The sequence below is a fragment of the Serratia rhizosphaerae genome, assembly GCF_009817885.1.
Lineage (GTDB): Bacteria > Pseudomonadota > Gammaproteobacteria > Enterobacterales > Enterobacteriaceae > Serratia_B > Serratia_B rhizosphaerae.
Window position 1 is genome coordinate 4,684,502 of sequence record NZ_CP041764.1, and the last position, 115,343, is coordinate 4,799,844.

Annotated in this window: 102 protein-coding genes, 2 pseudogenes and 1 riboswitch (2 of these 105 running past the window's edge); of the genes and pseudogenes, 43 read left to right on the forward strand and 61 right to left on the reverse strand. The window is 59.6% G+C overall.

Going from position 1 to position 115,343, the window contains the following annotated elements:
- On the forward strand, positions 1-1,167 hold the 3' portion of the coding sequence (locus FO014_RS21825) for a pyridoxal phosphate-dependent decarboxylase family protein (protein ID WP_105231190.1). Its footprint begins 300 nt before the window's first position; 1,167 of the gene's 1,467 nt are visible here — the last part of the coding sequence; the start codon falls outside the window, past its left edge; the stop codon is at positions 1,165-1,167.
- Between the two features lie 57 nt (positions 1,168-1,224).
- On the opposite strand, the gene FO014_RS21830 is transcribed toward FO014_RS21825, so the two are convergent.
- Entirely contained in the window at positions 1,225-1,626 is a 402-nt protein-coding gene (locus FO014_RS21830) for a winged helix-turn-helix transcriptional regulator (RefSeq protein WP_111737069.1), read from the reverse strand.
- 139 nt (positions 1,627-1,765) lie between these two features.
- On the opposite strand from FO014_RS21830, the gene FO014_RS21835 reads away from it, so the two are divergent.
- The 9 genes from FO014_RS21835 (at position 1,766) to FO014_RS21875 (ending at position 12,781) form a co-directional block, all read left to right on the forward strand.
- Entirely contained in the window at positions 1,766-2,821 is a 1,056-nt protein-coding gene (locus FO014_RS21835) for an NAD(P)-dependent alcohol dehydrogenase (protein WP_105231188.1), read from the forward strand.
- A 723-nt stretch (positions 2,822-3,544) separates the two neighbouring features.
- Positions 3,545-5,032, forward strand: a complete 1,488-nt coding sequence (locus FO014_RS21840; protein WP_160031042.1) for an NAD-dependent succinate-semialdehyde dehydrogenase — start codon at positions 3,545-3,547, stop codon at positions 5,030-5,032.
- Between the two features lie 2 nt (positions 5,033-5,034).
- The gene (locus tag FO014_RS21845) at positions 5,035-6,438 is read left to right on the forward strand and encodes an aminotransferase (RefSeq protein ID WP_160031043.1); all 1,404 of its coding nucleotides are present in this window, start codon (positions 5,035-5,037) and stop codon (positions 6,436-6,438) included.
- A gap of 14 nt (positions 6,439-6,452) precedes the next feature.
- A complete protein-coding gene (gene eutB / locus FO014_RS21850; protein WP_160031044.1) occupies positions 6,453-7,466 on the forward strand; it encodes a hydroxyectoine utilization dehydratase EutB in 1,014 nt (337 codons plus the stop codon).
- Entirely contained in the window at positions 7,453-8,412 is a 960-nt protein-coding gene (locus tag FO014_RS21855; RefSeq protein WP_160031045.1) for a cyclodeaminase, read from the forward strand. Before eutB ends, FO014_RS21855 begins: the two co-directional genes overlap by 14 nt.
- 84 nt (positions 8,413-8,496) lie before the next feature.
- On the forward strand, positions 8,497-9,696 hold the full coding sequence (doeA, locus tag FO014_RS21860) for an ectoine hydrolase DoeA (protein ID WP_160031046.1): 1,200 nt from the start codon (positions 8,497-8,499) through the stop codon (positions 9,694-9,696).
- Between the two features lie 12 nt (positions 9,697-9,708).
- The gene (doeB, locus tag FO014_RS21865; protein ID WP_160031047.1) at positions 9,709-10,722 is read left to right on the forward strand and encodes a N(2)-acetyl-L-2,4-diaminobutanoate deacetylase DoeB; all 1,014 of its coding nucleotides are present in this window, start codon (positions 9,709-9,711) and stop codon (positions 10,720-10,722) included.
- 49 nt (positions 10,723-10,771) lie between these two features.
- Positions 10,772-11,257, forward strand: coding sequence for an Lrp/AsnC family transcriptional regulator (locus tag FO014_RS21870; protein ID WP_105231181.1), 486 nt, complete (start codon positions 10,772-10,774; stop codon positions 11,255-11,257).
- Between the two features lie 81 nt (positions 11,258-11,338).
- Entirely contained in the window at positions 11,339-12,781 is a 1,443-nt protein-coding gene (locus FO014_RS21875; protein WP_160031048.1) for an MFS transporter, read from the forward strand.
- 87 nt (positions 12,782-12,868) lie between these two features.
- Here FO014_RS21875 and FO014_RS21880 read toward each other — a convergent pair whose 3' ends face one another.
- The gene (locus FO014_RS21880; protein WP_105231179.1) at positions 12,869-14,170 is read right to left on the reverse strand and encodes a PQQ-dependent sugar dehydrogenase; all 1,302 of its coding nucleotides are present in this window, start codon (positions 14,168-14,170) and stop codon (positions 12,869-12,871) included.
- 13 nt (positions 14,171-14,183) lie between these two features.
- Positions 14,184-14,603: a DUF2231 domain-containing protein gene (locus FO014_RS21885; protein ID WP_370447007.1), complete on the reverse strand. Its 420-nt coding sequence runs from the start codon at positions 14,601-14,603 to the stop codon at positions 14,184-14,186.
- Between the two features lie 574 nt (positions 14,604-15,177).
- Here FO014_RS21885 and FO014_RS21890 point away from each other — a divergent pair.
- Entirely contained in the window at positions 15,178-17,577 is a 2,400-nt protein-coding gene (locus tag FO014_RS21890; protein WP_105231177.1) for a glucose/quinate/shikimate family membrane-bound PQQ-dependent dehydrogenase, read from the forward strand.
- A 158-nt stretch (positions 17,578-17,735) separates the two neighbouring features.
- On the opposite strand, the gene FO014_RS21895 is transcribed toward FO014_RS21890, so the two are convergent.
- The gene (locus FO014_RS21895) at positions 17,736-17,960 is read right to left on the reverse strand and encodes a hypothetical protein (protein WP_160031049.1); all 225 of its coding nucleotides are present in this window, start codon (positions 17,958-17,960) and stop codon (positions 17,736-17,738) included.
- Positions 17,961-18,031: 71 nt separating this feature from the next.
- On the reverse strand, positions 18,032-18,439 hold the full coding sequence (locus FO014_RS21900) for a DUF2778 domain-containing protein (RefSeq protein WP_343039562.1): 408 nt from the start codon (positions 18,437-18,439) through the stop codon (positions 18,032-18,034).
- A 301-nt stretch (positions 18,440-18,740) separates the two neighbouring features.
- Here FO014_RS21900 and FO014_RS21905 point away from each other — a divergent pair, with 301 nt between their 5' ends.
- The 8 genes from FO014_RS21905 (at position 18,741) to FO014_RS21940 (ending at position 28,100) form a co-directional block, all read left to right on the forward strand.
- On the forward strand, positions 18,741-19,790 hold the full coding sequence (locus tag FO014_RS21905) for a dipeptidase (protein ID WP_111737078.1): 1,050 nt from the start codon (positions 18,741-18,743) through the stop codon (positions 19,788-19,790).
- Positions 19,791-19,916: 126 nt separating this feature from the next.
- Positions 19,917-19,994, forward strand: coding sequence for a pyrroloquinoline quinone precursor peptide PqqA (gene pqqA, locus FO014_RS21910; RefSeq protein WP_004937827.1), 78 nt, complete (start codon positions 19,917-19,919; stop codon positions 19,992-19,994).
- 60 nt (positions 19,995-20,054) lie between these two features.
- A complete protein-coding gene (pqqB, locus tag FO014_RS21915; RefSeq protein ID WP_160031050.1) occupies positions 20,055-20,966 on the forward strand; it encodes a pyrroloquinoline quinone biosynthesis protein PqqB in 912 nt (303 codons plus the stop codon).
- 9 nt (positions 20,967-20,975) lie between these two features.
- Positions 20,976-21,731, forward strand: coding sequence for a pyrroloquinoline-quinone synthase PqqC (pqqC, locus tag FO014_RS21920; RefSeq protein ID WP_105231170.1), 756 nt, complete (start codon positions 20,976-20,978; stop codon positions 21,729-21,731).
- A complete protein-coding gene (pqqD, locus tag FO014_RS21925) occupies positions 21,731-22,009 on the forward strand; it encodes a pyrroloquinoline quinone biosynthesis peptide chaperone PqqD (RefSeq protein WP_105231169.1) in 279 nt (92 codons plus the stop codon). The genes pqqC and pqqD overlap by 1 nt, the downstream gene beginning before the upstream one ends.
- Complete coding sequence (gene pqqE / locus FO014_RS21930) at positions 22,002-23,147, forward strand: pyrroloquinoline quinone biosynthesis protein PqqE (RefSeq protein ID WP_105231168.1); 1,146 nt, start codon at positions 22,002-22,004, stop codon at positions 23,145-23,147. Before pqqD ends, pqqE begins: the two co-directional genes overlap by 8 nt.
- A gap of 2 nt (positions 23,148-23,149) precedes the next feature.
- Positions 23,150-25,480, forward strand: a complete 2,331-nt coding sequence (pqqF, locus tag FO014_RS21935) for a pyrroloquinoline quinone biosynthesis protein PqqF (protein ID WP_160031051.1) — start codon at positions 23,150-23,152, stop codon at positions 25,478-25,480.
- 187 nt (positions 25,481-25,667) lie between these two features.
- The gene (locus FO014_RS21940; RefSeq protein ID WP_160031052.1) at positions 25,668-28,100 is read left to right on the forward strand and encodes a glucose/quinate/shikimate family membrane-bound PQQ-dependent dehydrogenase; all 2,433 of its coding nucleotides are present in this window, start codon (positions 25,668-25,670) and stop codon (positions 28,098-28,100) included.
- A 67-nt stretch (positions 28,101-28,167) separates the two neighbouring features.
- Here FO014_RS21940 and FO014_RS21945 read toward each other — a convergent pair whose 3' ends face one another.
- A complete protein-coding gene (locus FO014_RS21945) occupies positions 28,168-29,151 on the reverse strand; it encodes an NAD(P)H-quinone oxidoreductase (protein WP_201282957.1) in 984 nt (327 codons plus the stop codon).
- A 148-nt stretch (positions 29,152-29,299) separates the two neighbouring features.
- Between FO014_RS21945 and FO014_RS21950 the strand changes: the two genes are divergently transcribed.
- Positions 29,300-30,268: a LysR substrate-binding domain-containing protein gene (locus tag FO014_RS21950; protein ID WP_111737083.1), complete on the forward strand. Its 969-nt coding sequence runs from the start codon at positions 29,300-29,302 to the stop codon at positions 30,266-30,268.
- A gap of 27 nt (positions 30,269-30,295) precedes the next feature.
- Here FO014_RS21950 and FO014_RS21955 read toward each other — a convergent pair whose 3' ends face one another.
- The 8 genes from FO014_RS21955 to FO014_RS21990 all read right to left on the reverse strand — a co-directional run bounded on the left by FO014_RS21955 (position 30,296) and on the right by FO014_RS21990 (position 40,507).
- Positions 30,296-30,940, reverse strand: coding sequence for a Qnr family pentapeptide repeat protein (locus FO014_RS21955; RefSeq protein WP_160031054.1), 645 nt, complete (start codon positions 30,938-30,940; stop codon positions 30,296-30,298).
- A 338-nt stretch (positions 30,941-31,278) separates the two neighbouring features.
- The gene (locus FO014_RS21960) at positions 31,279-32,175 is read right to left on the reverse strand and encodes a YncE family protein (protein WP_160031055.1); all 897 of its coding nucleotides are present in this window, start codon (positions 32,173-32,175) and stop codon (positions 31,279-31,281) included.
- A gap of 117 nt (positions 32,176-32,292) precedes the next feature.
- Complete coding sequence (locus FO014_RS21965) at positions 32,293-33,720, reverse strand: glycerophosphodiester phosphodiesterase family protein (protein ID WP_160031056.1); 1,428 nt, start codon at positions 33,718-33,720, stop codon at positions 32,293-32,295.
- A 1,083-nt stretch (positions 33,721-34,803) separates the two neighbouring features.
- Positions 34,804-35,919: an ABC transporter ATP-binding protein gene (locus FO014_RS21970; RefSeq protein ID WP_160031057.1), complete on the reverse strand. Its 1,116-nt coding sequence runs from the start codon at positions 35,917-35,919 to the stop codon at positions 34,804-34,806.
- Between the two features lie 60 nt (positions 35,920-35,979).
- A complete protein-coding gene (locus FO014_RS21975) occupies positions 35,980-37,341 on the reverse strand; it encodes a family 4 glycosyl hydrolase (RefSeq protein WP_111737086.1) in 1,362 nt (453 codons plus the stop codon).
- 35 nt (positions 37,342-37,376) lie between these two features.
- The gene (locus FO014_RS21980) at positions 37,377-38,222 is read right to left on the reverse strand and encodes a carbohydrate ABC transporter permease (RefSeq protein WP_105231154.1); all 846 of its coding nucleotides are present in this window, start codon (positions 38,220-38,222) and stop codon (positions 37,377-37,379) included.
- Positions 38,219-39,208, reverse strand: a complete 990-nt coding sequence (locus FO014_RS21985; RefSeq protein ID WP_160031058.1) for a carbohydrate ABC transporter permease — start codon at positions 39,206-39,208, stop codon at positions 38,219-38,221. Before FO014_RS21985 ends, FO014_RS21980 begins: the two co-directional genes overlap by 4 nt.
- Before the next feature lie 33 nt (positions 39,209-39,241).
- A complete protein-coding gene (locus tag FO014_RS21990; protein WP_160031059.1) occupies positions 39,242-40,507 on the reverse strand; it encodes an ABC transporter substrate-binding protein in 1,266 nt (421 codons plus the stop codon).
- Between the two features lie 116 nt (positions 40,508-40,623).
- On the opposite strand from FO014_RS21990, the gene FO014_RS21995 reads away from it, so the two are divergent.
- On the forward strand, positions 40,624-41,556 hold the full coding sequence (locus FO014_RS21995; protein ID WP_160031060.1) for a LysR family transcriptional regulator: 933 nt from the start codon (positions 40,624-40,626) through the stop codon (positions 41,554-41,556).
- Here the strand turns inward: FO014_RS21995 and FO014_RS22000 are convergent.
- A complete protein-coding gene (locus FO014_RS22000) occupies positions 41,550-41,822 on the reverse strand; it encodes a PTS sugar transporter subunit IIB (protein WP_160031061.1) in 273 nt (90 codons plus the stop codon). The two genes, FO014_RS21995 and FO014_RS22000, sit on opposite strands and share 7 nt — an antisense overlap.
- Before the next feature lie 133 nt (positions 41,823-41,955).
- Here FO014_RS22000 and FO014_RS22005 point away from each other — a divergent pair, with 133 nt between their 5' ends.
- Positions 41,956-42,792: a S1 family serine peptidase gene (locus tag FO014_RS22005; RefSeq protein WP_160031062.1), complete on the forward strand. Its 837-nt coding sequence runs from the start codon at positions 41,956-41,958 to the stop codon at positions 42,790-42,792.
- Positions 42,793-42,828: 36 nt separating this feature from the next.
- Here the strand turns inward: FO014_RS22005 and FO014_RS22010 are convergent, their stop codons facing one another.
- The 3 genes from FO014_RS22010 to mgtS form a co-directional block, all read right to left on the reverse strand.
- The gene (locus FO014_RS22010; protein WP_160031063.1) at positions 42,829-45,267 is read right to left on the reverse strand and encodes a DUF3772 domain-containing protein; all 2,439 of its coding nucleotides are present in this window, start codon (positions 45,265-45,267) and stop codon (positions 42,829-42,831) included.
- A 149-nt stretch (positions 45,268-45,416) separates the two neighbouring features.
- On the reverse strand, positions 45,417-45,620 hold the full coding sequence (locus FO014_RS22015; protein WP_160031064.1) for a hypothetical protein: 204 nt from the start codon (positions 45,618-45,620) through the stop codon (positions 45,417-45,419).
- 111 nt (positions 45,621-45,731) lie between these two features.
- The gene (mgtS, locus tag FO014_RS22020) at positions 45,732-45,824 is read right to left on the reverse strand and encodes a protein MgtS (protein ID WP_160031065.1); all 93 of its coding nucleotides are present in this window, start codon (positions 45,822-45,824) and stop codon (positions 45,732-45,734) included.
- A 195-nt stretch (positions 45,825-46,019) separates the two neighbouring features.
- Positions 46,020-46,193, reverse strand: a riboswitch (M-box (ykoK) riboswitch).
- Between the two features lie 253 nt (positions 46,194-46,446).
- Here mgtS and FO014_RS22025 point away from each other — a divergent pair.
- Positions 46,447-46,965 carry a DUF2778 domain-containing protein gene (locus FO014_RS22025; protein WP_160031066.1) on the forward strand — a complete coding sequence of 173 codons (519 nt, stop codon included), beginning with the start codon at positions 46,447-46,449 and terminating at the stop codon, positions 46,963-46,965.
- A gap of 638 nt (positions 46,966-47,603) precedes the next feature.
- A complete protein-coding gene (gene fusA, locus FO014_RS22030; RefSeq protein WP_160031067.1) occupies positions 47,604-49,709 on the forward strand; it encodes an elongation factor G in 2,106 nt (701 codons plus the stop codon).
- A gap of 31 nt (positions 49,710-49,740) precedes the next feature.
- Here fusA and FO014_RS22035 read toward each other — a convergent pair whose 3' ends face one another.
- Together FO014_RS22035 and FO014_RS22040 are read right to left on the reverse strand one after the other, a co-directional pair.
- Positions 49,741-50,706 (reverse strand): DMT family transporter, encoded by a 966-nt coding sequence (locus FO014_RS22035; protein ID WP_111737091.1) that lies wholly within the window; start codon positions 50,704-50,706, stop codon positions 49,741-49,743.
- A gap of 129 nt (positions 50,707-50,835) precedes the next feature.
- A complete protein-coding gene (locus FO014_RS22040) occupies positions 50,836-51,663 on the reverse strand; it encodes an AraC family transcriptional regulator (protein ID WP_160031068.1) in 828 nt (275 codons plus the stop codon).
- A gap of 179 nt (positions 51,664-51,842) precedes the next feature.
- Between FO014_RS22040 and FO014_RS22045 the strand changes: the two genes are divergently transcribed.
- Entirely contained in the window at positions 51,843-52,526 is a 684-nt protein-coding gene (locus tag FO014_RS22045) for a type 1 glutamine amidotransferase domain-containing protein (RefSeq protein ID WP_105231142.1), read from the forward strand.
- Between the two features lie 19 nt (positions 52,527-52,545).
- The gene (locus FO014_RS22050; RefSeq protein WP_160031069.1) at positions 52,546-53,979 is read left to right on the forward strand and encodes an NAD-dependent succinate-semialdehyde dehydrogenase; all 1,434 of its coding nucleotides are present in this window, start codon (positions 52,546-52,548) and stop codon (positions 53,977-53,979) included.
- 69 nt (positions 53,980-54,048) lie between these two features.
- Here FO014_RS22050 and oxlT read toward each other — a convergent pair whose 3' ends face one another.
- Positions 54,049-55,305, reverse strand: coding sequence for an oxalate/formate MFS antiporter (gene oxlT, locus FO014_RS22055; protein WP_160031070.1), 1,257 nt, complete (start codon positions 55,303-55,305; stop codon positions 54,049-54,051).
- 259 nt (positions 55,306-55,564) lie between these two features.
- Positions 55,565-55,870 (reverse strand): annotated as a pseudogene (locus tag FO014_RS22060) (LysR substrate-binding domain-containing protein); the annotation flags it as partial.
- Positions 55,871-56,006: 136 nt separating this feature from the next.
- On the opposite strand from FO014_RS22060, the gene ggt reads away from it, so the two are divergent.
- Positions 56,007-57,680, forward strand: a complete 1,674-nt coding sequence (ggt, locus tag FO014_RS22065; protein ID WP_160031071.1) for a gamma-glutamyltransferase — start codon at positions 56,007-56,009, stop codon at positions 57,678-57,680.
- Positions 57,681-57,900: 220 nt separating this feature from the next.
- Here ggt and FO014_RS22070 read toward each other — a convergent pair whose 3' ends face one another.
- The 21 genes from FO014_RS22070 to FO014_RS22160 all read right to left on the reverse strand — a co-directional run bounded on the left by FO014_RS22070 (position 57,901) and on the right by FO014_RS22160 (position 77,621).
- Complete coding sequence (locus tag FO014_RS22070) at positions 57,901-58,758, reverse strand: beta-1,6-N-acetylglucosaminyltransferase (RefSeq protein WP_160031072.1); 858 nt, start codon at positions 58,756-58,758, stop codon at positions 57,901-57,903.
- A 240-nt stretch (positions 58,759-58,998) separates the two neighbouring features.
- On the reverse strand, positions 58,999-59,160 hold the full coding sequence (locus FO014_RS24095) for a YnfU family zinc-binding protein (protein ID WP_343039563.1): 162 nt from the start codon (positions 59,158-59,160) through the stop codon (positions 58,999-59,001).
- Positions 59,161-59,451: 291 nt separating this feature from the next.
- Positions 59,452-60,504, reverse strand: a complete 1,053-nt coding sequence (locus FO014_RS22075; RefSeq protein ID WP_160031073.1) for a hypothetical protein — start codon at positions 60,502-60,504, stop codon at positions 59,452-59,454.
- Positions 60,505-60,509: 5 nt separating this feature from the next.
- Complete coding sequence (locus FO014_RS22080) at positions 60,510-61,460, reverse strand: ACP S-malonyltransferase (protein ID WP_246168030.1); 951 nt, start codon at positions 61,458-61,460, stop codon at positions 60,510-60,512.
- Positions 61,461-61,467: 7 nt separating this feature from the next.
- The gene (locus tag FO014_RS22085; RefSeq protein ID WP_160031075.1) at positions 61,468-62,868 is read right to left on the reverse strand and encodes a hypothetical protein; all 1,401 of its coding nucleotides are present in this window, start codon (positions 62,866-62,868) and stop codon (positions 61,468-61,470) included.
- Positions 62,865-63,695 carry an outer membrane lipoprotein-sorting protein gene (locus FO014_RS22090; RefSeq protein ID WP_246168032.1) on the reverse strand — a complete coding sequence of 277 codons (831 nt, stop codon included), beginning with the start codon at positions 63,693-63,695 and terminating at the stop codon, positions 62,865-62,867. Before FO014_RS22090 ends, FO014_RS22085 begins: the two co-directional genes overlap by 4 nt.
- A 24-nt stretch (positions 63,696-63,719) precedes the next feature.
- The gene (locus FO014_RS22095; protein ID WP_160031076.1) at positions 63,720-64,472 is read right to left on the reverse strand and encodes an SDR family oxidoreductase; all 753 of its coding nucleotides are present in this window, start codon (positions 64,470-64,472) and stop codon (positions 63,720-63,722) included.
- 18 nt (positions 64,473-64,490) lie between these two features.
- Positions 64,491-65,177, reverse strand: coding sequence for an ABC transporter permease (locus tag FO014_RS24100; RefSeq protein ID WP_246168034.1), 687 nt, complete (start codon positions 65,175-65,177; stop codon positions 64,491-64,493).
- A complete protein-coding gene (locus FO014_RS24105) occupies positions 65,102-65,815 on the reverse strand; it encodes an ABC transporter permease (RefSeq protein WP_246168035.1) in 714 nt (237 codons plus the stop codon). The genes FO014_RS24100 and FO014_RS24105 overlap by 76 nt, the downstream gene beginning before the upstream one ends.
- The gene (locus FO014_RS22105) at positions 65,812-66,444 is read right to left on the reverse strand and encodes a hypothetical protein (RefSeq protein ID WP_160031077.1); all 633 of its coding nucleotides are present in this window, start codon (positions 66,442-66,444) and stop codon (positions 65,812-65,814) included. The genes FO014_RS24105 and FO014_RS22105 overlap by 4 nt, the downstream gene beginning before the upstream one ends.
- A 16-nt stretch (positions 66,445-66,460) precedes the next feature.
- Complete coding sequence (locus tag FO014_RS22110; RefSeq protein WP_160031078.1) at positions 66,461-67,171, reverse strand: ABC transporter ATP-binding protein; 711 nt, start codon at positions 67,169-67,171, stop codon at positions 66,461-66,463.
- On the reverse strand, positions 67,168-67,902 hold the full coding sequence (locus FO014_RS22115; RefSeq protein ID WP_160031079.1) for a DUF6134 family protein: 735 nt from the start codon (positions 67,900-67,902) through the stop codon (positions 67,168-67,170). The genes FO014_RS22110 and FO014_RS22115 overlap by 4 nt, the downstream gene beginning before the upstream one ends.
- Positions 67,899-68,951: an ATP-binding protein gene (locus tag FO014_RS22120; RefSeq protein WP_160031080.1), complete on the reverse strand. Its 1,053-nt coding sequence runs from the start codon at positions 68,949-68,951 to the stop codon at positions 67,899-67,901. The genes FO014_RS22115 and FO014_RS22120 overlap by 4 nt, the downstream gene beginning before the upstream one ends.
- Positions 68,944-70,170, reverse strand: a complete 1,227-nt coding sequence (locus FO014_RS22125) for a beta-ketoacyl synthase N-terminal-like domain-containing protein (protein ID WP_160031081.1) — start codon at positions 70,168-70,170, stop codon at positions 68,944-68,946. Before FO014_RS22125 ends, FO014_RS22120 begins: the two co-directional genes overlap by 8 nt.
- On the reverse strand, positions 70,167-72,725 hold the full coding sequence (locus FO014_RS22130) for a beta-ketoacyl-[acyl-carrier-protein] synthase family protein (RefSeq protein WP_160031082.1): 2,559 nt from the start codon (positions 72,723-72,725) through the stop codon (positions 70,167-70,169). The genes FO014_RS22125 and FO014_RS22130 overlap by 4 nt, the downstream gene beginning before the upstream one ends.
- 80 nt (positions 72,726-72,805) lie before the next feature.
- The gene (locus FO014_RS22135) at positions 72,806-74,059 is read right to left on the reverse strand and encodes an aminomethyl transferase family protein (protein WP_160031083.1); all 1,254 of its coding nucleotides are present in this window, start codon (positions 74,057-74,059) and stop codon (positions 72,806-72,808) included.
- The gene (locus FO014_RS22140; protein WP_160031084.1) at positions 74,056-74,382 is read right to left on the reverse strand and encodes an acyl carrier protein; all 327 of its coding nucleotides are present in this window, start codon (positions 74,380-74,382) and stop codon (positions 74,056-74,058) included. The genes FO014_RS22135 and FO014_RS22140 overlap by 4 nt, the downstream gene beginning before the upstream one ends.
- Before the next feature lie 18 nt (positions 74,383-74,400).
- The gene (locus FO014_RS22145) at positions 74,401-74,991 is read right to left on the reverse strand and encodes a 3-hydroxyacyl-ACP dehydratase FabZ family protein (protein ID WP_160031085.1); all 591 of its coding nucleotides are present in this window, start codon (positions 74,989-74,991) and stop codon (positions 74,401-74,403) included.
- A gap of 16 nt (positions 74,992-75,007) precedes the next feature.
- Positions 75,008-75,763 carry an SDR family oxidoreductase gene (locus FO014_RS22150; protein WP_160031086.1) on the reverse strand — a complete coding sequence of 252 codons (756 nt, stop codon included), beginning with the start codon at positions 75,761-75,763 and terminating at the stop codon, positions 75,008-75,010.
- Between the two features lie 23 nt (positions 75,764-75,786).
- Positions 75,787-76,176: a holo-ACP synthase gene (gene acpS, locus FO014_RS22155; protein WP_246168037.1), complete on the reverse strand. Its 390-nt coding sequence runs from the start codon at positions 76,174-76,176 to the stop codon at positions 75,787-75,789.
- 500 nt (positions 76,177-76,676) lie between these two features.
- A complete protein-coding gene (locus tag FO014_RS22160) occupies positions 76,677-77,621 on the reverse strand; it encodes an MBL fold metallo-hydrolase (protein ID WP_160031087.1) in 945 nt (314 codons plus the stop codon).
- An 88-nt stretch (positions 77,622-77,709) separates the two neighbouring features.
- Here FO014_RS22160 and FO014_RS22165 point away from each other — a divergent pair, with 88 nt between their 5' ends.
- From FO014_RS22165 to FO014_RS22180, 4 genes are all read left to right on the forward strand, one after another.
- Positions 77,710-78,645 carry a LysR family transcriptional regulator gene (locus tag FO014_RS22165; RefSeq protein WP_246168152.1) on the forward strand — a complete coding sequence of 312 codons (936 nt, stop codon included), beginning with the start codon at positions 77,710-77,712 and terminating at the stop codon, positions 78,643-78,645.
- Between the two features lie 111 nt (positions 78,646-78,756).
- Positions 78,757-79,935 carry an SrfA family protein gene (locus FO014_RS22170; RefSeq protein WP_160031089.1) on the forward strand — a complete coding sequence of 393 codons (1,179 nt, stop codon included), beginning with the start codon at positions 78,757-78,759 and terminating at the stop codon, positions 79,933-79,935.
- Positions 79,935-82,838, forward strand: coding sequence for a virulence factor SrfB (locus FO014_RS22175; RefSeq protein ID WP_160031090.1), 2,904 nt, complete (start codon positions 79,935-79,937; stop codon positions 82,836-82,838). The genes FO014_RS22170 and FO014_RS22175 overlap by 1 nt, the downstream gene beginning before the upstream one ends.
- Positions 82,835-85,000 carry a virulence factor SrfC family protein gene (locus FO014_RS22180; RefSeq protein WP_160031091.1) on the forward strand — a complete coding sequence of 722 codons (2,166 nt, stop codon included), beginning with the start codon at positions 82,835-82,837 and terminating at the stop codon, positions 84,998-85,000. The genes FO014_RS22175 and FO014_RS22180 overlap by 4 nt, the downstream gene beginning before the upstream one ends.
- Positions 85,001-85,017: 17 nt before the next feature.
- On the opposite strand, the gene FO014_RS22185 is transcribed toward FO014_RS22180, so the two are convergent.
- The 9 genes and pseudogenes from FO014_RS22185 to FO014_RS22225 form a co-directional block, all read right to left on the reverse strand.
- Positions 85,018-85,623 (reverse strand): nitroreductase family protein, encoded by a 606-nt coding sequence (locus FO014_RS22185; RefSeq protein WP_160031092.1) that lies wholly within the window; start codon positions 85,621-85,623, stop codon positions 85,018-85,020.
- 93 nt (positions 85,624-85,716) lie between these two features.
- Positions 85,717-87,045 (reverse strand): D-serine ammonia-lyase, encoded by a 1,329-nt coding sequence (gene dsdA, locus FO014_RS22190; protein WP_160031093.1) that lies wholly within the window; start codon positions 87,043-87,045, stop codon positions 85,717-85,719.
- Positions 87,046-87,153: 108 nt separating this feature from the next.
- Entirely contained in the window at positions 87,154-87,630 is a 477-nt protein-coding gene (locus FO014_RS22195; RefSeq protein ID WP_105231115.1) for a VOC family protein, read from the reverse strand.
- A gap of 11 nt (positions 87,631-87,641) precedes the next feature.
- Positions 87,642-87,995 carry a DUF1428 domain-containing protein gene (locus tag FO014_RS22200; RefSeq protein WP_105231114.1) on the reverse strand — a complete coding sequence of 118 codons (354 nt, stop codon included), beginning with the start codon at positions 87,993-87,995 and terminating at the stop codon, positions 87,642-87,644.
- 103 nt (positions 87,996-88,098) lie between these two features.
- Entirely contained in the window at positions 88,099-89,520 is a 1,422-nt protein-coding gene (locus FO014_RS22205; protein WP_160031094.1) for an efflux transporter outer membrane subunit, read from the reverse strand.
- Positions 89,507-92,647 (reverse strand): efflux RND transporter permease subunit, encoded by a 3,141-nt coding sequence (locus FO014_RS22210; protein WP_160031095.1) that lies wholly within the window; start codon positions 92,645-92,647, stop codon positions 89,507-89,509. The genes FO014_RS22205 and FO014_RS22210 overlap by 14 nt, the downstream gene beginning before the upstream one ends.
- A 1-nt stretch (position 92,648) precedes the next feature.
- Positions 92,649-93,776, reverse strand: a complete 1,128-nt coding sequence (locus tag FO014_RS22215; protein ID WP_160031096.1) for an efflux RND transporter periplasmic adaptor subunit — start codon at positions 93,774-93,776, stop codon at positions 92,649-92,651.
- Between the two features lie 321 nt (positions 93,777-94,097).
- A pseudogene (locus tag FO014_RS24110) lies at positions 94,098-94,229 on the reverse strand (AcrZ family multidrug efflux pump-associated protein); the annotation flags it as partial.
- Between the two features lie 237 nt (positions 94,230-94,466).
- Positions 94,467-94,940 (reverse strand): Rrf2 family transcriptional regulator, encoded by a 474-nt coding sequence (locus FO014_RS22225; protein ID WP_160031097.1) that lies wholly within the window; start codon positions 94,938-94,940, stop codon positions 94,467-94,469.
- A gap of 367 nt (positions 94,941-95,307) precedes the next feature.
- Between FO014_RS22225 and FO014_RS22230 the strand changes: the two genes are divergently transcribed.
- On the forward strand, positions 95,308-95,520 hold the full coding sequence (locus FO014_RS22230) for a glycine zipper 2TM domain-containing protein (protein ID WP_105231108.1): 213 nt from the start codon (positions 95,308-95,310) through the stop codon (positions 95,518-95,520).
- A 160-nt stretch (positions 95,521-95,680) separates the two neighbouring features.
- Here FO014_RS22230 and FO014_RS22235 read toward each other — a convergent pair whose 3' ends face one another.
- Positions 95,681-96,937 carry an MFS transporter gene (locus FO014_RS22235; protein ID WP_160031098.1) on the reverse strand — a complete coding sequence of 419 codons (1,257 nt, stop codon included), beginning with the start codon at positions 96,935-96,937 and terminating at the stop codon, positions 95,681-95,683.
- A 69-nt stretch (positions 96,938-97,006) separates the two neighbouring features.
- On the reverse strand, positions 97,007-98,188 hold the full coding sequence (locus FO014_RS22240) for a M20 aminoacylase family protein (protein WP_160031099.1): 1,182 nt from the start codon (positions 98,186-98,188) through the stop codon (positions 97,007-97,009).
- A gap of 119 nt (positions 98,189-98,307) precedes the next feature.
- Here FO014_RS22240 and FO014_RS22245 point away from each other — a divergent pair, with 119 nt between their 5' ends.
- Positions 98,308-99,240, forward strand: a complete 933-nt coding sequence (locus tag FO014_RS22245) for a LysR family transcriptional regulator (RefSeq protein WP_105231106.1) — start codon at positions 98,308-98,310, stop codon at positions 99,238-99,240.
- A gap of 49 nt (positions 99,241-99,289) precedes the next feature.
- On the opposite strand, the gene FO014_RS22250 is transcribed toward FO014_RS22245, so the two are convergent.
- Positions 99,290-101,008: a penicillin-binding transpeptidase domain-containing protein gene (locus tag FO014_RS22250; RefSeq protein WP_160031100.1), complete on the reverse strand. Its 1,719-nt coding sequence runs from the start codon at positions 101,006-101,008 to the stop codon at positions 99,290-99,292.
- Between the two features lie 102 nt (positions 101,009-101,110).
- Positions 101,111-103,036, reverse strand: coding sequence for a penicillin-binding protein 2 (gene mrdA, locus FO014_RS22255; protein ID WP_201282889.1), 1,926 nt, complete (start codon positions 103,034-103,036; stop codon positions 101,111-101,113).
- 326 nt (positions 103,037-103,362) lie between these two features.
- Here mrdA and FO014_RS22260 point away from each other — a divergent pair, with 326 nt between their 5' ends.
- On the forward strand, positions 103,363-103,644 hold the full coding sequence (locus tag FO014_RS22260; protein ID WP_160031101.1) for a YjcB family protein: 282 nt from the start codon (positions 103,363-103,365) through the stop codon (positions 103,642-103,644).
- A 38-nt stretch (positions 103,645-103,682) separates the two neighbouring features.
- On the opposite strand, the gene FO014_RS22265 is transcribed toward FO014_RS22260, so the two are convergent.
- Together FO014_RS22265 and FO014_RS22270 are read right to left on the reverse strand one after the other, a co-directional pair.
- Positions 103,683-104,090, reverse strand: coding sequence for a lysozyme inhibitor LprI family protein (locus tag FO014_RS22265; RefSeq protein WP_160031102.1), 408 nt, complete (start codon positions 104,088-104,090; stop codon positions 103,683-103,685).
- A gap of 228 nt (positions 104,091-104,318) precedes the next feature.
- On the reverse strand, positions 104,319-104,534 hold the full coding sequence (locus FO014_RS22270) for a hypothetical protein (protein WP_160031103.1): 216 nt from the start codon (positions 104,532-104,534) through the stop codon (positions 104,319-104,321).
- 254 nt (positions 104,535-104,788) lie between these two features.
- On the opposite strand from FO014_RS22270, the gene FO014_RS22275 reads away from it, so the two are divergent.
- Both FO014_RS22275 and FO014_RS22280 read left to right on the forward strand, forming a co-directional pair.
- A complete protein-coding gene (locus FO014_RS22275; protein WP_160031465.1) occupies positions 104,789-105,610 on the forward strand; it encodes a mannosyl-3-phosphoglycerate phosphatase-related protein in 822 nt (273 codons plus the stop codon).
- Positions 105,603-106,817 (forward strand): glycosyltransferase family protein, encoded by a 1,215-nt coding sequence (locus FO014_RS22280; RefSeq protein ID WP_160031104.1) that lies wholly within the window; start codon positions 105,603-105,605, stop codon positions 106,815-106,817. Before FO014_RS22275 ends, FO014_RS22280 begins: the two co-directional genes overlap by 8 nt.
- 6 nt (positions 106,818-106,823) lie before the next feature.
- On the opposite strand, the gene FO014_RS22285 is transcribed toward FO014_RS22280, so the two are convergent.
- Positions 106,824-107,702 carry an AraC family transcriptional regulator gene (locus FO014_RS22285; protein WP_160031105.1) on the reverse strand — a complete coding sequence of 293 codons (879 nt, stop codon included), beginning with the start codon at positions 107,700-107,702 and terminating at the stop codon, positions 106,824-106,826.
- A 171-nt stretch (positions 107,703-107,873) separates the two neighbouring features.
- Here FO014_RS22285 and FO014_RS22290 point away from each other — a divergent pair, with 171 nt between their 5' ends.
- The 4 genes from FO014_RS22290 (at position 107,874) to FO014_RS22305 (ending at position 111,963) form a co-directional block, all read left to right on the forward strand.
- Positions 107,874-108,779, forward strand: a complete 906-nt coding sequence (locus tag FO014_RS22290; protein ID WP_160031106.1) for a DMT family transporter — start codon at positions 107,874-107,876, stop codon at positions 108,777-108,779.
- A gap of 148 nt (positions 108,780-108,927) precedes the next feature.
- Positions 108,928-110,100, forward strand: a complete 1,173-nt coding sequence (locus tag FO014_RS22295) for a pyridoxal phosphate-dependent aminotransferase (protein WP_160031107.1) — start codon at positions 108,928-108,930, stop codon at positions 110,098-110,100.
- Positions 110,101-110,218: 118 nt separating this feature from the next.
- On the forward strand, positions 110,219-111,229 hold the full coding sequence (locus tag FO014_RS22300; protein ID WP_160031108.1) for an alpha/beta fold hydrolase: 1,011 nt from the start codon (positions 110,219-110,221) through the stop codon (positions 111,227-111,229).
- A gap of 62 nt (positions 111,230-111,291) precedes the next feature.
- Positions 111,292-111,963, forward strand: a complete 672-nt coding sequence (locus tag FO014_RS22305) for a dihydrofolate reductase family protein (protein ID WP_160031109.1) — start codon at positions 111,292-111,294, stop codon at positions 111,961-111,963.
- Between the two features lie 30 nt (positions 111,964-111,993).
- Here FO014_RS22305 and FO014_RS22310 read toward each other — a convergent pair whose 3' ends face one another.
- Together FO014_RS22310 and FO014_RS22315 are read right to left on the reverse strand one after the other, a co-directional pair.
- Positions 111,994-112,515 carry a chromate transporter gene (locus FO014_RS22310; protein ID WP_160031110.1) on the reverse strand — a complete coding sequence of 174 codons (522 nt, stop codon included), beginning with the start codon at positions 112,513-112,515 and terminating at the stop codon, positions 111,994-111,996.
- Positions 112,512-113,081, reverse strand: a complete 570-nt coding sequence (locus FO014_RS22315) for a chromate transporter (RefSeq protein WP_160031111.1) — start codon at positions 113,079-113,081, stop codon at positions 112,512-112,514. Before FO014_RS22315 ends, FO014_RS22310 begins: the two co-directional genes overlap by 4 nt.
- 96 nt (positions 113,082-113,177) lie before the next feature.
- Between FO014_RS22315 and FO014_RS22320 the strand changes: the two genes are divergently transcribed.
- From FO014_RS22320 to FO014_RS22330, 3 genes are all read left to right on the forward strand, one after another.
- Positions 113,178-114,092: a LysR family transcriptional regulator gene (locus FO014_RS22320; RefSeq protein WP_160031466.1), complete on the forward strand. Its 915-nt coding sequence runs from the start codon at positions 113,178-113,180 to the stop codon at positions 114,090-114,092.
- A 125-nt stretch (positions 114,093-114,217) separates the two neighbouring features.
- Positions 114,218-115,042, forward strand: coding sequence for a D-alanyl-D-alanine endopeptidase (gene pbpG / locus FO014_RS22325; RefSeq protein WP_160031112.1), 825 nt, complete (start codon positions 114,218-114,220; stop codon positions 115,040-115,042).
- Positions 115,043-115,189: 147 nt separating this feature from the next.
- Positions 115,190-115,343: the start of a PfkB family carbohydrate kinase gene (locus FO014_RS22330; protein WP_160031113.1), read on the forward strand. The gene runs 686 nt beyond the window's last position; 154 of the gene's 840 nt are visible here — the first part of the coding sequence; its start codon is at positions 115,190-115,192; its stop codon lies off the right edge, out of view.

The following is a 115,343-nucleotide window of genomic DNA, read 5'->3' on the forward strand; positions in this document are numbered from 1 at the left end:
GAGGTGCTGATTAACGCCACCAACCAGAGCATGGACTCCTGGGATCAGAGCCCTTCCGCCACCATCATCGAGATGAAGCTGGTCGAATGGCTGCGTGAACGCGTGGGTTACCAGCCTGGCGACGCCGGCGTATTCACCAGCGGCGGCACCCAGAGCAACCTGATGGGGCTGATGCTGGCGCGCGACGCCTTCTTCGCCCGTCAGGGACACTCGGTGCAGCAGGACGGCCTGATCGGCGATCTGCGTAAAATCAAAGTGTTCTGCTCCGCCAATGCCCACTTCTCGGTGCAGAAGAACATGGCGCTGCTGGGCTTCGGCTATCAGTGCGTGACGCAGGTGAAAACCGACGAGCGCGCGCGGATGGATCTGAACGATCTGGCGGAAAAAGTGGCGCAGGCGCATGCCAACGGCGAACAGATTATGGCGATTGTCGCCACCGCCGGCACCACCGACGCCGGCGCGATCGACCCGCTGCGTGATATCGCACAGATTGCGGCGCAGCACCAGATCTGGCTGCACGTTGATGCCGCCTGGGGCGGCGCGCTGCTGCTGTCTGAGCAGTACCGCCACTATCTGGACGGTATTGAACTGGTGGACTCCATCACCCTGGACTTCCACAAGCAGTTCTTCCAGACCATCAGCTGCGGCGCGTTCCTGCTGAAAGAGGCGCGCCACTATGAGCTGATGCGCTATCAGGCGGCTTACCTGAACTCCGAGTTTGACGAAGCGCAGGGCGTGCCGAACCTGGTGTCCAAATCGCTGCAGACCACCCGTCGTTTTGACGCATTGAAACTGTGGATGGGGCTGGAAGCGCTGGGGCAGCAACAGTACGCCGAGATTATCGATCACGGCATTACCCTGTCGCAGCAGGTGGCGGAATACGTCAACGCGCAGCCGACGCTGGAACTGGTGATGCAGCCGCAGCTGGCCAGCGTACTGTTCCGTTCACGTCCGGCACAGCTGGCGGACGACGCCGCGGTAGCGCTGCTGAATCAGCGTATCGGCGATAACCTGCTGGAATCCGGTCAGGCCAACGTCGGCGTGACCGAATTTAACGGCGTCACCTGCCTGAAGCTGACGCTGCTGAACCCGACGGTAACGCTGGACGACGTCAAGCGCCTGCTGGATCTGGTAGACAGCGCCGCACAGGGGCTGGCAAACGCCTAAGCGCCCTGCCGACAGACAACAAGCCGATAACCTGGGTTATCGGCTTTTTTTATCGCCTTACGGCTCTGCGCCGGCGTTCTGGCCGTTGCGCGCCAGATTTTGCTCCATCTCATCCAGCGCCGCCTGATTATCCAGCCCCCACTGATACATCTGCTCAATCGGCTGCGCCAGCGTGCGCCCCAGCGGGGTCAGCGAATATTCCACCTTCGGCGGCACTACCTGATACACCTTACGCTCAATCAACCCGCGCAGCTCCAGTTCACGCAATGTCTGAAACAGCATCTTCTTGGAAATGCCCTGCAGGCTGCGCTGCAGTTCACCGGTGCGCGCGCCCGGCTGCGGCCAGTGCCACAGCGCATGCAGCACCATGGTGCTCCACTTGACGGCAAACAGCGACATCAGCCGGCGCGGCGCCGAGTCGGCATAAAAATAGACTTTCCCATCGATCCAATCCGGCATCGGAGACTCACTCCTGAACATCATGGTTACCAAATGGTGACTACTATCAATAAAGGAACCTTTTGTCTATAGTCTGCCGCCCTCAACGCAAGTTTGTCCGTACCGCTGCGGACAGATGCCGATAACGAAAGGTGAAGCGATGAAAATTAACGCTATCGCGGCCAGCCATGCCGACCGCCCTTTGGCCCCCGCCCAGATTACGCTGCGTGATGTACAGCCGGAAGACGTCAGCATTGAGATCCTGTATTGCGGGGTATGCCATTCCGATCTACATATGGCGCGCAACGAATGGGGCGTCAGCAACTATCCGCTGGTGCCGGGCCATGAGATTGTCGGCCGGGTGCGGGCCACCGGCGCGGCGGTAACGCGCTTTCAGCCGGGCGATCTGGTGGGCGTCGGCGTGATGGTGGATTCCTGCGGCGACTGCCATTTCTGCCGCCAGCAGGAGGAGCAGTACTGCGAGACGGGCTTTGTGCCAACCTATAACGGCACCGACAGATATACCGGCCGGCTGACGACCGGCGGCTATGCCGAGCAGATCGTGGTAGACCAGCATTTTGTGGTATCGGTGCCGCAGAACCTGCCGCTGCACGCGGTAGCGCCACTGCTGTGCGCCGGCGTGACCGTCTGGTCGCCGCTGCAGCACCTGAAACTGCAGCCGGGCGATAAGGTCGGCGTGATCGGCCTGGGCGGGCTGGGCCATATGGCGGTGAAGCTGGCCAGCGCACTGGGGGCGGAGGTGACGCTGTTCACCACCTCGCCGGAAAAAGGCGCCGATGCGCGCCGTCTGGGCGCCAGCCAGGTGGTGGTATCCAAGGATGCACAGCAGATGGCCGCCCAGCAACACAGTCTGGACATTATTCTCGACTGCGTCGCCGCGCCGCATCAGCTTGATCCTTACCTGGCCTGCCTGAAGACCAACGGCCATCTGGTGCTGGTCGGCATTCCGGACAGCCCGCACCCGCCGACGGACGTGACGCCGATGGTGTTCCGTCGCCTGAGCATTACCGGCACCTCGATCGGCAGCATTGCGGAAACGCAGGCGATGCTTGACTTCTGCGGCCAGCACAATATCACCGCCGACGTAGAGCTGATTGATGCCGGCGAGGTAGAAACCGCGTTTAGCCGCATGCTGCAGGGCGACGTGAAATATCGTTTTGTTATCGATATGCAACGCGCCCGCTGGGATCAATAAGCGATACTTTTCAGCCCTCCTTTCTCGGGGGGCTTTAATACTTTTCCGGCGGATGAAATATGCGCCATAGCGATTCCTTATCATTCAAGCGCCGCATCATAAAAACTATTCTTCCGTTATTATTGCTGCGTCTTTCTGTTATTAATCTTACAGCCGCTTACGGTAAGCATCATTTCTGTGAACTCCGTCATCATTAATAACCTGCTCGTGTTAGTTTAAATTTATGAGCCATATCACGAAAAATAACTTTGGCTTATTGCCCTATGCGGCGGCACTGGCCGACGGTGTCCCGGATGTGCGGGGGATTTTGCCCGAAACCCACTCGACACCTCATTGTAATCAAACACCTATGATAATCCCCGACGTTAACGGTGTTCCTGTGGAACACGTATTGACCAGCGGATTATGCCATTTCTTCAGACAATCATTCCGCCATCTGCGGGCGTGTCCAGCATTCTGTTTGGCTCGCGGCATACCGTTTCACCGGCGGCATAATAAATAAAAACAATGTGGTCATATTTATTTCCTTGGTGCCTGTTGCGCGGCGTTGATTTAGCGTCTATTGCAATAACAACAGAAAAAAACCAATAATTACGACGCTGAAACAGAAATTATTTATTCACGCTTTCTCTTATCTTCAAAGCATCCCATGTGCTTTTCCCCGGTATCTGTACGGGGGAGCAGACTAAGCGCCGCGTCTATTCGGCGCTAAGGAGAACGCAGATGAAGTTAGAGGATCCCCGTCTGTTTCGTCATTTCGCCTGGATTAACGGCGAGTGGTGCCACAGTGAGTCCGGCGCTGAATGGCCGGTGTATAACCCGGCCGATGACAGCCTGCTGGGGCATATCCCGCTGCTGGAGCCGGCGCAGATCGAACGGGCAGTGGATGCCGCCGAACAGGCCTTCAGCCGCTGGCGTCAGGTGCGTACCGACCGGCGCGCGGCATTGCTGATGGCCTGGTATCAACAGTTGCTGGCGCACCGCGACGATCTGGCCACCCTGCTGGTGAATGAACAGGGCAAACCGCGCCGCGAGGCCGAAGGCGAAGTGGAGTACGCCGCCAGTTTTATCCGCTGGTTTGCCGAAGAGGCGGTGCGGATCAACGGTGAAACGCTCGCCGTACAAATCGACGGCACCCTGCCCGGCACGCTGAAACAGCCGGTGGGCGTCTGCGCATTAATTACTCCCTGGAACTTTCCGCTGGCGATGATCACCCGCAAAGCGGCCGCGGCGCTGGCCGCCGGCTGCAGCGTGCTGGTCAAACCCGCCAATGAAACGCCCTTTTCCGCGCTGGCGCTGGCCGAGCTGGCGGAACGCGCCGGGCTGCCGAACGGCGTATTTAACGTTATTACCGGCGATCCGCCGGCGGTCTGCGCCCAGCTGTGTGAAGAACCGCGCGTGCGCGCCCTGTCGTTTACCGGCTCCACCCGGGTGGGCAAGCTGTTGCTGGCCCAGTGCGCCGGCAGCGTGAAGCGCGTGTCGCTGGAACTGGGCGGCAACGCGCCGTTCGTGGTGGCGCCGGACGTGGATATCGATGAGGCGGCGACGGCGGCCATCGCCGCCCGCTTCCAGACCAGCGGTCAGGACTGCCTGGCCGCCAACCGCATTATGGTGCATCAGCAGATCCACGATGCGTTTATTGAGGCGTTTGCCGCGCGGCTGCGCGAACTGAAAGTCGGCCCCGGCGACAGCCCGGACAGCGATATCGGCCCGCTGATCCACCGTGAGGCGGTCGAGAAGGCGCAGGCCCTGGTGGATGACGCCCTGTCCCGCGGCGCGCGCCTGATCCACGGCGATCAGCGTCAGGCGCCGGGCGCCAACTACTTTATGCCCACCCTGTTGGCCGGCGTCACGCCGGCGATGCGGGTCTGGCAGGAAGAGAGCTTTGCCCCTATCGCCACCGTCGCCGCCTGGCAGCAGGATGATGAGGCGATCGCTCAGGCCAACGCCACCGAATACGGGCTGGCGGCCTACCTCTGGACCCGCGATCAGCGCCGGGTCTGGCGCTACATCCGCGAGCTGGAGTACGGCATGGTGGCGGTGAACAGCGTCAAAATGACCGGCCCTACCGTGCCCTTCGGCGGCGTCAAACAGTCCGGTCTGGGGCGCGAAGGCGGCCGCACCGGCATCGATGAATATCTCACCACCCGCTACTTCTGCCTTGGCGGTTTGTCAGGCGAACCCACTCTGCCCTCAGTAACAGGAGAATGATCATGGAACAGCGCAACGACTTGATTTCCCGCGACCGTCAGGTGACGTTTCACGCCTCCACCCATCTGCGCGACTATGCGCACGGCGAACTGCCTGGCCGGGTGATGACCGGCGGCAGCGGTATTATGGTGCACGATGCCGACGGTAATCAGTTTATCGACGGTTTTGCCGGCCTGTACTGCGTCAATATCGGCTACGGCCGTGAAGAGATGGCCGAAGCCATCTATCGTCAGGCCAAAGAGCTGGCCTACTACCACACCTATGTCGGCCATACCAACGAGCCTCTGGTGGCGCTGTCGGAAAAGATCATCGCCAAAGCCGGGATGAACATGTCCAAAGTCTATTACGGCATGTCCGGCTCCGACGCCAACGAAACCCAGATCAAACTGGTGCGTTACTACAACAACATTCTCGGCCGGCCGCAGAAGAAGAAAATCATCTCACGCCTGCGCGGCTACCACGGTTCCAGCATCGCCGCCGGATCCCTGACCGGGCTGGCGTCGTTCCACGACCATTTCGACCTGCCGATTGACGGCATATTGCACACCGCCGCCCCCTACTACTACCAACGGGCGCCGGAGCTGGCGGGCGTCAGCGAACTGGCGTTCTCACAGCACTGCGCCGAGCGGCTGGAGGCAATGATCCTGGCGGCAGGGCCGGACAGCGTGGCGGCGTTCATCGGCGAACCGGTACTGGGCACCGGCGGTATCGTGCCGCCGCCGGAGGGCTACTGGCCGGCGATACAGGCGGTGCTGGATAAGTACGACGTCCTGCTGATTGCCGATGAAGTGGTCTGCGGCTTCGGCCGTACCGGCAGTGAGTTCGGCTCTCATACCTACGGCATGCGTCCGGATCTGATCACCATCGCCAAGGGGCTGACCAGCGCCTATCAGCCGCTGTCCGGCGTGATCGTCGGCGACAAGGTGTGGCGCGTGCTGGAGCAAGGCACCGGCGAATACGGCCCGATCGGCCACGGCTGGACCTACTCCGGTCACCCGCTGGGGGCGGCGGCGGCGCTGGCGAATCTGCAGATTATCGAGCGGGAAAACCTGGTGCAGAACGCCGCCGACACCGGTGCGTACTTCCAGCAGCGCCTGCACGACAGTTTTGCCGATCATCCGCTGGTCGGTGAGGTGCGCGGCGTCGGGCTGATGGCGGCAATTGAATTCTCCGGCGACAAAACCCGCTGCCGGCCGTTCGATCCGGCGCTGAAAGTGGGGCCGCGCGTGTCGGCGGCGGCGCTGGACAACGGACTGATCGCCCGCGCCATGCCGCAGGGGGATATCCTCGGCTTTGCGCCGCCGCTGGTAATCAACCGCGCCGAGGTGGATGAACTGGTCGACCGCGCCCTGCGGGCGGTGAACCGCGTGGCCGACGAGCTTGGCTCCGCCGGCCAGCTACGCTGACAGAAGGAGCAACGATGAATCCTGAACTTCCCGGCGGCGTTACGCTGGCTGATGTCTGGCAGGCGCGCCGGCGCATCCGCGCTCAGGCGGATAACACGCCGCTGCGCTATTCGCCGTACCTGTCGCAGCGCTATGACGCCAAGGTCTGGCTCAAGCTGGAAAATCTGCAGCCTAGCGGCGCGTTTAAACTGCGCGGCGCCAGCAACATGATCGCCGCCCTGCTGGAGCAATACGGGCCGCAGCGGCTGCAGGCCGGCGTGATTACCGCCTCCACCGGCAACCACGGCCGGGCGGTGGCCTGGGCCGCCCGGGAACTGGGCATTCCGGCCACCGTCTGCCTCTCCTCGCTGGTGCCGGCCAATAAGGTGGCGGCCATTGAGGCATTGGGCGCCGAGGTCTGCCGCTGCGGCGACAGCCAGGATGAGGCGTTTGAGACGGTGGATGAACGGGTGACGAGCCGCGGCCAGGTGGCGATTCCGCCCTTCGACCACCCGCTGATTATCGCCGGTCAGAGCACGCTGGCGCTGGAGATCCTCGAGGCGCGGCCGCAGCTCGATATGGTGTTCGCGGGCCTGTCCGGCGGCGGGCTGCTGGGCGGCATCGGTCTGGTGATGAAGCAGCTGAGTCCGCGCACCGAGGTGGTCGGCGTCAGCCTCAGCGACGGGGCCGCCATGTGGCGCAGCCTGCAGGCGGGGAAACCGGTCAGCGTGCCGGAGACGCCAAGCCTGGCCGACTCGCTGGGCGGCGGTATCGGACTTGATAACCGCCACACCCTGGCGCTGGTACGCGCGACGATGGACAGCCACTATCAGGTGCCGGAGGCGGCCATCGCCCGGGCGATGGTCACCCTGCTGGAGCAGGAGAAGATGTTGCTGGAAGGGGCCGCGGCCGTCGGGCTGGCGGCGATAGAACACCACCGGATCCCGATCGCAGGCAAGGAGGTGGCGTTGGTGCTGAGCGGCAACAACGTCGCGCTGGAAACCTTCGACCGGGCCAGACAGGAGCAGGCACAGGATGCAGATCTATAACCGACAGCAGATTAGCGCCGCGGTGCGGCTGGATGCCGCCGCGCTGGCGGCGGTTGAGGCAGGATTCCGCGCCCTCGGCACGGACAACGTGGTGCAGCCGCCGATCCTTTCGATGGCGCTGCCGGAGGTCAACGGCGAAGTGGACGTCAAAACCGCCTGGATCCGCGGCAGCGACAGTTTCGCCATCAAAATCAGCCCCGGATTTTTTGATAATCCCCGGCGCGGGTTGCCCAGCCTTAACGGGCTGATGGTGGTGCTGAGCGCCGAAACCGGCGTCCCACGGGCGCTGCTGCTGGATGAGGGCTACCTCACCGCCGTGCGTACCGCGCTGGCCGGGCTGCTGGCGGCCAAATATCTTGCCCGGCCGGAGAGCCGGCGCATCACGCTGATTGGCGCCGGCGAACAGGCGCGGCTGCAGCTGGCCGCCCTGCGTCTGCTGTTTCCGGTCGAACAGGTATCAATCTGGGCGCGGCGCACGGAGGCGGCGCAGCGGTTGGCCCGGGAACTGTCGGATGCCGGGCTACAGGCGACGGGATACCCGGAGAGCGGAGCCGCCTGCGCCGGGGCGGACATTATCGTCACCACCACGCCGTCCCGTGAGCCGCTGCTGTTTGCCGAGCACCTGCCTCCCGGCGTACACGTCACCGCCATGGGATCCGACAGCCCGGACAAGCGGGAGATTGATATCAGCGCCCTGCTGCATGCCGACCGCGTCGTCTGCGATCTGCGCAGCCAGAGCGAGCACAACGGCGAGCTGAAAGCGTTTAACGGGCAGACGCCGCCCTTCACGGTATACGAACTGGGCGCATTAGTTGCCGGCGGCACGCCGCTGCGCCTTACGCCGCAAGACATCACCCTGTGCTGCCTGAGCGGCACCGGGGTGCAGGACAGCGCCATCGCAGCCTTTGCGCTGGCGCAGTTGGAGCAGTTAGAGCAGTCGCAGTAACCCCGCGCCCTGGGTACAGGGTAAACAGGCCGGCGTTTCCCCGCCGGTCAGGGCTTCCACGCTTGCGATGAGTGATAAAACAGCATGTTGACGAAAACTTTGCCCTTCACACGCGAAGAGTACGACCAGCGGATCGCCAAAACCCGCGCCGCCATGGCGCAGCAAGGCATCGATCTGTTGGTGGTCAGCGACCCTTCCAATATGGCCTGGCTGACCGGTTACGACGGTTGGTCTTTTTACGTGCATCAGTGCGTGCTGCTGGGGTTGGAGGATGAACCGGTGTGGTTCGGCCGCCAGCAGGACAGCAACGGCGCGCTGCGCACCTGCTGGATGGCCGACGAGCGGATTATCGGTTACCCGGAGCGGCTGGTGCAGAATCCGGACGAACATCCGATGCGCACCCTGGCTCAGGAAGTGCTGCCGCTGTTCGGCTGGAGTCAGGCGCGCATCGGCGTGGAAATGGATAACTACTACTTCTCCGCCCTGGCCTTTCTGAACCTGCAGCTGAACTGCCCGCAGCAGGAATTTATCGACGCCACCGCCTTGGTGAACTGGTGCCGGGCGGTCAAGTCGCCGCGCGAGCTGGCGTATATGCGTATCGCCGCGCGCATCGTCGGCAGGATGCATGAGCGCATTTACCAGATGGTGGAGCCGGGTCTGCCGAAAAACATGTTGGTGGCGGAGATCCAGCGCTGCGCCATCGAAGGCTGGGTGGACGACGACGGCGTGCGTTTCGGCGGCGATTATGCCGCGATAGTGCCGCTGTTGCCGGGCGGTGCCGACGCGGCCGCGCCGCATCTCACCTGGGACGACCGGCCGTTCCGCCGCGGGGAAGGCACCTTCTTTGAGATCGCCGGCTGCTACCGTCACTACCACGCGCCGCTGTCGCGCACCATTTTCCTCGGCGACGTGCCGGATCACTTCCGGCGCGGTGAAGAGGCGCTGCTGTCCGGCATTGAGCTGGGGCTGGCCGCCGCCCGTCCGGGCAACACCTGCGGCGATGTCGCCCGGGCGCTGGAAAGCGCCATGCGCCGCGCCGGCATCGATCGCGGCGGCGCACGCTGCGGCTACCCCATCGGCATCAGCTACCCGCCGGACTGGGGCGAACGCACCATGAGCCTGCGCGCCAGCGACGAAACGCCGCTGCAGCCGGGCATGACTTTCCACTTTATGCCCGGTCTGTGGATGGATGACTGGGGGCTGGAGATCACCGAAAGCATCGTTATCACCGCACAGGGCGCCGACGTCCTGTGCGACTACCCACGACGTCTGTTCGTCAAATAAGGAGCCAACAGCATGAGTCATGAAAAGCCCAGCCCCGTGTATGCCGGGGTGGATTTCGGCCAGCCCGGCGTGCAGCACGGCTTCCTGAAGCTGCCCTGGTCCCACGACAACTCCGCCTGGGGCGCGGTGATGATCCCGGTGACGGTGATCAACGGCGCGCCGGGGCCGACGGCGCTGCTGACCGCCGGCAACCACGGCGATGAGTATGAGGGCATTATCGCCCTGCTGAAACTGGCCAACACGCTGCAGGCCGACGAGGTTCAAGGGCGGGTAATCATCATTCCGATGATGAACGCGCCGGCGGTACAGGCCGGTAAGCGCACCTCTCCCATCGACGGCGGCAATCTCAACCGCAGCTTTCCCGGCGCGCCGGACGGCAGCGTCACCGCGCAGATTGCCGACTATTTTACCCGGGTGCTGGTGCCGATGTGCGACGTGGCGCTGGATCTGCACTCCGGCGGCCGCACGCTGGAAATCATGCCCTTCGCCGCGCTGCACGCGCTGGATGACGAGCGTCAGCAGGCCGATAACCTGGCCGCCGCGCAGGCCTTCGGCGCGCCGCTGACCGTGATGATGTATGAGCTGGACGCCAGCCAGCTGTACGACACGGTGGTGGAGAGCCAGGGTAAGGGATTTGTCACCACCGAGCTGGGCGGCGGCGGCACCACCACGCCGCAGCGCCAGCAGTTGGCGGAACGCGGCGTGCGCAACTTTCTGGCCCATCACGGCGTGCTGGCGGAGACGCCGCAGCCCTGGGAGGGAGAAACGCAGCTGCTTGATATGCCGGATGCATCCTGCTATGTACAAAGCGAGCACTGCGGCATTCTGGAATTTCTCTGCCCACTGGGCCAGCGCGTAAACGCGGGTGAACTGCTGGCCCGCGTTTATGACCCTTCCCGCAGCGGCCAGCCGCCGGTGGAGTACCGGGCGTTGCGCGACGGCATTGTGCTGGCGCGGCGCTTTCCGGCACAGGTTGCGATGGGGGACACGCTGGCCGTTATTGCCCGGGAGATCGTATCGCCATAGCGATTAACGGCCCCGGCGCGCCGGTCGCCATTAAGGATGTAATTACCGTATGAAACTCGATCGCTATGACCTGAAGATCCTCGACATTCTGAGTAAAGACGGCCGCATTACCAAGTCGCGGCTGGCGGAGTCGATAAACCTGTCCGTCAGCCCCTGCTGGGAGCGGGTAAAACGCCTGGAGCAGGCCGGACTGATCGAAGGATATTACGCCAGGCTCAACGCCCGGGTGCTGATGAAGCGCCTGCCGATTTGGGTATCGATCGAGCTTAAACAACATAACGCAGAGAGCTTTGCCCGTTTTGAAAAACGCGTGCTCAATACGCCAGAACTGACCGAATGTGTGGCAGTGGGCGGCGGCGTGGATTACTGGGCCAAATTCGAAACGCTGTCTATCGACGAGTATCAACGTCTGATTGACAGCTGGCTGGATTCCGACCTGGGCATCGAACGCTATTTTACCTATATCGTCACCAAAAACGTAAAGTCCGTCGCGGCGCTGCAAAGCCTGCGCCGTGAAGGCGACATAGAGGTATAAACGCAGGGAATTATGGGTAATGCCGTGGGCGGCGCTTCGTTCCCGCCGCCCCGCTCTCCAGATTAATCATGGAGAAAAATAATGAATAGCAACACATCACCTGCATCACAACATCACGCTGACGCCGTCCCCGATGTCACCATCATCGACAAATCCCTGGTGAAACGCGCCGTTGCGGCGGCCTCACTGGGCAATGCCATGGAGTGGTTCGACTTCGGCATCTACGGCTACCTGGCCGTGACCCTGGGGATGGTCTTCTTTCCGGAGATCAGCCCCGGGGCCCAACTGCTCTCCACCTATGCCGCCTTTGCCGTCGCCTTTCTGATCCGCCCGCTCGGCGGCATGTTTTTCGGCCCGCTCGGCGACCGCATCGGCCGCAAACGGGTGCTGGCGCTGACCATGATCATGATGGCGCTCGGCACCTTCGCCATCGGCCTGATCCCGAGCTACGCCAGCATCGGCCTGTGGGCGCCGGCGCTGCTGATCGTGGCGCGCGGCGTACAGGGTTTTTCCACCGGTGGCGAATACGGCGGCGCCGCCACCTTTATTGCCGAATATGCGCCGGACAGAAAGCGCGGCCGGCTGGGCAGCTGGCTGGAGGTGGGCACCCTGCTGGGGCTGATCTTCTCCGCCGCGCTGGTCACCGCCATGACCCTGCTGCTGGGCAATGAAGCGATGCGTGAATGGGGCTGGCGGGTGCCGTTTCTGATCGGCGGCCCGCTGGGGCTGATCGGCGTCTGGCTGCGTCTGCGGTTGGAAGAGACCCCGGCCTTCGCCAAACATATGGAAAACAGCGCGCCGCCACCGGGGCTGCGCCAGCAGTGGCGGGATATTGTCACCCATCACCTGCGCGCCTTCCTGCTGTGCATCGGCATGGTGTTTATCCTCAATCTTGCCGACTATATGCTGCTGACCTGGATGCCCGGCTATCTGAACGTGGTGCTGGGGCTGAGCGAGCTGGAGGGGCTGACCATCGTGGTGGCGGCCATGCTGTGTATGATGGTGGTGCTGCCGTTTATGGGCGCGCTGTCCGACAAGATCGGCCGCAAGCCGCTGTGGACCCTCGGCTGCGTCGGTTTTCTGCTGCTGACGCTGCCCTGCTTTTACGCGCTGGGCAGCAAAAACCTAGCGCTGACCTTTATCGGCATGCTGGTGATGGGGCTGCTGCTGACCTGCTTTCTCAGCACCGTGGCCTCTACGCTGCCGGCGCTGTTCCCCACCGCGGTGCGCTACGGCGGGCTGGCGATCGCCTATAACCTCTCCACGTCGCTGTTCGGCGGCACCGCGCCGCTGCTCAGCGCCTGGCTGGTCAACGTCACCGACAACCCGCTGGCGCCCGCCGGCTATCTGATGTTCGGCGCATTGGTGGGGCTGATTGCGGTGCGGATGAGTAAAGAGAGCGCCTGTCAGCCGCTGGAAGGCTCGCCGCCGGCGATTGAGTCGCGGGCCGAGATTATGGATCACCTGTATCGGCACCAGCGCCGCAAGCGTCTGCGCCTCAGCGCCCTGTCCAGCGACGGCTGAGGATGAAAAACGCCGTCCGGCTGATGTTGCCGGACGGCGCAGGCAAGATAACGGGTCTGGCCGTCGCGCCAGACCCGGGTTAACGCGTTATTGCGCGGCGCTGATGCGCCAGACGCTGTCGCCGGCGTCATCGGCAATCACCACGCCGCCCTGCTTATCCATCGCCAGGCCGACCGGCAGGCCGCGCACCTGCTTCTGGTCGTCGGTCAGGAATCCGGTCACCACCGGCTGCGGCTTGCCGACCGGCTTGCCGTTTTCAAACTTCACCCACACCACCCGGTAGCCGTTGAGCGGCGTGCGGTTCCAACTGCCGTGCTCGCTGATAAACGCCCCGCCGCGGTACTGCGGCATATTGTCGCCTGTGTAGAACAGCAGCCCCAGCGGCGCGACGTGTGAGCTGAGCGCATAGTCGGGCTTGATCGCCTTTTCCACCAGATCCGGCCGCGGCGGCTGTACGCGGCTGTCCACATGCTGGCCGAAATAGCTGTACGGCCAGCCGTAGAAGCCGTTCTCCTGCACCGAGGTCATATAGTCCGGCACCAGATCGGAACCGATTTCATCACGTTCGTTGACGATCGCCCACAGCTTGCCGCTTTGCGGCTCCCACTGCAGCCCGGTCGGGTTGCGCAGACCGCCGGCATAAATACGGCTGGCGCCGCTGTCGGCGTCCACCTCCAGCACCGCCGCGCGGCGGTACTCCGCGCCGATGCCGTTTTCCGTGATATTGCTGTTGGAGCCGACCCCGACATACAGCTTGCTGCCGTCCGGGCTGGCGAGCAGCGCTTTGGTCCAGTGGTGATTGAGCGGGCCGCCCGGCAGTTCGGTCACTTCAACCCCCGGCTCGCGGATCTCGGTTTGCCCCTCCTGGTAAGGGAATTTCACCAGGCTGTCGGCATTGGCCACCCACAGCGTGTTGCCGATCAGCTGAATGCCGAACGGCGAGCGCAGATTTTCGATAAAGGTGTGTTTCTGCCACTGGCCGTCAACGTTACGCAGCAGCGTAATGCGGTTGCCGCCCGCGCCGCCCTTGCCGGAAGATTTCTGCACGATGCCCATAATCAGCTGCTTCGGCCGCGTGGTGGGCTTGGCCGGCCCGTTGGATTCGGCCACCAGAATATCGTTATTCGGCAGCACGTAAACCTGGCGCGGGTGCATCAGACCCTCGGCGATTTTTTCAATTTTCAGCCCTTCGGCCACCTTGGGCATCTCGCCCTGTTTCCAGGCGGTGCCTTCCGGCACCTGCATCGGCGGCATCAGGAAGTTTTTCGCCTGCGGCAGCTCCGGGTCCGGGCCTATCTGCTTTTGCGGATCCAGCTGTGAGCCGTTGTCGCACCCCGCCAGCAGGGCGCTGAGGACGGCGGCGGTCAGGACGGTATTGAGTTTTTTCATGGTCGGCTTCTCCTTAAGCGGCACGTTGACGTAACGCAAATTGCACATTGCCCAGCAGCAGCAGGATCACCACCAGGGTCGAGAGCGTGACGCCCAACGGCACCACCGCGTAGGCGTCGCGGCTGTGAATAAAGGCGTTGACGATTGCCAGCAGGATGGCCAGCAGGTTCAGCCAGAAGTGCAGTTTCGCCCCGCTCTCACGCGCGCTGCCGCTGAACCAGACCTGCACCAGATTAATCAGCCGTGGAATAATGGCGATCACCAGCCCGATGGCGATCAGCCAGCTGGCGGCGTGGGTCCACATCAGTACAAAAGTTTTCAGGTAAATAATGTCAAAGACCCAGGCGGCAACAAAGAATCCGAGCGGAATCGGGTTCAGCAGTTCATACAGCGCCACGGCAAGCGTCGATTTTCCCGAGGTATTATGGTGGATAGTCATTTCCGTCTCCTAAACGCATCCAAAGGTATGCGCAGCCGCCAACATGCGACCGCGCCTGTAATAGATTAGTAAAGATGATGGAACGTGCGGGCGCGCAGGACGAAAAAAACGCGAAAAAAAACAACGAAAAAATCAGGGGTAATCAAATTTAGAATCATCCTGTCCCCGATATATTGTGGCAATAAAATTAAGGGTATATTTCACCGGCGCGTGAATAGCCATAAATAACGTACGATATTTGATGATTAATAAACCATGCGCTACCGCTCTGTGACGGGCGACGCATTAATTGTTCATCGGCCGCGCTTCCCGCCTCAGGCCGCATGATTACTGGCCTGAGGCGCTCTCCGGCCGGTGTTGTGGCGATGAAAAAACGTGCGTCTTACCATTAAAGCTCTACCATATCTGTGAAATAAGTCTCATACTTGCGCATCTTTATTGATTCCAGGGTCAATAAAGCGACCGGCCGAGCGCTATTTTCGGCCCGGTGAAACAAAAAAACAGAATGCTTTTTGAGATTTGGCTTATTCTCAAAATGAAGCTTTTTTAATTCACGGTGGTTAATTCTATGGAAAAAAAACACCCCTCATCCATCCTGATCCTATTAACAGCACTGTTCGCTGCGTTAAGCGGCGTATATCTGTTAGTCGGCGGGATATGGTTGACCAAACTTGGCGGCTCGTTCTATTACATCGTCGCCGGTCTGGTAATGTTAATAACCGCATGGCTGCTGTATCGTCGTCGTGCTACTGCTTTACTGCTGTACGCCCTGTTCCTGTTGGGCACGGTGATCTGGGCGCTGTGGGAAGTCGGCCCTGATTTCTGGGCGCTGACGCCGCGTCTCGACGTCACCTTCTTCTTCGGTCTGTGGATGGTGCTGCCGTTCATTTACCGCAAACTGGTTGCCGGCGGCAAACTGGCCTACGGCGCGCTGAGCGCGGTGCTGGTGCTGACCGTGGTGGTGCTGGTCTATGCGGTGTTCAACGACCCGCAGGAGATCCACGGCACGCTGGACCCGGCGCAGACGCAGGCGGTGGTCGATCAGGCCGCGCAGGCTGACGGCGCTGACTGGCCGGCCTACGGCCGTACTCAGGAAGGTACCCGCTACTCGCCGCTGAAGCAGATCAACGACAAAAACGTCTCTCAGCTGAAAGAAGCCTGGACCTTCCGCACCGGCGATCTGAAAACCGAGAACGACCCGGGTGAGATCACCAACGAAGTGACGCCGATTAAAATCCGCGACACGCTGTATCTGTGCACCGCGCACCAGAAACTGTTCGCGCTGGACGCCGCTACCGGTAAACAGAAGTGGCAGTTCGATCCGCAGCTCAAATACAACTCGACCTTCCAGCACATCACCTGCCGCGGCGTTTCTTATCATGAAACACCGGCTGCGGCGCAGGCCGATGCCAATCATACGCCGGCTGCCCAGTGCGCCCGCCGTATTATCATGCCGGTGAACGACGGTCGTCTGTTTGCGTTGGATGCGGAAACCGGCAAACGCTGCCCGGACTTTGCCAACAACGGCGAGCTGAACCTGCAGAGCAATATGCCGTATGCGTCGCCGGGCCGTTATGAGCCGACTTCGCCGCCGGTGGTCACCGATAAAGTGATCATCATCGCCGGCGCGGTCACCGATAACTACTCCAACCGCGAGCCTTCCGGGGTAATCCGCGGCTTTGACGTCAACAGCGGCAAACTGCTGTGGGCCTTCGATCCGGGCAGCGCCGATCCGAACAAGATCCCTGCCGACGAACACCACTTCGTGCCGAACTCGCCGAACTCCTGGGCGCCGGCAGCCTATGACGCCAAACTGGATCTGGTTTACCTGCCGATGGGCGTTCCTACCCCGGATATCTGGGGCGGCGACCGTACGCCGGAAATGGAGCGTTACTCCAGCAGCCTGGTGGCTCTGCATGCCAGCACCGGTAAACTGGCCTGGTCTTATCAGACCGTGCACCACGACCTGTGGGACATGGATATCCCTGCCCAGCCGACGCTGGCGGATATCACTGATAAAGACGGCAAGAAAGTACCGGTCATTTACGTACCGACCAAAACCGGCAACATCTTCGTGCTGAACCGCGCCACCGGCAAACTGGTGGTGCCTGCGCCGGAGCGTCCGGTACCGCAGGGCCCGGCGAAAGGCGACCGTCTGTCACCGACGCAGCCGTTCTCCGAACTGACCTTCCGTCCGGAAGAGAAACTGACCGGTGCGGACACCTGGGGCGCGACCATCTACGATCAGCTGGTCTGCCGCGTGATGTTCCACAGCCTGCGCTATGAAGGCACCTTCACCCCGCCGTCCGAGCAAGGCACGCTGGTGTTCCCGGGCAACCTGGGGATGTTTGAATGGGGCGGCCTGTCGGTGGATACCGACCGTCAGGTGGCGATCGCCAACCCGATGGCGCTGCCGTTTGTCTCCAAGCTGATTCCGCGCGGTCCGGGCAACCCGATCGAACCGGATGAAAATGACAAAGGCGGCACCGGCTCCGAGTCCGGCATTCAGCCGCAGTACGGCGTACCGTACGGTGTGACTCTGAACCCGTTCCTGTCGCCACTGGGCTTCCCGTGCAAACAGCCGGCCTGGGGTTACATTTCTGCGGTCGATCTGAAAACCAACAAGATCGTGTGGAAAAAACGTATCGGCACCGTGCGCGACAGCTCGCCGGTTCCACTGCCGTTTAAAATGGGTATGCCAATGCTGGGAGGTCCTGTGACCACCGCGGGTAATATCTTCTTTATCGGCGCTACCGCAGATAACTACCTGCGTGCGTTTAACGTCAGCAACGGCGATAAACTGTGGGAAGCGCGTCTGCCGGCCGGCGGCCAGGCAACGCCAATGACCTATCAGGTCAACGGTAAGCAGTACGTGGTGATCGCCGCAGGCGGCCACGGCTCGTTCGGCACCAAAATGGGCGACTACATTGTGGCCTATGCCCTGCCAGACGGCACCGAAAGCAAGTAATCTGACGCGCTAACGCGTGTGAGTACCGCAGATGGCCGCCCTTCGGGGCGGCCATTTTTTTGTGATAGCTTAGGCAGGGAAAGTGGGGTGACGGTCAGTCATTTAAACCCGCCATGAACGTTATCGTTATAGGGCGCGCTCTGCGCCCTTTTCTTTACCTATCTGAACCTGCGGTTACCCATCCAGACGATAAGTCCAGCGAGCAGTAGGGAGAGCGGGATAGTGATGTAGGCGTACAGGTCAATAATCCCTTCCGCGCCGTAGATATCGAGTCTTTCAGCCAGCGCATAAACCATTTTCTTCGGTAGTACGGCTGTTAGGATAAACATCAAGATGATATCCAGCACCACAAAGACTACAAGGCTCAAGAGTGTTCGTTTCATATGACTCTGACCTCACCATAAGCTCGAAGGTTGGAACCGGGGATTTTGAACGTAGGAGAGTTAAGGATACGCTACCGGAGAACATTAAACTCCCTCGGATTGAACAGCGTTATGCAGCCCTCAGAGATCCCACGGGGGCCGACTGGATGCAACCGGAACCCGCCACGTTTAACGCCTTGTGTGAACGTCACATCATCTATCTTTCCATCATCCCGGTACAGCCCAAACCACAGGCTTCTATCTGTCCCGTAAATGTGCTTGGCATAAGCGTCTTTGATTGTGCCTAGCCTGCCGCCTGTTGGCCTTTCTACGATGTAGTAGCGACCGTTAAGCAATGCGCCAATGCTGGGGACATGTGTCATGTTAGGGTTGTTGCGTCCCTCGCCTTGGCCTGACCAAGCAGCAAAGGAGCCAAGCCCATCAACACAGAGACAAGACATGTATTGATTATTCAAATGGAAGGTACATTTTAACTTCATAATATCTCACTCCTTGAGACAGTGAATAAGCCCCTTTTAATGTTAATGATTAAAGGTTGTTCAAGGCAATCAGACCGATCCTGTTTGTGGGTGTACAACAACCGAGGGTAAAAGATGGGAAAACATGTGTCACACAGGCACTGCTTTAACTCGCCACAAAAAAATCAAGAAATTGCGTCCTTCGGGGCGGCCATTTTTTAGCGACTTGCCGCACAAATCACCGTTCGGCAAGGCCGGTGGTTGCCCTGTCCCGGCAGATCGGGGAACATAGGCGCCTACCTGCCGACAGAGCGAAACCACCATGACGACTCCAGCGCCCCACGCCGTATTTGACGGCCATAACGACCTGCTGCTCAAGCTGTGGCTTGACCACCCCGACGATCCGGCCGGCGCCTTTTACCATCAGGTGGCGGGCGGCCATCTCGATTTTCCGCGTATGCGGCGCGGCGGTTTCGCCGGCGGGCTGTTTGCGGTATTTATCCCGCCGGTGGCGTATGTCGCCCAGCAACGCGGGCAGTCTGAAGCGCAGGTGCAGGACTATTTCGATCCGCTGACCATCGTCGAGCAGCAGATCGCTATTATGCATCAGCTGGAGCAGGCGGCGCCGGAACGGCTGCGCATCTGCCGTACGGTCGACGATATCCGCCAGTGCCGGGCCGACGGACGGATCGCCGCGGTGCTGCATATTGAGGGCGCCGGCGCGCTGGACGCCGATCTGTCACAGCTGGATCATTTCTATCAACTGGGCGTACGCAGCATCGGCCCGTTCTGGAATGTGCCCAACGCGTTTGGCGAAGGGATACGCGGCGCGTTTCCCGGCTCTCCGGACAGCGGCCCCGGCCTGACCGCCGCCGGCAAAGCGCTGATTGCCGCCTGCAACCGGCGCCGCATCATGATCGACGTCTCGCATATGAACGAAAAGGCTTTCTGGGACACCGCCGCGCTCAGCAACGCGCCGTTGGTGGCGACCCACTCCAACGCCCATGCGCTCTGCCCGCAGCCGCGTAACCTCACCGACGCGCAGCTGGAGGCCATCGCGCACAGCGGCGGTATGGTCGGCGTCAACTTCGGCACCGCATTTTTGCGCGCCGACGGCAAACGAGACAGCGCCAATACCGATTTGACCGAAATTGTTAAACATATTGAGTTTCTAATCGCTAAACTTGGTGAAGACCACGTTGGATTCGGTTCGGATTTTGACGGTGTGAATGTGCCGCAGCCGCTGGGAGACGTCAGCGGGCTGCCGACGCTGATTCAGACGCTGTCGCTGGCGGGTTTTGACCAACCGCTGCTGGACAAGCTCTGTTGGGGCAACTGGATAAAAACGCTTGATGTCAACTGGCGCGCGTAGCCAAAAACTTTTACCCTTTAAAGGTTGCGAAGTTCATCACATTTATTCAACATCGCAGCGGCCGAATGTAAACGGTTTTCTAAATGGGCGCTTTTTGCCCGCGACTATAAAATAGGAGTACGACATATGACCACCTGGACTAAACCTGAATTCGTCGACCTGCGCCTGGGTCTGGAAGTGACGCTGTACATTTCCAACCGTTAATTGCCCGTCATGCCCGCCCTGTGCGGGCATCTCTTTGGTTTCTCCTTATCTGGTCCACACATGCAGATTAAAGTTCTCGGCTCTGCGGCAGGCGGCGGTTTCCCTCAGTGGAACTGCAACTGCAAGAATTGTCAGGGCGTGCGTAACAACACCATCAAGGCGTCGCGCCGTACCCAGTCCTCCATCGCCATCAGCGACGACGGTAAAAACTGGGTGCTGTGCAACGTCTCCCCCGATATCTGCCATCAACTGCTGGCTTCGCCTGAATTGAATAACCCCGACGTGTTGCGCGGTACCGGCATCGGTTCGATTATCCTGACCGACAGCCAGATCGATCACAGCGCGGGTTTACTCAATTTACGTGAAGGCTGCCCGCATCACGTCTGGTGCACCCGTGAAGTGCACGACGATCTCAGCAACGGCTTCCCCCTGTTCACCATGCTGTCGCACTGGAACGGCGGGCTGATCCACCACCCGGTTGAACCGCTGGAGAGCTTCCAGACGGCGGTCTGCCCGACCATCCGCTTTACCGCCATCCCGCTGCTGAGCAATGCACCGCCCTATTCGCAGTATCGCCACCGTCCGCTGCCGGGGCATAACGTCGCCCTGTTTATCGAAGATACCGCACGCGGCAGCAACCTGCTGTACGCGCCGGGGCTGGGCGAGCCGGACGATGCCCTGCTGCCGTGGCTGCAGCGCGCCGACTGCCTGCTGATTGACGGCACGCTGTGGCGCGACAATGAGCTGGCGGACACCGGCGTCGGCCTCAACACCGGCAAAGACATGGGCCACCTGGCGCTGGCCGAGGAACAGGGCCTGGCGGCGCTGCTGGCTTCGCTGCCGGCAAAACGCAAAATCCTGATCCATATTAATAATACCAATCCGATCCTGGACGAAGATTCCGCCGAGCGTCGCAGCCTGACGCAGGCCGGCATCGAAGTGAGCTGGGACGGTATGAACATCGACCTGTAGGTTAACGCCATGACACAGCAACATCCCCTTTCCCCGGCCGAATTTGAAGCGGCGCTGCGGGCGAAAGGCGCGTATTACCATATTCATCATCCGTACCATATCGCCATGCACAACGGCGAGGCGACGCGCGAGCAGATCCAGGGCTGGGTCGCCAACCGTTTCTATTACCAGACCAGCATCCCGATCAAGGACGCGGCGATTATGGCCAACTGCCCGCAGCCGGACGTGCGCCGCAAGTGGGTGCAGCGTATTCTCGACCACGACGGCTACGGCGGCGGCGAAGGCGGTATCGAAGCCTGGCTGCGGCTGGGTGAAGCGGTGGGCCTGCAGCGCGAGACTCTGCTGTCTGAAGAGCTGGTGCTGCCGGGCGTGCGCTTCGCCGTCGACGCCTATGTCAATTTCGCCCGCCGCGCCTGCTGGCAGGAAGCGGCCTGCAGCTCGCTGACCGAACTGTTCGCACCGCAGATCCATCAGGCGCGCCTTGACACCTGGCCGCAGCACTATCAGTGGATTGAGGCCGAAGGCTATGACTACTTCCGCAGCCGCCTCGGCCAGGCCAACCGCGACGTAGAGCACGGCCTGGCACTGGCGCTGGAGTATTGCGACAGCGTAGAGAAGCAGCAGCGTATGCTGGAGATCCTACAGTTTAAACTGGATATTCTGTGGAGCATGCTGGACGCCATGACCATGGCCTATACCCTGAACCGAGCGCCGTACCACACCGTGACCGATGCGCGGGCGTGGCATACCCAGAGGCTGGTGTAATGACCCTGAATCCAGAACAAACCCCGATGTTCCGCCGCGGCTACCGCCTGCAGTGGGAAGAGGTGCAGCAGAGCCATGTGATTCTGTACCCTGAGGGCATGGCCAAACTGAACGACAGCGCCGCCGCCATTTTGCAACTGGTGGACGGCAAATCGACGCTGCAAGGCATCATAGACCAGCTGAACGCGCGCTTTCCCGGTGCCGACGGGCTGGCGCAGGACGTGCTGGAGTTTTTCCAGAGCGCCTACGAGCAAAAATGGGTAATTTTCCGTGACTGAGAATGCTGTAAAACCGTCGGTTAACCCGCCGCTGTGGCTGCTGGCGGAGCTGACCTACCGCTGCCCGCTGCAGTGTCCCTACTGCTCCAACCCGCTCGACTTCGCCGCGCAGGAGCAGGAACTGACCACCGAACAGTGGATTGAGGTGTTCCGGCAGGCGCGGGCGATGGGCAGCGTGCAACTGGGCTTTTCCGGCGGCGAGCCGCTGGTGCGCAAAGATTTGCCGGAGCTGATTGCCGCCGCGCGCGATCTGGGATTCTATACCAACCTGATCACCTCAGGCATCGGGCTGACGGAGAAAAAGCTGCAGACTTTCGCCGACGCCGGTCTGGACCATATCCAGATCAGCTTCCAGGCCAGCGATGAAACGCTGAACGCGGCGCTGGCCGGTAACCCGAAAGCCTTCCAGCAAAAGCTGGCGATGGCAAAAGCGGTCAAGGCGCTGGGCTACCCGATGGTGCTGAACTTTGTGCTGCACCGGCATAACATCGACCAGATCGACCGTATTATCGAGCTGGCGATTCAGCTGGAGGCCGACGACGTGGAGCTGGCGACCTGTCAGTTTTACGGCTGGGCGCAATTGAACCGCGAAGGCCTGCTGCCGACCCGCGAGCAGATTGCCGATGCAGAACAGGTGGTGCAGCGCTATCGTGAAAAAATGGCCGACAGCGGCAACCTGGCCAACCTGCTGTTCGTCACGCCGGACTACTACGAAGAACGGCCGAAAGGCTGCATGGGCGGCTGGGGCGCGATTTTCCTCAGCGTGACGCCGGAAGGCATGGCGTTACCCTGTCACAGCGCCCGTCAACTGCCGGTGAAATTCCCGTCGGTGCTGGAGCACAGCCTGGAGCACATCTGGTACGAATCATTCGGCTTTAACCGCTATCGCGGCTATGACTGGATGCCGGAGCCATGCCGCTCCTGCCCGGAAAAAGAGCAGGATTACGGCGGCTGCCGCTGCCAGGCGTTTATGCTGACCGGCGACGCCAGCAATGCTGACCCGGTGTGTTCGAAATCAGCGCACCACGGCACCATCCTGGCGGCACGCGAGGCGGCGAACCAGACGCAGATCGGCATCGATCAGCTGCGCTTCCGCAACCGCGCCAACTCCCAGCTGATCTTCAAAGGTCAGGCCTAACCATGCCCCAGCCCCCGGTTACGCTGCGGCTCGCGAGCGGCCTGCAGCTGAAACTGCTGGCCGATGCGGCTGCCCCGCGCGCGGCGGCGTTGATGCAGATTGACGCCGGCAGCCACCACGAACCGTCGGCCTGGCCGGGGCTGGCGCATCTGCTGGAACATATGCTGTTTCGCGGCAGTCGCGCCTTTGACGACGATCAGCGCCTGATGAACTGGGTGCCCGCCCACGGCGGCCGCCTCAACGCCACCACCCGCGAAACGCAAACCCACTTCTTTTTTGAAATCGACGGCGAACGCTTCGCCGACGGTTTGGCGCGGCTGATCGACATGCTGGCCGCCCCGCTGCTGGCCCTGCCGGCGCTGGCGCAGGAGGTTGAGGTGATCGAGGCCGAATACCGTCTGTTGTGCAAAGACGCGGATACGCTGTGCGAGGCCGCGCAGCAGCAGGCGTTTGACGGCATCGCCGCCATGCGACGCTTCACCATCGGCAACCGTCAGGCGTTTGGCGAGGATATGCCGGCGTTACGCGCCGCCCTGTGCGATTTCCATCGTCGCCATTACCACGCTGCCAACATGACGCTGTGGCTGCAGGCGCCGCTGCCGCTCGACACTTTGCGACAGCTGGCCGAGCGGCTGACGGCGACGCTCCCCGGCGGCGACGTGGTCCTACAGGCGGAGCCGCCGCGGCTGATCCCGCAAGCCGATCGCCGGCTGTGTCTGCCGGGACTGCCGCAGCTACGCTTAACCTTTGCGCTTAACCAGCCGGACGCCGCCGCCCGTGACGGACTGCGCCTGCTGGATGCGCTGCTGCAGGACGAAGCGCCCGGCAGCCTGATGGCGCTGCTGCGCCGTGAAGCCTGCTGCGACGGCGTCCGGCTGCAGCATACGCCCTGCGCCGAAGGACGCGCGCTGCTGACGTTTATCTTTAGCGTCAACCGGGGCAGCGCGGCGGAAGCCGCAAGGATTGAAAGCGCCCTGCTGAACTGGCTGCGGCAGCTGCCGTCGCTCAGCGCAGCACAGCGCGAGCACTACATGCGGCGTGGCAATCAGGACTTTATGCGCTTGCCGCCGCTGGATCAGCTGCGGGCGCGGGCGTTCGGCCTGCCGCCGGCGACTGAAGATGCACCGTGGACGGCCTGCCTGGCCGCACTGACGGCGGGCAATCTGCGTCGTCTGTTGGTGACCCCGGAGGGAACGGCAACGCCGCGTATACTGCAAGGGTTACCGCTGGCGCTGGCCCCCTTTGTCGCCGCCCACAGCGCGCGCATTGCGCCGCGCTATCGCTTTTATCCGCACAGCGACGCCCCGCCGCTGCCGTTGATGCTGCCCGCTGAACGGGAACGGGCGCCGCTGGCATGGCATTCTGACGGCGATCATCCGCCGGTATTGCTGCTGCGCCCCGCGCCGGCAACGCCGCTGGCGTCGGCGCAGGCCAGTTTACTGACCTCGGCGCTACGCACGCTGGCGGCAGAAACGGCGCATCAGGGCGGCTATCTCGGCGTGACGCAGAGCCACGGCGTCTGGACGCTGCAGCTGTCCGGCGACGCCCCGCTGCTGGGTCGGGCGCTCAGTCAGATCAATCAGCGCCTGACCTCCCTTGACGATGCTCTTAAACAGGAGGCGGCACTCAGCTGGCAGCGTACGCAGCTGCGCACTCAGGGCGAGATCGCCGTGCGCCGTCTGGCGGCGCAATTACCGGAGGTTCTGACGCCGCCGGGCGATGCGGTGTGTTGGCAGGCGACGCTGTTTGCCGGCGATGCGGCGCTGCATCAGCAGTTGAGTCGGCTGTTGTCCGCTTTCCCGGCACCGATTATCGCCGCGCAGGATGCCGCAATGATCACCGACGCACGGCCGGTGATACTCAGCGACGAAGATGACGATCGGACACTGCTGCTGTTTTACCCGCTGTCGGATAGCTCGCCGGCGGCGCGGCTGGCGCTGCGGCTGCTGGCGCAGCTGTATGCCCCCCGCTTCTTCCAGCGGCTGCGGGTCGAGCTGAATATCGGCTATGTGGCGCACTGCGCCTATCACCGCTGCGCCGATCGCGACGGCATGCTGTTTGCCCTGCAGTCGCCGCGCTGCAGCCTTGCGCAGTTGCAGCACTATACCCACGAGTTTTTACAGCAGATGCGGCAGGAATTAGCCGTGCTGAACGATACGGCGCTGCAGCAGGCGAAACAGACGCTGGCCCAGAGCCTGCAACCCTCTGCCGGCGACTATTTGCAGCGCACGCGTGAAAGCCTGTTGGAACAGCGGCCAGACGCCGCCGCGCTGGCGGCGCTGGATTTGCCGGCGCTGCTTGACGGGCAGCGCCGGTTGTTCCCTTCGATCTAAATCTTCACATTAATCCTTTTTATACAACACATATCTGTAACGACAAAAACGAATCAAATGGTACAATAAAGCCTTCTTAACGGTTTAATTGCCCCGCCATGCGCCGCGTTCGTGGCGCAATACCGGCTAACGATTACACTTTGTTAACACACAACGATAAGTAACATGATTCGGGAGAGTCACTGATATGTCTGATACAAATGCCCGACCGGGCATGAAAATATGGTGCGCGCTATTGGGGATCGTCCTCGCCGCCACCGGGCTGTTTTTCGCCATTGCCGGCGGCAAACTGGTCTCGCTGGGCGGCAGTTGGTACTTTCTGATCGCCGGCGTGGTGACGCTGCTGGCGGCCATCCAGCTGTTCCGCCGCCGCTCGTCGGCGGTGGTGCTGTTCCTGCTGGTGTTTATCGGCACCCTGATCTGGTCGGTGATTGACGCCGGCTTCGACTTCTGGCCGCTGGTGTCGCGCCTGATGGTGCCGGCCGGCCTGATGCTGCTGGCGTTTCTCACCTGGCCGGCATTGCGCAAGGCGGAAGGTAAAGCGCCGCTGGGCAAACTCTCCTACCTGCTGTCGGCGCTGCTGGCCGTCGGCATGGTCGTGACCTTTGTGCAGATGTTCCAGCCGCACCCGACCGTGGCCTTCAGCGGCGAGCAGCTGCCATTGGTGCCGGTGGATAAAGCCAAACAGCAAAAAGACTGGGACAACTACGGCAACACGCCGGGCGGCGACCGTTTTGTGGCGCTGGACCAGATCACCCGCGATAACGTTAAAGATCTGAAAGTGGCTTGGACCTTCCACACCGGCGATACCCCGCTGAGCCCGGACGGCAACGGCGCGGAAGATCAGCAGACGCCGCTGCAGGTTGGCAACCGCATTTTCCTCTGTACCCCGCACAACAACGTGATTGCGGTTGACGCAGACAGCGGTAAAGAGATTTGGAAGCGTGAAATCAACGCCAAATCTCAGGTCTGGAACCGCTGCCGCGGTCTGGCCTATTTCGACGTTAACAAGCCGATCCCGCAGCCAAGCGTTCCCGGCTCCACCCCTGCCGCGCCGGTTGCGCTGGCGGCCGGCGACACCTGCCAGCGTCGTATTCTGATGAACACCATCGATGCGCGTCTGGTGGCGATTAACGCCGACAACGGCGAGTTCTGCCACAACTTCGGCCAGAACGGCATCGTCGATCTGAAAGCCGGCCTCGGCGACGCCGCCGATCCGAAATATCAGCTGACCTCCGCGCCGACGCTGGCCGGCACCACCGTGGTGGTGGGCGGCCGCGTGGCGGATAACGTTCAGACCGATATGCCGGGCGGCGTGCTGCGCGGCTTTAACGTGATCACCGGCGAGATGCGCTGGGCGTTCGACCCGGGCAACGACGATCCGAACGCGGCGTTGAAACCGGGCCAGAACTATGTGCGCAGCACCCCGAACTCCTGGGCGCCGATGTCCTATGACCCGGCGATGAACACCGTGTTCCTGCCGATGGGCAGCTCGTCGGTGGACCTGTGGGGCGCCAACCGCACTAAGCTGGACCACAAATACGGCGCGTCCATCCTGGCGCTGGACGCCACCACCGGTAAAGAGAAATGGGTCTACCAGACCGTGCATAACGATCTGTGGGACTTCGATATCCCGATGCAGCCAAGCCTGATCGACTTCCCGATGAAGGACGGCAGCACCAAACCGGCGCTGGTGTTTGGCGCGAAAACCGGTCAGATCTTCGTGCTGGATCGCCATACCGGCAAGCCGCTGACCGACGTGAAAGAACTGCCGGTGAAAACCCGCAACATTCCGAACGAGCAGTATTCCGCCACCCAGCCGTTCTCGGTCGGTATGCCGCAGATTGGCGCACAGAAGCTCAGCGAATCGGATATGTGGGGCGCCACGCCGTTCGACCAACTGATGTGCCGCATCAGCTTTAAATCGATGCGTTATGACGGCCTGTTCACCGCGCCGGATACCGACGTATCCCTCAGCTTCCCCGGCTCGCTCGGCGGCATGAACTGGGGCGGCCTGTCGGTTGACCCGAACAACCACTATATCTTCGCCAACGATATGCGTCTGGGCCTGTGGGTGCAGATGATTCCGCAGAAACAGGAAGACGCCAATGCGCCTGCCAGCACCGGCGGTGAATCGGTGAATGCCGGGATGGGCGCGGTGCCGCTGAAAGGCACGCCATATGCGGTGAACAAAAACCGCTTTATGTCGCCGCTGGGCATTCCGTGCCAGAAGCCGCCGTTCGGCACCCTGTCCGCCATCGATCTGAAGACCCAGAAAGTGGTCTGGCAGGTACCGGCCGGCACCGTGCAGGACACCGGCCCGTTCGGCATCAAGATGCGCGCGCAGATGCCGGTCGGCATGCCGACGCTGGGCGGTACGCTGGCGACCCAGGGCGGCCTGGTGTTTATCGCCGGTACGCAGGACTACTACCTGCGCGCCTTTGACTCGTCAACCGGCAAAGAGGTATGGAAAGCGCGTCTGCCGGTCGGCAGCGGCGGCACCCCGATGAGCTATATTTCACCGGAAACCGGCAAGCAGTACATCCTGATCTCCGCCGGCGGCGCACGTCAGTCACCGGACCGCGGCGACTACGTGATTGCCTACGCGCTGGATAAATAATTCCGTCAATAAGAACCAGCCCGCTTGGTCGCCAAGCGGGCTTTTTTGTGCCTTCCTGCCTGTGCCGTTAACCAACGGTCAGCACAATTTTGCCGATATGCTTACCGCTGTCCATTTCCTGATGTGCGCGCGTTACCTCGTCCAGCGCCCAGGTCTGGTAGATCAGCGGCGGGCGGCACTGGCCGCTTTCCAGCAGCGGCCAAACGTGCTGCTGCAGCTCGCGGGCAATCTGCGCTTTTTCCTCTTTGCTGCGGCCGCGCATGGCGGAACCTGTTACTCGTGCATGCTTCAGCACCAGCTTCATCAGGTTGGCCTTTTCCGCCTCGTTGCCGCCGAGGAAGCCGATAATAATCAGCTGACCGTTCTTTTTCAGCACCTCGATATTCTGGTTAAAGTAGCTGCCGCCCATAATATCCAGCACCGCATCGACGCCTGCGCCATCGGTAAGCTTCTCTATCGCCGCAACAAAGTCATCGCGGCGGTAGTTGATGCCGATGCCGCCCAGTTCGGCGATGGCGGCGCATTTCTCATCGCTGCCGGCGGTGGCGTAGGCGGTAATGCCCAGCGCCCGGCAAAGCATCAGCGCGGTGGTGCCGATGCCGCTGGTGCCGCCGTGGATCAGTACGCTGTCGCCCGGCTTCACCCGCTGGTCGGCCAGCAGGTTGGCCCAGACGGTGAAGAAGGTTTCCGGCAGCGCCGCCGCCTGCTCCATGCTGAACCCCTGCGGTATCGGCAGCAGCTGGGTTTCCGGCACCACGCAGTATTCGGCATAGCCGCCGCCGTTGGTCAGCGCGCAGACGCGATCGCCAAGGGCGAAACGCGTCGCCCCTTCCCCGCATGCCACGATCTCGCCGGCAATCTCCAGCCCGGGAACCGGCGTGACGCCGGCAGGCATCGGGTATATTCCCTGCCGCTGCATAATATCAGGGCGATTAATCCCCGCCGCCCGGACGCGGATCAGCACTTCACCGGCACCGGGGCGCGGCAGCTCGGCGCTGACTACCTGTAACACCTCGGGGCCGCCGGGTTCGCGGATAATGATTTGCTTCATACTGGTCGGCAGCGTCGTGCCGTTCGCTTCAACTGACATCTGTGTATCCCGTTTTACGTTAACTCTGTTACCATTTAGCTTAAACTTGGTACACGCAAGCCACAAATGCCAGTTTTAGAATTCATTGTTGCAATATTGGAACGTAAAGATGCAGAACCTGGATGATATGTATTACTTTGCCCGCGTGGTCGAACACGGTGGCTTCAGCGCCGCCGGGCGCGCGTTGGGCATTCCCAAATCACGGTTAAGCAGACGTATCAATGCGCTGGAAGAGCGGCTGGAGATCAAACTGATTAACCGCTCCACCCGGCAGTTTTCCGTCACCGAACTGGGGCACGCCTACTACCGCCACTGTATGGAGTTGACTGCGGCGGCGGAGGCTGCGCAGGCCATCGTGCACCAGAGCCAGACCGAACCGAAAGGCGGCATCCGCATCGCCTGCCCGACGGCGTTGCTGAACTTCCTGGTGACCGGCATGCTGGCGCGCTATATGAAACGCTATCCGAACGTCGAGATTTATCTGGAGAGCACCAATCGCCAGGTGGATATTCTGCGGGAGGGCTTTGACCTGGCGCTGCGTATCGACGTGCCGCCGCTGCCCGACAGCGGGTTGGCGAGCAAACGGCTGTCGCCCTGCACCTACCAGCTGGTCGCCAGCCCGCAACTGCTGGAAACATACGGTACGATCGGCGATCCGGCGGCGCTCGACCGCTATCCCAGCCTGTCGGTCTCCACCGCCTATCAGTCGCACGAATGGCAACTGCACGGCCCCGACGGTGCGGAACGTCGTATCCGCCACAGCCCTAATCTGGTGACCGACGATATGATCACCCTGCGCCGGGCGGCGCTGGAAGGCCGCGGCGTGGTGCAACTGCCGACCTTTGTGGTGTACAAGGATCTCAAACGCGGCAAACTGCGCACGGTGCTGCCGGCCTGGCAGCCGAAGCCGGCGGAGGTAAACGCTCTGTTTCCGTCGCGGCGCGGTCTGATGCCCGCCATCCGTAGCCTGCTGGATGCGCTGACGGAAGAGTTCGCCCATATTGACGTGGCCGCGCTGTACGCCCGTTACCAGCAAAGCGGCGACGGCGACGCCTGTATTCTGATGGATGAGTCCTGACGCCGTGTGCATTGCCGGACAGCAACGCTAGCCGATAACCAGGATACCTAAGCGCTCCATCAGCTGCGACGCCTGCTCGCTGTCCAGTTTGACCCCTTGCAGATCAACGTTGCGCACGTCCAGCTCGCCCAGTTCCGAATTGGTCAGGTCGCAGTGGGTAAAATCGGCGGCGCGCCAGTCGAACGAAGCAAACTCGCCGCCGGAAAGGTCGGAGCCGCTGAAATTTGCCCCCAGAATCTGAGCGCCGTTCCAGCGATTTTCCCACAGTTCGCACTTCTCCAGCACCACTTTTGAAAAGTTGGCGTAACTCAGGTTGCTCTTGGTGATGTAGGCGCTGCAAAACCAGCTGCGTGAGGTGATCATGTTCATAAAGCTGGCGCCGCGAAAGTCTGCGCCCTGCGCTCGGCATTCACGGATTTCAATGCTCAGCGCGCTGACGTTTCTGAAGTCCGTCATGGATAAATCACAGCTTTTGAAGCTGGCGTCCTTCAGCTGCGCCCGGCTGAAGCGGCACCCTAACCGGCTGTCGCGGTCGTAAAACGTGCAGCCGATAAACTCGCTGCCGGTCAGGTCCGCCCCCGAAAAGTCACAGTTGTGAAAGGTCGCATTTTCAACTTTTGCACCGGTAAAGCGGTTGCGGTCAATCTTTTCGCCATCCAGGGTCAGCGTCATAATTAATACCTGTTTATCCATACATGCATTGCGTATTGTAGCCCTCTCCTCGCTGCAGAGTAAACCGGCTTGGATGATGCGGTGTTCCGATGGGTTTTCGGCCATTTATAGGCGAACCGCTATCTCACCTGTTCCTGGGCGTGCAGATTTATCTCAGACATTATACTGAGTTACATAACTCCCTATGTAAACGACGAGAAAATATGTATAACCTGGGACTGTATTTCGCTAAATAGCAACGGCAGTATCCGTAATTTTCGGAAACCATAACAGCAATAAAATACCCCGCGCGTTTCAAAGGGTACTAAAACGCGCGGAATGTGATAAACAAGAAATCTTTATTTTATAACACATCCTAGCTTGACATCATAAATATAAATCTCGCTGATTTCTTTTTTATAACCTGGATAAGGATTCTTAGGGATGCCCTTCTCTATCTGCATGCCTCGGTTATTCAATACCAACAACTCACCGTTGAGTACGTTAACCCCTTCTATTTCTCCGAAGTCTGCAAAATCAGTAAACTTATACTGCAATTCGGAATTTTCACCCGATTGACTCAATGCTTGTTTTATATTCACTTTGTATAAGCTATCAGATTCTTTTTTATCCGCGAGTCCATCATCTGTGGTAATGAAAAGATTCCCATCAACATAATCAATCCCTTGAATAAATTTCAATTTAGGCAGTAGTTTAAGTCGTTGAATGAAATGCCCATCATCCATCGAATACTGATAAACATAACCACTGCTCTCATCATCGCCCCATGACGAAGCCCAAAACGTTTTACTGTCTTTATCAACGGACACGGCGGATATTTCATTCTGAGCCGATGCAGCATCCAACGGGATATTTTTTATAAACTTCAAGCTGTCGGCATCATAGACCGATATGTTTAGATTACGAGCTTTCCCGTCCTCGAAGAGTTCGGCCCCCAGATACAGCAAGCCACCGCTTGAGGATAAATCGCCAAAATGATTCAATCCCCCTCCTTGAGAAGAAAATGGTTTGTCATTGGCCAGAACCATATTTCCTTCTTTATCATATTTTTCTATTGACTTTGTTCCGGAGACGAAATAATAATCACCATCTGTAGTAATACCTTGCCGGCCATTAACCGTAAACGTTTTTTTCAACACATATTTGCTGCCGGCATGACTACACTGTTCATTCGTTGCTTTCGCTGTCATTGAAGTAATACTAAAAAAAATAACAATCCAGTAAAGTGGTTTCATTTTTCACACCTTATCATTATTAATCTTATAATTATTTTATCATGCAGTAAACTTAATAGGATTGGCTATATTCATAACTAGAGATACTTCTAACCATGAAATTTACTGCACCTGGCTTTATTGAATATGTTCAGCGTCCAATGCTTTCACTCCATTGACCTCTATTTTAAATAACTGAGCAACATCTGCCGGGCTAATAGCTCCCCCCGTTGTAAGCACGGCATCAATATCTATGGGGTTGTCGTCTATTGTTATTTTATTTTCCAACTCTCCATTTGAATCTACCCCATCTTGAATGATAATACTCCCACCATCATCAAACTGAATGATCAAATTACCTTCTTGGTTGATGAATGACACGTCATCAGCATTATACCCTTCAATGTTGATTTCCCCATCCCCCACCACAAGATTATTTCCATGAGCTTCCTGGTCATAGGTCATAATATCATCATTTCCAAAATAAATGACATTGTTTCCGGCTCCAGCGTAAATAGTGTTTTCCGACCCAGATGAATATATAAAGTCATCACCCCCACCGCCATTTAGTAAGTTATTTGAGCCGTGACTAATAATCATATCGTCGCCACCATCACCATACACCTTATTCTTATCACCACTAACATGAATGGTATCGTCACCTTGCATAGCGTAAACCTTTGTCAGAGTCTCTACGTCGACATTGTCACTCTCTTTACTCGCATGAATAACATCCAACATACCGTTGTGTTTATCAAACGCCTTTCTTGCCGTTTCTGTATTGTCGGCATAAATAGCATCGGCATTGGTATTTAAAAGATCTTCGTATTTTTCATCCGTTATATCTTCCTCTGCAGTAAATATATGTAGTTCCTTGTTGTTTTCATGAAGAGCATCCGCTAATTTTGTTAGCCGTTCTACGCCAAACGCTTTAGGTAAAGCATAACCATCAATATATTCATTTCCTTTTTTGTTAATAATGTCACTATACGCGTACGCTGTAGAAACAAAAGGAATTTTATCCCATATGTAAGCCAAGGCTGCTTTGACCGAGACTGTATGAACAAGCTCTATGAGCGGCAACTCTGCGGAACTGAACGAATCCGGATATTTTACAAAAACCTCATCATGAAGATATCTCAACGCATAGTTTTCAAAACTGTTGATGATGACTTTATCAGGGTCGGTAAAATCCTTAGCCACCAGCGTATCAATGGACTGGCTTGCCGCCTGTTTTGTCAGCGCTTTTGTATGAGCTTCTTTTATCTCGTAGCTGATGCCTATTTTCCGACCCGTCTCAATGCTCCTCTCCTTAACCATATCAACAATATCTTCAAACTTTGCCAGTTCAGGATCTTTTTTTAACGCCTCTTCATAGGTCATTTTTGAAAAGCCAATGTCATCATGGCAAGATACCAAAACGCCATCTTTTGTCACATAGAGATCGGGTTCCACATAGTCGGCGCCAAAGTCAATGGAGGCACTGTATGCGGCAAGGGTATGTTCGTTGACTCTTTCCCCATCACTATTCTTGGTGGTTCCTCGGTGTGCTAATAATTCTGTCATCGTTAGTCTATCCTTAAGTGTAATTATTTAGGTGAGACATTATTTTTTATAAAAATAAATGTGTTAATGAAGTTAAAATCCCTAGACATCGTCTAGTCGTGACAGCGATTTTGGTTTCATCACCATTTTGCAATGGTGATGAAACTCTGTACTGATGCTCTATTTCAACATCAACATAATTTTAGTCTTAACATAAAAGTGCCTATAAACTAAATGATTGATTAAAGAATAACGCTGGTTTTTATATTCCCACCAGCAAGATTCTGCGTACAGTAACACGTAGAAGGCGCCTCCCTAATAACAACCTTACGTCCCACTCTCGAATCGCCACCGAAGGAAATAGACTCGTATATGGCAACCTGCAAAATGCCTTTAACCGCCGGTGTAAGCCAGCAAGCAAAATGTCTGTATCAGGATTGGATATCTACAACATGAAACCCTCCGGTATCTTATCAAATGAGGAAAATTGATTGATTTAATTATATAATTTTGTACATCTCCACGTATTTTCCTGTACTTGCCGAACGTATGTTGGCGTGAGAATGTTGTTTTTTTTTCGTTTGATTATTATTCATACGCATGATTTGGTCACATGTCGTTAACAACTGACAAAAATCGTGATCAATATCTCGCATTTTGTTGATTTTTGTCCTGAGTGATGCTCGTTATTGTTTTTTTTCGCTCGTTAAGCATCGGCGATACAGTGCCACCTTGCGCTAGAGTCTGCGAAGGCGGTGTTTTTGCGGACTTAGAAGAATGCATGATGGCGGCTATTTCGGCTCAATAGATGTGCTCTAAGCCGACGTAGTGCCCGACCAGATCGATCAGGCCGCCCCGCTGCAGTCAGTTTGACCATCAGGTAACAGCGAGGAACTCTGCATCACTGATGTGAAGCCATGGGCGTTTCGTGATGATATCCGAACCAAAACCTATCCTTGTAAAAAGTCTGGCGGCGCTATCATTCCAACAGGTAAACCCGCGCTTCGTAAGGATGCAAAATATGTGACAATGTCAAGCTGGCATCATTGGCCAACTGCAGCACCGCCTCTTTCCACCACCGTTGTTTCATGCCTGCTCCTTCGGTTAGTGCGCCTGTTCGGACGACAGCTGGCGCGGGAACGCCCGGCCGTAATGGTCAAACAGATAACAGCACTCCACCGGCAGCCGTACGCCGACGGTCTCGCCCGCCGTAATCGGCGAACGCTGCGGATTACGCAGCACCCAGGGTTCGCCGGCGTTGCCGTTGTCCAGGTAGAGGTAGGTCTCGTTGCCCATATGTTCGACAAACATCACCTCCCCCTGATATTCGCACTCCTCCAGCCGGCCGCCCTGAATATGCTCCGGGCGGATGCCGAGGTTGACGCTTTGCCCTTCCGCCGCCTGCGGCGTCGCCACCGGCAGCACCAGCTGCTTGCCGTTATCCAGCTCCACCACGCTCTGCCGTTCGCCGGCGCGCTTGAGCACCGCCGGGATCAGGTTCATTTTCGGCGAGCCGATAAACTGCGCGACAAACTCATTGGCGGGATGGTCATACAACTCCAGCGGCGTGCCGACCTGCTCGATATGCCCTTTGTTCAGCACCACGATGCGGTCGGCCAGCGTCATTGCCTCCACCTGATCGTGGGTAACGTAAATAATGGTGGCGCCGAGGCGCTTATGCAGCGCGGCCACCTCCATCCGCATCTGTACGCGCAGCGAGGCGTCGAGGTTGGACAGCGGTTCGTCGAACAGAAACAGTTTGGGTTCGCGCACGATGGCGCGGCCGATCGCCACCCGCTGGCGCTGGCCGCCGGACAGGTCTTTCGGCTTGCGGTCGAGCAACGGCTCCAGCTGCAGCACGCGCGCGCTGTCGCGCACCCGGCGGTCGATTTCGCTTTTGCCGACCTTCGCCAGCTCCAGCGCAAAGGCCATATTCTGGTACACCGTCATATGCGGATAGAGCGCGTAAGACTGGAAAACCATGCCGATGCCGCGTTCGGCCGGCGAGTCGTCGTTGACGTAGTTGCCGTCGATATACATACCGCCACCGCTGATCGCCTCCAGCCCGGCGATCATCCGCAGCAGGGTCGATTTGCCGCAGCCGGACGGGCCGACGATCACCACGAATTCGCCGCTGTTGATCTGCAGATCCAGCGATTTAATCACCTCGGCGTGGCTGCCGTAGCGTTTTTGCAGTTTTTCCAGCGTGAGTTGCGCCATAGGGCCTCCTGTTTGCGACATCAAGAGCGGCGGAGCGTCCATGCGCCCCGCCGCTGCGGCTTACTTCAGATAGTCCAGCCACGGGCTCTGGCGGGCGATCATCAGATCCACCAGCTCCGGGATGGCGCGGCACTTATCGTTCACCGAATCCACCAGCAGCGCCTGGATCACCAGATCGCGCGAACCGTTGATCACCGCCTCGGCGGTCAGGTCGTGCACCGCAATCTGGTTGCTGAGCAGCCCGCCGATACCGGCCGGCATCTCCACCTTAATGCCGTGAATGCCCTTCTTGTCGACGATCGCCGGCACCTCCACCGCGATAAACGCCGGCAGCTGTTTGATAAAGCCGCGGTTGGGAATATTTACCGCCGCCTCTTCATAACCGGCGTCGGTCAGCATGCCTTCCATAATCGGCACCACGCGCTCTTTCAGCTTCAGTTCAATGCGCGGTTCGACGTGGCCGAGATAGTTGCGGTAGAAGGTGTAGAAATCGAGAATGCCGCGATGGTCGCTCACCTCGTAGGCCCAGCGGATATACTCGCCGAAGTGGCTGTCGCCGGTGATCGGCAGGTGGTGGAACTTCTCCAGCACCTCTTTGAACAGCGTGCGGTCCGCCCACGGGTAGAGGCTGTCCTTGCCGCCGAGCGCGTCGCGTTCGGTGCTGCCTTCCGTCTCCACCAGTTTGCCGTGCTGGCGGGTGTAGGCCAGAATATCGCTGTAGCCCGGCAGGCGCTCAAAATAGCCCGGCGCCTTGGCGCGCACGTCCGGATAGGCGTCGCGGCCGCTGTCTTTGTAGCTGGCCTCCAGCAGTACGCTGAAGTGGTTCAGGCCGGCGGCGCGCAGCTGCAGGTTGCTGAACGGCGTGCCGAGCATTTCCGGCAGATAGCGCTCCAGCGAGGCGATTTCGTGGCACATGCCGACAAAATTCAGTTCGGGGAACTTACGCTGCACCGTGGTGCAGATGCGGCTCATGGGGTTGGAGTAGTTAAACACCCAGGCATCCGGGCAGATGTCGGCAACGTCGGCGCAGATATCGAGGATCGGCGGGATAATGCGCAGCGAATGGAACAACCCGCCCGGCCCGCCGTTTTCACCGTAAACCTGCTGGATGCCGTACTGCTGCGGGATCTGCCAGTCCTGATCCCACAGGGCGAAGCGGTCGCCGACTTCGATGGAGATAATCACGAACTCGGCGCCCTGCAGCGCGCTTTTGCGGTCGGTGGTGGCGCTGACGCTGAACGGCAGATCCTGCGCCGCCAGGAAGTCGCGCGCGGTCTTTTCAGTTACCGCCAGCGAGGCGGGGTTGATGTCGTGTAGCACAATCTCACTGCCGTACAGCGTCTTGCTCTGGAAGATATCCCCCAGCGTGCCGAAGCCGAACTGTGCGCTGCCGGCACCTACCAATACGATTTTTGTCGCCATTGCTTTTTCCTCTTACCTCAGGGTTAGTCGATATATCAGCCTTTTACGGCACCGTTCGTTAAGCCGCTGACGATGCGACGCTGGAAGATCAGCACCAGCACCACGATCGGCAGCGTGACAATCACCGAGGCGGCCATAATCGCCCCCCACGGCAGTTCAAACTGCGAGGCGCCCTGCAGCATGCCGATAGCCACCGGCACGGTGCGTTTGCCGCTGGAGATGACAAACGTCAGCGCGAACATAAATTCATTCCAGGCGCCGATAAACGCCAGCAGCCCGGTGGTCACCAGCGACGGCCCCATAATCGGCGCGAAAATGCGGCTGATAATGGTCCAGGTGCCGGCGCCGTCGACGATCGCCGCCTCCTCCAGCTCCAGCGGGATGGATTTCATAAAGGTGGTCAGCACCCAGACGGTGAACGGCAGCGAAAAGGTGGCGTAGGACAGTACCAGCGCCCCCAGCGAGTCATACAGTCCGAGAAAACGCACCAGCTCAAACATGCCTGACAGCACCGCCACCTGCGGGAACATCGACACGCATAAAATGGTGAACAGCAGATACTTGCGCCCGCGGAACGAGATACGCGCCAGCGCGAACGCCGCGGTGATCGACACCAGCAGGCACAGCCCCACCGTGACGCCGGCCACCAGTATCGAATTCAACAGGCTGCGGGCGATGCCGTTCTCCATCAGCGCGGTGACATAGTTGCCCCAGTGCCAGGCGTCCGGCAGATAGGCGACGCGGAACAGATCCTGCCCGCCGCGCAGCGAGGTAATCAGCGCATAGTAGAAAGGAAACAGGCAGATCACGCTGGCCAGCGCCGCACCGGCGTAGATCATCGCGCGATGGCCGAACTGCTGTTGTTGCCGCGTCAGTTTCATGCGCGTTTCTCCTTATCGTTCAGACGGGACAGCGTCAGGAAGCAGGCGGCGATGCCGGCCACCATCATAAAGACCAGTACCGAAGCGGCCGAACCGGCACCCATCTCCTGGTAGCTGACCATCTGGTCGCGGGCATAGCCGGAGACCGATACCGTGGCCTCGCTGTTGGAGGTCAGCACGTAGATCAGGTCAAATACCCGCAGCGCATCCATTACCCGGAAGATCAGCGCCACGATCATCGCCGGCATAATCAGCGGCAGCGTAATGCGGCGGAAGCGCTGCCAGGCGTTGGCGCCGTCCACCCGCGCCGCCTCATACAGATCGCCGGGAATCAGCTGCAGCGCCGCCAGCAGCATCAGCGCCATAAACGGCGTGGTTTTCCACACGTCGGCGATTACCACCGCCCACATCGACAGCCCCGGCTCGGCCACCCAGGCCAGCGGCGTATCGATCAGACCGATTTTCAGCAGCAGGTCGTTCACCACGCCGTACTGGTCGTGGAACATCCAGCCCCACATTTTGGCGGAAACGATGGTCGGAATGGCCCACGGCACCAGAATGGCGGTGCGCACCAATCCCTGCCCACGGAATTTCTGATTCATCAACAGCGCCAGCAGCATGCCGAACAGCAGCTCCAGCGACACCGACAACAGACTGAAGCGCAGCGTATTGCCCACCGCCTGCCACCACAGCGGGTCCGCCAGCACGCCGTAGCTGCGTTCGTCAGCCAGATCGAGATAGTTGGCGAAACCGACAAAGCGCCATTCGCCCGGCATATCCAGCATGGCGTCGGTAAAGCTGTAAAACAGCGTGCGCAGCAGCGGCCAGCCGGCGACCGCCAACAGTAACAGCAAGGCGGGCGCGACCAGCAGCCAGGCGATGCGGCTGCGTTTTTGCTGATAATTCAGTTTACGGCGCGTTTGCGCGCGCTTTTCCAGCGGAGGATGGGCCACCGTCAGAGACAAAGGTTGCGTATCGCGTTTCATGGCATAAGGCTCCTGATGGTTAATCGGCGGCGCTTAGCGCCATCCCCGGGCGCGAATGCGTTCCAGACGCGCCTGCAGCGTCTGCACGGCATCGGCGCCATCGCTATCGCGACGCAATACGTTGAATGAGGTGTTGTAAATCGCCTTGGAGACCTGGGCGTATTTGCGTTGCGTCTGGGTTGCCGGCCGCGGCGTGGCCTTGGCCAGAATGCCGCTGAAGGTTGCCAGATACGGCGCCTGCGCCAGCACCTGCGGATCCTGATACAGCGCCTGGCGTGACGGCGCCCAGCCCAGCAGCGCCTGCGCTTTTTTCTGCGATTCGGCATCGCTGACGATTTTCAGCAGCGCCACCGCCGCCTGCGGATTTTTGGTGTAGCTGCTGATCGCCCATTGCCAGCCGCCCAGGGTGCTGACCGACTGGCCGTCGACGCCGCCCGGCACCGGCATCACGCCCACTTTGCCGCGTATCGCGCTGCTTTTATCCTGCGTCAGCACATAGGCGTACAGCCAGTTGCGCATAAACACCGCATCACCGTTCTGAAACAGCGCGCGCCCCTCTTCCTCCATATAGCCCAGCACGCCGGGCGGCGCGATGGTGCCGACCCAGCCGGCGGCCATCTCCAGCGCCCGCGCCGCGCGCGGATTGTTGATGGTGATGTTGCCGTCGGCGTCGATAAAGGTGCCGCCGCCCTGCGACGCCACCCACTCCAGCGCGTTGCAGGTCAGCCCTTCATAAGATTTGCCCTGAAACACCAGACCCCAGAGGCCTTTATGCCCGTTCTCACGCTCCGCCTGCTGAATGCGCGCGGCGATACGCGTCAGCTCGGCCCAGGTTTTCGGCGGCTGTTCGCCGTACTTCTCCAGCAGGTCTTTGCGGTAGTAGAGCGCGCCGGTGTCCATATAGGCGGGAATCGCCTTAACGCGGCCGTTCACCATGTCGTTGCGCCAGGCGGCGGGAAAGAAGTCCTGTTGCATATCGCCGACGTATGGCGTGAGATCGAGCAGATGTTTATTGAGCACGCCGATCCACACCGTGTCGGCCTGGAACAGATCGATGGCGTTGGCGTCTCTGGCGGCAAACAACTGCTGAAACAGCGACAGCTTCTCGTCAGAGGCGCGGGGTAAATCGATAAAGGTCAGGGTGTGCCCGGTCTGGGCTTCAAAACGCTGTTTGACGTAATGGCAAAACTCACGTCCTTCTTTGCTGGGCGAGCACTCCATCCTCAGCGTATCGGCCTGCGCCAGCGCCGGCAGCAACGCCAATGAGCAGGCGGTCAGGTTTAACAACAGTTTTCTCATGGCGTCCCCTGTGCGGAATCAATCGGCATAAGTGCACGCTATCGGCTGGGCGTCATTGGCGGAAATTGTTTTTCGCACCTACGATATAGAAATCTTCTATATCAACAGCGGAAAACATGATCGTGGACAAAATTCTGCGCCAGTTTATCGAAGTCGCCATGTTTAAAAATGTGAGTCATGCAGCAAACAAACTCTGCCTCAGCCAGCCGACGCTGACGCATAACATGAAGAAACTGGAAGAAAATCTGGGCGTGCAGCTGCTGGAGCGCACCTCCAGCGGCGTGACCACCACCCAGTATGGCGAGCTGCTGCTGGAGCAGGCGCAGATGATGCAGCGTATCTATGATAATACGCTGCTGAAGATGGCGGCGATCAAGGCGCGTCAGGCGCAGAGCCTGCGTATGGGCAGCGGCCACGCCTGGTGGTATATGTTCGTGCGCGACTGCTTTAACCGTTACCGCGAGCAGCACGCGACGGTCAATATCCATATTGACCTGGGCAACCACCTGCGGCTGATGGATCTGCTGTTAGGCGGTGATATCGACCTGTTTATCGGCCATGAAATTCAGGGGCTGAACCCGAAGGCCGGTATTACCTTTCTGCCGCTGTTCGCCACCGCCGACACGCTGTTCGCCCGTCAGGATCATCCGCTACAGGGGCACGCCGTGCGGCCGGACGACCTGCTGGATTACCCCTGCGTGGAGCTGACGCCGGATGAAACCCGCTATCAGCATATGGTGGCGGATATGCAGCAGAAGAAGCTGACGCGCAACCGCCAGCATCTGGCGGAGCGGGTGATCTGGTCCACCAACTCAATGATGTCAGCGATTGATATGGTAAATGATTCTGACGCGGTAATGCTGACCTATCCCCGCTGTATGGCCGGCTACTTTGCCCGCTACGGCATTGCGCCGCTGAATATGGAATCCCACAATGTGTGCACCGTGGGCATGTATCTGATACGGGAAAAGGCGGACGCGCCGCAGGTTCAGCAGATGCTGGCGCTGATGCGCCAGCATATCGAACGGCTGGGGCCGCAGCTTCAGTAGTCGCGGCCGGCGGATTCGCTCAGCGCCTGATACAACGGCCTGGCGTTGCCGGGGCCGACTACCAGTTGGTACTCAACGCCGCCCTGTGTGTCCGGCACTTCCAGCAGGGCCTTGATGCCCTCCAGCCCGGCGATGCCGTCCCGGTTCAGCCTGCCATCTTCTTTGAGCGAAACGCGGATACGGCTGGCGCAGTAGCGCAGGCGATCCACATTCTGCGCACCGCCGAAGGCCGTCAGCAGTACGTCGGCCAGATTGCAAAGCGTCATAAGTCTCCCTCCGAAAGCATGGCGATACCCTTTCAGCATAGAGCGGGCGTAAGAGGAAGGGAAATTGATTTAACCCACGGGGATATAGATTCTTTCTATGTCCGGTGTGCAGCAAGCAGAGGAGCAAGTCAGCATGCGCTATTCATCCGTGGATTTTTATCCACACCTGCCGGTTACTACGCTGGCGCCGTCATGGATTCAGCAAAACGCCACCACCCGGCTGTCGGAAAAGTGGCAAAAAGCGCTGGTTTCTTTTTTTGTCAGAAAAGCGCACAGCGTCAAGGAGGCGCAGCTTATCGGCAGCGGTTTTTTATATATGCTCGGCGGTGTTCAACCCTGCATCTTCACCGCGTCGCACGTGGTCAACGAACTGCTCCAGGGCGATACCCCTTTCTTTTCGATCAACGGTGAGAAATTCCGCTTCCGCAACCTGGAGTACTACCATAACGAGCAGCAGGACTATGCGGTGATTCCCTTCAGTCAAGAGATGCTGGCCGCCGAGCGCGGCTATACGCTGTTTCGCGGCGAGGAGCGGGCGCTGCTGAGTAAAACCTCCTCATTCGTCATTATGGGCTACCCATCCAACCGAAACCGGCTGCACGTGGATCGCAACAATGACGGGCTATACCTGCAAAACCTCACCTTCCACCATTTCAGTTACGACACGGACAGCGAGGACATCTATTTTGCCTTCGACCCGAAGGCAAAAAAAAGCGGCTTTACCTATGAACAGGCGAGTAGCCGTACCTCGCTCTCTTCGCTGGCCGGCATGAGCGGCAGCGTGATAGCCCAGATAATGGAACATCAGATCACCGGGGATTTTACGCTGCGCGCGGTGGGTATCTTTAAAGAGCAGCCGAAAAAACGGCAGGGAAAGGATAAATTTTTGGTGGGATGTACGCTGATTCAGTTTGCCGATGAGGTGAACGACCTGATCCGGCTGAGGACGATTATGCGTAGTGAGGCGTGACAAAACGCCGGCCCTGTGGCGGGGCCGGCGCAGAGATCAGGAGCGTTGTTCCTCCTCATCCTCCGTCAGCTGCTGCTGGCGCTGCCTCATGACCACCACCTCCTGCGGACTGGAGAGATGCACCTGCTCCTGACGCAACAGCTTGAGGATATTGAACAGCAGCTCGCTTTTGGTGGCGCCGACCATGCGCGGGCTGGCGACATAGCCGGTAACGCTGAGGATAATGCCCTCCGGGCCGAGCTGGCTGAAGCGCACATAAGGCACCGGCGACTCCTGAATCGCCTCATATTCCTGGTAGGCGGTCAGCAGCAGGTTGCGCACCTGCTCGGGGTCGATCTCGGTCGGGAAGGTCAGCGCGATGGTCACTACCCCCTGCGCGTTGCCCATGGTGGCGTTACGCACGTTCTGCGAAATCAGCTGCGAGTTCGGCACGATCATGGTGGAACGGTCGCTGAGCTGGATCTCGGTGGCGCGCACGTTGATGCGCCGTACGTCCCCCTCCACGCCGCCGATGCCGATCATATCTCCGACTTTCACCGGCCGTTCGGTCAGCAGAATCAGGCCGGAAATGAAGTTCTTCACAATCTCCTGCAGGCCGAAACCGATACCCACCGACAGCGCACTGACGATCCAGGCCAGGTTATTCCACTGGATGCCCAGCGCGGCCAGCGTGATCAGAATCAGCAGCACATAGCCGACGTTGGTGAACAGCGTCACCAGCGAGGCGCGAATACCGACGTCGTTAATGGTTTTCGGCAGCAGTTCGTTATTCAGCCAGCGGCTGCTGGCGCGCAGAATATAGCCGCCTATCAGCAGGCAAATCAGCGCGTTAATCAGATTACCGGGCACGATATGCAGCTTTTTCAGCCCTTCGCCGCTGAGAATGGCGACGATTTTTTCCAGCAGCGAGTTCGGCGTGGTGGTGCCGAAGGTGCCGTTGAGCAGCGCCACGATCATCAGCAGCAACAGCCCGCACTTAAAGGCGGCGGTAAAGACGATGGTCAGCTGTTCCAGATGGCGCTCGCCAAGGCCGAGCGAGCGCATCAGCGAACGGCCGCTGGCGGTATGCGACGAGAAAATGGCGCTCCAGACGTCGGTGGAGAACTGAATCAGGAAATAGAACGCCATCAGCACCAGCGTCGTCCAGATCGCCTGATAAATCAGGAAACGGGCAAACGAGATATAACCGATGAGCAGCGCCAACAGCACCACTAACGACACCAGCAGCGTGGCAAGCTGCGCCAGTCCGCCGATCATCGAGCGTTTTTCCAGCTGTTCGCCCTGGCGTTCGCTGCGCTGCCGCAGACGATGGGCGCGCAGCGTTATCGCCAACAGCACCAGCGCCATCAGCGCAGCCAGCAGGCCGTTGCTGAAAATGGCGGAGCCAAGGCTGGCGCCAATCACGTTGTTAATCAGTTCGACCGTGCCGAACGCCAGCACCAGCGCCGCCAGCAGCGGCGAGAAGTTACGCAGGCCGGCGGCGATGGTGTCGTCAATGGCAGGCAGACGCCAGGAGGGACGACGGTTGGACAAAAATGCCCTTCCCAGACCGGCGATCAGCGCGCAGAAGATGCCCAGACGGGTGAAACCGTCGGCAAAGTCCTGCAGCATCGATGACAGTTCGGTCGCGCGGGTGAACGCCTGATACAACAGATTAAGCGCCAGCGCGGTGGTGCACAGCGTAATCAGCGCGGTGCCGAGCGCGGTAAAGCTGCGGCGCAGGCGGCCGTCCGGCAGATAGCGGATGCTGAACCAGGCGAGCGCCTGTTCGGAGAAATAGCGTCCCAGCGACCAGATCACCCCGGCCAACAGCAGCAGGCCGGCGGTGCCGTAACGCCACGGCGCCTGCCAGCTGGCGTCCCAGACGGCGCGCAGTTCAGCGGCGAACTCCGCCAGGCGCTGTTTGTCCTGCGGCTGCGGCGCAATCACCGGCGTCCAGAACGACAGGCTGAGCACGCTGCCGGAATTCAGCGCCAGTTGAGACTTGAACGCCACGCGGCGTAAATCGCCGATCTGCTGCGTCAGCTCATGGGCGCTGCCGCGAATGGCCTGCGAACGTTTTACCGAGTCATCCAGCAGCTTTTTGCTGTTGTTCAGGCTGTTACGCTGTTGCGCCACCGCGGCGGTTTCCGCCTGCGCGCCCGGCGCCGGCGGCGGGCCGAGCACATCCAGCTGCCCTTTCAGTTTCTCCTGCATCGGCTGCAGGTCGGTCAGAAACTGTTCGGTATTGGCCGCCAACTGCTGCGTACGCTCCTGCAGCTTGCTCAGTTGGTTATCGGTGGTGGCTTTGGAAACCTGTTGCTTAATATCGTCCAGCTCTTTTTGATAGTTTTTCAGCGCTGCGGCAATATCCTGCTGGCTCAGTTCGGCCTGCTCGGCAGACTGCGCCTCTTCGGCGGCATAGCCGCTGTGCGGCGCCAGCGGCAACCCGAACAGCACCAGTAGCAACAGAACGATCTGTAACGGCCTTATCATAAATCTCGATGCCCGACATAGTTGATAGATAGACAACACAGACGAGACAGCCCCGGCTCTCCCGTCTATAACAATAAACCGAGATTATGATAGCTGCTTAATGATGGGCAGAATATCGGAATCCTGCGCGCAGAACGGTAACATGGCCGTCAGCGCCGCGATTTATGGCGTTTTCGTTCACCGCGCCGGCCGACAAAGCGCCATATCACGCCCAGCAGCACCAGGGTGCCGGAGAAAGTCAGCAGCAGGCTGATAAAGAATTCGGATTCACCGGTGGAGGAAAAGTAGATCTCGTTGATACCGACGGAGATCATCAGGATGGCATACAGCAAAACAAAAATTGAAATAATCATGATAGCGACACACTGTGCAACCGCATCCAGGTTAGGTCGTTACGATCTCCTCCCCGTAATACGCAGTGTGATTGCGGGGAGGAGCTGACTGGGTGGATCGTTAAGATTCATTTAGTCGTCCCATTTGGTGCTCATATAGGCTGCCAGCAGTCCCAGGGTGCTGATCAGGCCCAGAAAGCCGAGAAATACCGTCATGTTTCCCATTTTCATATCCTCAAGTTAAGTGTTTTCGATAGTGACCTCGCGTCGTCGCATTAAGAGTTTCAACCTCCCTATCCTTGATGGCATAAGTTGCCGTTTCAGATGTGCGGTGCTGGTGGTTTGATGGCAAAAAAACCGCCCCGCTACGCTGTTTATGCTGCGGGTCGTCAGGAGAGTAACCAAAGAGGGAGTGCAGGAAGCCTATCTCCGCGTCCAGGTTTTAGCACTATACAACGTATCTGAATGAAATATCAGAAGTTACCTTGGGCTAAACCTTAATCCGATCAAGCCTGTCTTAACCTTGGGCATCTCTCGATGTCGTCAGATCAGTAACCTGTGTTTGTATAGGAGCCTCGCCAAACGAGATATCGCTATAAACGTCGCGGGGGATTATAAGCAGGATTGATTTATGTTGCCGATAAATATGCCTTTTGTTTAGGCGATGTTTAATAACCGCCACTAACGCCTGACTCACCGCTCCTCTTCCGGTGTTTGGCTACAAAAAATCAGGCAATCTCCTATTTTGCTATAAAAGATGCAAACCGCTAATTAAAAAATTTATGCCACGGTTTATGTTGTCCGTTCGCAGGAACAGCGTTTTTTATATCAATCATGGATAGAAAATATGGCACTATACGGAAAGTTTATAGTTAATGATGCGGATTATTCACCGTTGACAATTTATGGCATCGGTACGTTTATGGCGTTCTCCGGCAACGGGAATTATCGGAACGCGCCGGGGTGCGGAGCTATCCCCAACAACGGCCCAATCCCGGCGGGGAAATACTGGATTGTGGATCGCCCCTCTGGAGGATATAGAGAACCGATAAAGACGTGGTTTAGTGATGTGATAAACCGCAGCTTTCGCAACATTCCAACCGGTAAGAGAGAATGGTTCGGATTATTCAGGGACGATGGAACCATAGACGATTATACGTGGGTCAGAGGGATTGAACGCGGAAACTTTAGGCTACACCCCGGCACTATCTCCCTCGGTTGTATCACGCTAAAACGTCACTCAGACTTTGCCGCAATTCGTAGCGCTCTACTGAGAACTAAAACAATCAATATCAGAAATACGAGATTGCGCACGTATGGTATGATTAATGTGATTAGCAACGGAGAATGCAAGGTAAGCGGATGAAAAAGGCATTTTTAATACTGGCAAAAGTCGCTGTTTTCATCATATTGCTGATGAATATGGGGATATGGTTTCCATATTATTATTTCATCAGGGTAAACATGCACAACATTATGTCTTTAGGCACAGCGAGAGATATAACTGATATCTTTGGAGGATATCCAGAACCATATGATTTCATGGCGTTATTATTAGTGTTCACCTTGAATGTAATCATATCGTTAATATGCTGCAAATTAATTTTCATGCTAGGTAGTCATTTAAAGAAATTAATAATATCATCAAATTAAATAGAGGCCGGCTAACCCGGCCTTTTTATTATCAAAAAGATTTCCACGCAGAGAACACCAGCGGATCGCCAAACGCATAACGCCGATATTCAACGGTCGAGTTTTTACCTGCCTCATCCTGTCACTTCCGGAGTAAAAGCAATGACAATAAAATCAACAGATTGAAAAGTTACGCCTATCACAGCCATAGGTTAATAAAATCACCGGGGTAAACTACGATTAAGGAGCATCCGGCAGCGACAGCGCCGGATACGGTATGAGCGCCCCACGCCGGGGCGCCCTTTCATTAACGGGTATATGGCGCCCGCAGCGGCGCCGAGTCAAACGCCACACGGCTAAGCAAGGTTAATTATGGCACGCACTACCCCTATCGAACGTTACCGCAATATCGGCATCTCGGCACATATCGATGCCGGCAAAACTACCACCACCGAGCGGATTCTGTTTTACACCGGGGTCAGTCACAAGTTGGGCGAAGTGCACGACGGCGCAGCAACGATGGACTGGATGGCACAGGAACAGGAGCGCGGGATCACCATCACCTCGGCGGCGACCACCTGCTTTTGGAACGGCATGGAACATAATTATCCGCAGCACCGCATCAATATTATCGACACCCCGGGACACGTCGATTTTACCATTGAGGTCGAGCGCTCGATGCGCGTGCTCGACGGCGCGGTGATGGTGTATGACTCGGTGGGCGGCGTTCAGCCGCAGTCGGAAACCGTCTGGCGGCAGGCCAATAAATATCATGTGCCGCGGCTGGCGTTCGTCAACAAGATGGATCGCGTCGGCTCCAACTTTTTCCGCGTGCGGCAGATGATGATCGACCGCCTGAAGGCCAACCCGGTGCCGATCGTCATTCCGATCGGCGCTGAAGATAACTTCAGCGGCGTGGTGGATCTCATCCGCATGCAGGCCATTTTGTGGGACGACGCCAGCCAGGGCATGACCTTCCGCTTTGAGGCCATTCCCGTCGAGCTGCAGGCCGAAGCCGACGAATGGCGGGAGAAAATGGTGGAAGCCGCCGCCGAAGGCTCAGAAGCGCTGATGGAGAAATACCTGGCCGGCGAAGCGCTGAGCGAGGCGGAGATTACCGCCGGCCTGCGCGCGCGCACCATCGCCGGTGAAATTCAACCGATGCTGTGCGGCTCGGCGTTCCGCAATAAAGGCGTGCAGCGCATGCTGGACGCGGTAATAGAACTGATGCCCTCGCCGCTCGACGTACCGCCGATGGAAGGCCACGATGAGGATGATCGGATCGTGGTGCGCCATGCCGACGATGAGGAAAAGTTCTCGGCGCTGGCGTTCAAACTGATGACCGATCCGTTCGTCGGCCAACTGACGTTTGTGCGCGTCTACTCCGGCGTGCTGGCGAAAGGCAGCAGCGTCTACAACCCGGTGAAAGGCAAGAAAGAGCGTATCGGCCGCATCGTGCAGATGCACGCCAACGACCGCAAAGACGTCGATGAGCTGCACGCCGGCGATATCGCCGCCTGCGTCGGGCTGAAGGACGTCACCACCGGCGATACGCTGTGCGATCCCAACGCGATTATCACGCTGGAACGCATGGTGTTTCCGGAGCCGGTGATCGCCCAGGCGATCGAACCGAAAACCAAAGCCGACCAGGAGAAGATGGGCATTGCGCTGCAGCGCCTCTCTTCCGAAGATCCGTCGTTTCGGGTACGTACCGATGAGGAGTCCGGTCAGACCATTATTTACGGTATGGGCGAACTGCATCTGGAAATCATCGTCGACCGCATGCGGCGCGAATTCGGCGTGGACACCAACACCGGCAAGCCGCAGGTGTCGTACCGCGAAACCATCCGCAGCAAAGTGAGCGATGTGGAAGGCAAATTCGTGCGCCAGTCCGGCGGTAAAGGCCAGTACGGTCACGTGGTGTTAACGGTCGAACCGAACGAAGCCGGCAAAGGCTTCGAGTTTTTCGATGAGATCAAAGGCGGCGTGGTGCCGGGGGAATATATCCCGGCAGTGAAAAAAGGCGTTCAGGAGGCGCTGAACAACGGCATTCTGGCCGGTTTCCCGGTGGTGGACGTCAAGGTGCACCTGACCTTCGGCTCTTACCACGACGTCGACTCTTCGGAGCAGGCGTTCCGCATGGCGGCGATTTTCGGCTTTAAAGAGGCCTGCCGTCAGGCGAATCCGGTGATCCTGGAGCCGATTATGAAGGTGGAAATAGAGACGCCGGAAGAGTATGCCGGCGGCGTGATGGGCGATCTGTCATCCCGACGCGGTCAGCTGCAGGGTATGGAGGATATCGCCGGCGGCGGCGGTAAGGAGATCCATGCCAAAGTGCCGCTGTCCGAGATGTTCGGCTACTCCACCACTCTACGTTCAATGACGCAGGGGCGCGCCACCTTTACCATGGAGTTCAGCCACTACGCGGAAGCGCCGCGCAGCGTGGCCGACGAGATCATCAGCCAGCGCGCGCGTTAACCCCCCTGTCTGCCGCCGTCGGCGGCAGACATTACGCCTTGCTGTCCAGCGAGACCACTACCGGCTCCGGCCGGATGCGCATGGCGTAAATCACCCCGATCATCAGACAGGCGATGCCGGCACTGGTCAGCAGCGGCGGCCAGCTCTGGCGCAGAATAAACGTGTAGGCCAACCCCGCCAGAATCTCGAACACGATCAGCGGCCCGACCAGCACCGTCGGTAAACGCTGGCTGGCTTCGTTCCAGCACAGCGTGCCGATCCACGAGCAAAAAATCCCGAGCACGACCATCAAAGCGACAAACACCCACGGCCTGGGGCCGAACGGCAAGGCAAACTCAGGCTGTGTCAGCGCCAGCTGACCACAGACCAGCAGATAACCGACCAGCGACAGCGGCAACGTCGCTACCCCCATCGCCGTCGCCCAGGTGGTCGGCCGCAGCTGCGGATGTTCGCGCAGCCAGCGCGCATTGCGCAGCGGATACCAGGTCCAGCAGGCTACCGCCAGCAGCGCCAGCGCCAGACCGCTGACGTAACGCCAGAGATCGACCGGCACCGTGCTGCTGCGCAGTTCCGCGACGTTGACCAGCACCAGCCCCAGGGCGATAAGCAGCAACGCCGGCGTCAACCGTCGCCAGGAGAGCCGCCCTTCATGACGGCCGTAACACAGGTTGGCGGTGACCGACATCACCACCGGCAAGGTGCCGATAATCATGGTGGAAATCGGCGCGCCGGTGCGTTGGATGGCGCTGGCCAGACACACGTAATACAACAGGTTGCCGATGGCGGTAAACTTCAGCGCTTCCAGCCAGTCCTGACGCCGCAGCTTTTTCAGCCGCTGGCGATCGAGCCAGGCCAGCGGCAGCGCGATCAGGCCAAACGCCAGATAGCGACCGGTGGACTGCAGCGCTGCAGGGTAATCCGGCACGATCAGCGGCCCGACGAAAATCAGCCCCCACATCAGCCCGGCAGACAGCGCAAACATAATCCCTAAAAACATGGTGACTCCATAAAAAGAGCCAGAGCGCATACGATAACGCTCTGGCAGTGTGCGAATAACCGGTAATGGGTGCCAATCTAGCGCAATTAGGTATGGCTGGCTTGTAGCAAATTGCTGTTTTAAAAGTTATCAGGCAGAGAATACCTGTTTTTGATAACCGGCAGGTGTGACGCCGTAACGAGCGGCGAAGGCGCGCGTCAGGTGCGCCTGATCGCTCAGCCCCACCGCCGCTGCGACCTGTGCAGCCGGCAACCCCTGCGTCAGCAGCTGTTTGGCGCGATACAGGCGGATCGCCATCAGCATCTGGTGCGGCGTTACGTGGAATTCCGCCTTGAATTTACGTTGAAAGTGGAACGGGCTGAGCATCACCAGCGCGGCCAGCTGCGCCAGCGTCACCGGCTGGGCGTAGTTGTCCCACAGATACTCCCGCACCACCGCGAAACGGTGGGCGGTTTCAGAACGCGTCGGCCGCGCAAGCCGCGCGTGGGGGCGGAACGTATCGACGATATCCAGCAGCAGGCCGTCCTGCGCCAGCGGATCGTCCGTTCGCCACAGCGCGCTCAGCGTCACGGCAATGCGCTGAGAAGCCTGCGGATCGTGACGTACCGCATCGCTGAACCACATGTCCGCCTCGCCGCTGATTTGCGCCAGCGTGGCCGGTTCCAGATAGATCATGCGGTAATGCCAGCCGCCGTCGCTGGCGGATTCGCCGGTATGCAGTTCATCGGGATTCATCAGCACCAGCGAGCCGGGCGCCGCCAGATGCTGCGCGCCCTGATAGCGAAAACGCTCCGCGCCCTGCACCACGGTGCCAATGCCGAAGGCGTCATGCGTATGGGGCGCAAAGGCGTAGCGTTCGATATAAGCATGATAAAGCTCTACCCCGGCATGCTGCGACAGATGGCGAAAATGGGCATGATCTTTTTTATCGGGGAATCTGTCGGGTACGCCTTGCATATCAGAGCATCCTGTTGGCAAAAAAATCCTGTAGCGATCATAGTAAAGAATTGCCTGGTTTTTGAGTAGTACGTTCACATCCTGTGCGTTGCCGGAGCGAAAAGCCACACTGGGCTAGAATTAGCCTGGCGAACATGCCACTCTAGACGACTGGTCTAATCCCACTGAAGGAACCCATGATGAAAATTCTAATGGTGCTCACATCGCATGACCAACTGGGCGATACCGGCAAAAAAACCGGCTTCTGGCTGGAAGAGTTTGCCGCGCCCTATTATATCTTCAAGGATGCCGGCGTGCAGCTGGTGCTGGCTTCGCCGGCCGGCGGACAGCCGCCGCTGGACCCGAAGAGTAATGAAGAGGAATCGCAAACCGCCGATACCCGCCGTTTTGTCAACGACGCGCCGGCGGTAGCGGCGCTCTCTTCCACCCGGAAACTGGCGCAGATCGTGCCGCAGGAATTTGATGCGGTATTCTATCCGGGAGGTCACGGGCCATTGTGGGATTTGGCCGAAGACCACCACTCCATCGCGCTGATCCAGGAGACGCTGGCGCACGGCAAGCCGGTGGCCACCGTGTGCCATGCGCCGGGCGTGCTGCGCCATGTCAAGGATTCCCGCGGTCAGCCGTGGGTGAAAGGCAAGTCCGTCACCGGCTTCAGCAACAGCGAAGAGGATGCGGTCGGTCTGACCGACGTCGTCCCGTTCCTGGTTGAAGAGGTGTTGAAACAAAATGGCGGCCGCTATAGCAAAGGCGAGGACTGGGCATCGTACGTGATCACCGACGATCTGCTGGTGACCGGCCAGAACCCCGCTTCCTCGGCGGCCACCGCCAAAGCGCTGCTGGCGCTGTTGAATCAGAAGTAAGACATTAAAAAGAGGCCATATGTACCCAAATACGCAATTATTTATCGATGGTGAATGGCGCGACGCCGTCGCCGGTAAAACCCTGACCGTCACCAACCCGGCCACCGATGCCGTTATCGGCCAGGTGGCGCACGCCGGCGAAGCCGATCTGGAGCTGGCACTGGCCGCCACCGAGCGTGGTTTTAAGCTGTGGCGTGAAACCTCCGCCCACCGCCGCGCCGCCATTATGCGTCAGGCGGCGGTGCTGCTGCGTGAACGCGCCGGTGATATCGCCAAAGTGATGACCGCAGAGCAAGGCAAGCCGGTAGCGCAGGCAAAAGCCGAGATCCTCGGCGCCGCCGACGTGATCGACTGGTTCGCCGGCGAAGCCAGCCGCACTTACGGCCAGATCATTCCGTCGCGCCAGCAGGACGTTCAGCAGCAGACTCTGAAGCTGCCGGTCGGCCCGGTGGCCGCCTTCACGCCGTGGAACTTCCCGATTAACCAGATCGTGCGCAAGCTGTCCGCCGCGCTGGCGGCCGGCTGCTCGATCATTGTCAAAGGCCCGGAAGAGACCCCTGCCTCGCCGGCCGCGCTGATTCAGGCCTTCGTCGACGCCGGCATTCCGGCCGGCGTTATCGGCCTGGTGTACGGCACGCCGGCGGAGATCTCCGAATACCTGATCCCGCATCCGACCATCCGTAAAATTTCCTTCACCGGTTCCACCCGTGTCGGTAAACATCTGGCGGCGCTGGCCGGCCAGCATATGAAAAAAGCCACCATGGAGCTGGGCGGTCACGCGCCGGTGCTGATTTTCGACGATGCCGATCTGGATGCCGCGGCCAAAGAGCTGGCGGCCTCCAAGTTCCGCAACGCCGGGCAGGTGTGCATCGCCCCGACCCGTTTCCTGATCCAACAGGGCGTTTACGAAGCCTTCGTCGAGAAGTTTACCGCCGAGGTGAATAAACTGGTGGTGGGCAACGGCCAGGAGGACGGCGTCACCATGGGACCAATGGTGCTGGGCCGCAGCGTCGACGCGATTGAGACCTTTGTTGAGGACGCGATTGCCGCAGGCGCCAAGCTCACCACGGGCGGGAAGCGTCTGGCCGGCAACGGTAATTTCTTTGCGCCGACCGTACTGCGCGACGTGCCGCTGAACGCGCGCGCCATGTCGGAAGAGCCGTTTGGCCCGGTGGCGCTGCTGCGTCCGTTCAACGACTATGACGAAGCCATCGCTGAAGCCAACCGCCTGCCTTACGGCCTGGCGGCGTATGCCTACAGCCGCAACATCGCCACCGTCAACGCGCTGGGTCGTGATGTCGAAAGCGGTATGCTGACCATTAACCATATCGGCTTCGGCCTGCCGGAAACGCCGTTCGGCGGCGTGAAAGACTCCGGCCACGGCACCGAAGGCGGCAGCGAAGCGATCGAAGCCTATCTGGAAACCCGCTTCGTCACCGTCGCCGGCCGTTAATTTACCCTCGCCCGTGCGATAGACAACCGGTTAGCGTTCGCTAACCGGTTTTTTTATCCCCGTTTTCCGTCACGCCTGCTGCTGCATAAAACGACGGCGCCACGGCTGCAGCACCCACAGCGCCAGGCCGGCGGTGATAAAATCCAGCGCAATGGCGCAGCCGAACACCAGATGCCAGCCGCCGGTATATTGATACATCAGCGCCGCCAGCGGCCCGCCGAGGATGGAGCCAATGCCCTGCGACATGTATAACCAGCCGTAATTGGCGGTGGCATGCCGACTGCCGAAGGTATCCGTCAGCGTTGACGGGAACAGCGAAAAGATCTCGCCCCAGCCAAAAAACACCACGCCGGACAGCAGCACAAACAGCACGGCGTTATCGCGCGACATCAGCCACAGCGTCATCGCGCATCCTTCCAGGGCAAACGCGATAAACATGGTTTTTTCCCGGCCGTAGCGGTCAGAGATAAAGCCGAACAGCGGCCGCGTCAGGCCGTTGGTAAAGCGGTCGAGCGTTAACGCCAGCGGCAGCGCCGCCATGCCGAACACCACCACGTCAGCGATGCCGAAGTCACGGGCAAATATCGCCATTTGCGAGGTCACCATCAGGCCGGAGGTCGACATCATGGCCATCATGGCAAACATCAGCCAAAACAGCGGCTGGCGCAGCATCTCGCCGGAGCGGTACTGGCGCGACGACTGCGCCACAAAACGGCTGGCCGGCTCTGTCACCTCGTCCAGCGGCGCTTTCAGCCCCTGGCTGGCCAGCAGCCCGACCAGCGAAAAAATAGCGCCGAACAGCCACAGCGTGTGTTCAAGACCGTACGCAGCCAGACTGTTCGCTACCGGAAAGGTGGTCAGAATGGCGCCCATGCCGTAGCCGGCGGCAACCGCACCGGCGGCTAACCCGCGCTGCTGCGGGAACCAGCGCACCATCAGCCCGACCACGCCGACATACACGATACCGGTGCCCAGCCCGCCAAGGCAGCCATAGGCCAGATACAGCCCGGTCAGGTTGGTGACCTGCGAGGCCAGCACCCAGCTCAGTCCCGACAGCAGCGTACCGATAGCGATCAGCCGGCGCGGGCCGAAGCGGTCGATCAGTTTGCCCTGAAACGGGGAGAAAAAGGTTTGCAGGATAATCAGCAGCGAGAAAGTCACCTGCAGCTCCGCCAGGCCCACGCCCATTTTCTCCGCCAGCGGACGGGTTAATAATGTCCAGACATATTGCGGGCTGGATATTGACGCCATACAGACCAGCCCAAGAAATAATTGAATCCATTTGGTGCGTGCGCTGACAACGACGGGAAGGTTAAGCGTGGTCATATTTCCTCCGGAAAAAGGCCAGGCGCCCTATTTGGCGCAGGCAACGATGCGTTATATTGAATAAGCGTGCTCACGGAGGTATGCATCAGGCATGCCACTATTAATAAGTCATTATTAAACAGTGAGTAACAGAATATTTGCGCTATTTCTTTGCGGCATAAACTCACTGCGGGCGTGCAGCGGGAGTTATTTTAGTGCAGCCAGGTCGTGCTTATTTTCCATTAATGAAAAATATCACTATGTCTATTAATTAAATCTATTACATCTTCACATAATCAATAAACGCCCGGAGCTTCGGCGCCAAATATTTTCTGCTGGGGAAATAAAGATAGAAGCCGGGGAAAGTCGGTAGCCATTCATCCAGCAGCGTCACCAGCTCACCGCGTGCGAGGTATGGCTGAAAGGTCTCCTCCATGCCAAAGCTGATACCGCCGCCTGCGCAGGCGGTGCGCACCATCACGCCCATATCGTTCGTGGTGAGCTGAGGATTGACGGCCACATCAAAATCACTCCCCTGCTCGGCAAACTCCCAGCGGTAGGGAGAGGCACCAAGCTCTTTGCGCCATATCACGAAACCCGACCTTCATCCGGCGTCCTGCCGTTTCTGCTGCTACTTTCTTTAGGCCGACCGCGGCGCCGCTCTGCAGGCTGCTGTCCGGTAAGGAAAAACCTAATAAGAATCTACCCTACAAGGAATCATTATGCAGACTCGTCTGTTCAAAATCCTGACGCTCAGCGCCGCCATCATGGCGACCAGCACCCCGCTGCTGGCGGCGGATCTCACCGCCGGCGCCGTCGCCGCACCGGATGAATACGGCGCCAAAGTGGCGGCGCAGATCCTGAAGGCCGGCGGCAACGCGGTGGATGCCGCAGTAGCGACAGCATTTACGCTGGCGGTGACCTATCCGGAGGCCGGCAATATCGGCGGCGGCGGTTTTATGACGCTGTATGTCGACGGCAAACCCTACTTCCTGGATTACCGTGAAATCGCGCCAAAGGCCGCAAGCAAAAGCATGTACCTGAATGAAAAAGGCGAAGTGATTGAGAACCTCAGCCTGATCGGCAGCAAGGCCGCCGGCGTGCCGGGCACGGTGCTCGGGCTGTGGGAGGCGCACAAGAAATTCGGCAAGCTGCCGTGGGCGGAGCTGCTGACGCCGGCCATCGGCTATGCGCAACAGGGCTTTAAGGTCGCCGGCCAGCAGTATCAGTATCGTGAAGACGCCAATAAGCTGTTTGCCGGCAAAACCAACTTTGGCGACTACTTCGGCAAGATGCAGCCGGGCGTAGTGTTTAAACAGCCGGAGCTGGCGAAAACGCTGACCAGAATTGCCGATAAAGGCGCGGCGGATTTCTATCAGGGGGAAACGGCCGCCCTGCTGCTCAGGCAGATGCAGCAGGACGGCGGGCTGATCAGCGCACAGGATCTGAAAGACTACCGGGTGAAATGGCGCGAACCGATGCAAATCAGCTGGCGCGGCAACACTCTGTATACCGCCCCGCTGCCCAGCTCCGGCGGTATCGCGCTGGCGCAGCTGCTGGGCATTAAAGAAGACCGCGCGGCAGACTTTATCGGTGTTAAGCTGAACTCGGCGCGCTATATCCACCTGCTGGCAGAAATTGAGAAGCGGGTGTTTGCCGATCGCGCCGACTATCTGGGCGACCCGGATTTCAACGACGTGCCGGTAGCAAAACTGATCGCCGCTGACTATCTGCAGCAGCGTGCGGCAGAAGTGAATCCGCAGGCGATTTCCGCCACCGAGAAGGTGCGGCCGGGTCTGGAGAGCCACCAAACCACCCACTTCTCCATCGTGGATGCCGAAGGCAACGCGGTCAGCAACACCTATACCCTGAACTGGGACTTTGGCAGCGGCGTGGTGGTCAAAGACGCCGGTTTCCTGCTGAATGACGAAATGGACGATTTCAGCGCCAAGCCCGGCGTCGCCAATGCGTTTGGCGTGGTCGGCAGCGATGCCAACGCCATCGAACCGGGCAAACGCATGCTCTCCTCGATGAGCCCGACCATTGTCACCCGCGACGGTAACGTGACGCTGGTGATCGGCACGCCGGGCGGCTCGCGGATCTTCACCTCGATTTTCCAGGTGCTGAACAATATTTATGACTATCACCTGCCGTTGCAGCAGGCGGTGGCGGCGCAGCGGGTGCATCACCAACTGTTGCCGAAAGACACCATTTACTTCGACAGCTTCGCACCGTTAACCGGCGAGGTGGCGGCACAGCTGAAGACGATGGGCTATACGCTGGAAGATCAGGGCTGGAATATGGGAGATATTCAGGTGATTCGGATCAATAACGACACGCCGGAAACCGCCTCGGATCCGCGCGGTCGCGGCACCGGTCTGGTGGTCGCCAAGTAAACGCACAGCCCGGCGGCAGCCGGGCTGCAACCTGCGGACCAAGACGAGAATGTTAGCATTTGGGTTCATCGCCGACCTCGTAAGTACAGGCAAAGGGATCAAACCAAGAATTGTTCTTATACAAAAAATAGCTAGAAAACTCAAAAAGCATCTGCTGCCCGTTTTCTGGTGGATTATTTATAGCAACAGGCTGATCACTGTCACTATGGGGGCAGGGTTATCAATATGATAAAGTGCTAATGGCAGACGATTTCATGCTGTGTTCAAGTATGCTGAGAATGCCGCTATCAGTATTTTCATCAAATTTTCTAGCAAATAGATTTTTACTATTTATTAGCATTTCCGCATCCTCTGTCAAAAAATCACGAGGACGTAACTTAATATCACTTGACTCGACCCAGTCAATCTCTCTTTTGTCATCATAAATTATCTTGGACTTAAATGTAGTATTCATCAATACTGTCTGAAAAAAACTTTCATCAGAAATTAATGTATTACGGTAAAAATCTTTAAAAACCTCCATCTCTGGACTATAGGTAATAAACTCGCAAAAACTCTTACTTAAGATCATCCATTGATTACCTATATATGGTGTAACCCCTTTCAAAAATGGTCTGTTAGATACCGTAGATACAACTAGCTCCCCATCTATTTCCTGAACATAGTCTTTTATTCTATGCATGGTTTCCGGCCTAACCAAATTTTGGTTAACTACTTTTATAAATTCGCAGCGATCGAATGAACTAAGATAGTTCATTATAAAGTCTTGGTTTTTTAATGGGAAATCCTGCCCACTTAAATTTATGAAATAATCCCATGCCGAACCACTGACCACAAGCTTTTCAATACCACGTAACTGGGCATCCACCAAACTATAGCCGCCCCATATGGCTTCTTTACTTTCTAATAATGAAGCGTTTTTATAATCAATCAAAAACAGACCTATTTCATCAAAAATACTTTTTCCGGCACGCTTATCAATATGTATTACATAATAATTCCTTTCATGATAAATAGATTTAAATAATCTCTTAAATTGATCGGGATAACGATGAACCAACATGAAATAAGCAATCATGTAAAATACCCTCGTACTTTCCACTCAACACGCTCATAATAACCAGGCTGTAACATCAAGAGTGAGAGTGAAGTTGGTTAAGTTAAAAAAGTGTTTTTTAACTATAAATAGAACGAAAAAAGTCACTCATCATTCGCAGAACAATTTACTTGCTATATTCAATCCATTATCGGGAACTTAATTGTCAATTTTTATCCGTTAATATGCTTGGTGGTGGTGATAAATGGGCGTGAATAATCACTAACATTCTCCACTTCGGAAGTAGTATCCACAATGGGGGCAAAGCATAGTTATATTCTTTCTTGATTTATGCATGCTCTGTTGAGCTATGCGAGAACATTTAGGACATGTGACATTGACTGATTTGTCACGAAACATCTTAAAGTAATCAAAGATAGACATATCTTTTATCCAGTAGAGACGTTGGATCCCAGTGTACGCTTAAATGTTCCAGATAGCTCACTATTTTCTGATTTGGCTCAGGCGATAATGGACGTTGGCCGGGTAAACAAGACGCCATACCTCCTCAACTATATTGATGATGAAGACTATCCACTTTCAAAAACCAACTCCCCTTTACCGGTATCCTCAGCCTGTCCGGCTGATCTCTATCCCGATGCTGTCACTGTTGTTCAGGAAACAGTCAAGAAATTCCAGACCAGACACAGCCCGGCGGCAGCCGGGCTGTGGTCATTACGCTTTATTCAGCTTGGCGTTGACAGCAGCCGCGACGGTTTCATAGCGCTGCCGCATCTCCTGCGCCTCAAGGTAGTTGTCATACAGCGCCTGATAACGCTCGGCACAGTAAATCAGCACGATGGGCAGCAGGCTACAGAGATAAAACGGCACAAAACTCTGCGGCAGCGTTAGCACCTGGAAAAGCAGGCAGATCGCCACGCTCCACAGCGCCGCCACCATCAGCCAGATAACCAGCCGCCACGGGCGCGCCAGCCTGGTAGTCAGCGGCCAGGGCGCGCGGGGCGCGAAGTCCGTCGCCAGGTTGCCGATCAGCATATCGCCCAGGAGCACATAACGGCGCGTACGGATGGCGAAGAAAAACATAAACAGCATTACTATCGTCAACAAAATCATAAACGCGACGATAAATGCCGGATTGCCATAGCCCGCCGCCAGGCTGAATTCGGCCTTACGGCCGATGGGCAGCACCAGGGCAAAGTTGATCAGCAGCCCGAGTAGCAGATCCTCTGCCAAACAGCCGGGTAAACGCCGCGGCCGCGGCGTATAGCTTGCTGTATCTTTATGAATCATCATCGCCTGACGGATTAAAAATGGAACGGAACGATTCAATTGCCATAACATCACTGCCGGCAGCAGCAGCACGCCCAACAGGCCAATCAATGGGTAACGATACTGCGGCCCACACAGCCATGTCGCCAGGCTCAGCAGCACCACCACGCCCAGCGTCACCAGCGAAGCGCCAAGCGGCTGATAGAACAGCCTGGACACGCCGCCCAGTGACAGGTGTTCGATACGCCGCGCTATCTCCTCCGGCGTTTCGTACACCCGCATCGTATAGACCGTGTAAACCCAGTAGCCGCGCCCGTCACGCATCATGCTCCAGACGATTGACAGGCAAATCGCCCCCAGCCCGGTCACCATCTCTAACAGACTGATATCGATCACGTTGCGCAGCAGCGATGAGGTCAACAGCGCGGAGACCAGAACCACGGGAACGGCCGCCGCCCGCAGGTAGCGTGTACTGAAAGTATCAAAATTCGGGATCATCCGCGTTACCCTGCCTGCTGCTGTGTGTCGCGCTGCAGCTGATAGTAATGCTGAATATCATGTCCGCTTTGTGCGGCATAGTGCTCATGCAGCAGATAACTCAGCATTTTTTTGTTGCCAATCTCCAGAAAACGGCGGTAGCCCATGTTTGACCACAGCTCCATACTGTCGCGCCAGCGGACGGTATCGGTCAGGTGATGCGCCAGGTTTTCCTTAATCTGTTCGATGGCGTATTCTGCCTGGCCACTGCGGTTCATAATCACCGGACAGGCCGGCGAGGAGAACGGCAGCGCCGCCAGCGCCTCGCGCATTTGCGCTACGCCTTCCGCCATCAGCGGCGTATGCCAGGCGCCGTTAACCGCCAACTTGATGGTAGCCACGCCCTGCCGCGTCAGCTGGTTGATCAGCGTTTTCAGCGCCGCCACCTCGCCGCCGACCACCTGCTGCTGCCGGCCGTTGTCGCAGCAGACATTCAGCCGGTCGCCCAACTGCATCTCGTCGATCAGCTGCCGCAGCGCCACATAGTCACAGGGTTTCACCACATACATCGCCCCCTTGCGCTGTTCTGCCAGCCGCTGCATGATAGCGGCCCGCCGGCTGACGGCGTGGAACAGAGTCTCCAGATTCATGACGCCGGCCGCGTACAGCGCGCTGTATTCGCCGGCGCTGTGGCCGGCATAGCCGCTTTCCGGCAGCGCATGACGCTCGCGCAGCAGCGTCAGCATCGCCGTATTGACCGTGGTAACCGCCAGCTGCTGATACAACGTTTTGGTCAGCCGCGTCATCGGCCCTTTCTGACACAGTTTCCGTATGTCGATACCGGAGATATCGCTGGCGCAATCCCACACTACGCGAGTGCCCGGCGAAACATCGCACACATCGCCGCCCATGCCTATCGTCGGCGATCCCTGTCCCGGGAAAATCACCATCCAGCCTTCGACCGACGTAGGTGCCATAAACCGCTTACCAACTGATTCGCATACCTGCATACAAGTTCCCTTTTTCGCCAAAGATGCTAAATTCGCTGTCCCTGCGGCCAAAACTGGCTGCGGCGCCAGCGTACAATTCAATGTTGTTTTTCATCGGCGCGCGGAGATGCACATTCAGTACCGTGCTGTAATCGACCAAATTGGCCATGCTTGAGACGGACCAGTCGATCTCACCGACCCGTTCCTTGTTGGTACGGGTGTAAAACGTCAGATAATGTTTGCCGAACAGGTTGCCGCCACGACTGACGTTGGTGGTTTCCGCCGCCATCAGGCGTGAATATTGCTGAAAGCTATCGCGTACCACCGGCAGCCAGAACGGATCCAGCCGGTCGGCATAGCCTCCGTTGATAAACCTGATGGTATCGGTGTTATTGCGCCATTCGCTGCGGCTGTACCCCTGGCTTTGGCCATAGTATTCCACGCCGAATTCCGTTTGTTCGGCCGTGGTATAGCGTAAGCCGATGCCGAGCTCCCCTTCAATGCCTTTGCCGTTTATCCGGTAGGCTTCTTCCCGATACGCCAGATCCTCACGCATATCACGCGCGTAGCGGCTGTCCAGATGTCGCCAGGTTTCTCCGTGGGATACGGCGCCCTCAATGCTCAGGATCAGGTTATCGGTCAGATTGCCGCTGGCTCCCAGCGCCAGCGTTTTTTGCTGGCCCGCCAGCAATGATACCGTCGGGTTGAATGTATTCAGCCCGGTAGAGGTGTAGCTGGCGTAGTAGCGTTCGCTGCCGTTGGTGCGCAGCAGCGCATCCCATTCCGACGCGGCTTCGCTCCGCTGTGGAAAACGTTTCAGCCGCGGCAACACCGCCACCGTGTAGGTGCCTTCTTTACGGTACAGCGTGCCGCCGGTACCGTAACTGCCTTCATCGTATAATCCGCGCCAGCTGTCGCCGGTAGCGTACACCCTCGCGGTGCGCAATCCGCCGCTGAAGTTGCGCAGCAGATCCAGCGGCGAGCGTGAAAACAGATAGCCGCTGGTATGACGCAGCTTGCCGAGATCGAGATAGAAGTTATCGCGCACCGCCAGGCTGGCCACCAGTTCGTTGAGGATCGCCACGCCCTGCCGCTGTTTATCCTCCAGCTCGCCGGGCCGGCGCGCTTGCTGCGTATAGGCGCCGCTGGCCTGTCCCTTGATGCTCAGCGTTTCGCCAAGGGTGCAACGTGCGACCGACGTCAGATACAGGTTGGCGATGGCGTTGTTGCGAAACGCCGGATCGTCGAATTTCCATAATGAACCGGACGTCAACGCCGCCACGCCCTCTACGCCGGCGAAACCGCGCTGCAGCCGGCACTCCGCCGCCGCCCAGGCGTTACCGCCGCAGGCCAGCAGCATCAGCCCCGCCAGCGGCAGCCGGTTGATGTGGTTCATCCGTTCAGTCTCATCAGATACTCTTTCTGGAAATTACTCTCCGGCAGCGACTCCAGCGTCAGGTTGCTGTATTGCATGGTGGTGTAATTATCCTTGCGCAGCGCGTCTTCCACCACGATGGTGCCCGGCCGCAGGCGGCCCAGCGCCTGCTGGTAATCGCGGTAATAAGAGCGTTTGATCAGCACACCGTCCGTCGACAGAAAGTCCGCCCGGCTGGGGTTGCCGGTGTCCTTTTCCACCCAGTAGTCGATCGCCGGATAGGTGACGTAAGGCCAGCGACGCTTCAGCGTCAGCTTGTAGCAGGTTTTTTCGCCGCAGGCTTCTTCGCCAACCAGCGTGGAGATATAGGAGTAATCGAAGTCCGCCGCCACCACGTCACCGTTGGAGACTTGCCCCATCAGCCGCTGCTGACGTGATATCGGGATCGGCCGCCGCAGGTCGGGGGCGTAATACCACATCTTGTCCAGATCGGAGAGCAGCGCTTTGCCGCGATCGCGCGCCGGCGACACAAAGCGCACCAGCGCGCGCGCGTCGCCTTTCTCATAGCGTTCCGACGGCTTATAAAAACGCATCGAAATATCCAGCACCTGCTGGTTCTCGGTGAGTTCGCGCCCGCCGCGGTGCTCGGTCAGCGTCAGGGTATAGCGGAACGGTTGCTCCGGCGCCCTGACCCGGTCAGCGTTACGGATAATATCGCGCGCGCGCTGGTCTTCCTGCGTCAGTTTCTCCAGCTCGGCGCGATCCAGTGATTTCGGCAATGACTCACCGGCCCATACGCTGAGCGACATGCCGCATAGCAGCCAGCCGGCGATAATCGAAATTCTCATGACCTGTTCTTCCGTAAATAGAGGTTAAGCTTCCAGCGACATGCCCAAATCAGCGATCAGCGTGGTGCCGCGTATTGCGCTTGAGCGATCGGAAATCAGGAACGACACGATATCCGCCACTTCCTGCGGCTCCAGCAGCCAGCGGCGCGGCGAGTGCTCGTATCGGTCGTGCAGCGAGGGCCACAGATCCTTCAGAAACTGCGACATATCGGTGTTGACCATACCGGCGCACACGCCGTTGACGCGGATATTGCGCGGATGCAGTTCCACTTCGAGGTAGCGCACCAGGTTCTCCAGCGCCGATTTGGCGATGCCGAGCGGATATTTCGGCAACACCCGCTGGCTGCCCATGCTGGAAATGGCGCAAATCGTGCCGCCGTCTTTCATCAGCGGCGTCACTTCCTGCACGCAGGCGGTGTTGCCGATCAGGTTGGTGTTGAACAACAGCTTCCAGTCGCTGCGGGTCATCTCCATAAAACCTTTGAACGGTGCGGCGGCGGCGTTCAGCACCAGGTGATCGATATGCTCCACACCGTCCGCCCGCAGCTTTTTCATCATCTCCTGAATATCGCGCGTTTCACCGATGTCGGCCTTCGCCAACCGTACCTTGACGCGGGTTTCCGCCGCCTGGAAGCGCTGCAGGTTGGCGGCGCTTTTGCCCTGATCCTTTCGATAGTTGAGGATCAGGTCATAGCCTTCCGCCGCCAGCGTTTCCGCCACGGCCATGCCGATGCCGCGCCCTGCGCCGGTAATCAGTACGGTTTGTCCTTTAGTCATTCATGTTCTCCCTGAGTGTTAAACGAAACGGAACGCTTCTGCGATCACCAGTTTTGAGGCGCGACGCGCCGGAATAATAGAGGCTATCAATGCGGTCACCAGCGGCAAGGCGCAGGAGAACCAGAACAGGTTGATGTCCTGATCCCACATGACAAAGGCCAGATAGCCTTGGGTATAACCCGGTGAAGGCGGCATCGGAATGCCGTTGATATTGATGATGGAGGCGATCAGAATGCCGAAGCTGACGCTCAGCACCGAGCCGATAATGCCGATAATGATGCCTTCCAGTACGAACAGACGGCCGATATAGGATTGGCTCAGCCCCAGCGCCCGCAGCGTGGCGATTTCGCGCGTGCGCTCCACCACGTTCATCATCAGGGTGTTGCCGATCATAAACACCACAATCACGCTGACGATGGATTTGATAAACAGGAATATGCCTTCGAACAGGTTCACCACCTGGTGGTAAAACACCGCCAGATCGTCCCAGGAACGCGCCTCCAGCGGCAGCTGGTGCTGTTCGATCAGCCGGTTGATCTGCGCCAGCACCGCCGGCGTCCGTTCGGTATCCTGCAGCATGATGATGATCTTGCTGACGTCGCTGGTTTGCAGCAGGCGCTGTGCGGTTTTCAGCGGCAATTTGATGGCCGTGTCGTCATATTCTTTAATGCCGGACTGGAACACGCCGCGCACCTGAGACGACATGGCGTTCTGCCCCCCTGCGGGTTCACCACCAGCATATCCACCCAGTCGCTGTAGCCGGCCGATAGCGCATTGGCGATACCGGAGCCGACGGTGATGTCCTGTTGCTCGACGCGCGACAGATCGCTGCCGGAAACAATACGATCCAGCGAACCCAGCACCAGCGAGGTCTCCGGCTCGATGCCCACGCCGGTAAAGAAGGTTGAGGTGCCGGTATCGTACTGGGAGATAATGCCGGAAAACGCCAGCTGCCCGGTGACGGTGGCTATTTGCGGCGCGATCTGCGCATCCGCCAGCAGCAGCCGTTTCACCTCGTCATAGTTTTTGATGGTGTACTGCAGCGAATTATTGGCGCCGCCGGTGAGGTAGCCCTTCTCATACAGCTGAATATGGCCAAGGTTGGTGCGGATGGTTTGCTCCCGCAACGCCCAGAACGAGTAATCGACGAAACCGCCGAAAATAAACACCGCCACGCCGCCCAGGGTGATGGCCAGCAGCGTCACGCCGGAGCGGCGCCGCTGGCGGAACAGGTTAAGGAAGGTGTAACGAATATCGGTCGGCTTGCGCAGCGCGGTGACGGCCACCACCAACAGCGCATACACGATGATGATATTGGAGATCCAGAACAGGATATTCATCATAACGCGCCCTCCGCCAGTGGCCGGATCACCAGGCTCAGCTCCGCAGGCGCCCACGCCGGCGCCGGCTGATTGCGCAGCGCCAACAGGCGTTGCCCCTCTTCACCCTGCTTACCCAGCGCCGTCCAGGCCGCGGCGGCCTTTTCCTGCTGCTTGCAGGTGTCCAGTGCGCGCGCAGACATCAGCGTTACCATCGGCCGTAGCGGCGCAGGCAACGATGTGCTCTGCTGCAGATAATCGGTATCTTTTATCGCCACCACGCAGCGGCCGTTGCTGGCCGGTACAAAAGCGTCCATCCTCGCCCGCAGAAAGCGCAGACGCCAATCGCCGTCATCCGTTTCCGCCGCTTCATCAATATAGAAAAAGCCCAGCTTGGAAGCTTCGGCAGCACGCAGGTAGTTCTTTTTCTTCAAAAAATCCGTCGCGATAAACAGCTGCCCATAGCCATAGAACATCTTGCCGACGCTGTAGTCCGGGTGCAGTTCAAACTGCGCCTTCAGGCTGTCGGTGGCGCGGTTCAGATCGGCGATCGGCGCCTGCGCGTTAATCGTCAGAATGGTCTGTAGCCGCCCGCTTTCCGGCGCGGCGCGTTGGTCGGCGGCAGAAGCATTGACGCCGATGGCTAATAACATTGTGACACCGTAACGTTTAAACGTTGTGAAAGTCATTTTTCAGCTCTCCGTCCTTGATTTCCAGCACGCGTCTGGCCTGATCGCGCAATTTCAGCGAGTGGGTCGAAATCACAAAGGTGGTTTTCAGCTCCTGATTCATCGTCAGCAGCAAATCGACAATCTCCTGCCCGGTACGGGTATCCAGGTTACCGGTCGGTTCGTCGGCGACGATCAGCCGCGGGCGCTTGACCAGCGCGCGGGCAATGGCCACCCGCTGCTGCTGGCCGCCGGACAGCTCGCCGGGCTGGCGGCGGTAGTGGTCGACCAGCCCCACTTTCTCGATCATGTCCATCACCTGATCCTGCGCCACGCGGCGGCTGAAGCCGTTGAGCATCAGCGGGTAGTAGACGTTATCGAACACGCTCAGTACCGGCAGCAGATTGAAGAACTGGAAGACAAAGCCGATGGCGTCGGCACGCAGACGCGCGGTCTGTTTATCGTTCAGCGTCGCCAGATCGTTGCCCAGCAGATAGACGTGGCCGCCGGTTGGATAGTCGATGCCGGCCATCAGGTTCAGCAGCGTACTTTTGCCGCTGCCGGACGGCCCGCACAGTGCGATAAACTCGCCGTCATGGATCTCGGTGCTGATCGCCGCCAGCGCGGTGATTGCGCCGGGGCCTTTGCCAAAGCGTTTGCTGGCCTGTTGCAGGGACACCACGGGCAAGGGTTGTGCAGCGTGTATCGTCATAATCCTTTTTCCTGAACGTTGGGCGGTAAATGGGATGCCTCCGGCACCAGCCGCAGGCGGTAATCGGCAGAGATTTCGTACACCAGATAGCCGTCCCGGTTGACCCAGGAGCGGTGATTCGCGTCCCGTCGCGGGCCGCTGCTGACGATCTGGCACAGCCCTTTGGTCACGGCGCTGTCGCCGGGCAGCGTAAAATCGCCGACGTCGACATAACGGCTCTCGACCTGCACCACTTCACCGTCAATCGGCATCAGCATCCGGTGGCTGCGCTGCGTCCCCGCCTGCTGCAGCGAGCAGGGTTTGGGAAAGCGCAGGGCGAACAGCGGGAAATCAAACGTCTCTTTCGCTACCGTCTTCGCCTCCTGACGCCGCTCGTACCGTGTCGCCAGCGTCAACGCCCTTTCATCGGGACGCCAGCGGCCGCTGACCTGACGCGTCTTGCCGTCGTTATCTTCCTCAATCCGGTAGCTGAACCCGCCGTCGGCGCCGTAGCGCACTTCATCGCGGTAGCGGTACTGGTGCGAGCGCAACAGCACCCGCCAGCGGAAATGAATGCTGGCCTGCTGCAGATAGCTATTGCTGTCCGGCTGCCAGCGCTGGCTGACGCGGTACTCGCCGATTGGCGCGTCGCCGCGCAGCGGCAGGATGTGGTACACCGCCTGATAATCGGGCCGTGGCGCAGCCGAGAGCGGCGCGGCGACAATCAGCATCAACAAGGCGTATCTCTTCACGGCATCGCCTCCGTCAGCCAGCTCTCCAGCAGCCAGGCACCGCCCTGGCCATCCAGCACGTTCAGCAACGCATGGCCGAGCGGCATCGGGAACTGCTGCAGATAACGCCAAAACAGCGCGGGATTCATGCAGCCGCTGTCGCCATACAGATCATTCAGTGCCTGATGAGCCAGCGTGACGGGCAGACGATCGAACGCCTGCTGCTGCAGCTGGCGCAGCGCGCCGGCCGGCGGCGTAACGCCCAGTATCTGTCGGGTATTGGCGCCGCAGTGCTGCAGCCAACTGTCCGCCAGATACTGCGCAGCCTGACGTTGCCCGTCCGGCAGCCGCAGATAGCGGCTGAGGTGCAGCCAGGGGCCGCCGGGGGCATTTTTTTTCAGAATCAGACAGCCAAGCCGCTCTACGCTGGCCTGGCTGTTGGCCAGCGCGCCGCTACGCGTCCGTGCATAACGCTGCATCTCCGAAAAGACCAGCACCGGGATGCTGCGAAAGTGGCCGCAGATAATCACGTTGTCGCTGAGATCGCTGTTCAGCATGTCCTGTGCGATCAGCAGCGCGCTCATTAACCCGTTGCGCTCACCGCGCAGCTTGCCGCTGAAGCCGTTAATGCCGTAATCACGCACGATATTTTTCGGCAGGATGTCGACACTCAGCGCGTCGCGCCAGCTGTTGACCTCTTCAAAGGTGGTGGTTTCTCCCCAGGCATCGACGTACAGCAAGGCGTTGCGCTCATGACGCAGCTGAAATTCGCCTTTGGTGCCCAACTGCGCCACTGCCTGATGGCAGGCGTCGCCCAGGCCGTTCAGCCAGTCCCGGTAATTGGTTTTGCGCAGCGCCTCGGCGGGCAGCATGGCAGCATCAATACCAAAGCGGCGCAACAGCCACTGGCGGCTGCCTGCTTTGGCATTGGCTTTTTTATACAGCGACGCCTCCCAGACGTTGAACCAGGTAGGCTGAAAGCGCTGCAGCAGCGTGTCCGGCTCCAGCAGGGAAAAACCGGCCAGGCGGATAGCGTCCGCCGGTATCTGACGTTCGGACGGCTTACTCATGCGTCCCCTCCCGGCAGTCTGAGAGCACCATGGCGATCACCGAACCATCCAGCCCGATGCCCGACTTGAGCAGGTGCGGCGTGTGCAGAGGCAACGGCGGCGCATCCATATGCACGTGGATCGGTAAAGCGGCATCGACCGGATGACGACCAGTAGCGGCCAGCAGGCGCCGCTGCAGCAGGGCATCCGCCGCCAGCATAAAATCCAGTACGCCGCTGCAGGTGGCGACATAGCCCGCCTGACCCTTGTAACTGACGACCGGTATGCCGCTTCTGCCCCAGACCTTCTGCAGCGCCATCGCTTCGGCTTTGTCGCCGGCGACGGTGCCGTTGGCGTGCGGCAGCGCACAGGCGATATCCTGCGGCGTCAGGCCGGCCGCCTGCAGCGCACCATCAATGGTTTGCGCGATGGTGCGGAAATCGGCGGTAAAAGCGCCGCCGCGGCCGCTGCTGCCCTGGCGACACACCGAACTGCGGATGGCGACCGCCGGCGTGACGCCGCGACGCCTGGCGTGCTCTTCGCTTTCGATCAGCAACGCCACCGCGCCGTCGGCCAGCAGCACGCTGTTGTCCTGGTTGTTAAACGGCTGCGACCGGCCGCTGCCGAGCATGTCCTGCCCGCCCATAAACACCACGTCCTGCAGCACGATCTTCAGCCAGCCGGCCACCAGCGCCACATCGGTCTGACCGGCGGCGATGCCGGCCTGCGCCAGATGCAGCGCCGTCAGCGAGGAGTTACTGGCGCTGTACACCGAAGTCGGTGGCCAGTCGAGGCGATAAGTGTCGACAAAGCGGCGCGCCAGCGCGTCCTGCGCGTAGCTGGCGGCATGCAGCTGTTTGATCGCCGGGAAAAACAGCAGATCTTCCGTATCATTACGATCCTGATAGCCGGCAAAGTCGGCGATATTCGGCCGCACGCCGTTGCCGGCCAGGAAGACCCGCACGCGCGGCCCCTGCAGCGCGGATGCCGGCAGGCCGGCCATCGCCAGCGCCTCATCAATCACCGGCTGCAGCTGCAGCCACGGTGTGGCGTCGGTGCGCGCCGCCCGCGCCGTATGCGGATTATTGCCCAGACGCAGGTTCTGCCAGTCGTCGTCGTTGTCGAACCAGGGAACGCCGGTCGCACAGCGCCCGGCGGTAATCGCCTCAATCAGCGCCGGAAAATCCGCCGCCAGCGGACTGCACTGCCCCCAGCCGCTGGCTATCACCTGCTGTTTCACGCTGCCTTCCTCAGCACCACGGCGTAGTGGTTGCCGCCTTCGGTGGCGCCGATCACCAGCGCCGTATTCACCGTCTGCTGCAACGGCGCGGTCACGAAGTGGAAATCTTCAGCGCAGAATTCCTGCGTATACGGAATTGGCAGAATTTCACCGCGTCGCATGATTTCACTGACCACGGCGATATTGAGCAGACCAATGCTCGATTCGACCAGGCCGAACCAACCGTTATAGTTGACCAGAGGTACTTTACGACGCGCCTCACCCAGGCTGTGGCGCAGCGCGTCGATTTCCACCGTGTTGCGCAACGGCGTACCGTCGCTGGTGCCGCACACCAGATCTAATTCATGCGGTTCGATCGCCGCTTCCTGCAACGCCTGCCCGATGGCGCGCGACAGAGAGGCAGACCGGGCCACAACATCATGGGGGTCAAAGAAGCTGCCGTCGTTGTCTTTGCCGTAACCGATGATTTCGGCGTGAATATGCGCCCCACGCGCCTGAGCATGCTGCAGATCTTCCAGGAGCAGCATCGCCGCGCCCTCACCGGGGATATAACCTTGTGCATGATTGCTGTACACCTGAAAAGCCGCCGCATCGCAGGTCAGCTGCAGATCGCCGCTGAGCGCCTGCAGATACACCGCGAAGGTGCTCATGTTTTCATCCGCGCCGCCGACGATTACCTGCGGCTGCAGCGCCTGGCGCACCAGCTCGTAACCATAGGTCAGCGCCCCTAATCCGGCGTTGATGCCGGTCGCCAGCGAGGTGTTATACCCCTTGATGCCTTCTGAAATAGAACAGAAGGTGGAAATGGCGTTCATCAGCGAGCCGGGGAATTCCGAGGTCCGCACCTTGGTCGGGTCCGGGAACAGGCTCTGCAGATAGCGGTCCACCGTCGCCTGCGGGCCTTTGGACATGCCGAGTATCATGCCCAGCGTCTGGCCGTCGCGTTTGATTTTGCGCCCGGCGTCGCTCATCGCCTGCGTCAACGCCAACAGCGCAAAGGTGCTGATCAGGTTGGCCTTGCGCGGATCGAAACGGCGCAGCGTCTTGCGCGGATCCAGATCGGTGATTTGGTGCACGCCGGTCGCCTTGTCCAGCTCGCTGTCAATATCCATACCGGCGAAGCGCTGGTTCAGGAAGGCGCGTGATTCACTGTTTTTATTGATCGCCCCCAGCATCTGCCGGAACTCTTCCCGTGTTTTATCATCCAGTTGCAACGGTTGCAGACTGTCCGGTGTCAGCTGCTGCCACATACGTTGCAACATCGCCTGCAGCGTGTGGCCGGCGGCGCTGACCGCGCCCATTCCGGTGATCGCCACGCGCTTCGGCGCGTAGACGCTGGGAGGACTCTGCGCCGGCTTCACGCTGGCGATGACGCAGCAGTTATTGCCGCCGAAGGCGTAGTTGTTTTTCATAAACAGTCTGACGTCGCCGTGCTGGAACTCGTTGGGCACATAGTTGAGATCGCAGTTGGGACGCGGCGTGCTGAAATTGAGCGTCGGCAGGATTTTGTTTTCCGGCAGCGTCAGGAAACAGGCGATCAGCTCAATGATGCCGGCGGAGCCGATATTGTGCCCGACATAGGCCTTGGTGGAGCTGACCGGGATGTCCATGATGTTGGGAAACACTTTCTTCATCGCCAGCGTTTCACAGCGGTCATTGGCCTCAGTGCCGGTGCCGTGCGCATTGATATAGCCGATATCTTCCGGCGTCAGCGCCGCATTCTGCAGCGCATGGCGCATCACCTGCACCGCGCCCTCGCCGCGCGGGTCCGGCGCGGTTTCATGGTAGGCGTCGCAGGAGGTGGCGTACGACACCATTTCGCCGTAGATGGTCGCGCCGCGCGCCACCGCGTGTTCATACTCCTCCAACAGCAGCGCGCCGGCGCCTTCGCCGATCGACATGCCCGGCGAGCCGGAGAACGGGCTGGACGGCGTGCGTTTCATGGCGTGCAGCGCATAGAAGCCGGCGAAGGTCGGCAGATAGATAGGTTCGGTGCCCACCACCAGCGCGGTGCTGTTCTTGCCGTTCTGGATCAGGTCATAGCCGATGCCCATAGCGTTGGTGCTGGCGGTGCAGGCGGTGGCGACCAGTTCAAAGCCGCCCTTGAGCCCCAGCAGCGAAGAGACAATGGCGCTGCACGAGGCGAAACTGCCGGAAATGATGGCTTTCTGCAGTGAAAATGCCTCCATGCGCTGCTCAATCAGCGGAATAAAGGCTTCAGTGCCGGCCGAGGAGACGCCGATGATTAATGCCGTTCTGTCACGCAGCGCGCCCGGCGGCAGTTCCCCTTGCTCCAGCGCTTCATGGCCCACCTTATAGGCCCACAGCGCAGCGTTATCCAGCGAAGCGACCATCTCGTCGGACAGCTCCGGCCAACTCAGCGGCTGCAGCACTTCCGAAGCGTTGGCGTCTTCAAACCACTCCAGGTATTTTTTGCTCGGTTTAATACCACAGGTTTTATCGAACAGCGCCTGCTTGAATTCAGGCACGTTGGTGGCGATGGAGGAGAGATGCCCCATCCCGGTTATCACCACGCGTTTGCGAGTAACAGTCATAATGTCTTCCGTGTATGTCTTCCGTGTCGGCAAACCCACATTGAGGATGTGACGCGCCCATACCGGGCGCGTCTTGAGCGTCAGGCCTGCGGCGGCTTGTCGGCCGATGCTTGCTCGGCCTGCTCCTGCGCGGCTTTTTCCGCCGCTTCCTGCTCTTCCTTGATGCGCTGCCACTCAAACTGCTGCAGCAGATCGCGCGGACGCGTGCTGTCGACGTAGCTGTGCTCCGACGGGTTGATCAGGAAGCTGTAGTTGCGGGCGAACGGCACCGCGGCGGTGTTCACCGTCACCAGCGCGTCGCCGCACTGCACCTGATAGCTGTCGATATCTGCCCAGGCCCAGGCGTTGTGCAGCATCAGACGGCCCAGACAGGCGTCCAGATCCGCAGAGTAGTCGCAGACCATCACTTCGCCGATGCACTTGCCGTCCAGCAGCACTTTATCGCCGCGCTGCGGCATCGGTTCACTGCGCCCGGCGATGGTCATGCCGACGGCGCGCTGGGCGACGCCCTGCTCTACGCGTCCGCCGATGACCTCCTGGCCGGTGAATTGGTCCTTGTCATAACGCACCGTCCACTGCATCTGCAGTTCGATCGGGCAACGGCTGTAGTCATTGAACAGCCCCGGCTCCCAGCAAGGGTTCTCCAGACGGGCCAGACGCTGATAGTCCAGACCGCCGGTGCGCAGATCGAACTTCTCGCCGGCTTCCAGCAGTTGCTGCCAGACGTTGGCCAGTTCATCGCGCGGCCCCATCAGCTTGTAGGAGAATTCGCCGTGCTTGCCGCTGCGCAGCAGGATCAGTTCGTCAACGTGCATATGCTCCTGGAACGGCAGGCCGATCACATCCATACCGTACAGTTCCGCCAGCAGTTCCCAGGCGTACGGCCCTTCAAGGTGCAGCGTGCCCCAGTCCGGCGTCAGCGACTCAATGGCCTCGATTTCGTCGAACTCTTCCTCGTTGCCCGCCAGCTGGTCGCGCAGCAACTGGCACAGAGCCTCGCCGGTCATCCACTCGGAAATCAGCAGAAAGCGCTCATCATCGCAGGCGATGTACAGATCGCTGACGATCATGCCGTCGCGATCGAGGATCAGGCTATACATCGCCTGTTCGTCGCGGATGGAGGAGACATCGCCGGACACCACCTGATTCAGCAGCGACCAGGCGCTGTCGCCGCTGACGCTGGCGATGCCGAAGTGCGAGTAGTCGACCAGTAGAATGTTCTTACGCAGTGCCTGATGCTCGGCGGCGGCGTCAAAGTAGCGCAGTGGGACGGCGACGCCGTTGCGTTCGCCCATGATGGCGCCATTTTGCTGATGAATATCGCTCAGTTTCATGCCTTCTCCGCCTTTTCTGCTGCCTTGTCCGCCGCCATTTCGCCCTGCTTGCCGATCACAAACGACGCCAGGGTGTTCACACTGCGCATATAGGAAGGATCGTCGCCCTCTTTCACCCGGATATTGAAGGTTTCATCGAGCAGCACGATCACCTCGGTGGCATCTACCGAATCCAGCTTCAGCCCGCTGCCGAACAGTGGCGTATCGTCATCAATCTGCTGTACGTTCTGATACAGGTTGAGGCGTTCGATCAGCCCCGCCTTGATTTGTTCCAGTACCTGTTGTCGTTGTTCAATTACGGCGTTTAGCCCGGTGTTACTCATGGTGTTGCTTCCCCACGGTTAATTAATCTGTATGCCCTTGGCTTCCGCAATGCTGCGGTCAATGCGGAAATTGACGATGCGACCGGCACAGGCGATATGACGCCCGACGCGGGCTTCCACTTCGTAATGGTGGAAGCCGTTGGGATCGGCGAACGCCAGCTTACTGTGCACTTCAATAGTGTCGCCCGGGTTGACCACGTGGCGGTACTTGACGTCCTGAGACGCCAGAAAACCGATAATGCGGTGGCGTTCGGCCATCACCCGTTCAACCCCTTCGGCGTTGGCTAGCGAACGCGCCACCTCATCGAATTTCTTCAGCGGCGTTGCGGTTTCCCGCTCATGGCGCTGGCAGTAATCGCACAGCAGACTGAAATACTCGCTGGCCTGGCCGAAAATCTCGGCGATCAGCACGCCCGGCATCACCGGGTTATCCGGGAAGTGTCCCGGGATATAGGGTTCATTGAAGGTGACGTGCTTGATCACAGTGATCGAGCCTTTCTCGCCGGGGGTAAAATCCACGATGCGATCGACCATGAAGATGGGGGCTCGCCAAGCGCCCATCCGCAGCAGCACCGAAGGGGTAACCAGACTTTTGTTATAGTTAGGCATGCGACTTTCCTGTCAATTAACGCATAATCAGGCCGCCATCAGCGATCAGGGTCTGACCGACGATGTAGCTGGATGCGTCCGAACTCAAAAACGCCACCACGTTGGCGATCTCGTCAACATGACCAAGACGCTTGAGTGGAATGGCGGACATCACGTTGCGCACAATCTGGCGCGGAACTTTTTTCACCATGCGCGATTCAATCATCCCCGGGGCCACCGCATTCACGCGAACCCCTTTGGCTGCCATCTCGGCGGCCAGCGTGCGGGTGAAGCCGACAATGCCGGCCTTGGCCGCGCTGTAGTTGGTCTGGCCAAAGCTGGAGGTGACGCCGGATACCGACGAAATATTGACGATCGCCGCCTGACGCGCGAGACGTAACAGGCGCATACACTGCTTGGTCATATTAAAGGTACCGTACAGGTTGACCTTAATGACCTGATCGAACTCCTCAAAACTTAGGGCGCTGAATAAATTATCTTTATAAATACCAGCATTATTAATTAATACATGAATAGAACCAGCCTCAGCATCGAGCGCATTCACCAATTCATCGACGGATTGAATATCCGAAACATCGCACTGGTGAATGTTTAATGCCTGCCCCTGCGGATGTTTGGCCTGTAACTTTTCCAGGCCGCTGACATCATTATGGTAAACAGCATACACAGTCGCACCCTGCCCAAGATATTTCTTGCATATAGCCAGACCAATATCCCCGCTTGCGCCGGTGACCAGCACATTTTTCCCGTTTAAATCAGGATATATCGCCATAAATAATCCTTTATATTAACACGTCAACTAAATGCCGCCGCGGCAATAGCATGCGTACGACAGTGTGAAATACTCAGCGTAGATTGCGTCAGGCCGCGCACTTTCATCAGGCGGGCAAACTCACCGGAGAAAAAATAAAAAGGCCGGCCCAATTCATCGTGGCGTACTTCAATGTCATGAAAGGCAATACCGAGACGGAAACCGGTGCCCAGCGCCTTTACAGCGGCTTCCTTGGCCGCCCAAAAGCCCGCTACGCGCTCGCAGTTAAGCGTAACGTCGCCCAGTTCACGCCGTTCATCATCGGTTAAAAGACGGTGCAGTAATTTATCTCCGCTACGCTTTATTGCCGTTGCGATACGATCTATATCTATAATATCGACACCAAGATTCACTCTGACTTTATCCTTAGTCATTAAATCCCAAAATTACTGCCCGTCGAATGCGAACAATATTTAACGATCGGAATGAACGTATCCATTCCTGGAGGCTGAGTGCGATTTTCATTGAGTAAGGACGGCGGGATTCCATCCGCGTCTAATGGGGAATGTTAGCGCATGTTATTTCAAACAATCAACAAAGCACCAAATAAAAAGGCGCGCATCCATTAAATTGGAACTTTAACCTAAAAATACAACCAAGGTAAAAACAAAAATATAAAACAAAAACAAAGTGCAACATAAAACTCTGCAAAAAACAATAAACACAAAATCTAAAGCTATGAGAATATTCCTTGCGCATTAAAAACCTCCTGAATAAGCAGGAATATTTTCGGTAAATAATTGAGAAATTACCTGTAGATTGATTGCAAGTATAAAAGCCAGCAAATAATAAAGCTGACTTGGTGTTTTAATTCAGCGAATAAATAAAGTAAAACTCACGCCATCCTAGTGCCGAATGGCGTGGTGTTCGGACCTTACTTCGCCAACTGGGTAGAGTAGTTGGCCGGCACCCAGCGATAGCCGTTGCCCTGACGTTGAACATGTCCCAATCCCGGGAAGGCGATATGCGCGGCGGCCACCCAGAAGCCCTCTTTCGCCGCCTGCGCCAGGATGCGTTCACGTGTGGCAATCGCCTGCCGCCGGTCGACATCAAAGTGAATTGCCACCCGTGGTTCCGGCATCTGCACCGCTTTGGCGTGGATAATATCGCCCCACAGCACCAGCGTCTGCCCCTCGCTCTCCACGCGGTAGGTGACGCTGCCTGGCGTATGGCCATAGGCTGCCTGCGCCTGAATGCCCAGCGGCAGCCGGGCCGGCGCGCTGAAGGTTTTCAGTTTGCCCGCGGCGATCAGCGGATTGAGCGCATCGGCGGATTCTTTAAAGGTGTGGCGCTGTCCCTCTTCCACCTTGCTTTGGTTGGCATCGTTCAGCCAGAAATCCGGATCGCGTTTATCAACATAGACATCCGCATTGGGGAACGTCGGTTTGCCCTGCTGCGACACACCGCCGGAGTGGTCGCCATGCACGTGCGTCAGCAGTACCGCGTTGATGCTGTCGGCCGGGTAGCCCGCCGCACGCAGGTTTTCCAGCAGATGGCCGCCATGCTTGCCGAACAGCTGGCCGGCACCGGTATCCACCAGTACCCGCTGTTTGCCGTCGTCAATCACAAAGGTGTTGAGCGAAGTTTCCGCCTGCGGCGTCATCGCGTCTTCCGCCATCCGGCGCTGCAGCGTTTCCTTGTCAATCGGCACCAGCAGCTGATCGAGCGGGATGGTCACCGTGCCGTCAGACACCGCGGTGACGGTCAGTTTGCCCAGAGTCATCCGGTAATATCCCGGCGCCTGTCGCTGCGTATCGGCGGCCTGCGCTGCGGCGGTAGTCATTAGCAGGCCGGCGGCCAGCACTAAATGTTGTTTCATAACTTCCCCATATGAGATTTAACGTCGTCTTTAACGCTGGCAGAGATTATTGTATTGTCCAATAACATCATTCAAATTGATTAGGTTGATTGTGAACATCAGAGAAAATGATTTTAATCGTATCGATCTGAATTTACTGACGGTATTGCTGGTGCTGTACCGTGAACGCAGCGTGACGCGCGCGGCGCAAAAGCTGTTTCTTGGCCAGCCGGCGGTCAGCGGTGCGCTGGCGCGCCTGCGTGAGATGTTTAATGACCCGCTGTTTGTCCGTTCGGCCAAAGGCATGGAGCCAACGCCGCGCACCGTGTCGCTGGTGACGGAACTGGCGCCGCTGATGGAAAATATGCAGCAGGTGCTGTTTCAACAGCCGGAGTTTTCCCCTGCCCGTGCGCGGCAAACCTTTCGCCTGGGCGTCACCGACTGGGTGGAAAGCTGGCTGATCCCGCCGCTGTATCAGCTTGTGCGCCACCGCGCCCCCGGCGTCCGCCTGCAGGTGACGGCGACCGACCCGTTTCAGGACGCCGCGCTGCTGACGCGGGACGAGATCGATTTGGCAATCTCGGTCGCTGTCGATGCGCCACATGCGGTGGTACGCCAGGTGCTGACCACCATGGGCTACCAAACCTTCTGGCACCCGCAGCAACAGCAGCCGCCGACACCGCTGACGCTGGATGCCTATACCCGTGCCGACCATCTGCTGGTTTCCTACCGCGGTGCCGACAGCAGCCTGATCGATCGCCAGTTGGCCGGGTTGGGAGAGCGTCGCCGGGTGGCTTACACCACGCCGCACTTTGCCGCGCTGCCGTTGCTGCTGCAGCGCAGCGCGGCTTTCGCCACCGTGCCTGCAGGGCTGGAGGCGGACTGGCGACAACATTATGGGCTGTGCGCCAGCCCGCCGCCGCTGGAGATCGCGCCGTTTGAAGTGGCGATGCTGTGGCAGCGACGCCGTGACCGCGAACCGGCGCTACAGTGGCTGCGCCAGACGGTGATCGCGCTGCTGGCGGAGGTCGGACGCACCGGCTGATGGCGTAAACAGACGGCGATTTTGCCCTGTTTTTCTCCCTTTGCTTTCGTTACGCGCGGATTACAGTGACCGTTGGTGTTGTAGCAAGTCTTACACAAGGTCTTTCTGAGCGTGACGAAACCTTTTTTACGCAGCGGCAGTCTGGATAAGCTGGTCGCGCTGGGGGAAAATGGCCAGCCCATTTACGCCCAGGCGCAGTCAGTCCGCGAGGCGCTGCGCCTCAAACATCAGCCGGCGATCGCAGATTGTCTGGCTATTCCGCAATTAAACGCCCAACAAGATCGCATCGATTGGTATGCGCCGTTCAGCGGTGAGATCCGCCCGTGGGCGGTGGCCGACGATAATGAACGGCGCGCGGCGCTGGCGCAGCTGGACGCCTGCCTTACCGAGGTTGAGGCGCTCAGCCGGCAGGCCATTGCCGCGCCGCAGGCCGCCCTGCAGCGTTTCGGGGCTTTGCTGCGCTACCTGCTGCGCTTTCCCGATATGCAGCACGTCTATCTGGTTGACGGCAAACCGGTACTGACGTTCTGGGGGTTTAGCCATGCCGGGCAAAACGGCGGCGACGATCCGTTCGCCTTCCTGCGCGCGGGCGAACCCCCACCGGCCCCCGCGGTTGCAACGGCGCTCAGCACGCCGTCTGAAGCGCCCGACCTCCCGCCGCCGCCGCGCGCCGGCCGCCCACGCTGGCTGCTGCCGGTTATCGTCGTGCTTATGACGCTGGCCGCGCTGGGCTGGCAATGGCGGCAGTCTCACGACGCTGCGCCGCAGGCCGCCGCACCCGAGCCGGTTCTTCCGATGCCGCCGGCCGCACCGCCTGCGATCAAGCCTATACCGCCGTTGCCACTGGCAAAGGCGACATTGCAGCCGGCGCCCCCCGCGCCGGAGCCTGCCGCACCGCCGAGCGATAACCGCGCCCTGATCATGCCCGCCGCGGCGGTGAAAGCCGGCTCCACCCGTTTTCTTAACGGCGAGTGGCGCGCCGTGCCGGAAGTCAAAACGCCGCTGACCGGCCGGCTGCCCAGCCTGCTGTACCGGCTGCATAGCGGTAAAGGCAGCGTCAGCCTTCGCCAGGCGGATAACGTGCGCTGCCAGGTTGACGTCGAAACCGGGCTGATGCCGTCCGGGAAACTGGTGATCAACAGCCGCACTAAGGCGCGCTGCAGCGACGGCTCCCGTTATCAGATACCGGAAATCGTCTGTCAGCCGCAGGAAGATCGCCCCGCCGCGTGTAGCGGCCGCTACGGCCCCGACACGCTCTACCCCATGACGCTCAAGCGCGAGAAAAAATAATGCTGGCGACACTTCCTCATTACCCCGCTCAGGTTACGCTGGTGCAAAACAGCGGCATACAGTTCCTGGACTTTGGTCTGCCGCCGGAGCTCGCCGTACCGGCGCTGCCCGGCGCCTACGTGCGTAAAACCGCCAACGGCCCGCTGCTGCGGCTGCGCTTCGACACGACGTCAGGCAAGCACTTGCTGAACCACGACGACAGCACACCGCCGGAAATGGTCTGGCCGGAACTGCGCCTGCCGTTCGAGCATTCGCTGGCGCTGCTGGCAGAGCAGTGGCTGCCGTTGCCTTTCTTCCGTTTCAGCCCGGTGGGCGGTTTTCTCAACGGTCCGGCAAACTGGGCGCGGATGCGCTTTACGCCGTTGACGCAGCCCGACGAGGACGGCTGCCTGTGGCGCATCACGCTGGCGTTCGATACTCAGCGGCAGGATACGGATCCGCCCGCGCTGGCGCCGGATGCTAACGACGCCAACGCCGGGCTGGCGTTTGCACTGGCGCATCACAGCCGCGATCTCGACGAGTTTCTCGATCAGACCTGGGTCGACGGCTGGCTGCGGGACGTGTTCCGCCAGCAGGCCACGGCGCGTGAACAGCGCAGTGAAAACGCGCTGCGTGGCGCGCTGAAGACGTTTGAATATCAGGCACACTACCTGAATCTGCTGACGCTGCTGGCGGAACGGCTGCAGCTGCCGACGATCCGCCTGATCGCCGCAGGCGGGCAAACGGCGCCGGTTCCGGTCGATCTGATCCTCGACGTCGGCAATTCCCATACCTGCGGCATTTTAGTCGAGCAGCATGCGCAAGAGCGCGACGGCCTGAAGCAGACCTATGCGCTGCAGCTGCGGGATTTCAGCCAGCCGCACCGGCTGCATCAGGCGCCGTTCGACAGCCGGGTGGAGTTTGCTCAGGCGTCGTTCGGGCCGGAAAATTACTCTTTCCAGAGCGGTCGCGAGCAGGCATTCTGCTGGCCGTCGCTGGTGCGGGTCGGCGACGAGGCCAGCCGGCTGGCGGCACAGCGTCAGGGCGCCGAGGGCGCCACCGGCCTCTCCAGCCCGCGCCGCTATTTGTGGGACGACGCCCCCTATGGCCACGGCTGGCGCTTTAATCAGGCGCAGGAGCCAATGGCCGCCGCCGCACCGCTGTCGTTATTGCTGAACGACGAAGGCCAGCCGTTGTCTGGCCTCGTACCGTCACAGCGGCTGCCGGTATTCAGCGCCCAGTACAGCCGCAGCGCGCTGATGACGCTGATGCTGAGCGAGCTGCTGACGCAGGCGCTGATGCAGATCAACAGCGTGGCCCAGCGGCTGACCCAGCCGCACGGCAACACGCCGCGGCGGCTGCGGCAGATTATCCTCACCCTGCCCGCCGCGATGCCAAAGCCAGAGCGCGAGCTGTTCCGCCGCCGCATGGCCGAAGCCATCGGCCTGGTCTGGGTGGCGCTCGGCTGGCTGGAAAATGCCGCGCTGCCGCCGCCTGAGATCCAGATGGAGTGGGATGAAGCCACCTGCGGCCAGATGGTGTATCTGTATAACGAAACGCAGGTCAATTTCGCCGGCGACAGTAAGGCGTTTTTTGCCGCCATGGCGCGCCCGGATCGCCCTGCCGCACAGCGCGGCGCTATGCTGCGCATCGCCTCGATTGATATCGGCGGCGGCACCAGCGATCTGTCGGTCACCCAGTTCTCGCTGGACGACGGTCTGGGACATAACGTAAAAATCATCCCGCAGCTGCTGTTCCGCGAAGGTTTCAAACTGGCGGGAGACGATATCCTGCTCGATGTGATCCAACGCTATCTGCTGCCGGCGCTGCGGCAGACGCTGGAGCGGGCCGGCGTGGCGCACCCCGCCGCGCTAATGGACACGCTGTTCGGCAATCAGGGACGGCTCGACGGCCTGTCGACGCGGCGGCAGCAAACGGCGCTGCAGCTGTTTATTCCGCTCGGCCGAGCGATTTTACAGGCCTACGAAACGTACGATCCGCTGGACGCCGGCACCGAACTGGCGGCCACCTTCGGCGAATTGCTGCCGCAGCGGCCGACCGACGGCGTACTGCACTTTATCAACGCAGAGGTGCAGCGCCAGCTTGGTGCCGATGCGTCGGCCTTCGACATTCTGCACACCCCGCTGCTGCTGCCGCTGCGCGATCTGCACGCGGCGTTTCTATCCGGACAGATCCGCATCAAAGCGTGCCTGCAGGCACTCAGCGAAGTGGTGGCCCATTACGCCTGCGATGTGCTGCTGCTGACCGGCCGCCCCTGCCGCCTGCCGGGCGTGCAGGCGCTGCTGCGCCATTTGCAGCCCCTGCCGGCGGGCCGCATGCTGTCGCTGGACGGCTATCACGCCAGTCAGTGGTATCCGTTCGCCCGCCACGGACGTATCGACACGCCGAAATCCACCGCGGCGGTCGGCGCTATGCTGTGCTTACTGGCGCTGGACCTGCGCCTTGGCAGTTTTTATTTCAAGGCCGGCGATTTCCGGCCTTACTCCACCATCCGCTATCTCGGCATGCTGGATGCCCGGCAGAGCCTGAGCGACGATAACGTCTACTATCGCGATATCGATCTGGATCGCCGCGACTTCATGCTGGATAACCGCGCCTTTACCCTGCGCGGCCCGCTGCGTCTGGGCTTCCGCCAGCTGGATAACGCGCGCTGGCCCGCCTCGCCGCTGTACAGCCTGCATATTGTCGATACGCAACTGGCGCGCCGGCTGGCCGGCAGCGCGGTGCTGCAGATACGGCTGCGGGTTGCCGACGGTGAACGCTTCGAACTGGCCGACGCCACGCTGGACGATGGCGAAGCGGTGCCGCTGACGCACCTGCAGCTGAAATTAAATACCCTGGCGGCCGGCGACGGCGCGGCAAGCCATTACTGGATCGACAGCGGGAGCGTGTTTCCATCATGAGTGATATTTCTTTACCGGCGCAACGCCTGCACGACGTTGCGCAACGGGCGCTCGACTGGCTGCAGGACGCTCGCCATGATTCAGCGCGGCTGGCGGCGGAAGCGGAGAGTCTGGCGCTGCGCCTGCGCCGCTGTCGGCGCGACGCACGGCGGCTGACCATTGCCGCTGACGAGAGTTTCAGCCTGGGTATTTACGGCAATGCGCGGCAGGCAAAGGCCGCACTGCTACGCCAGTTGGGCATTACCCCGCACCCCGTCGGGCAGCCGGCGCTGACGGTGCGCTATCACCAGACGCCGCAGCCGGCCACATCACGCCTGACGCTGCTGGAGGAAAGCGACCTCGTTGGGCTGTTGTTTTTCGCCGCCGGCGCGCAGCCGCCGGATCGCCGGCAGCTGGCGACAGGTTTATCCGCCCTGCGCCGTCAGCCCCACGCGATACCGGCAGAGGGCGTTGACGAAGATCGGCTGCTGACGCTGTGGGAGACGCTGAGCCACTACCATCCGCAGCTCGCCGACGATCCGTTCTGGCCGGCGGCGCTAGCGCTGGCGCCCGTTCTGAATATCGATCAGCGCGCAGCGCTGTTTGCTCCGCTGTGGGGAGAGCGGCCGGCGTTCACCGACCTGTATCGTCAGTTGGCGCACCGGCTGCAGGAGCTCGGCAGCCGCCAGTTCACGCTGACGGAAGATATCGACACGCTGAGCGCGGTGGTCGACGGTTCAGCAGCGGCCTGGCTCAACGGCGAAGGCGACCGCCATACCGTGCTGCTGCCGCTGACTGAGGCGCAGACGCCGCAGCGCTGTTCACAGGCGGAACTGGCGCTGCTGACGGCCGAACTGACGCTCACCACGCCGTCAGGCGACGGCATCTTTGGTCATCCCGCCGTTCTGCTGGATATCCCCGGCGTTTCGACAGCATGTGAGCAGACGCTAACATCCTCTCTGCTGTCTGCCAAACGCCGCTGGCTGTTGCACCACTGCAGCGAGCGCAGCCAACCCACGCTGCTGCTGGTCAGCGGCGCGGCGACCGATCGACAGACGGTATTGCCGGCCGCCAAAGCGCTCAGCCATTGGCAACAAGGCGGACTGCCGGCCCCGGATGAGGCAGGCAAACCGGACCTGATCTGGTTGCTGACCCCGCGCAGCGCTGCGGCGCAGGATTATGAAGCCGCCGTGCAGCGCCATATCGGCGAACCGGGCGTACACTGGGGGACGTTGCTGGCGCAGGATGAAGACGATAACCGGCGCCTGCTGGCCTATCTGACGACGGCGGTCGATAACCGCATCCGTCAGCGGCGGCTGACCAAACGGCTGCTGACGCTGCACACCGTTCTGACGGAAGCGGTGCTGGGCGACTGGCTGCCGGCGGCGGATGGTGATGAACGGCCGCAACAGCAGCAGGTCGCCCGGCGTCTGCTGCAGACGCTGCAGGCCCGCACCGGGGTGCACGGCGAGTTGCTGCAACAGCTGCTACCGCCGCAGGAAGCGCTGCTGCATCTCTATCAACAGCCGGCGCCGCTTACCGGCGGTGAGCCGTTGGGTATCGGCATCGAGCTGGATCTGCTGGCGCCGGTTGCGGACGGCAGCGATATTTCCCCGCCGACATCGCGTTTTGCCGACGCTGCATTCCGCCTGTGGCTGGAACATCTGCGCCGTCTGGCGGATAACCGCGCGCTGAAGCAGCAACTGGATATCGACGGCCGCTGTCTTAGCCTGCTGGCCGATACGCTGATTAACACCGCCTGGCGGCTGGGCATTGACCGTCAGCTGCGCGACGCGCTGATGACCGACAGCGGCAATGCCCAGCGTCAAACCTCACTGGCGCTCGGCGTACTCGGCGATTTTGTCGCCTGGCTGGGCTTCCAGCACTGCTTACCGCAACGGCGGCCAACCAGCCGCATCCAGCAGGGGCAGCCGATCTTTACCTCTCCGCACGCGCCGTCCGGCGATCTGACGCCGCCGCGTCTGACCCGGCTGGCGGCCGCACCGGTCAATAACGCCGCCTTCTATATTTATGACTGGCTGGTGGGATTAAATACGCTGGCGGCAGACAACGTCGGCCATCGCGCAGCGGCCAGCCTGCCGGCACGGCAGCAGCGGCGTTTGGCGCAGATCGTGGCGGCGCTTGAGGATTCTGATAAAGGTGAGAATGGTATGGGGCCGTAGCCCCATACCGGAGACAATCAGTAACGATCGACGCTGACAATCTGCTCGATCGGCAGTTTGCCGATGCGCGGATAAGGCTGGCTGACGCCTTTGCCGATCGCCACCATCAGGGCGATCTGGTAATGGTCCGGTTTGTTGACGATCTTGCCGACCGCGTCAAAGTCGAAGCCATCCATCGGGCAGGAGTCATAGCCCTGCGCTTTGGCGGCCAGCATCAGCGTCTGGGCGAAAATACCGCTGCTGCGCATGATTTCATCGCGCTGAACCTGCGGTTTATCGCGGTAATACTGGTCAATCGCCGGGTAGATAAACTGCTGCACCGGTTCTGCCGCCTCGTGCCAGATGTTTTTCACCTGTGATTCCCAGCTGGACAGATCGCCGCACAGCAGCACCAGCATGGAAGCATCGGTCACCTGCGCCTGATCCCAGGCCGCTTCGCGGATCGCCGCACGCTGGGAGGCATCTTCTATCAGCAGCGGACGCCAGTGTTGCAGGTTAAATGCGCTCGGCGCATTCTGCAGCGCGATATCCAGCAGCGCTTTTTTCTCATCCAGCGTCATGACATGCTGGCTGTCGAACTGTTTGGTAGCCCGTCGTTGTGTAATCGCGTCAAGCGTATTCATCCGTTACCTCATAGAATTAACATTTAGCGTCGCCATTATTCTCAGAATATTTAGCCGGATGTCCAGCCTGCGCACGCAGACGCGCACGTTTTGTCATATTCCCTGCTGCAGGTAGGCGGCCATTTCGTCCTCCGGTACCATACCGCCGCCGGTGGCCCACACCACGTGGCTGGCATTTGCCATCTGCCGTTCGCTCAGGCCTTGCTGCATCAGCCACTGCGGGTTAGCAACCACTCTCCACGGCCCCGGCATGCCGGCCAGCGCCGAAGGCTCCAGCCGGATTTGCTCATGGCGATCCAGCAGCGCCAGCAGCTGATACATCTCTGCATCGCTCAGGGTATAAAAGCCGTCCAGCAGGCGCTCCATCGCCCGGCCGACAAAGCCGGATGGCCGCCCCACCGCCAGGCCGTCCGCCGCCGTCAGGTTATCGATGCCGATATCCTGCACCGCAATCGCGTCGTGCAGGCCGGTATGCACGCCCAACAACATGCAGGGTGAATGGGTCGGCTCGGCAAACAGGCAGTGGACGTGGTCGCCAAAGGCCAGCTTCAGGCCGAACGCAACGCCGCCGGGGCCACCGCCCACGCCGCACGGCAGATAGACAAACAGCGGGTGCTGTTCATCCACCACAATTCCCTGCCGTTCACACTGCTGTTTCAGCCGGCCACCGGCCACCGCGTAGCCGAGAAACAGCGTTTTTGAGTTTTCATCGTCAATAAAGAAACAGTGCGGATCCGCCGCCGCCTGCTGACGCCCCTGCGCCACCGCTACGCCATAATCTTCCGCATATTCGATGACGTTCACCCCGTTTTCCCGCAGTTTCTGCTTTTTCCAGTCGCGGGCGTCGGCGGACATATGCACGCTGACGTTAAAACCCAGTTTGGCGCTGATAATACCGATCGACAGTCCCAGATTGCCGGTCGACCCCACGGCGATGCGGTACCGGCTGAAGAACGCGCGAAAATCGTCGGAGAACAGGCACGTATAATCATCCTCCGGCTGCAGCAGCCCGGCGTCCGTCGCCAGTTTCTCCGCATGAGTCAGCACTTCATAAATGCCGCCGCGCGCTTTGATCGAGCCGGAGATGGGTAAATGACTGTCTTTTTTCAGCCATAGCCGTCCCGTCAGCGCACGCTCATAGCGGTCGTTCAGCGCCTGGCGCATCGCGTCGATCGCCACCAGTTCCGATTCGATGATGCCGCCCGCCGCGCGGGTTTCCGGAAAGGCGGCGCTCAGATAAGGCGCGAAACGCGTCAGTCGCTGCTCCGCCTGCGCCACCTCCTCCCGCCCCAGACCGACGAACGGCAGCCCCTGTTCCAGCGTGGTGGCGCGCGGATTAAACCAGGTGAGCGGCTCAAGGGCCTGCAGTCTGGCGACCAGCGGATAATCGTTTATCAGGGCATTCAGTTGTTGTTGATGCATAACGGCGGCTCCTTGCGGGGGGAATAACAGCAGCATGACGCAATATCTGTGATAACGGTATCTTTTTCCTGCATTTTCCCTCCCCGTTGCGGAGAGGGAAAACGTCGCTTACGCTTTATTGGCCGCCGCCTCCAGCGCGGCGATATCAATTTTACCCATTTTCAGCATCGCTTCGGCCACGCGCTGCGCCCTGGCGCGATCGTCACCCCGGATCAGCTCGCCCAGCCGTTTCGGCACCACCTGCCAGCTGATGCCCCAGCGGTCCTGCAGCCAGCCGCAGGGTTCGGTCTTGCCGCCTTCGCTGAGCGCCGTCCACAGCCGATCAATTTCCGCCTGATCGTCACATTCGGCGGCAATCGCAAAGCGGTGGGTAAAGGGATCGATCGGCTGCGCCTCAAAGGCCAGATAACGCTGATCGCCAAGGATAAAACCGGCCATTTTGACGCTGCCCGCCGGGCCGGACGGCGACTCTGCGGGCAGCGTTGTATGCCATTCCAGCCTCGAACCGGGAAACAGCGCGATATAACAGGTCAGCGCTTCTTCCATCTCTTGCGCAAACCACAGTTGCTGCCTGATGATGGCCATAGCGCCCCCCTTTACTCGTCGAGCAGCGTGGAGAAACCGCCAAAAATCATCCGTGCGCCGTCAAAAGGCATCTCATTACCAAACTCCTGCATCCGCGGATCGCTGCGCATCCTGCCGTTTGCCTCGTCGCGCACCTGTTTGGACGGGTACTCAATCCAGCTGAACACCACCACCTCATCAGCCGTGGCCTTTACCGCGCCGCGAAAATCGGTGAGTTTGCCGTCGGGCACGTCGTCCCCCCAGCACTCCACCACGCGCGTGGCGCCAAACTCCTTAAACAGCGGCGCGGCTTTCGCCGCGAGCGCACGATACGCCTCCTGATTGGCGGCGGGCACCGCCACCACAAAACCGTCTACATATGTCATGCTCAGGCTCCTCTGTCTTATCAGACAGTCAGGTTGTCGATGGCGCCGACGAAAAGCCGGCGCCCCCTACCATTTTAGTCGCTGAACAAGATAGTCACGCAGGTTAATCAGTTTTATCCGTCGCCGGCCGTGCGCTACCGCCGCCCATCACCTTATACAGCGTGATCAGATTTTGGTAATGGGTCTGCTGCACGGCAATCAGCGACTGACGCGCGCTGTACAGCGTACGCTGCGCCGTCAGCAGGTTCAGATAGCTGTCAACGCCGTGGCGGTAACGCAGCTCCGCCAGATGCGCATACTGCTGTGCCGCCGCGACGTTGCCGCGCTGCGCGCTCAGTTGCTGATGGAGCGTCGCGCGGCGCGCCAGCGCGTCCGACACCTCCTGAAAGGCGGTCTGCACCGTTTTTTCATAGCTGGCGACATCGGCCCGCTGCTGGGCGTTGGCGTAGTCCAGCGCCGCCGAGTTGTAGCCGCCGCTGAAAATCGGCAGGCTGATGCTCGGCGCGAACGACCAGATGCCGGCCCCCCGGCTGAACAGCGATGACAGCGACGCGCTGCCGACGCCGCCGCTGGCGGTCAGCGAAATGGTGGGGAAAAACGCCGCCCGCGCCGCGCCGATATCCGCATTGGCCGCCTTCAGCGTATGTTCCGCCGCCAGCACGTCCGGCCGGTTCAGCAATACCTGCGAAGAGACGCCCGCCGACAATTCCTTCATGCTGCCGGCCAGCGCGTCGATGCCGTCCGGCAACAGGTTGGCCGCCACCGGCTGGCCGACCGCCAGCACCAGCGCATTGTTGTCCTGTTCCACCAGGGTGGCGTATTCGGCCACGTCGGCGCGCGCCGCCTGATAAACCGTTTCCGCCGAGGCGACGTCTACCAGAGAGACAATGCCGTGCCGCTGGTTGTTGCGCGTTACCGTCAACGAGCGCTGCGCGCTGGCCGCAGTATCCTGCGCCGCCGCCAGATTACTGCGGTCGGCCGCCAGCGCGATCCAGGCCTCCACCACGGTGGCAATCACCGTTAAGCGCGTGCTGCGCGCCGCTTCGGCGCTGCTCAGGTAACTCTCATACTGGGCGCGCGTCTGGCTGCGGTTCTTGCCGAACAGATCCAGTTCAAAGGCGCTGGTGCCGGCCTCCGCCTGATAGCTCTGACTGATGGCGGTGGCATTGCCGCTGCCGGTCAGCGCCCGCGAGCGGCTGCCGTCAAGGCCGGCGTCGAGGGTCGGCAGCAGCGAGGCGCGGCTTTCGGCATACAGCGCGCGGGCGGCGGCGATATTGGCGATCGCTTCGCGCAGATCGCGGTTGGCATCCAGGCTCTGCGCCACCACCTGCCGCAGCCGGGCGTCGGTGATATAGTCGCGCCACGCCAGCTGTGGATAGCCGTCCGTGTGGTCAGCCGCGGCGCTGTCGCCGAGCGTGACCGGCAGCGCCGGCCGCTGATAGTCAGGATCAAGGGAAAGGCAGCCGGCCAGTAGCCAAGGCAGGGAAAACCCGGCCAGGCGTTGCCACCGTTTATTCTGCATCATGTGAAGCGCCCTTATCGGTCAGTCCCTGCGGTTTGCCGGAAAACACGCGGCGCACCAGAACGAAGAACAGAGGAACAAAGAAAATGGCCAGTACGGTCGCGGTCAGCGTACCGCCGAGGATACCGGTGCCGATGGCGATCCGGCTGTTGGCGCCGGCGCCGCTGGACAACGCCAGCGGCAGGATGCCGGCGCCAAAGGCCAGTGAGGTCATCAGGATCGGCCGCAGCCGCAGCGCCGCAGCCTCCACCGCCGCCGCCGTCAGCGTGGCCCCGCGCCGGTAGGCGTCTTCGGCGAACTCGACGATCAGAATGGCGTTCTTCGCCGACAGACCGATCACCGTCAACAACGCTACCTGGAAGTAAACATCATTCTCCAGACCGCGCAGGCCGATCGCCAGCAGCGAGCCAATAACGCCCAGCGGCAGCACCATCATCACCGAAAACGGCACCGACCAGCTTTCATACAGCGCGGCCAGACACAGGAACACCACCAGAATAGAAATGGCATACAGCGCCGAGGCCTGCCCGCTGGTCAGTTGCTCCTGATAAGACAGGCCGCTCCAGGCATAGGTGGTGCCGGCAGGCAGTTGCAGCGCCAGTTTGGCCATTTCCGCCATCGCCGTGCCGGAACTGACGCCGGATGCGCCCTGACCCTGGATCTCATACGCCGCCAGGCCGTTGTAACGCGACAGGTTCTCCGGCCCGTTGATCCAGCGGCTGCGTGCAAAGGCTGAAAACGGCGTCATGCTGTCGTCGCTGCCGCGCACAAACCATTTATCAATATCCTCCGGCTTGCTGCGGAATGGCGCATCGCCCTGCAGATAGACCTTTTTCACCCGGCCGCCGTCGATAAAATCATTGACGTAACTGCCGCCCAGCGCGCTGCTGAGCGTGCTGTTGATATCGCTGGTGCTCAGCCCCAGCGCGCCGGCTTTGGCATCGTCGACGTCCACCTGCAGCTGCGGCATATCCGGCAGCGTGTTGGCGCGCACCGCCGACAGCGCCGTATTCTCACCGGCCTGCTGCAACAGTTGGTTACGCATCGCCAGCAGTTGCGCCCGCGTGGTGCCGGCGCGCGCCTGCAGCTCAAAGGTAAAGCCGTTCGACTGGCCCAAACCAGGCACCGACGGCGGCGTCAGCGAGAAGATCTGCGCGTCGCGCTCGCGGGAGAAATAAGCCATCGCCCGTTTGGCAATCGCATCGGCGCTGTTCTCGCTGCCCGGCCGCTCGCTCCAGTTCTTCAGCGAGACAAAGCCCATGCCGGCATTCTGCCCGCTGCCGCTCAGGCTGAAGCCGGATACGGTGAACACTACGTTGACGTTGTCTTTCTCTTTGGTCAGGAAGTAGTCCTTGATTTTATTGCTGATGACCGCCGTTCGCGCGTCCGTCGCGCCGGCCGGCAGGGTGAACTGCACCATCACATACCCCTGATCTTCCGTCGGTAAAAAACCGGTCGGCAGGCGGAAAAACATCAGCGCGCAGCCCGCCAGCACCAGCGTATACAACAGCAAATAGCGCGCCGGACCGTGAATCACCCGGCCGATACGCCGCTGATAACGCGTCTGCAGCCGCTGGTAACCGCGGTTGAAGCGGCCAAACAGCCCGCGGGTGCCGTGTTGTTCATCTAATGGCTTCAGCAACGTGGCGCACAGCGCCGGGGTCAGCGTCAGCGCCACCACCACCGACAGCACCATGGAAGAGACGATGGTGATCGAGAACTGGCGGTAGATCACTCCGGTGGAACCGCCGAAGAACGCCATCGGCAGGAATACCGCCGACAGCACCAGCGCAATGCCGACCAACGCGCCGGTAATCTCCCCCATCGACTTTTCCGTCGCCTGGCGCGGCGGCAGCCGCTGTTCGCGCATCACGCGCTCCACGTTTTCCACCACCACGATGGCGTCGTCCACCAACAGGCCGATAGACAGCACCATGCCGAACAGCGTCAGCGTATTGATCGAGTAGCCGCATGCCGCCAGCACGCCGAAGGTGCCAAGCAGCACCACCGGCACGGCGATCGCCGGGATCAGCGTGGTGCGCAGGTTCTGCAGGAATACAAACATCACCGCCACGACCAGCACCATCGCTTCCAGCAGGGTTTTCACCACCTCTTCGATCGAGATATGAATAAAGTCGGTGCTGTCCAGCGGATAGGCCACCTTATAGCCCTGCGGCATGCCGCGCTGGAAGTCGGCGATGGCGGCTTTCACCGCCTGCGCCGTTGACAGCGCATTGGCGCCCGGCGCCAGCATCACCGCAATCCCCGCCCCCGGGTGGCCGTTGACCTGTGAGTGAGCGCTGTAATCTTCCGCCCCCATCTCCACCCGCGCCACATCGCCCAGGCGCACCAGCGCGCCGCTGCCGGCACTTTTGACGATAATCTGGCGGAACTGCTCCGCAGTCTGCAGCCGCGAACGCGACATTACCGTGGCGGTCAGTTGCTGATCGCCGCCCGACGGCAGCGCGCCGAGTTTGCCCGACGACACCTGGGTATTCTGCGCTTCGATAGCGCTGGTCACGTCTGACGGCATCAGCGAGTAGGACGCCAGTTTGGTCGGATTGAGCCAGATGCGCATGGCATGCTGCGCGCCGAACACCCGCACGTCGCCCACGCCCTGCACCCGCGCCAGCGTGTCCTGCATATTGCTGACCAGATAGTCGGAGATATCGTTGGCGCTGCGGCGGTCGGTGTCATCGTACAGCGACATTATCAGCAGAAAGTCGCTCTGCTTTTTGGTCACCGTAATGCCCTGCGCCGTCACTTCGCTCGGCAGGCGGCTTTCCGCCTGCTGCACCTTGTTTTGCACCTGCACCTGGGCGATATCCGGGTCGGTGCCCTGATCGAAGGTGACATTGATGGAGACCGAGCCGTCGGAACTGCTGGAAGAAGAAAAATAGAGCAGACCGTCGAGGCCGGTCAGCTGCTGCTCAATCACCTGCGTCACGCTGTTTTCCAGCGTTTCCGCCGAGGCGCCCGGATAGGTGGCGGAAATGGCCACCGACGGCGGCGCTACGTCCGGGTACTGTGAAATCGGCAGCGAGCGGATCGACATCAGGCCGCACAGCATAATGATAATGGCGATCACCCAGGCGAATACCGGGCGGCGGATAAAAAATTTCGCAAACATATTACTGCACCTTATCCTTGGCGGCCGTCACTTCGACGGCGTTGACCCGACTCCCCGCCTTCACCTTATCGGTACCTTCGATAATCAGCCGGTCGCCCGCCTGCAGGCCGGAGGTCACCAGCCAGTTGCTGCCGACCACCCGGTCGGTAACCACGCTGCGCTGTTCAACCTGATTCTTCGGGTTCACCACCCAGGCCGTGGCGTTGCCGTCGGTATCGCGGCCGATCCCCTGCTGCGGCGCCAGAATGGCCTGCGGATCGACGCCGTTTTCCACCGTCGCCCGTACATACATGCCCGGCAGCAGCTGGTGCTGCGGATTGGGCACCACCGCACGCAGGGTAACCGAGCCGGTTGACTCGTCCACCGCCACTTCGGTTAACGCCAGTTTTCCCGGCTGGGCATAGGCGCTGCCGTCTTCCAACTGAACCTTTACCGGCACCGTCTGCGCCGTTTGGGCGGCCGTCAGACGTTTGCGCAGCGTCAGCAGTTGGCTGCTGGACTGCGTCAGGTCGATATAGATCGGGTCCAGCGCGCGGATGGTGGCCAGCGCGTCGCTCTGACCGGCGGTGACCAGCGCGCCAGGCGTTACGGCGGAAATGCCGATACGACCGGCAATAGGCGCCCGCACTTGGGTATAGTCCAGGTTGATTTTGGCGCTGGCGACCGCCGCGCGGTACTGCGCAACCGACGCCAGCGCCTGTTGATAGGTCGCTTGCGCATCATCGGCGTCCTGCTGAGATACGCCGTTTTCTTTTACCAGCGCCGCATAGCGCCGGGCCTTGAGGCGGCTGGATTTCACCGTCGCCCGGGCATTTTGCAGCTGCGCCAGCGCCTGATCGTAGCTGGCCTGATAGCTGGCCGGATCGATCTGATACAGCAGCTGACCGGCTTTCACCTCCGCCCCTTCGGTAAACAGCCGCTGTTTGATAATACCGTCAACCTGCGGACGCACCTCAGAACTCATCGCGGCGGTCACCCGCCCGGAAAGCTCGCTGCTCAGCGTCACCGGCCGGGCCTGCAGCGTCCGCACGCCCACGTCCAACGGCCCCGCCGCCGGCGTGTCCGACGGCCGATCGCATGCGCTTAACAGCAGCGACAGGCTGAACAGCACAACACTTCTTACTCGCATAGAAAATCACCGACACATAGAGAATGAACGTTTATTCTCAATGATAAGGAGATCGCCGCCTGGCAACCGTCAAGATTGGGTAAAGGTTAACGACGCAGAGTGAAAAAGTGGTTAACAACGGCGAATATCGGCACACAGTGTGCAGAGGCGCAGCCAAAAACGGCGGCTGAGGGAAAAGTGCAATAAAAAAGGGCCGAACCGGATAGCGATTCAGCCCTGTTTATTGGCGTAATGCGATTACGCTTCGGCGTTGGCGGCCGCGGGTTTGACGCGCGCTTCCGTAGCCGGTTTCGCCTGTGCAGCGGCGGCTGGCGCGGGTTTTTCTTGCTTCTTGCCGGCGTTGGAAATCAGGTTAAACAGTTCGCCCAGGCCATAAATCACCCCCAGCAGAACCGCAACCATGACCGGCACCAGAATAACCACCGTAGCCAGGCTTTCTAACATCTCAATCATCGTCGTCTCCTGGTCAAAATAATCTCTGACGGCACATTTGACCGCCAGCTGAAAAATGAGCAAAGCATCCCAATCCCGAAGGGATTGATTTCTCAGGGATTTTTCCTCATCGAATGAGTGCGTCTGATCTGTGACAACCGTGGTCACACTTTTGACGTGGATCAATGTAACGTACACAGTTACATTAAAGCAATGCAAAAAAATGCTCTTTAAAGAACCAATAATTCATCAGAATGATTAATTAGGCAGGTTTGTTGCCGATGCGGGTTCACAGGGGGTGAAAGGATAGCCGGCGCAGGCTTCTACCCGGCCGACGATATCAGCCAGCGTGGTTTTCTCCAACGCATGGTCCATCTGGCGGCTGATACGTTCAAACTCCCCTTCCAGTACGGGCACAATGGCGTGGCCGATGTAGCAGGCATCGTTGGGCTTGGAGCGGTGCAGCGGGAAATAGGGCTGCTCTTCCACCGCATGGTAAATATCGCGCAGCGTAATGTCGTCAGCGGGCCTGGCCAGCAAGGCGCCGCCCCCTTGCCCCATCTGCGAGTGCGTCAGCCCGGCCTCCGCCAGCGCGCCGAGAATGCGGCGCACCACCGTGGGGTTGGTATTCACACTGCGGGCAATATCCTCTGAACGCACCGCCTGGCCGCGGAACAGCGTAATATTGGTAAGTATGTGAATAGCAACGGCAAAACGGGTTGAGGTAGACACGCTGGCACCTGCTGAATTTCTTATGACCGGATAAGAATGTCATATTAGTGACACGAGAGTCCCATACTGAATAGCAGGCAGCCAAAAGTCAATGAACGCGGCGTACGCCGTTAGCTTTTTGTGTCATTGATAACACAATTGCGCGTAGCGGCTCTTCACGCCGGGCGTGCGCCACCGTGCGGCATGGTTGGCTATTTCGCCCCAAACGGCGATTTCCCGCACAGGCAAATAATATTCTCTCTACAAAAAATTAAGAATATTTCCCTATTTTATTTTTGAACGGCGGAATACATTCACTGCAACTTTTACCGAGGCATTAATCTTTACGTTGTCGTTTATTAATTCCTCACTTTTACCAGGAAACAATATGAACATTAAACGTGCCGCTGGCGTAGCTGTTTTGATTCTGTCAACGCTGTCTGTCACTGCGTGTGGCCACATGTCCAATCGCGATCGTAATACCGCTGTCGGCGCCGGCGTCGGCGCGCTGGGCGGTGCCGTACTGACCGACGGCAGCACCCTGGGAACCCTGGGCGGCGCTGCGTTGGGCGGCATCATCGGCCACCAGACCAGCCGTTAATCGCCCCTGTAATCCGACGTTGCCGCCTCTCCCTGGCGGCACGTCGGATAATTAATTTTCTTTCCTATTAATTAGTCCATTTTCCTTTCTTCAGCGGGCAATGAAAAATGTCGCTGCACCGCCGCCGTCTATTTTCTGGTTATTTTTATAGCGCAGCCACTTATTCCAGCGCTTTATCACCGGTTTCCTCAAAACGGGCCACCGCCAGCAGCGAGATTAATACGCAGATCATCATATACCAGGCCGGCGCCATTTTATTGCCGGTAACGTCCAGCAGCCAGGCGGCCACCAACTGCGCCGTACCGCCGAACAGCGACACCGCCACCGCGTAGGCGCTGGCCATATAGCTGGCGCGGATATGACGCGGGAAGCTTTCCGGCATCAACGCGTAGGCCGGTGCGGACCCCATGGTGTAGAACAGCATCAGCACGATCATCACCGACATCACCGCCGGCAAGGTGGGAAAGTGCGTCATGGCCCAGAATGCCGGGTACAGCAACAATAGCAGCATCAGGCGGCCGAACATCGCCAGCGGCTTGCGTTTGCGCAGTTTATCCGACCAGGCGCCGTAGATCGGGCACATGACAAATGAAATCACGCTGGTCGCCAGCGCCACCATAATCGACAGCCGCTCCGGCAGCCCCAGTTGCTGGATGCTGTAGGTCGGCAGATAGTAAATCATGATGTAGCTGGAAACCGACATGCCCATGATCGAAAACACCGTCAGCAGCCAGTTGCGCACGTGGCGCGCCTCGAACATCCGCCGCTCTGCCGGTTTGACCGCCGGCGGCTCGTCAACGATATGCCGACGCAGGTAAATGCCCACCGGCACAATCAGCGTGCCGAGCAGGAACGGAATACGCCAGCCCCACTCCGCCAACGCCTCCGCCGACAGCGTGAAGGTGAGAATCGCCGCGACGGCCGCTCCCAGCAGCGCTGCGGCCCCCTGGCTGGCGAGCTGCCAGCTGGCGCGAAAACCGCGGCGCTCGTCGGAACCGGTTTCCAGCAGCGTGGCGGTGGCGGCGCCGAACTCACCGCCCTGGGCAAAGCCCTGAATTAGCCGCGCCAGTACGATCAGCGCCGGCGCGGCCACGCCGATAGCGGCGTAGTTGGGCGCCAGGCCAATCATCGCCGCCCCCAGCGCCATCAGCATAATGGTCAGCGTCAGCGCCGCACGGCGTCCTTTCTTATCGGCATAATAGCCCAGCACCACGCCGCCGAGCGGCCGGGCGACAAAGCCGATGGCAAAGGCGGAAAACGCCAGCATGGTGGAGATCACCGGATCGTGACTGGGGAAAAACTGCTTACTGATCGCCAAGGCGAAATAGCTGTAGACGGTAAAATCATAAAATTCGAGAAGATTACCGAACACGGCAGCGACAATAATCTTTCGCTGCGAGGTTTCAACCGTGTGCATAGACACTGCTCCTGTCTGTTAACCCTGTCTGTCATTAAAGCCGCGCCAGGCAGCGTGTTGTTGTTATGGTTATGCCGTGAGGAAACGTTCCGTCAGCCGCGCCCAATAAGCGGCGCCGACCGTCAGGTTGGCATCGTTAAAGTCGTAGGCGGCGTTGTGCAGCATGGCGCTGTCGCCATTGCCGAGACGCATAAAGCAGCCCGGGCGCTGCTGCAGGTAGTAGGCGAAATCCTCACTGCCGGCGATCGCGGGAAACGGCGCGACCACCTGTTGTTCGCCCAGCAGCTCTGTGGCTACCTGACGGGCGAACTCAGTTTCCTGTTCGTGATTGATCAGCACCGGGTAGCCCGGCAGGATATCGACCTCGGCGCGCGCGCCGTAACCGGCGGCATGCTGCTGCGCCAGCTGGCTGATGCGCTGTTTTAACTGTTCGCGCACCTGTGGATTAAACGAGCGCACGCTCAGTTCCATCGTGGCGCTTTGCGGGATAACGTTGGCGGCGTGGCCGGCATGCAGCGAGCCGATGGTGACCACCGCCGCCTCGGTCGGGTCGATATTGCGCGCCACCACCGTCTGCAGCGCCATCACCAGGCTGCTGGCGGCGACCAGCGGATCGACCGCCAGATGCGGCCGCGCCGCATGGCCGCCCTTGCCGTGCAGCGTGATGGTGATGGTGTCGCAGGCCGCCATAAAGGGACCGCTGCGGAACATCATGGTGCCGGCGGGATAGCCGGGATGGTTATGCATGCCAAAAATGGCGTCGCACGGGAAACGCTCGAACAGGCCGTCGGCGATCATGCGCTGCGCCCCGCTGTTGCTGCCGATCTCTTCCGCCGGCTGAAACACCAGGTGCAGGGTGCCGGAGAAGCTGCGGCTCTGCGCCAGGTAGCGCGCGGCCCCCAGCAGCATGGCGGTATGGCCGTCATGGCCGCAGGCATGCATCACGCCCGCCTGCCGGCTGCGGTAGTCGTGGTCACCACTTTCTTCGATCGGCAGCGCGTCCATATCGGCGCGCAGCGCCAGGCGCTTGCCGCCGTCGCCGATCTGCAGCGTACCCACCACGCCATAGCCGCCGATGCCGGTGGCGACCTGATAGCCCCACTGCCGCAGTTTGTCTGCCACCAGCGCGGCGGTGTGCTGCTCAAAATTGGACAGTTCAGGATGCTGGTGCAGATGACGCCTCAGCGCGGTCAGCTCCTCCTCCAGCGGCGCGACATCCGCCAGCTCCGTATAATTACCGTTACTTTTCATTTGGTTACACCAATAATTCAGCAAAGGGAACCATCGAGTCTAGCATCGGTTTTTTACTGCTCACATAACATACCGCGTGCTATTGTGTTGCTTTTAAGTCAACAGTTGAGGCGGCAATAATGCGTGGGGACAGCTTTGTCAGCGAGGTGGATGAACGCCAGCTGCGTTATCTGTATGAAGTGGCCAACTACGGCGGCGTGCGGGCCGCCGCCGATAAACTGGGCGTTAACGCCTCCGCCGTCAGCCGCCAGTTGGCCCAGCTGGAACACAAACTCGATATGGTGTTGCTGGAGCGTCAGGGACGCGGCGTCACGCTGACGGAAATCGGCCTGCATCTGGTGGATTTCTACCGCGAGCGGCTGCAGCGCCAGCAGGAACTGACCATGCAGCTGCAGGAGTTTCGCCAGTTAAAACGCGGCCATATCGCGATCGGCGTCGGCGAAGGGTTTATCGACCGGCTGCTCGGCCGCGCGCTGCGCGATTTCAGCGAGCACTACCCGGATATCGTGGTCGATGTGCGCTGCGGCTCTACCGCCGAGATTATCGCCATGGTGCGCGAAGGCCAGGTGGATATGGGGCTGTGCACCGGCGTCGATGACTTTGACCCGCTGCTGAAAGTGCGTTCATTCCGCGGCGCGCCCTTTTCCGCCGTGGTCAGCGTCAGCCATCCTTTGGCCAAACAGCGCAGCGTAACGGTGCGCGAACTACAGAGCCAGCGGCTGATTTTCATGCCCGACCACTTTGGCGTGCAGCGCTATTTACACGCGCTGGCGCAGGCCGAGCAGATCCACTTCGCCCCGTCCTACCGCTGCAATATGTTTACCGCCGCACAGGCGATTGCCGCCGCCGGGCTGGGCGTGGCCTTTATGTCCAGCGACGCCACCCGCCATCCGGTCGACGAGCGGCGCGTCACGGCGATTCCGATCGATCATCCGATCGCCCGCGCCTTTCCCAGCCAGCTGATCTGCCGCGTCGGACGACGTATGACGCCGGCGGTCAGCTACCTGTGGAAACAGCTGGAGCACGGGATGATGCGCACGGGCGTGAAGTAATGACGGGAAGAAACGGCCTGCCGGAACGACGTCCGGCAGGCCGTGGGGTTTAGCCTTTAATGCGTGACACGACGTTCAGCGGCTGGGCGTCCGGCAGGATATTCATATGTTCCAGCACCTGGCCCATGATTTTACCGAACACCGGGCCGGCCACCGAACCACCGAAGTGTTTGCCGGCTTTCGGGTTATTGACCATCACCACCAGCGCCACCTGCGGATCGCTGGCCGGCGCAACGCCGGCGGTGTAGTTGATATAGCCGCCGTCGTATTTGCCGTTGGCACCCATTTTCTCCGCGGTGCCGGTTTTTATCGCCAGACGGTAGCCCGGCACCGCAGCGCTGACGCCGCTGCCGCCCGGCAAGGCGTCACTTTCCATCATATGCACCACCGACTTCACCACCGAGGCCGGCATAACGCGCTGGCCCACCACCGGCGGCGTCACCTTGGTGATCGACAGCGGCCGATAAACGCCGAACGCACCGATCGCCGCGTACTCACGCGCCATCTGCAGCGGCGTGACCCGCAGGCCGTAGCCAAACGAGAAGGTGGCGCGTTCGATATCCGCCCAGCGCGTGCGGTGCAGCGGCAGGTAGCCGCTGCTCTCATTGCCGATGCCCAGCTCGGTCGGTTTCCCCAGGCCGAAGTTCTGATACACCGCCGGCAGAATGGTGGCAGGCATCGCCAGCGCAATATGCGATACCGCAATATCGCTGGATTTTTGCAGCACGCCGGTGATGCTCAGCTTCGACCAATGGCCCACGTCGCGGATCAGATGGCCGTTGACCCGGTACGGCGTGGTGTCCAGCACGGTATCGGGCTGGATCAGATGGCGGTTCAGGCCGACCATCACCACCAGCGGTTTCACGGTCGAACCAGGTTCAAAGCTGTCGCTGCTGCACACGTTGCGGATATTCTGCGACGACGCGTTGGCGTAGTTATTCGGATTAAAGGTCGGGTAGCTCGCCATGCCGAGCACTTCGCCGGTGTTGACCTTCACCAGCACCGCACAGCCGGAGTCCGCCTGGTTGGCGATCACCCCGTCGCGGATCTGGGCAAACAGCACATACTGAATAAATTTATCAATGCTCAGCGTGATGTTCGGCGGCGGCACCGGGTCGACGTTTTTCAGCACGTTAATCACCGCACCGTTGCCGTCTTTTTGGTACACCCGCAGGCCGTTTTTGCCCTGCAGCAGGTGGTTAAAGCCGCGTTCAATGCCCTCCAGCCCCTGGTTATTCTGACCGACGATGCCAATCAGCCCGGCAGCGTCTTGCCCCATCGGATAAAAGCGGCTGAAGTCCTGCTCGCTGCTGACCCCGGTCAGGTGCAGCTTCTTGATATATTCCGCATTGTCATCCTCCACTTTACGCGCCAGGTAGACGAAGCGTTTGCGGGCGTTACGCTGGATCAGCGCCTGAATATCGCTCAGCGGCATCTTCAGGATATTCGCCATACTTTGCCAGCGTTCGTCGCCGGTGTTGGTCTGGCTGTCGATAATATGTTTCGGGTCGAGCACGATATCGCGCGAAGATACGCTGACCGCCAGCGCTTCATTGTGGCGATCGCTGATCATGCCGCGGTTGGTCGGCACCACCTGGGTACGCACTGAGCGCTGATCCGCCTGACTGGTCAGTTGTTGATGCTCCAGCAGTTGCAGATAGCCGACGCGCAGCATCAGCAGGATAAAGCAGAGCAGTATCCCGGCGCAGATCCAGCCAAAGCGCGGCGAAGAGTAATTTTTAACGTTTTTTTTTGAAGATGGTGCCACTGTTAACCCTGCGTTTTTATTCGGATTATTTATCCCTGCAGTCTACTCAGAAAAATCCAGTAGGAAGATTGCAGTTTGTAAGAAAGTAACAATAAGCTTCAGTTACTGTTGCACATCAGCACTGTCGCTCATCGGCGCTTTCACTTTTTCCGGCTCGCCGGCCGGCGGCGCGTTGGCCGGATCGAAAATATGGTCGAGGATCGCCCGCGCGGTCGGTCCGGCCACCACGCCGTCTCCCCCGCCGTTTTCCAGAATCAGCGCCATCGCCACTTTCGGATGTTGATACGGCGCAAACAGGGTGTAGAAGATATGGTCACGCAGCCGCACCGGGATCATTTTGGCGTTATAGGTCTGGTTCTCCTTCAGCCCGAACACCTGCGAGGTGCCTGATTTGGCGGCGATGTGGTAAGGCGCGCTGTGGAACAGTTTATAGCCGGTGCCATTGGGCAAGTTAGCCATGCCGTACATGCCGTTGCGTACGATGCCCCAGTACGGCGAGTTAGGATCGCCGACCTGCGCGCTGGGCGCCGGCTGCTGATAACGGTTTACCTGCGCGCCGCGCTTCATCGAATACAGCAGATGTGGATTTTTCACCTTGCCGTTATTGAGCAAAATGGTCAGCGCTTTGACCATCTGAATCGGCGTGGCGATCCAGTAACCCTGGCCGATGCCCACCGAAATGGTATCGCCCTGATACCAGGTCTTTTTATGCACCCGCTGTTTCCATTCGCGGCTCGGCAGTACCCCGTTGTACTCTTCATTCAAATCGATGCCGGTCGGTTTGCCGTAGCCGAACTGACTCAGCCAGCTGTGAATACGGTCGATCCCCAGATCGAACGCCACCTGATAGAAGAAGGTATCGGCGGACTCCTCAATCGCCTTGGTGACGTTCAGCATGCCGTGGCCGCTTTTCAGCCAGTCGCGGTAGCGGCGTTTGGTGCCGGGCAGCGTCCAGGTCGGCGCGCCGAAGTAGGTGGTGCTCGGCGTGATCACGCCGGAGAATAAGGCGGACAGCGCCATATAGGGTTTCACCGTTGACGCCGGCGGATACAACCCCTGGGTGGCGCGGTTAATCAACGGCAGATCGGGGTTGGACAGCAGCGATTTATATGATTTGTAGCTGATACCCTTCACAAACGGGTTGGGATCGTAACTCGGGCTGGAGACCATCGCCAGAATGCCGCCGTCGCGCGGGTCTTCCACCACCACCGCCGCGCGCTGGTTTTTCAGCACCGATTCGATGTACTGCTGCAGGCGCACATCCAGCGTCAGGTAGATGTTTTTACCGGCCTGCGGCGGCTGTTCTTTCAGCAGCCGCACGATGCGCCCGTGGTTATCCACTTCAACTTCCCGATAGCCGGTGACGCCGTGCAGCGCTTTTTCGTAATAACCTTCGATGCCCTGCTTGCCGATATTGTGGTCGGCCGCATAATTCTCCATCTCCCCGCTTTCAGTCAGCCGCTTGATGTCGCGATCGTTGATTTTCGACACATAGCCCACCACGTGCGCCAGCTGCGCGCCGTAGGGATACTGCCGCTGCTGATAGCTGTCGACCGTTACGCCGTTGAAGCGGTATTGGTTGACGGCAAAGCGCGCCACCTCCGTTTCGCTCAGTTCGCTTTTTAACGTTACCGGCTTATAGCGGCTGGTGTGCGCCATCTGATCGCGGAAACTGCTGATATCGTCCGGTGTTAAATCGACGATCGGCGTCAATGCCTGCAGCAGCGCTGACATATTGGCGATTTTGCTGGGAATGACCTGCAGTTGGTACAGGGTGAGATTGCGTACCAGCGGCACGCCGTTACGGTCATAGATCAGCCCGCGGCTGGGGGCAATCGGCACCATTTTGATATCGTTCTGGTTGGAACGCGTCTGATAGAAATCGTGTTGTTTCACCTGCAGGCGGTACAGGTTGTAAATCAGCGCGCCGAAGCAGGCCACAACGACCAATAACGCCACGCCGGCGCGGCGGACAAACAGCATTTCCTCGGCGGAATGGTCGCGAATTTTCTCTTTTAATAGGGCCATGCGGGGCGGGTTACCTGTTTGACAGCTTATTCCCGCTGTAAAAACAACGGGTTGAAAAACGGCCAAGCATAGCGTTATTCATCACGCTGCCCCATGAAAAGGTTGCTAATGATGTGGCAGAAATGTTTCAGCATGTTTGAATGTGTCGCGAAACGGTAATTTCCTCCGGCGAAGGCATTGAGCCGTAAATCAGGGTGGTGCTACAATGTGATCAGGATCACACTATTGATCCTGCTTTTTCTTCACGTCGCTTCCACCGCTCTGCGTTATCGGCTCGCCGAATTGAGACGGACGAACGCCAATTTTGTAGTCAAGGATCAGTTTCGATGAGTACCATAGCCACGGGCTTTATCATGATGCGCTGGGAATTGCTGAGCGCCGTCATGATGTTTATCGCCAGTCAGTTAAACGTTGTTTGCCGCAAAGCCAGCCGTAACGGCATGGCGTTTATCTTCAGCAGCCTCGGGCTGTTTACCACCATCTGGTTCGTCATGGGGTTAATGGGCATCCCCCTGACCCAGGAAGGCGTGTCGCACTTCTGGGCGGTGAGCAAAGATGTGTTTATTGATGTGATGAGCAATATGCCGACCGACTGGCCGATCCCCTGAGCAACATACGCGCCGGCCTGAAGACCGGCGCGTCACGCTTATGACGCCGGCGGCAGCGGGCAGCTGGTATCACCCTCCTGACACGCCAGCAACTGTTTGAACTCTGCGGCGCGCGCCTGCGTTTTATCCGTCAGGCAGTTACTCAGGACAAATCCGTGCAGCGAACCGCCTTCGCTGGCGCCGGCGCTGAACTGGCAGTCCGCATCGCGAAAGCCAATCCAGGCGCGCTGCGCGGCAACCAGCCGCTTAGCGGCCGCCGCATCGCCTTTTAACCGGTTCTGCAGCTGTTTATACAGCGTATTAAGCTGCGCATCCGCCTGTTTGTACTCGTCTGCGGCGCAGATGTTCATTTCGGTCTGGCTGTTTTTATCGCCGCACGCCTGTGCCGCCCAGACCGTTTGCGATGTCGCCATCAGCAGCGCGGCGCCCAACAGAGCTACTTTCATAATGCCTCCCGGCCAGTTTTGTTCTTTCGTTACGAATCTGCCTAGTGTGCTGTCAGTGTAATCCCTTTAATCAAACGGTAAGTTGTTTTTTATGATGGGGGTTTCTTCCGGGTACATCCATGAGTACAGCATCTATTATCGCAGTGCGTTTTATTACCTGCTTTTCATTCGCCAAGTAAAGGCACTCATTGCGATCGCTCTGAGCACTTAAGGGCCGCTAACTTTTTCTCAGCTTTTTGCTGTACCAGCGTGAAGAATTCCTGCGCCGTGAGGTGCATAACACATCGCACCAGCGCCGATAAGCTCAATAACGCCGCCGGCAAACCCCAGGCCGCCAAACAGACGGTTGCTTAAGGTTTCACCCTCGGTAACGCTCCTGTCTGACATTGCCGCTGCCAGTTGAACCGGCGAAAGCACAATGTTTAAACCTTCCTCGTTAGCCATATCATTTCCATCCATTGGATTAGTTCGATCGCGTACAGAGATAACATCGCGGGGATTTTAGGTAAGTATGACATGGCGCTTTCGAGACAAGACGCCTGATATCGTCTCTCCAATCAAGCGAATGCATCCCGCGCCGCTGGAACTTGCGCGATCGGAGATAACCCATTAGGGTTAATTGTGACGTACATCACAAAATCCACTCTGAGGCGCGCGCTCCGCATCTGCGGCGCCACGTAATGACCGATGGGGATAAGATGCTGACGCTGAAAGATAATTTGCTGATTTTTACCGATCTGGACGGCTCTTTGCTGGATCATGACAGTTACAGCTGGCAGGCGGCGCAGCCCTGGCTGGACCGTCTCAGCGCCGCGCGGCTGCCGCTGATTATCGCCAGCAGTAAAACGGCGGCGGAAATCGCCATACTGCAACAGCGCCTTGGCCTGAGCGCCTTTCCTTTTATCGCCGAAAACGGCGCACAGATCGTTTTCCCGCCCGGCTGGCGTCACCCTGCGCGTATCTTTGGCGCGGACTATGCCGCCATTGTCAACGCATTGCACCACCTGCACGCCAGTTTCGCTTTTCGCGGCTTTGCCGATGCCGACGACGCGACGGTGGCGCAGTGGTGCGGATTTACCCCGCAGGAGGCCCGGCTGGCGCGACAGCGCGCAGGCTCCGAACCACTGTGCTGGCTGGACGATCAGCAGCAGCTGGCGCACTTTCGCCATGCGCTGGCGCAACAACGGCTGACGCTGACCCGCGGCGGCCGCTTTTACCACGTGATGGGACGCGGCGTCAGCAAGGGACGCGCAGCCCGCTGGCTGACGCGGCATTATCAGTTACGCCATCAGCGCGTCTTCACCACGCTGGCGCTGGGCGACGGGCCGAACGATCTGCCGCTGCTGCAGAGCGCGGACTATGCCGTGCTGATCCGCGCCCTGCGCTCTGAACCCCTTTCATTGCCAGCGACACGGCGCGGCCGGCTGTACCGCAGCCGACAAACCGGCCCCGCCGGCTGGAGCGAGGGACTGGACCACTTTCTGTTACCCGGTAAAGCGCGGAGGATTGCCCATGAGTGAGTTTTATCAGGATGGAATCATCACCAACTTCCATAATCTGACCCGTCGGCCAATCGCCGAGCTGGAGTATGAGCTACAGGCGTTCGCCGGCCGCACGCCGCTGGGGCTGATTTTACCTTCGCTCTATGCGGAGCTTGAAGGGCCGGCGCTGGACCATATCATCGAAACGCTGGCGCAGGTGCCCTACCTGCAGGAGATCGTCATCGGCCTGGATCGCGCCGACCGCCAGCAGTTTGAGCATGCCAAACGCTTCTTCTCCCGCCTGCCGCAGCGGCATCGTATCTTGTGGAACGACGGCCCGCGCCTCAGCGCCATCGCCAGCCGGCTCAGTGACAAAGGACTGGCGCCGAGCGAACCCGGCAAAGGCCGCAATGTCTGGTTTTGCAGCGGCTATACGCTGGCGTCACGCCGCAGCAGCTGCGTAGCACTGCACGATTGTGACATTGTCACTTACGATCGCCATCTTCTGGCCCGCCTGCTCTATCCGCTGGCCAATCCGCACTTTCATTATGATTTTTGCAAAGGCTATTACGCCCGCGTGGCGGACGGAAAACTAAATGGCCGGGTCGGCCGGCTGCTGGTGTTCCCGCTGCTGAAATCGCTGCAAAAAGTGTATGGCAACTCAGACTTTCTGGAGTATCTGCGCAGCTACCGCTATCCGCTGTCCGGTGAATTTGCCATGCGCACCCATATTCTCAACAACCTGCGCATCCCCAGCGACTGGGGGCTGGAAATCGGCGTACTATCGGAAGTGCAGCGCACTACCGCCACCAGTCGCATCTGTCAGGTGGATATCGCCGATAATTACGATCATAAACATCAGCCGATGTCGGAACATGACCCCGCCGGCGGTCTGCAGCGCATGGCCGCCGATATCACCAAGGCGCTGTATCGCAAACTGGCGATTCAGGGCGTCAGTATCACCGGCGACTCCTTCCGCGTGCTGCGCGCCACCTACTACCGCACCGCGCTGGATATGATCGACGCCTTCGACCACGACGCCAGAATCAACGGCCTGACGTTTGACCGCCACAGTGAGGAGTCGGCGGTGGAGCTGTTCGCCCAGGTGATTACGCAGGCCGGCCAGCAGTTTATGGACGCGCCGGCGGAGAGCAAGCCGTTTGTACCCAGCTGGAATCGCGTGCAGTCGGCTTTCCCTGATATTCTGCAGCGGCTGTATCAGGCGGTGGAAGAGGATAATCAGTAAGTCCGCTCAGGACGGTATTGTACCCTGGCGCATTTGCTGCGGCGTCATGCCGTAATACGCCTTGAACCGGTTGCTGAAGTGGCTGGCGGAGCTGAAACCGCAGGCCAGCGCAATCTGGGTCACCGGCAATACGCCGTGACGCAGCAGGTGCGCCGCCCGCTGCAGCCGCGCCCGCATCACATATTGGTGCGGCGCCAGGCCGGTATCGTGTTTAAACATGCGGGCAAAGTGAAATTCGCTGAGCCCGGCCTGCGCCGCCAGTTCACCCAGCAGCAGCGGCTGCTCCAGATGTTCATTGATAAAATCGCACACCCGGCGCAGCACCGCCGGCGCCAGCCCGCCGCGTACCGACGGCAGCCGCCACTGCAGCTGCGTATAGTGCTGCAGCAAATGCGCCATCAGCATGCCGGCCGCGCTGCTGATGGTCAGTTGATTGGCGCGGTCCTGCCAGTCGACGTTCAGCAAAAACTGGCGATAGAGCCGCGTAATCTGCGTATCTTCGCCGAAAGAGCGCGCCTCAACGTTGATCGACGCCGGACTGCGGTCCCAGGTCTGCTCGACCAGCTGCCGCAGATGACGATCGGTGCAATACAGATGAGCGAACGACAGATTGCTGCGCACGTCCCAGGTTGACTCATACTGACGCGGCATAATGCAAAAATGGTCCGGCCCGCCGCCGTTGCGCCAGCCGTCCGGCACCTTTTGGTAGCACTCGTAGCCGTCGGCGACGTACAGGCTGAGGGTATGGTGGTCGGCGCTTTCCTGAGTAATGCGATCGTCACAGTTGGACCAGGCCGCCAGCTCCACGCCGGACGCGAGATGCAGGTGATGATGCAGCCGGGCCTTATGCTCCTGCAGTGTGGTAAACGCCTTGTACGCTGACATGCCTGGCTCCGAGGATGATAAACAGGCTTCCAGTGTAAGGAGTCGCGCGCCGCGGCACCACTGCGCCGGTAAAAAAAGCGCAAGAATATGCAACTCGCCGCAGGCGTCTGCAAGCGCTCCACGGCCCGGCAACGCATAATCGCCCCTCTTTCCCGCTGGAGTGATTACCTGATGAATGCGTTGTTATACCTGGCGGTGGTGCTGATCTGGGGCACCACCTGGATTGCGATTAATCTGCAGCAACAGGGACCGGTCTCCATTCCGGTCTCCATCAGCTACCGTTTCGCTATCGCCGCGCTGGTGATGTGGCTGGCGCTGCTGCTGACCCGCAGGCTGCGCCGCATCAGCCTGCGCGACCATCTGTTCTGCCTCCTGCAGGGCTGCTGTGTGTTCGGCTTCAACTTTTACTGTTTCTATCTGGCCGCGGCCGCCGTCAGCAGCGGTCTGGAGTCGGTTATTTTCTCCATGGCGGTGCTGTTTAACGCGCTTAATGGCCTGATATTCTTCGGTCAGCGCCCCGGCCCGAACCTGCTGCCCGCCGCGTTGCTCGGCGTCAGCGGCATTGTCGCGCTGTTCTGGCACGAGCTGCGGGCCGCACAGCCGGCACCGGAGCTGCTGCACGGCGTGGGGCTGTGCCTGCTCGGCACGCTGGGTTTTTCGCTCGGCAATATGATCGGCAGCCGCCACCAGCGCCACGGGCTGGATATTCTGTCGACCAATACTTACGCCATGAGCTACGGCGCGTTGTTGATGGGGCTGCTGGCCTGGGCGCAGGGGGCGTCGTTTCAGATTGAGTGGAACAGCCGCTATCTGGGGTCGCTGTTGTATCTGGCGATTTTCGGTTCGGTGATCGCGTTTGCCGCCTATTTCAGCCTGCTGGGACGCATCGGCGCCAGCGCCGCCGCTTACAGCACCCTGCTGTTTCCTCTGGTGGCGCTGACCATTTCGACGCTGTATGAGGGGTATATCTGGCATGGCAACGCGGTGATCGGCCTGTGCCTGATCCTGCTCGGCAACCTGGTTATGTTCAGCAATCCCCGCTGGTTCAGACGGTTAGTGCAACGCCGCATCGCATAACCTGCATGCCTCATGGTGCAGTTGCCCGGCCGCCGTGATGCGTTACAGTGCAACGCTGGCCGGGAACCACAATAAATCAATGAGTTACAAATTGGCACGATTCCTGCCCCTGATCCTTGCCACGATTTTTCAGCAAGGAGAAGTGCAGATGCAAGACAGCCATACATTGAATGTAAAACGCAGACAGTTATTAAAACTTTCGGGCGCGCTGGCCGGCGGCGTCGCGCTGGCGGGACTGAGCCGCAGCGCCCTGGCCGATGCGCAGCCATCGTCCTCGGCCGGCTTTACCACACCGACGGCCGAACATCCTATCCGCATCAATTTCAATGAAAATGCGCTCGGCATGTCGCCGCGGGCGCAGGCGGCGGCGCGCGACGCCGTGGTCAAGGCCAACCGCTACGCCAAAGAGGAAATTATCGCGCTGCGCAGCCAGCTGGCCGGCCGTTATCAACTGCCAGACGAGTCCATTCTGCTGACCGCCGGCTCTTCGGAGGGCATTCGCGCCGCTATCGAGGCTTACGCCACATTGGATACACAGCTGGTGATCCCGGCGCTGACCTACGGCGACGGCGAGCACTTCGCCGCCATCGCCGGGATGAAAATCACCAAAGTGCCAATGCTGGACGGCTGGCAGTTCGATATCAACGGGCTGAAACAGGCGGTTGCCAACCACGCCGGCCCGTCGCTGGTGTATCTGGTCAACCCGAACAATCCCACCGCCACCATCACGCCGGCCGACCTGATCGAACCCTGGATCGCCAGCAAACCGGCCAATACGGTGTTTATTGTTGATGAAGCCTATGCCGAATTCGTCAACGACCCGCGCTTCCGCTCGGTCGGCCCGCTGCTGAAACAGGGCGCCGACAACGTGATCCTGCTGAAAACCTTCTCCAAAATCTACGCCATGGCCGGCATGCGCGTGGGATACGCCGTGGCGCAACCGGCGCTGATCGCCCGCCTGGCCAATCACGTGGCCGGCGAAAAGATCAATTTTTGCGGCGTGGACGCCGCTCTGGCTTCGCTGCACGATGAGGCCTTCGTCACCTACAGCAAGAAAAGCAATGATACTTCGCGGCAGATATTGCTGAAGACGCTGAACGAACTAGGCCTCGACTATTTACCGTCGGAAGCCAATTTCGTGTTCTTTAAGCTCACCACGCCGCTCGCCGCCTTCCAGCAGCAGATGAAACAGGCAGGCATTCTGGTGGGACGTGCTTTCCCGCCGGCCGATGACTGGTGCCGCATCTCGCTGGGGACGCCGCAGGAAATGACCTTTGTCGCCCACACCCTGAAGCAGTTCCGCAGCCAGAAGCAGCTGTAGCCGTCCGTCGCCCCGCTGCTGCGGCGGGGCTATCGCCCAGCGTTGACCGTTCTTTACCCTGCGCGTACGCATTAGCCACTATACTCAGGACTCTTTCGCTTTTTATAAGGACTTCAGGATGTTAAAACTTTCCCGTTGCGCCCTGCTGGCGGGCGCGCTGTTGCCCTGCGCCGTCGGCGCCGCTGAAAACCCGCAATATGGCGTCGAACTGCAAGGTTTTCACTACCCTTATCCGCTGCAGAAATTCAGCTTCCGCTCACAGGGCCAGACCTTAAGCATGGGTTATATGGACGTCGCGCCCGACGGCGACGCCAACGGACAGACCGTGGTGCTGATGCACGGGAAAAACTTCTGCGGCGCCACCTGGGAAGATACCATCAAGGCGCTTAGCCAGGCCGGTTATCGGGTGATCGCCCCGGATCAAATCGGTTTTTGCAGCGCCAGCAAGCCGCCACATTACCAATACAGCTTCCAGCAGCTGGCGCAAAACACCCACGATCTGCTAAAAAAACTCAAGATTTCCTCGGCGACACTGATCGGCCACTCGACCGGCGGTATGCTGGCCACACGCTATGCGCTGATGTATCCGCAGCAAACGCGGCAACTGGTGATGGTCAACCCGATCGGCCTTGAGGACTGGAAGGCGAAAGGCGTGCCCTGGCGCAGCGTCGATCAATGGTTTGAGCGCGAGCTGAAAACCAGCGCCGCCGGCATTAAACAGTATGAACAGAAAACTTACTACGGCGGCCGCTGGCAGCCGCAGTACGACCGCTGGGTAGATATGCTGGCGGGGCTGAACAATGGTCCCGGCAAACGGCTGGTGGCATGGAACTCGGCGCTGATCTACGACATGATCTATACCCAGCCGGTCTATTACGAATTTAAAAATCTGCAGATGCCGACCACCCTGCTGATCGGCACCGACGACACCACGGCGATCGGCAGCGACATCGCCCCGCCGGCGGTCAAGGCGCAGATTGGCGACTATCACCAATTGGGCAAGCAGGTGGCGAAACTGATCCCACAGGCGACGCTGGTCGAGTTCCCGGGTCTCGGCCATGCGCCGCAAATGGAACAGCCGGAGACATTCCACCAGGCGCTGCTGAAGGCGCTACGCGCACAGGGCTGAATTGGCGGAGTCGGCGCCGGCGCTCTACCCTTAAAAGGTAATAATCAACCGAGGGTAGCACTATGCGACGGATTATCGTTGGCGCCTTTCTCAGCCTGGACGGGGTGATGCAGGCGCCGGGCGCGCCGGAAGAAGATCGCGCCGGCGGGTTTCGCTACGGCGGCTGGACGGTGCCCTACTGGGACGACCAGATCGCCGCAGCCATGGGCGATCTGTTCTCCCGCCCGTTCGACCTGCTGCTGGGGCGCAGAACCTATGACATTTTCGCCGCGCACTGGCCCTATGTGGAAAGCGACCCTGCGGCCGGCAGTTTCGATCAAATGAGCTACGATGCGGCGCGCCTGTTCAATCAGGCGACCAAATACGTTGCTACCCATCACAGCGACACGCTCTGCTGGCAGAACAGCCACTCTCTGGGCCAGAATGTGCCGGCGGCGCTGAACGCACTGAAGGCCGAAGACGGACCGGATTTGATCGTGCAGGGCAGCGGCGAGCTGGTACAACAGTTGCTGTCCTACGATCTGGTGGACGAACTGCGATTGCTGATTTATCCGGTGCTGCTGGGGGACGGTAAACGGCTGTTTGCCGAGGGGCTGACGGCGATGGCCTTTACGCTGGAAAAAGCGCTCAGCACCCCCAGCGGCGTGGTGATCGCCTACTACCAGCGCGGAGGGGAAATTGAACTGGGCACCTTCGCGCTGGAAAATGCCCGCGCGCCGGAGCACCCCTGGTGAAGCCCGCACAGACAGAGGGCACGCCCGGCATCAGGCCATCAACAGCCCCAGCAGCGCGCCGCCGGCCAGCACCCACAGCGGATGCAGCCGTTTACTCATGCCGAGCAGCGTGGCGACGCCAATCAGCAGCGCCAGCCGCCAGCTGCCGGCCGACGCCTCGGCGATCAACGCGCCGCTGGCGGCGACCAGCCCCACCGTCACCGGCACCAGCCCGGCCTGCACATAGCGCCGCCACGGCCGATCCTTAAAGCGTTTCCACCCCTGCATCACCAGCAGGGTCACCAGCGACGACGGCACAAATTTGGCCAGCGATGACACCAGCAGCCCCGGCCAGCCGGCGACCTGCCAGCCAATCAGCGGCACCACCATCATATTCGGCCCCGGCGCCGCCTGCGCCATGGCGAACAGCGCGCTGAACTCTTGCGCACTCATCCACTGATGCACCTCAACCACCTGCCGCTGCATCTCCGGCAGAATGGTGATACCGCCGCCGAACGCCATCAGAGACAGTTCACTAAAGATGACCGCCAATGCGATCAGCAGCGGAATCATAACCATTTCCTCCAGGCCAGCAGAATGCTGAGCGGCGCCAGCGTCAGCATGGTCGGCAACAGCGGCAAACGCAGCCAGGCGATCGCCAGCAGGCACAGCGCGGCGATCGCCAATGCCAGCCAGCGGCCACGCAGCGGCTGCAGCATTTTTAACGCGGTCGCCAACAGCAGCCCGGCCGCAGCGGCGGCCAGCCCGGCGAACAGGTGCTGAATGTGGGCATCGTTCTGAAAGCGCGCATAGACCGCGCCCAGGGCAACCACAATAGCCGTCGGCGCGCAAATCAGCCCCAACAGCGCACTGCAGGCGCCGCGCAGGCCGCGGAACTCCATGCCGACCGCCACCGACAGGTTAATCACATTGCCGCCGGGCAAAAACTGGCACAGGCCAAGCAGCTCGGTAAACTGCTCACCGCTCAGCCAGCGCCGCTCCTCAACCAGCATCCGCCGCGCCATCGGCAGCACGCCGCCGAAGCCGATCAATCCCAGCATCAAGAACCCCTGAAACAGCGCCCAATTACCGGGCGCCGCCGCATGCGCTGCCCCTTTCACTACGTTCGTCTCTGACATGACGCCTCTCACACAGGTTCTGATGGCTGGTATGATGCGCGTGCGCATGCCATGATGTCTAATGCATTTCGTGGACACTGACCATACCCTGAAGGTATTGATATGATTGAACTGCGCCGGCTGAAAGCCTTTGTCACCGTGGTTGAGGAAGGCAATATTACCCGCGCCGCCGAACGGCTGTGCATTCAGCAACCGCCGCTCAGCCGCCTGCTGCAAGGACTGGAGGAGGAGCTGGGCGTGCAGCTGCTACAGCGCCTGCCGCGCGGCGTACGCACCACCGACGCCGGTGATGTGCTGCTCCGTGAGGCGCGGACGCTGTTGGCACGCGCCGCAACGCTGGCAGATGCGGTGCGCCGCGCGGCCCGCGGCGAACAGGGGCATATCGCTATCGGTTTCACCAGTTCGGCGGCGTTGCACCCGTTCGTACCCAATCTGCTGCGGCGCTACCGCGAGATCCTGCCGGACATCACCACGCAGCTGGAAGAGGCCGGCAGCGGGGAGTTGATGGATGCGTTGGTGGATGAGCGGCTTGATGCGGCCTTTGTGCGTTCACCGGTCAGCGAGATCCCCGGAGTCAGTATCGAACCGGTGCTGCGCGAAAGTATGCTGATCGCCCTGCCGGTCGGCCACCGGCTGGCTGACGATGCACAAACGCCGCTGCCGCTGGCGGCACTGGCCAATGAGGCGTTTATTCTTTACCGCCGCCCGGCAGGACAGGGGCTGTACGATGCGATCCTCGCCGCCTGTTACCGTGCCGGCTTCAGCCCGCGCATCGTGCAGGAGGCGCCGCGCCTGCCGGCCACCCTCAGCCTGGTCGGCGCCGGTCTGGGGCTGTCAATCGTACCGGCATCGATGCGTCGCCTTGGCGGCGACGGCATCGTTTATCGCGCCATCAGCGACGCCGACGCGCCCGGCGCGCCGCTGTATCTGGCGCTGCGCGGCAATCGCCACTCGCCCATCGTCAGCCGCTTCCGTGAACTGGTCAGCGAAGCGGTGGCCGCAGAAAAGTAGCCTGCTGATTATTCATTATGGGGCGATTGCTCAAAACCTCGCCCCGTTCCCCCTATTTTCTCCACATTTGCTCGGCAGACTCACGACGGTATCTGTTAATCGTTTAGTCAAAAAATCACGGTGTCATGTCATTGTTTAATTTTCTTTCCCGCCGGCTGATTGCCGCCGCAGCCGCCTGCATCATGCTGTCCGCAGTCTCTGCCGCACAGGCTTCCGCCCCGCTTGCCCTGCACTCCCGCGCCGCTCTGGTGGTCAATGCCAAGACCGGTAAAACGCTGTATCAGAAGCAGGCCAACCGACGCATGCCGATTGCCTCACTGAGCAAACTGATGACCGCCATGGTGGTGCTGGACAATAAACGCCCGCTGGGCAATAAAATAAAAGTGACCCGCGCCGACCGTGATTTACTGAAGAAAACCCACTCGCGGCTGACCGTCGGCTCCGTCCTCAGCCGACGTGATATGCTGCACATTGCGCTGATGTCGTCGGAAAACCGCGCGGCGGCGGCGCTGAGCCGTTACTATCCCGGCGGTCGCCCGGCCTTTGTCGCCCGGATGAACCGCAAAGCGCGCCAGATCGGCATGAAGAACACCCGTTTCCGCGATCCGACCGGGCTGACGCCGCGCAATGTCTCCACCGCACGCGATCTGCTGAAAATGGTGAAGCACGCCTACCGCTATCAGACCATCCGCGCCTTCAGCACGGATAAACAGCAAATTGTGCATCCCGGCCGCGGCCAGCTGGTGTACCGCAGCTCCAACGGCTTGATTAATAACCATGCCTGGGATATCCGTTTGCAAAAAACCGGTTATACCAACGAGGCCGGCCACTGTCTGGTGGTGCGCACGGTCATTAAGGGCCAGCCCATCGTGATGATCTTGCTCGGATCACAGCAGCGCTATGGCCACTACAGTGACGCCATCCGCCTGAAAAACTGGCTGGAATCCTGACCCCGCACGGCCGCGCCCTGCGCGGCCCCCCCTGACACCGCCGATGTTTTCTCCTGTCGCCTCACTCTCCGCTCTCTTGCTATCGCTTATTGCCGCACACGGCGCGATAATCGACCACAGACTCTTTTTCGATTAAAGGAAGCGCCCATGCCACAGTTTTCTCCTTTGTCGCCTGCGCCGATCGACGTGATCAGCATTCAGTCGCAGGTCATTTACGGTAGCGTCGGCAACGGCATTGCCTATCGCACTCTGCTGGCCAAAGGGTTACAGGCTCTGCAGGTGCCGACGGTGTTGTTCGGCT

Coding starts and splice junctions, on each gene's coding strand:
- FO014_RS21830 (WP_111737069.1), bottom strand. CDS start 1,626: ATGCCGGATTGGATCGATGGGAAAGTCTATTTTTATGCCGACTCGGCG.
- FO014_RS21835 (WP_105231188.1), top strand. CDS start 1,766: ATGAAAATTAACGCTATCGCGGCCAGCCATGCCGACCGCCCTTTGGCC.
- FO014_RS21840 (WP_160031042.1), top strand. CDS start 3,545: ATGAAGTTAGAGGATCCCCGTCTGTTTCGTCATTTCGCCTGGATTAAC.
- FO014_RS21845 (WP_160031043.1), top strand. CDS start 5,035: ATGGAACAGCGCAACGACTTGATTTCCCGCGACCGTCAGGTGACGTTT.
- eutB (WP_160031044.1), top strand. CDS start 6,453: ATGAATCCTGAACTTCCCGGCGGCGTTACGCTGGCTGATGTCTGGCAG.
- FO014_RS21855 (WP_160031045.1), top strand. CDS start 7,453: ATGCAGATCTATAACCGACAGCAGATTAGCGCCGCGGTGCGGCTGGAT.
- doeA (WP_160031046.1), top strand. CDS start 8,497: ATGTTGACGAAAACTTTGCCCTTCACACGCGAAGAGTACGACCAGCGG.
- doeB (WP_160031047.1), top strand. CDS start 9,709: ATGAGTCATGAAAAGCCCAGCCCCGTGTATGCCGGGGTGGATTTCGGC.
- FO014_RS21870 (WP_105231181.1), top strand. CDS start 10,772: ATGAAACTCGATCGCTATGACCTGAAGATCCTCGACATTCTGAGTAAA.
- FO014_RS21875 (WP_160031048.1), top strand. CDS start 11,339: ATGAATAGCAACACATCACCTGCATCACAACATCACGCTGACGCCGTC.
- FO014_RS21880 (WP_105231179.1), bottom strand. CDS start 14,170: ATGAAAAAACTCAATACCGTCCTGACCGCCGCCGTCCTCAGCGCCCTG.
- FO014_RS21890 (WP_105231177.1), top strand. CDS start 15,178: ATGGAAAAAAAACACCCCTCATCCATCCTGATCCTATTAACAGCACTG.
- FO014_RS21895 (WP_160031049.1), bottom strand. CDS start 17,960: ATGAAACGAACACTCTTGAGCCTTGTAGTCTTTGTGGTGCTGGATATC.
- FO014_RS21900 (WP_343039562.1), bottom strand. CDS start 18,439: ATGAAGTTAAAATGTACCTTCCATTTGAATAATCAATACATGTCTTGT.
- FO014_RS21905 (WP_111737078.1), top strand. CDS start 18,741: ATGACGACTCCAGCGCCCCACGCCGTATTTGACGGCCATAACGACCTG.
- pqqA (WP_004937827.1), top strand. CDS start 19,917: ATGACCACCTGGACTAAACCTGAATTCGTCGACCTGCGCCTGGGTCTG.
- pqqB (WP_160031050.1), top strand. CDS start 20,055: ATGCAGATTAAAGTTCTCGGCTCTGCGGCAGGCGGCGGTTTCCCTCAG.
- pqqC (WP_105231170.1), top strand. CDS start 20,976: ATGACACAGCAACATCCCCTTTCCCCGGCCGAATTTGAAGCGGCGCTG.
- pqqD (WP_105231169.1), top strand. CDS start 21,731: ATGACCCTGAATCCAGAACAAACCCCGATGTTCCGCCGCGGCTACCGC.
- pqqF (WP_160031051.1), top strand. CDS start 23,150: ATGCCCCAGCCCCCGGTTACGCTGCGGCTCGCGAGCGGCCTGCAGCTG.
- FO014_RS21940 (WP_160031052.1), top strand. CDS start 25,668: ATGTCTGATACAAATGCCCGACCGGGCATGAAAATATGGTGCGCGCTA.
- FO014_RS21945 (WP_201282957.1), bottom strand. CDS start 29,151: ATGAAGCAAATCATTATCCGCGAACCCGGCGGCCCCGAGGTGTTACAG.
- FO014_RS21950 (WP_111737083.1), top strand. CDS start 29,300: ATGCAGAACCTGGATGATATGTATTACTTTGCCCGCGTGGTCGAACAC.
- FO014_RS21955 (WP_160031054.1), bottom strand. CDS start 30,940: ATGACGCTGACCCTGGATGGCGAAAAGATTGACCGCAACCGCTTTACC.
- FO014_RS21960 (WP_160031055.1), bottom strand. CDS start 32,175: ATGAAACCACTTTACTGGATTGTTATTTTTTTTAGTATTACTTCAATG.
- FO014_RS21965 (WP_160031056.1), bottom strand. CDS start 33,720: ATGACAGAATTATTAGCACACCGAGGAACCACCAAGAATAGTGATGGG.
- FO014_RS21970 (WP_160031057.1), bottom strand. CDS start 35,919: ATGGCGCAACTCACGCTGGAAAAACTGCAAAAACGCTACGGCAGCCAC.
- FO014_RS21975 (WP_111737086.1), bottom strand. CDS start 37,341: ATGGCGACAAAAATCGTATTGGTAGGTGCCGGCAGCGCACAGTTCGGC.
- FO014_RS21980 (WP_105231154.1), bottom strand. CDS start 38,222: ATGAAACTGACGCGGCAACAACAGCAGTTCGGCCATCGCGCGATGATC.
- FO014_RS21985 (WP_160031058.1), bottom strand. CDS start 39,208: ATGAAACGCGATACGCAACCTTTGTCTCTGACGGTGGCCCATCCTCCG.
- FO014_RS21990 (WP_160031059.1), bottom strand. CDS start 40,507: ATGAGAAAACTGTTGTTAAACCTGACCGCCTGCTCATTGGCGTTGCTG.
- FO014_RS21995 (WP_160031060.1), top strand. CDS start 40,624: ATGATCGTGGACAAAATTCTGCGCCAGTTTATCGAAGTCGCCATGTTT.
- FO014_RS22000 (WP_160031061.1), bottom strand. CDS start 41,822: ATGACGCTTTGCAATCTGGCCGACGTACTGCTGACGGCCTTCGGCGGT.
- FO014_RS22005 (WP_160031062.1), top strand. CDS start 41,956: ATGCGCTATTCATCCGTGGATTTTTATCCACACCTGCCGGTTACTACG.
- FO014_RS22010 (WP_160031063.1), bottom strand. CDS start 45,267: ATGATAAGGCCGTTACAGATCGTTCTGTTGCTACTGGTGCTGTTCGGG.
- FO014_RS22015 (WP_160031064.1), bottom strand. CDS start 45,620: ATGATTATTTCAATTTTTGTTTTGCTGTATGCCATCCTGATGATCTCC.
- mgtS (WP_160031065.1), bottom strand. CDS start 45,824: ATGGGAAACATGACGGTATTTCTCGGCTTTCTGGGCCTGATCAGCACC.
- FO014_RS22025 (WP_160031066.1), top strand. CDS start 46,447: ATGGCACTATACGGAAAGTTTATAGTTAATGATGCGGATTATTCACCG.
- fusA (WP_160031067.1), top strand. CDS start 47,604: ATGGCACGCACTACCCCTATCGAACGTTACCGCAATATCGGCATCTCG.
- FO014_RS22035 (WP_111737091.1), bottom strand. CDS start 50,706: ATGTTTTTAGGGATTATGTTTGCGCTGTCTGCCGGGCTGATGTGGGGG.
- FO014_RS22040 (WP_160031068.1), bottom strand. CDS start 51,663: ATGCAAGGCGTACCCGACAGATTCCCCGATAAAAAAGATCATGCCCAT.
- FO014_RS22045 (WP_105231142.1), top strand. CDS start 51,843: ATGAAAATTCTAATGGTGCTCACATCGCATGACCAACTGGGCGATACC.
- FO014_RS22050 (WP_160031069.1), top strand. CDS start 52,546: ATGTACCCAAATACGCAATTATTTATCGATGGTGAATGGCGCGACGCC.
- oxlT (WP_160031070.1), bottom strand. CDS start 55,305: ATGACCACGCTTAACCTTCCCGTCGTTGTCAGCGCACGCACCAAATGG.
- ggt (WP_160031071.1), top strand. CDS start 56,007: ATGCAGACTCGTCTGTTCAAAATCCTGACGCTCAGCGCCGCCATCATG.
- FO014_RS22070 (WP_160031072.1), bottom strand. CDS start 58,758: ATGATTGCTTATTTCATGTTGGTTCATCGTTATCCCGATCAATTTAAG.
- FO014_RS24095 (WP_343039563.1), bottom strand. CDS start 59,160: ATGTCTATCTTTGATTACTTTAAGATGTTTCGTGACAAATCAGTCAAT.
- FO014_RS22075 (WP_160031073.1), bottom strand. CDS start 60,504: ATGATCCCGAATTTTGATACTTTCAGTACACGCTACCTGCGGGCGGCG.
- FO014_RS22080 (WP_246168030.1), bottom strand. CDS start 61,460: ATGGCACCTACGTCGGTCGAAGGCTGGATGGTGATTTTCCCGGGACAG.
- FO014_RS22085 (WP_160031075.1), bottom strand. CDS start 62,868: ATGAACCACATCAACCGGCTGCCGCTGGCGGGGCTGATGCTGCTGGCC.
- FO014_RS22090 (WP_246168032.1), bottom strand. CDS start 63,695: ATGAGAATTTCGATTATCGCCGGCTGGCTGCTATGCGGCATGTCGCTC.
- FO014_RS22095 (WP_160031076.1), bottom strand. CDS start 64,472: ATGACTAAAGGACAAACCGTACTGATTACCGGCGCAGGGCGCGGCATC.
- FO014_RS24100 (WP_246168034.1), bottom strand. CDS start 65,177: ATGTCGTCTCAGGTGCGCGGCGTGTTCCAGTCCGGCATTAAAGAATAT.
- FO014_RS24105 (WP_246168035.1), bottom strand. CDS start 65,815: ATGATGAATATCCTGTTCTGGATCTCCAATATCATCATCGTGTATGCG.
- FO014_RS22105 (WP_160031077.1), bottom strand. CDS start 66,444: ATGTTATTAGCCATCGGCGTCAATGCTTCTGCCGCCGACCAACGCGCC.
- FO014_RS22110 (WP_160031078.1), bottom strand. CDS start 67,171: ATGACGATACACGCTGCACAACCCTTGCCCGTGGTGTCCCTGCAACAG.
- FO014_RS22120 (WP_160031080.1), bottom strand. CDS start 68,951: ATGAGTAAGCCGTCCGAACGTCAGATACCGGCGGACGCTATCCGCCTG.
- FO014_RS22130 (WP_160031082.1), bottom strand. CDS start 72,725: ATGACTGTTACTCGCAAACGCGTGGTGATAACCGGGATGGGGCATCTC.
- FO014_RS22135 (WP_160031083.1), bottom strand. CDS start 74,059: ATGAAACTGAGCGATATTCATCAGCAAAATGGCGCCATCATGGGCGAA.
- FO014_RS22140 (WP_160031084.1), bottom strand. CDS start 74,382: ATGAGTAACACCGGGCTAAACGCCGTAATTGAACAACGACAACAGGTA.
- FO014_RS22145 (WP_160031085.1), bottom strand. CDS start 74,991: ATGCCTAACTATAACAAAAGTCTGGTTACCCCTTCGGTGCTGCTGCGG.
- FO014_RS22150 (WP_160031086.1), bottom strand. CDS start 75,763: ATGGCGATATATCCTGATTTAAACGGGAAAAATGTGCTGGTCACCGGC.
- acpS (WP_246168037.1), bottom strand. CDS start 76,176: ATGACTAAGGATAAAGTCAGAGTGAATCTTGGTGTCGATATTATAGAT.
- FO014_RS22160 (WP_160031087.1), bottom strand. CDS start 77,621: ATGAAACAACATTTAGTGCTGGCCGCCGGCCTGCTAATGACTACCGCC.
- FO014_RS22175 (WP_160031090.1), top strand. CDS start 79,935: ATGCTGGCGACACTTCCTCATTACCCCGCTCAGGTTACGCTGGTGCAA.
- FO014_RS22180 (WP_160031091.1), top strand. CDS start 82,835: ATGAGTGATATTTCTTTACCGGCGCAACGCCTGCACGACGTTGCGCAA.
- FO014_RS22185 (WP_160031092.1), bottom strand. CDS start 85,623: ATGAATACGCTTGACGCGATTACACAACGACGGGCTACCAAACAGTTC.
- dsdA (WP_160031093.1), bottom strand. CDS start 87,045: ATGCATCAACAACAACTGAATGCCCTGATAAACGATTATCCGCTGGTC.
- FO014_RS22195 (WP_105231115.1), bottom strand. CDS start 87,630: ATGGCCATCATCAGGCAGCAACTGTGGTTTGCGCAAGAGATGGAAGAA.
- FO014_RS22200 (WP_105231114.1), bottom strand. CDS start 87,995: ATGACATATGTAGACGGTTTTGTGGTGGCGGTGCCCGCCGCCAATCAG.
- FO014_RS22205 (WP_160031094.1), bottom strand. CDS start 89,520: ATGATGCAGAATAAACGGTGGCAACGCCTGGCCGGGTTTTCCCTGCCT.
- FO014_RS22210 (WP_160031095.1), bottom strand. CDS start 92,647: ATGTTTGCGAAATTTTTTATCCGCCGCCCGGTATTCGCCTGGGTGATC.
- FO014_RS22215 (WP_160031096.1), bottom strand. CDS start 93,776: ATGCGAGTAAGAAGTGTTGTGCTGTTCAGCCTGTCGCTGCTGTTAAGC.
- FO014_RS22230 (WP_105231108.1), top strand. CDS start 95,308: ATGAACATTAAACGTGCCGCTGGCGTAGCTGTTTTGATTCTGTCAACG.
- FO014_RS22235 (WP_160031098.1), bottom strand. CDS start 96,937: ATGCACACGGTTGAAACCTCGCAGCGAAAGATTATTGTCGCTGCCGTG.
- FO014_RS22240 (WP_160031099.1), bottom strand. CDS start 98,188: ATGAAAAGTAACGGTAATTATACGGAGCTGGCGGATGTCGCGCCGCTG.
- FO014_RS22245 (WP_105231106.1), top strand. CDS start 98,308: ATGCGTGGGGACAGCTTTGTCAGCGAGGTGGATGAACGCCAGCTGCGT.
- mrdA (WP_201282889.1), bottom strand. CDS start 103,036: ATGGCCCTATTAAAAGAGAAAATTCGCGACCATTCCGCCGAGGAAATG.
- FO014_RS22260 (WP_160031101.1), top strand. CDS start 103,363: ATGAGTACCATAGCCACGGGCTTTATCATGATGCGCTGGGAATTGCTG.
- FO014_RS22265 (WP_160031102.1), bottom strand. CDS start 104,090: ATGAAAGTAGCTCTGTTGGGCGCCGCGCTGCTGATGGCGACATCGCAA.
- FO014_RS22270 (WP_160031103.1), bottom strand. CDS start 104,534: ATGGCTAACGAGGAAGGTTTAAACATTGTGCTTTCGCCGGTTCAACTG.
- FO014_RS22275 (WP_160031465.1), top strand. CDS start 104,789: ATGCTGACGCTGAAAGATAATTTGCTGATTTTTACCGATCTGGACGGC.
- FO014_RS22280 (WP_160031104.1), top strand. CDS start 105,603: ATGAGTGAGTTTTATCAGGATGGAATCATCACCAACTTCCATAATCTG.
- FO014_RS22285 (WP_160031105.1), bottom strand. CDS start 107,702: ATGTCAGCGTACAAGGCGTTTACCACACTGCAGGAGCATAAGGCCCGG.
- FO014_RS22290 (WP_160031106.1), top strand. CDS start 107,874: ATGAATGCGTTGTTATACCTGGCGGTGGTGCTGATCTGGGGCACCACC.
- FO014_RS22295 (WP_160031107.1), top strand. CDS start 108,928: ATGCAAGACAGCCATACATTGAATGTAAAACGCAGACAGTTATTAAAA.
- FO014_RS22300 (WP_160031108.1), top strand. CDS start 110,219: ATGTTAAAACTTTCCCGTTGCGCCCTGCTGGCGGGCGCGCTGTTGCCC.
- FO014_RS22305 (WP_160031109.1), top strand. CDS start 111,292: ATGCGACGGATTATCGTTGGCGCCTTTCTCAGCCTGGACGGGGTGATG.
- FO014_RS22310 (WP_160031110.1), bottom strand. CDS start 112,515: ATGATTCCGCTGCTGATCGCATTGGCGGTCATCTTTAGTGAACTGTCT.
- FO014_RS22315 (WP_160031111.1), bottom strand. CDS start 113,081: ATGTCAGAGACGAACGTAGTGAAAGGGGCAGCGCATGCGGCGGCGCCC.
- pbpG (WP_160031112.1), top strand. CDS start 114,218: ATGTCATTGTTTAATTTTCTTTCCCGCCGGCTGATTGCCGCCGCAGCC.